The organism is Agrobacterium tumefaciens (assembly GCA_025560025.1).
In the GTDB taxonomy this organism is placed as follows: domain Bacteria; phylum Pseudomonadota; class Alphaproteobacteria; order Rhizobiales; family Rhizobiaceae; genus Agrobacterium.
The window spans coordinates 287,849-386,412 of record CP048487.1; the positions used below are offsets into that span (position 1 = coordinate 287,849).

86 protein-coding genes and 13 pseudogenes (1 of these 99 cut by a window edge) are annotated in these 98,564 nt (G+C 59.4%); 51 read left to right on the plus strand and 48 right to left on the minus strand.

Annotation, left to right across the window (positions count from 1 at the left end; translation table 11 throughout):
- From FY152_25045 to FY152_25070, 6 genes are all read left to right on the plus strand, one after another.
- Positions 1-1,098 carry the 3' portion of an alpha/beta hydrolase gene (locus FY152_25045; protein ID UXS35405.1) on the plus strand. 246 nt of this gene lie to the left of the window's left edge, so only the last 1,098 of its 1,344 coding nucleotides appear in the window; the start codon falls outside the window, past its left edge; the stop codon is at positions 1,096-1,098.
- A 52-nt stretch (positions 1,099-1,150) separates the two neighbouring features.
- Entirely contained in the window at positions 1,151-2,836 is a 1,686-nt protein-coding gene (locus tag FY152_25050) for a carboxylesterase family protein (GenBank protein UXS35406.1), read from the plus strand.
- A 511-nt stretch (positions 2,837-3,347) separates the two neighbouring features.
- Complete coding sequence (locus FY152_25055; protein UXS35514.1) at positions 3,348-4,253, plus strand: sugar ABC transporter substrate-binding protein; 906 nt, start codon at positions 3,348-3,350, stop codon at positions 4,251-4,253.
- Positions 4,254-4,256: 3 nt separating this feature from the next.
- A complete protein-coding gene (locus FY152_25060; GenBank protein UXS35407.1) occupies positions 4,257-5,774 on the plus strand; it encodes a sugar ABC transporter ATP-binding protein in 1,518 nt (505 codons plus the stop codon).
- On the plus strand, positions 5,771-6,754 hold the full coding sequence (locus FY152_25065; protein UXS35408.1) for an ABC transporter permease: 984 nt from the start codon (positions 5,771-5,773) through the stop codon (positions 6,752-6,754). Before FY152_25060 ends, FY152_25065 begins: the two co-directional genes overlap by 4 nt.
- Before the next feature lies 1 nt (position 6,755).
- On the plus strand, positions 6,756-7,670 hold the full coding sequence (locus FY152_25070; GenBank protein ID UXS35409.1) for an alpha/beta hydrolase: 915 nt from the start codon (positions 6,756-6,758) through the stop codon (positions 7,668-7,670).
- A 364-nt stretch (positions 7,671-8,034) separates the two neighbouring features.
- On the opposite strand, the gene FY152_25075 is transcribed toward FY152_25070, so the two are convergent.
- The 5 genes from FY152_25075 to FY152_25095 form a co-directional block, all read right to left on the minus strand.
- Positions 8,035-9,765 (minus strand): tannase/feruloyl esterase family alpha/beta hydrolase, encoded by a 1,731-nt coding sequence (locus FY152_25075; GenBank protein ID UXS35410.1) that lies wholly within the window; start codon positions 9,763-9,765, stop codon positions 8,035-8,037.
- A 189-nt stretch (positions 9,766-9,954) separates the two neighbouring features.
- Positions 9,955-11,022 (minus strand): 4-oxalomesaconate tautomerase, encoded by a 1,068-nt coding sequence (locus tag FY152_25080; GenBank protein UXS35411.1) that lies wholly within the window; start codon positions 11,020-11,022, stop codon positions 9,955-9,957.
- Positions 11,015-11,686 carry a 4-carboxy-4-hydroxy-2-oxoadipate aldolase/oxaloacetate decarboxylase gene (gene ligK / locus FY152_25085; GenBank protein ID UXS35412.1) on the minus strand — a complete coding sequence of 224 codons (672 nt, stop codon included), beginning with the start codon at positions 11,684-11,686 and terminating at the stop codon, positions 11,015-11,017. Before ligK ends, FY152_25080 begins: the two co-directional genes overlap by 8 nt.
- A gap of 2 nt (positions 11,687-11,688) precedes the next feature.
- Entirely contained in the window at positions 11,689-12,651 is a 963-nt protein-coding gene (locus FY152_25090; protein UXS35413.1) for a catechol 2,3-dioxygenase, read from the minus strand.
- 20 nt (positions 12,652-12,671) lie between these two features.
- The gene (locus FY152_25095; GenBank protein ID UXS35414.1) at positions 12,672-13,406 is read right to left on the minus strand and encodes a PIG-L family deacetylase; all 735 of its coding nucleotides are present in this window, start codon (positions 13,404-13,406) and stop codon (positions 12,672-12,674) included.
- Between the two features lie 277 nt (positions 13,407-13,683).
- Between FY152_25095 and FY152_25100 the strand changes: the two genes are divergently transcribed.
- The 7 genes from FY152_25100 to FY152_25130 all read left to right on the plus strand — a co-directional run bounded on the left by FY152_25100 (position 13,684) and on the right by FY152_25130 (position 20,527).
- Positions 13,684-14,538, plus strand: a complete 855-nt coding sequence (locus FY152_25100; GenBank protein UXS35415.1) for a branched-chain amino acid ABC transporter permease — start codon at positions 13,684-13,686, stop codon at positions 14,536-14,538.
- Positions 14,538-15,581, plus strand: coding sequence for a branched-chain amino acid ABC transporter permease (locus tag FY152_25105; protein ID UXS35416.1), 1,044 nt, complete (start codon positions 14,538-14,540; stop codon positions 15,579-15,581). Before FY152_25100 ends, FY152_25105 begins: the two co-directional genes overlap by 1 nt.
- Positions 15,578-16,330 carry an ABC transporter ATP-binding protein gene (locus tag FY152_25110; GenBank protein UXS35417.1) on the plus strand — a complete coding sequence of 251 codons (753 nt, stop codon included), beginning with the start codon at positions 15,578-15,580 and terminating at the stop codon, positions 16,328-16,330. The genes FY152_25105 and FY152_25110 overlap by 4 nt, the downstream gene beginning before the upstream one ends.
- Positions 16,323-17,030: an ABC transporter ATP-binding protein gene (locus FY152_25115; GenBank protein ID UXS35418.1), complete on the plus strand. Its 708-nt coding sequence runs from the start codon at positions 16,323-16,325 to the stop codon at positions 17,028-17,030. The genes FY152_25110 and FY152_25115 overlap by 8 nt, the downstream gene beginning before the upstream one ends.
- A gap of 86 nt (positions 17,031-17,116) precedes the next feature.
- The gene (locus tag FY152_25120; GenBank protein ID UXS35419.1) at positions 17,117-18,286 is read left to right on the plus strand and encodes an ABC transporter substrate-binding protein; all 1,170 of its coding nucleotides are present in this window, start codon (positions 17,117-17,119) and stop codon (positions 18,284-18,286) included.
- A 70-nt stretch (positions 18,287-18,356) separates the two neighbouring features.
- Positions 18,357-19,244 carry an NAD(P)-dependent oxidoreductase gene (locus tag FY152_25125; GenBank protein ID UXS35515.1) on the plus strand — a complete coding sequence of 296 codons (888 nt, stop codon included), beginning with the start codon at positions 18,357-18,359 and terminating at the stop codon, positions 19,242-19,244.
- The gene (locus tag FY152_25130) at positions 19,151-20,527 is read left to right on the plus strand and encodes a LysR family transcriptional regulator (protein ID UXS35420.1); all 1,377 of its coding nucleotides are present in this window, start codon (positions 19,151-19,153) and stop codon (positions 20,525-20,527) included. Before FY152_25125 ends, FY152_25130 begins: the two co-directional genes overlap by 94 nt.
- Positions 20,528-20,765: 238 nt before the next feature.
- Here FY152_25130 and FY152_25135 read toward each other — a convergent pair whose 3' ends face one another.
- The gene (locus tag FY152_25135) at positions 20,766-21,602 is read right to left on the minus strand and encodes an IclR family transcriptional regulator (protein UXS35421.1); all 837 of its coding nucleotides are present in this window, start codon (positions 21,600-21,602) and stop codon (positions 20,766-20,768) included.
- Entirely contained in the window at positions 21,599-22,135 is a 537-nt protein-coding gene (locus tag FY152_25140; protein UXS35422.1) for a hypothetical protein, read from the minus strand. Before FY152_25140 ends, FY152_25135 begins: the two co-directional genes overlap by 4 nt.
- Before the next feature lie 508 nt (positions 22,136-22,643).
- On the opposite strand from FY152_25140, the gene FY152_25145 reads away from it, so the two are divergent.
- From FY152_25145 to FY152_25165, 5 genes are read left to right on the plus strand one after another with little or no spacing between them, the layout of a single operon-like run.
- Complete coding sequence (locus FY152_25145; GenBank protein ID UXS35423.1) at positions 22,644-23,735, plus strand: mandelate racemase/muconate lactonizing enzyme family protein; 1,092 nt, start codon at positions 22,644-22,646, stop codon at positions 23,733-23,735.
- Positions 23,650-25,179: an extracellular solute-binding protein gene (locus tag FY152_25150; GenBank protein ID UXS35424.1), complete on the plus strand. Its 1,530-nt coding sequence runs from the start codon at positions 23,650-23,652 to the stop codon at positions 25,177-25,179. Before FY152_25145 ends, FY152_25150 begins: the two co-directional genes overlap by 86 nt.
- A gap of 44 nt (positions 25,180-25,223) precedes the next feature.
- A complete protein-coding gene (locus tag FY152_25155; GenBank protein UXS35425.1) occupies positions 25,224-26,288 on the plus strand; it encodes an ABC transporter ATP-binding protein in 1,065 nt (354 codons plus the stop codon).
- Entirely contained in the window at positions 26,242-27,177 is a 936-nt protein-coding gene (locus FY152_25160; protein UXS35426.1) for a sugar ABC transporter permease, read from the plus strand. The genes FY152_25155 and FY152_25160 overlap by 47 nt, the downstream gene beginning before the upstream one ends.
- On the plus strand, positions 27,174-28,046 hold the full coding sequence (locus tag FY152_25165) for a carbohydrate ABC transporter permease (protein ID UXS35427.1): 873 nt from the start codon (positions 27,174-27,176) through the stop codon (positions 28,044-28,046). Before FY152_25160 ends, FY152_25165 begins: the two co-directional genes overlap by 4 nt.
- Positions 28,047-28,178: 132 nt before the next feature.
- On the opposite strand, the gene FY152_25170 is transcribed toward FY152_25165, so the two are convergent.
- The 3 genes from FY152_25170 to FY152_25180 form a co-directional block, all read right to left on the minus strand.
- Positions 28,179-29,171, minus strand: coding sequence for an MFS transporter (locus tag FY152_25170; protein UXS35428.1), 993 nt, complete (start codon positions 29,169-29,171; stop codon positions 28,179-28,181).
- A complete protein-coding gene (locus FY152_25175) occupies positions 29,080-29,655 on the minus strand; it encodes an MFS transporter (GenBank protein UXS35429.1) in 576 nt (191 codons plus the stop codon). Before FY152_25175 ends, FY152_25170 begins: the two co-directional genes overlap by 92 nt.
- 157 nt (positions 29,656-29,812) lie before the next feature.
- On the minus strand, positions 29,813-30,088 hold the full coding sequence (locus tag FY152_25180; protein UXS35430.1) for a hypothetical protein: 276 nt from the start codon (positions 30,086-30,088) through the stop codon (positions 29,813-29,815).
- A 723-nt stretch (positions 30,089-30,811) separates the two neighbouring features.
- Between FY152_25180 and FY152_25185 the strand changes: the two are divergent.
- A pseudogene (locus tag FY152_25185) lies at positions 30,812-31,716 on the plus strand (LysR family transcriptional regulator).
- A gap of 79 nt (positions 31,717-31,795) precedes the next feature.
- Here FY152_25185 and FY152_25190 read toward each other — a convergent pair.
- The 6 genes and pseudogenes from FY152_25190 to FY152_25215 form a co-directional block, all read right to left on the minus strand.
- Positions 31,796-32,020, minus strand: a pseudogene (locus tag FY152_25190) (FAD-dependent oxidoreductase).
- 120 nt (positions 32,021-32,140) lie between these two features.
- Positions 32,141-32,866, minus strand: a complete 726-nt coding sequence (locus FY152_25195) for an SDR family oxidoreductase (GenBank protein UXS35431.1) — start codon at positions 32,864-32,866, stop codon at positions 32,141-32,143.
- 99 nt (positions 32,867-32,965) lie between these two features.
- Positions 32,966-34,070, minus strand: a pseudogene (locus FY152_25200) (NADH:flavin oxidoreductase/NADH oxidase).
- 11 nt (positions 34,071-34,081) lie between these two features.
- A pseudogene (locus tag FY152_25205) lies at positions 34,082-34,925 on the minus strand (siderophore-interacting protein).
- A gap of 19 nt (positions 34,926-34,944) precedes the next feature.
- The gene (locus FY152_25210) at positions 34,945-35,367 is read right to left on the minus strand and encodes a heme-binding protein (protein ID UXS35432.1); all 423 of its coding nucleotides are present in this window, start codon (positions 35,365-35,367) and stop codon (positions 34,945-34,947) included.
- A gap of 143 nt (positions 35,368-35,510) precedes the next feature.
- Positions 35,511-36,035, minus strand: a complete 525-nt coding sequence (locus FY152_25215; protein UXS35433.1) for a MarR family transcriptional regulator — start codon at positions 36,033-36,035, stop codon at positions 35,511-35,513.
- A gap of 239 nt (positions 36,036-36,274) precedes the next feature.
- On the opposite strand from FY152_25215, the pseudogene FY152_25220 reads away from it, so the two are divergent.
- The 15 genes and pseudogenes from FY152_25220 (at position 36,275) to FY152_25290 (ending at position 54,050) form a co-directional block, all read left to right on the plus strand.
- Positions 36,275-36,361: pseudogene (locus tag FY152_25220) on the plus strand (hypothetical protein).
- A 109-nt stretch (positions 36,362-36,470) separates the two neighbouring features.
- Positions 36,471-37,315 (plus strand): annotated as a pseudogene (locus tag FY152_25225) (LysR family transcriptional regulator).
- A 1,003-nt stretch (positions 37,316-38,318) separates the two neighbouring features.
- The gene (locus tag FY152_25230) at positions 38,319-39,905 is read left to right on the plus strand and encodes an ABC transporter substrate-binding protein (protein UXS35434.1); all 1,587 of its coding nucleotides are present in this window, start codon (positions 38,319-38,321) and stop codon (positions 39,903-39,905) included.
- Positions 39,906-39,964: 59 nt separating this feature from the next.
- Entirely contained in the window at positions 39,965-40,888 is a 924-nt protein-coding gene (locus FY152_25235; GenBank protein ID UXS35516.1) for an ABC transporter permease, read from the plus strand.
- Positions 40,885-41,748 (plus strand): ABC transporter permease, encoded by an 864-nt coding sequence (locus FY152_25240; protein UXS35435.1) that lies wholly within the window; start codon positions 40,885-40,887, stop codon positions 41,746-41,748. Before FY152_25235 ends, FY152_25240 begins: the two co-directional genes overlap by 4 nt.
- Positions 41,702-43,477, plus strand: a complete 1,776-nt coding sequence (locus FY152_25245) for an ABC transporter ATP-binding protein (protein ID UXS35436.1) — start codon at positions 41,702-41,704, stop codon at positions 43,475-43,477. The genes FY152_25240 and FY152_25245 overlap by 47 nt, the downstream gene beginning before the upstream one ends.
- Positions 43,478-43,768: 291 nt before the next feature.
- Positions 43,769-44,629, plus strand: a complete 861-nt coding sequence (locus FY152_25250; protein UXS35437.1) for an LLM class flavin-dependent oxidoreductase — start codon at positions 43,769-43,771, stop codon at positions 44,627-44,629.
- Entirely contained in the window at positions 44,622-45,911 is a 1,290-nt protein-coding gene (locus FY152_25255; GenBank protein UXS35438.1) for an LLM class flavin-dependent oxidoreductase, read from the plus strand. The genes FY152_25250 and FY152_25255 overlap by 8 nt, the downstream gene beginning before the upstream one ends.
- Positions 45,912-46,301: 390 nt before the next feature.
- A complete protein-coding gene (locus FY152_25260) occupies positions 46,302-47,156 on the plus strand; it encodes a transporter substrate-binding domain-containing protein (GenBank protein ID UXS35439.1) in 855 nt (284 codons plus the stop codon).
- A gap of 79 nt (positions 47,157-47,235) precedes the next feature.
- Entirely contained in the window at positions 47,236-48,147 is a 912-nt protein-coding gene (locus FY152_25265; protein UXS35517.1) for an amino acid ABC transporter permease, read from the plus strand.
- Positions 48,125-48,925: an amino acid ABC transporter ATP-binding protein gene (locus tag FY152_25270; GenBank protein UXS35440.1), complete on the plus strand. Its 801-nt coding sequence runs from the start codon at positions 48,125-48,127 to the stop codon at positions 48,923-48,925. The genes FY152_25265 and FY152_25270 overlap by 23 nt, the downstream gene beginning before the upstream one ends.
- Positions 48,926-48,965: 40 nt before the next feature.
- Positions 48,966-50,672: a glucose dehydrogenase gene (locus FY152_25275; protein UXS35441.1), complete on the plus strand. Its 1,707-nt coding sequence runs from the start codon at positions 48,966-48,968 to the stop codon at positions 50,670-50,672.
- A 45-nt stretch (positions 50,673-50,717) separates the two neighbouring features.
- On the plus strand, positions 50,718-52,169 hold the full coding sequence (locus FY152_25280; GenBank protein UXS35442.1) for an NAD-dependent succinate-semialdehyde dehydrogenase: 1,452 nt from the start codon (positions 50,718-50,720) through the stop codon (positions 52,167-52,169).
- A 45-nt stretch (positions 52,170-52,214) separates the two neighbouring features.
- Positions 52,215-53,417: a membrane dipeptidase gene (locus tag FY152_25285; protein ID UXS35443.1), complete on the plus strand. Its 1,203-nt coding sequence runs from the start codon at positions 52,215-52,217 to the stop codon at positions 53,415-53,417.
- A 30-nt stretch (positions 53,418-53,447) separates the two neighbouring features.
- On the plus strand, positions 53,448-54,050 hold the full coding sequence (locus FY152_25290; GenBank protein UXS35444.1) for a peroxidase-related enzyme: 603 nt from the start codon (positions 53,448-53,450) through the stop codon (positions 54,048-54,050).
- A gap of 30 nt (positions 54,051-54,080) precedes the next feature.
- Here the strand turns inward: FY152_25290 and FY152_25295 are convergent, their stop codons facing one another.
- From FY152_25295 to FY152_25315, 5 genes are read right to left on the minus strand one after another with little or no spacing between them, the layout of a single operon-like run.
- Positions 54,081-54,887: a GntR family transcriptional regulator gene (locus FY152_25295; protein ID UXS35445.1), complete on the minus strand. Its 807-nt coding sequence runs from the start codon at positions 54,885-54,887 to the stop codon at positions 54,081-54,083.
- 46 nt (positions 54,888-54,933) lie between these two features.
- The gene (locus tag FY152_25300; protein ID UXS35446.1) at positions 54,934-56,355 is read right to left on the minus strand and encodes an FAD-dependent oxidoreductase; all 1,422 of its coding nucleotides are present in this window, start codon (positions 56,353-56,355) and stop codon (positions 54,934-54,936) included.
- On the minus strand, positions 56,352-56,651 hold the full coding sequence (locus FY152_25305) for a (2Fe-2S)-binding protein (protein UXS35447.1): 300 nt from the start codon (positions 56,649-56,651) through the stop codon (positions 56,352-56,354). Before FY152_25305 ends, FY152_25300 begins: the two co-directional genes overlap by 4 nt.
- 12 nt (positions 56,652-56,663) lie before the next feature.
- Positions 56,664-57,821 (minus strand): FAD-binding oxidoreductase, encoded by a 1,158-nt coding sequence (locus tag FY152_25310; GenBank protein UXS35448.1) that lies wholly within the window; start codon positions 57,819-57,821, stop codon positions 56,664-56,666.
- Between the two features lie 6 nt (positions 57,822-57,827).
- Positions 57,828-58,568, minus strand: a complete 741-nt coding sequence (locus FY152_25315) for an aspartate/glutamate racemase family protein (protein ID UXS35449.1) — start codon at positions 58,566-58,568, stop codon at positions 57,828-57,830.
- A gap of 101 nt (positions 58,569-58,669) precedes the next feature.
- On the opposite strand from FY152_25315, the gene FY152_25320 reads away from it, so the two are divergent.
- Positions 58,670-59,407, plus strand: coding sequence for a DUF108 domain-containing protein (locus tag FY152_25320; GenBank protein UXS35450.1), 738 nt, complete (start codon positions 58,670-58,672; stop codon positions 59,405-59,407).
- 105 nt (positions 59,408-59,512) lie between these two features.
- Complete coding sequence (locus FY152_25325; GenBank protein ID UXS35451.1) at positions 59,513-59,863, plus strand: RidA family protein; 351 nt, start codon at positions 59,513-59,515, stop codon at positions 59,861-59,863.
- Positions 59,864-59,892: 29 nt separating this feature from the next.
- Here the strand turns inward: FY152_25325 and FY152_25330 are convergent, their stop codons facing one another.
- Complete coding sequence (locus FY152_25330) at positions 59,893-60,417, minus strand: IS110 family transposase (protein UXS35452.1); 525 nt, start codon at positions 60,415-60,417, stop codon at positions 59,893-59,895.
- A gap of 134 nt (positions 60,418-60,551) precedes the next feature.
- Here FY152_25330 and FY152_25335 point away from each other — a divergent pair.
- From FY152_25335 to FY152_25345, 3 genes and pseudogenes are all read left to right on the plus strand, one after another.
- Positions 60,552-61,025 (plus strand): annotated as a pseudogene (locus tag FY152_25335) (iron ABC transporter permease).
- Positions 61,025-61,962, plus strand: a pseudogene (locus FY152_25340) (ABC transporter ATP-binding protein). The pseudogenes FY152_25335 and FY152_25340 overlap by 1 nt, the downstream one beginning before the upstream one ends.
- A 22-nt stretch (positions 61,963-61,984) precedes the next feature.
- Positions 61,985-62,971, plus strand: coding sequence for an ABC transporter substrate-binding protein (locus FY152_25345; GenBank protein UXS35453.1), 987 nt, complete (start codon positions 61,985-61,987; stop codon positions 62,969-62,971).
- Positions 62,972-63,055: 84 nt separating this feature from the next.
- On the opposite strand, the gene FY152_25350 is transcribed toward FY152_25345, so the two are convergent.
- The 12 genes and pseudogenes from FY152_25350 to FY152_25405 all read right to left on the minus strand — a co-directional run bounded on the left by FY152_25350 (position 63,056) and on the right by FY152_25405 (position 73,309).
- Positions 63,056-63,700, minus strand: coding sequence for an ABC transporter substrate-binding protein (locus tag FY152_25350; protein UXS35454.1), 645 nt, complete (start codon positions 63,698-63,700; stop codon positions 63,056-63,058).
- Positions 63,639-64,133: a hypothetical protein gene (locus FY152_25355; GenBank protein UXS35178.1), complete on the minus strand. Its 495-nt coding sequence runs from the start codon at positions 64,131-64,133 to the stop codon at positions 63,639-63,641. The genes FY152_25350 and FY152_25355 overlap by 62 nt, the downstream gene beginning before the upstream one ends.
- A gap of 23 nt (positions 64,134-64,156) precedes the next feature.
- Positions 64,157-64,883: pseudogene (locus tag FY152_25360) on the minus strand (SDR family oxidoreductase).
- 142 nt (positions 64,884-65,025) lie between these two features.
- Positions 65,026-65,844, minus strand: a complete 819-nt coding sequence (locus FY152_25365; protein UXS35455.1) for an SDR family oxidoreductase — start codon at positions 65,842-65,844, stop codon at positions 65,026-65,028.
- A gap of 83 nt (positions 65,845-65,927) precedes the next feature.
- A complete protein-coding gene (locus FY152_25370; GenBank protein ID UXS35456.1) occupies positions 65,928-66,545 on the minus strand; it encodes an isochorismatase family protein in 618 nt (205 codons plus the stop codon).
- 66 nt (positions 66,546-66,611) lie between these two features.
- Entirely contained in the window at positions 66,612-67,184 is a 573-nt protein-coding gene (locus FY152_25375) for an NAD(P)H-dependent oxidoreductase (GenBank protein UXS35457.1), read from the minus strand.
- A 52-nt stretch (positions 67,185-67,236) separates the two neighbouring features.
- Positions 67,237-67,815, minus strand: a complete 579-nt coding sequence (locus tag FY152_25380; GenBank protein ID UXS35458.1) for a TetR/AcrR family transcriptional regulator — start codon at positions 67,813-67,815, stop codon at positions 67,237-67,239.
- A 214-nt stretch (positions 67,816-68,029) separates the two neighbouring features.
- Positions 68,030-68,788 (minus strand): ABC transporter ATP-binding protein, encoded by a 759-nt coding sequence (locus tag FY152_25385; protein UXS35459.1) that lies wholly within the window; start codon positions 68,786-68,788, stop codon positions 68,030-68,032.
- A complete protein-coding gene (locus tag FY152_25390) occupies positions 68,785-69,840 on the minus strand; it encodes an iron chelate uptake ABC transporter family permease subunit (GenBank protein ID UXS35460.1) in 1,056 nt (351 codons plus the stop codon). The genes FY152_25385 and FY152_25390 overlap by 4 nt, the downstream gene beginning before the upstream one ends.
- Complete coding sequence (locus tag FY152_25395; GenBank protein ID UXS35461.1) at positions 69,743-70,705, minus strand: iron chelate uptake ABC transporter family permease subunit; 963 nt, start codon at positions 70,703-70,705, stop codon at positions 69,743-69,745. The genes FY152_25390 and FY152_25395 overlap by 98 nt, the downstream gene beginning before the upstream one ends.
- A 75-nt stretch (positions 70,706-70,780) precedes the next feature.
- On the minus strand, positions 70,781-71,710 hold the full coding sequence (locus FY152_25400; protein ID UXS35462.1) for a siderophore ABC transporter substrate-binding protein: 930 nt from the start codon (positions 71,708-71,710) through the stop codon (positions 70,781-70,783).
- Between the two features lie 150 nt (positions 71,711-71,860).
- Positions 71,861-73,309 carry a multicopper oxidase domain-containing protein gene (locus FY152_25405; GenBank protein ID UXS35463.1) on the minus strand — a complete coding sequence of 483 codons (1,449 nt, stop codon included), beginning with the start codon at positions 73,307-73,309 and terminating at the stop codon, positions 71,861-71,863.
- Positions 73,310-73,481: 172 nt separating this feature from the next.
- On the opposite strand from FY152_25405, the gene FY152_25410 reads away from it, so the two are divergent.
- Positions 73,482-74,939, plus strand: a complete 1,458-nt coding sequence (locus FY152_25410) for a glycosyl transferase family protein (protein UXS35518.1) — start codon at positions 73,482-73,484, stop codon at positions 74,937-74,939.
- Between the two features lie 117 nt (positions 74,940-75,056).
- Here FY152_25410 and FY152_25415 read toward each other — a convergent pair whose 3' ends face one another.
- Entirely contained in the window at positions 75,057-77,132 is a 2,076-nt protein-coding gene (locus tag FY152_25415; GenBank protein UXS35464.1) for a TonB-dependent receptor, read from the minus strand.
- A 264-nt stretch (positions 77,133-77,396) separates the two neighbouring features.
- Entirely contained in the window at positions 77,397-77,951 is a 555-nt protein-coding gene (locus FY152_25420) for a TetR/AcrR family transcriptional regulator (GenBank protein ID UXS35465.1), read from the minus strand.
- Between the two features lie 338 nt (positions 77,952-78,289).
- Between FY152_25420 and FY152_25425 the strand changes: the two genes are divergently transcribed.
- Together FY152_25425 and FY152_25430 are read left to right on the plus strand one after the other, a co-directional pair.
- On the plus strand, positions 78,290-78,703 hold the full coding sequence (locus FY152_25425; GenBank protein ID UXS35466.1) for a hypothetical protein: 414 nt from the start codon (positions 78,290-78,292) through the stop codon (positions 78,701-78,703).
- A 72-nt stretch (positions 78,704-78,775) separates the two neighbouring features.
- Positions 78,776-79,165 carry a multidrug efflux MFS transporter gene (locus FY152_25430; GenBank protein ID UXS35467.1) on the plus strand — a complete coding sequence of 130 codons (390 nt, stop codon included), beginning with the start codon at positions 78,776-78,778 and terminating at the stop codon, positions 79,163-79,165.
- A gap of 36 nt (positions 79,166-79,201) precedes the next feature.
- Here the strand turns inward: FY152_25430 and FY152_25435 are convergent, their stop codons facing one another.
- From FY152_25435 to FY152_25450, 4 genes and pseudogenes are all read right to left on the minus strand, one after another.
- On the minus strand, positions 79,202-79,645 hold the full coding sequence (locus tag FY152_25435) for a hypothetical protein (protein UXS35468.1): 444 nt from the start codon (positions 79,643-79,645) through the stop codon (positions 79,202-79,204).
- Between the two features lie 38 nt (positions 79,646-79,683).
- Positions 79,684-80,253 carry a methyltransferase gene (locus FY152_25440; GenBank protein UXS35519.1) on the minus strand — a complete coding sequence of 190 codons (570 nt, stop codon included), beginning with the start codon at positions 80,251-80,253 and terminating at the stop codon, positions 79,684-79,686.
- Positions 80,254-80,337: 84 nt separating this feature from the next.
- Positions 80,338-80,643: pseudogene (locus FY152_25445) on the minus strand (DUF2218 domain-containing protein).
- The gene (locus FY152_25450) at positions 80,643-81,206 is read right to left on the minus strand and encodes a PadR family transcriptional regulator (protein UXS35469.1); all 564 of its coding nucleotides are present in this window, start codon (positions 81,204-81,206) and stop codon (positions 80,643-80,645) included. Before FY152_25450 ends, FY152_25445 begins: the two are co-directional and overlap by 1 nt.
- Before the next feature lie 154 nt (positions 81,207-81,360).
- Here FY152_25450 and FY152_25455 point away from each other — a divergent pair, with 154 nt between their 5' ends.
- The gene (locus FY152_25455) at positions 81,361-82,950 is read left to right on the plus strand and encodes a Tat pathway signal sequence domain protein (GenBank protein ID UXS35470.1); all 1,590 of its coding nucleotides are present in this window, start codon (positions 81,361-81,363) and stop codon (positions 82,948-82,950) included.
- A gap of 560 nt (positions 82,951-83,510) precedes the next feature.
- Here the strand turns inward: FY152_25455 and FY152_25460 are convergent.
- Complete coding sequence (locus FY152_25460) at positions 83,511-83,972, minus strand: MarR family transcriptional regulator (GenBank protein UXS35471.1); 462 nt, start codon at positions 83,970-83,972, stop codon at positions 83,511-83,513.
- Positions 83,973-84,153: 181 nt separating this feature from the next.
- On the opposite strand from FY152_25460, the gene FY152_25465 reads away from it, so the two are divergent.
- The 4 genes and pseudogenes from FY152_25465 to FY152_25480 all read left to right on the plus strand — a co-directional run bounded on the left by FY152_25465 (position 84,154) and on the right by FY152_25480 (position 86,510).
- Positions 84,154-85,068: an NmrA family NAD(P)-binding protein gene (locus FY152_25465; protein UXS35472.1), complete on the plus strand. Its 915-nt coding sequence runs from the start codon at positions 84,154-84,156 to the stop codon at positions 85,066-85,068.
- A 79-nt stretch (positions 85,069-85,147) separates the two neighbouring features.
- Positions 85,148-85,759, plus strand: coding sequence for an NAD(P)H-dependent oxidoreductase (locus tag FY152_25470; GenBank protein UXS35473.1), 612 nt, complete (start codon positions 85,148-85,150; stop codon positions 85,757-85,759).
- Between the two features lie 43 nt (positions 85,760-85,802).
- Positions 85,803-86,072: pseudogene (locus tag FY152_25475) on the plus strand (SDR family oxidoreductase).
- Between the two features lie 120 nt (positions 86,073-86,192).
- A pseudogene (locus tag FY152_25480) lies at positions 86,193-86,510 on the plus strand (alpha/beta hydrolase).
- A gap of 159 nt (positions 86,511-86,669) precedes the next feature.
- Here the strand turns inward: FY152_25480 and FY152_25485 are convergent.
- The 3 genes from FY152_25485 to FY152_25495 form a co-directional block, all read right to left on the minus strand.
- Positions 86,670-88,079, minus strand: a complete 1,410-nt coding sequence (locus FY152_25485) for a multicopper oxidase domain-containing protein (GenBank protein UXS35474.1) — start codon at positions 88,077-88,079, stop codon at positions 86,670-86,672.
- 69 nt (positions 88,080-88,148) lie between these two features.
- Positions 88,149-89,405: a hypothetical protein gene (locus tag FY152_25490; protein UXS35475.1), complete on the minus strand. Its 1,257-nt coding sequence runs from the start codon at positions 89,403-89,405 to the stop codon at positions 88,149-88,151.
- 113 nt (positions 89,406-89,518) lie between these two features.
- Entirely contained in the window at positions 89,519-90,691 is a 1,173-nt protein-coding gene (locus tag FY152_25495; protein ID UXS35520.1) for a prolyl oligopeptidase family serine peptidase, read from the minus strand.
- A gap of 311 nt (positions 90,692-91,002) precedes the next feature.
- Here FY152_25495 and FY152_25500 point away from each other — a divergent pair, with 311 nt between their 5' ends.
- Positions 91,003-91,632, plus strand: coding sequence for a TetR/AcrR family transcriptional regulator (locus FY152_25500; protein ID UXS35476.1), 630 nt, complete (start codon positions 91,003-91,005; stop codon positions 91,630-91,632).
- A gap of 502 nt (positions 91,633-92,134) precedes the next feature.
- On the opposite strand, the gene FY152_25505 is transcribed toward FY152_25500, so the two are convergent.
- On the minus strand, positions 92,135-92,965 hold the full coding sequence (locus FY152_25505; GenBank protein UXS35477.1) for a class I SAM-dependent methyltransferase: 831 nt from the start codon (positions 92,963-92,965) through the stop codon (positions 92,135-92,137).
- A gap of 267 nt (positions 92,966-93,232) precedes the next feature.
- Positions 93,233-93,661 carry a hypothetical protein gene (locus tag FY152_25510; protein UXS35521.1) on the minus strand — a complete coding sequence of 143 codons (429 nt, stop codon included), beginning with the start codon at positions 93,659-93,661 and terminating at the stop codon, positions 93,233-93,235.
- Between FY152_25510 and FY152_25515 the strand changes: the two are divergent.
- A pseudogene (locus FY152_25515) lies at positions 93,560-93,775 on the plus strand (hypothetical protein). The gene FY152_25510 and the pseudogene FY152_25515 sit on opposite strands and share 102 nt — an antisense overlap.
- Here FY152_25515 and FY152_25520 read toward each other — a convergent pair.
- Together FY152_25520 and FY152_25525 are read right to left on the minus strand one after the other, a co-directional pair.
- The gene (locus tag FY152_25520) at positions 93,765-94,469 is read right to left on the minus strand and encodes an SMC-Scp complex subunit ScpB (GenBank protein UXS35478.1); all 705 of its coding nucleotides are present in this window, start codon (positions 94,467-94,469) and stop codon (positions 93,765-93,767) included. The pseudogene FY152_25515 and the gene FY152_25520 overlap by 11 nt on opposite strands.
- A 10-nt stretch (positions 94,470-94,479) precedes the next feature.
- Positions 94,480-95,433 carry a DUF1403 family protein gene (locus FY152_25525; GenBank protein UXS35479.1) on the minus strand — a complete coding sequence of 318 codons (954 nt, stop codon included), beginning with the start codon at positions 95,431-95,433 and terminating at the stop codon, positions 94,480-94,482.
- Positions 95,434-95,557: 124 nt separating this feature from the next.
- On the opposite strand from FY152_25525, the gene FY152_25530 reads away from it, so the two are divergent.
- Entirely contained in the window at positions 95,558-96,712 is a 1,155-nt protein-coding gene (locus FY152_25530) for a site-specific integrase (protein ID UXS35480.1), read from the plus strand.
- Between the two features lie 152 nt (positions 96,713-96,864).
- Positions 96,865-97,614, plus strand: a complete 750-nt coding sequence (locus FY152_25535; protein UXS35481.1) for a hypothetical protein — start codon at positions 96,865-96,867, stop codon at positions 97,612-97,614.
- Positions 97,615-98,564: the final 950 nt, after the last annotated feature.

A 98,564-nucleotide genomic window follows, 5' to 3' on the forward strand; every position in this document is an offset into this window, starting at 1 on the left:
CATGGCTATACGGTGATGCTGGTGAACTATCGCGGCGACCGCGACAACCCGGATGCGCCGCCCGAAGACTTCCTGCCCAGCATCTCGGAGGGCATCGCCAAACTGAGGACGCTGCCGGGCATCGACAAGGTCGTCCTGCTCGCCCACAGCGGCGGCACGCACATGGGCACGCTTTACGAAAACGTCGCCGAGCATGGTCCGGCCACCTGCCAGGGAGCGGAGAAGATCGTTCCCTGCGACGGCAAGAAGATCGGCAAGCTCGAAAAGCCGGATGCGCTGATCCTGCTTGATCCGACCCTCGGCGCAGCGCATCAGATGAGCGCCGTCGATCCCGCTGGCGGAGGCGAGAAGCGCGACGCAAGCCTCGATATGTTCGCCAAGGAAAACGGCTATGACATCGAAGGCAAGAAGGCGACCTATACGCCTGAGTTCGCCAAGGCGTTCTATGCCGCCCAGGCGAAGCGCAACAACGAGATCGTCGATGCCGCGCTTGAGCGGCTGAAGCTGATCGAAGCCGGCAAGGGCGAATTTTCGAACGACGAGCCCTTCGTCGTGAAGGGCGTCGGCATCCGGGCACTTGGAGCCCGTCTCTACCAGCCGGATCTCTCCTTCGCCGCGCACACCAAGCAGTCTCACATGCTGCTGAAGGCCGACGGAACGCGACATGTTGAGGTGATCAAGTCTGTGCGCCCATCAGCCGGCGGCCAGCAGGTCCTGACGATGCTCGACGAGCTGGGCGCCATGAATTACTCGACGACGGTCCGTGGGTTCCTCGCCAATTCGGCGATCCGCGCAAGCGCAGACTACGCCTTCACGGCCGACGACATTACCGGGATTGACTGGGCCTCGTCCTACACCTCGACGCCGGCAAACGCCGAAGGCGTGACCGTGCCTGCTCTCGTGCTGACGATGAGCTGCCATTATCTCGTCGTCCCGGGCGAAGTGATCTACGACCGCCTCGGTTCGAAGGACAAGACCTACGCCTCGGTAGAGGGCGCCACGCATCTCTTCCAGCCGTGCCGGTCCGAGTATGGCGACACGAAGAAGCGCGTGTTCGATTTTGTCGATGAATGGGTTTCCAAACCCGGGCGCCTCTAGCGCGACCGCGGTTCGAGTATCCCATCCCAACGATCTTAGGAGGAGATCATCCATGAGGAAAACCACATTGAAATCGAGCCTGCTGGCGGCCGCGGCAAGCCTCGCCACACTTGGACTGTCGTTCGGAGCGGCGCACGCGGCATCCGAAATCGGCGTCGTCACGACCGAAGGCGGCAAGGTGAGCGGCGTGGACACGGATGTGCCCGGCGTCGAAGTCTTCAAGGGCATCCCGTTCGCCGGGCCTACCGGTGGCGACAACCGCTTCAAGCCGCCGCAGCCGGTCGAGACGTGGGACGGGGTCAGGAAGGCCGACACCTGGGGCGACCAGGCGCTTCAGGACGTCCACACCAACCCGACCGGCGCTTTCTGGGGCGATGAGTTCTACTTCGATCCGGATTTTCTGCCGAAGGCCAGCGAGAGCGGCCTGAACCTGAATGTCTGGACACCGGCAAAGAGCACGAAGGCGAAATTGCCGGTCTATGTCTGGATCCACGGCGGCGCCAATCATCACGGCTACGCGTCCGAAATGGAATTCTACGCATCGAAGCTGGCGGCCAAGGGCATTATCGTGGTGTCGGTGCAATACCGCCTCGGCGCGCTTGGCTGGCTGGCACTGCCGGAGCTTTCGGCCGAGAGCCCAAACAAGGTCTCCGGCAACTACGCCATGCTCGACCTCATCAAGGCGCTGCAGTGGGTGCATGGGAATATCGCGGGCTTCGGCGGCGATCCCGATAATGTCACCATCGGCGGCCAGTCGGCCGGCGCGCGCAACTCGTCGATGCTGCTGCGCTCACCGCTGGCCAAGGGTCTCTTCCATCGCGCGGTGATCGAGAGCGGCCAGACCGGCTTTTTCTCTTTGCCGATGCAGCCGCTCGCCGAGCGCGAGGAAGCCAACAAGAAGGCCGTCGAGCAGGCCTTCGGCAAGCCCATGAACCTGGCCGACCTGCGCGCCATTCCGACCGACGACTTCATTTCCAAGAAGGCCGCGGACGACAAGACGCAGCTCTACGAAGCGCTGCACAAGGGCGTCAATGGAACGGCGCAGCATACGGTCGACGGGTATGTCTTCACCAACGAGTCCGTCGATCTGCTTCGCCCGGGGGCGCTTGATGGCATCGACATCATGTTCGGCGGGACCTCGGATGAATATACGTCGCTGATGGGCGGTCCGGACAAGACACTTTCGGATACGGAATTCGCCGATGCCATGTCGAAGATCGGCTATGACGATGCCTGGAAGAAGGTCTATCGCCCATCGGATCCGCAGGATGCCTATCGCAAGTGGCTGCGCGCCAAGGCGGACTACAATCTGCAGGGTTATCTGCTGTCCGCGGAGATCGCGAAGCGGCGTAACAAGAACTCCAACATCTACACCTTCTACTTCAACCACGCTCCTCCGGGGCGCAACACCGAGTTCTACGGCTCCTTCCACTCCTCCGACCTTTGGTACTTCATGGATTCGATCCGCGAAAAGCCGGGCCAACGGTTCTGGACCGGCGCCGACTACCGCATGGCGGATACGATGTCCTCCTATCTCGCGAACTTCGTTAAGACCGGCGATCCGAACGGCAAGAAGCTGCCGGAATGGCCGCAGGCGACGCACAGCACGTTCATGCGTTTCCACGACGGCTACGCGCTCTCAGTCAAGCACACGCCCTATCCGGAGCGTGACGCACTGAACCGGGAGACTATCATTCGCGTCCAGAAACTCGAGGTCGAGTCCGGCGGTAAACACTGAGCCAATCGGTCGCTTTGGTCGCGGCGCCTCGCGGAAGTCGGCCGATGCTAACTTCCGCTTCCTAATAACATGAACCCATACATCAAAGAGTTCACAGCTAGGAGGAAGCGACCTAAAGGGGCCACCAGACAATCTCATCCGTGTTCCCTGGTGGCTTGCCCTAGTCGAAGTCTGGGATGAGGATGCGCTGATATTACGCGAAGGTAAATCCAACAGCGAAATTTGGGAGGAGCCAGACATTCTAGGAGGACTCTCTCCGCCTGGTCCGACGTGCTCGTTGACCTTTCACAGTTCGTGCCGCTTGCTCTCTAGGGCTTTGCTGACTCGCCGCACTCACAAGACGGAAGTCAAACGACCGGCAGTGATCCATGACGAGAGAGGGTTCCGCTGCGAACCAAGCCTCAGTTGGATAACACCTAGCTATAGGGCACGGCGACCGCATCCAAGACGCCACAGCTCTATAGCCAATTCTTATGTAGTTCTTGTCATTTCGAAATAGCCTTACCTAGCTATTGCTCGCACGTTACCCGACACGACCAACCCTTTTCTTGGGTGGCTGACGACTGAAGTTAAGAAACTCGCCGAGGCCGACGGCCTCCACCTCGAGATCGCCGACGCTGGTGCGAGCCCCGTCAAGCAGATGGAGCAAATCGAGAACTTCATCGCCATGGGCGTGAAGGTCATCGACATCATGCCGGTCGATCCCAACAACGTGCAGGACATCATCCAGCGCGCGCAGAGTCAGGGCATCAAGATCTTCGTTCAGGGCACGGACACCCAGGCCTACGATGTCATGCAGAACATCGACCAGCACGATGCAGGCAAGCAGGCCGCCGAGATGAGCATCGACTGGATTACCAAGACATTCTCGACCGATGGCACGGTAGACGGCATTCCGAAAGGCGCCGACGCGCCGATGGTGATCGTGATCCCGGCAACTGACACCATCGACGCCAAGAACCGTTCGCAGGGCATGATCGATGCGATCAACGCCTGGGGGCATGCGACAGTCGTGATCTCGCCGACGGAGGCGCGTTCGACCGCCCAGGGCTCGTCCGTCATGGAAACGCTCATGCTGCAGAACCCGGACGCCGACGCCGTTCTCACCTACAACGCCGACACTGCGATGGGCGTGAACGAATTCATCATGGGACGCAGCCAGACCGAAAAGTTGCTTTTCGGCGTCTTCAGCGGCGACTGGTCGCCGCCTGTCCAAGAGACGATCAACATGTCGCTCAACAATGAAGCGGTCTTCCGTGGGACCATCCGCATCGTCGGACCGGAACTCGACGGCGCGGCGGCCGATCTCCCGGTCGCCACCTTGAAGATCATGAAAGGCCTGGTCGAAGGCAAAACGCCCTATGGAAAATGGGTCAAGGACGTCATCGCAAAGACAGGCCCGGAACAAAAGGGCTAGCTCATGGCCGACACGCAAGCAGCGGGCGCTTCGGCGCCTCTTCTTTCACTCCATCGAATCACCAAGACTTATCCGGGCGTGATAGCGCTCAACGAAGTTTCGGTCTCGTTCAACGCCGGCGAGGTCCACGCGATCGTCGGCGAGAACGGTGCGGGCAAGTCGACGATGATCAAGACCATCGCCGGCGCGGTGGAACCGGATGAAGGGACCATCGAGATCGCCGGCAGCAGCCATTCGGCACTCGCCCCGGCCATCTCGCGTGGTCTCGGGGTCGAGGTCATCTATCAGGAATTCAACCTCGTCCCGACACTGTCGGTCGCCGAGAACATTTTCCTCGGGCAGAAGAACGGATGGCGCGTCGATTTCAAGACGATGCGCCAGAATGCAAAGCGGCTTCTCCACGAGCTGGGAGTCGATATCGATCCGTCGGCCCTCGCTCGCGATCTCCCCTCCTCGCAACAGCAACTGGTCGAAATCGCCAAGGCGCTCGCCAAGAACCCGCGCATCCTGATCATGGACGAGCCAACAGCGCCGCTCTCGCTGGTCGAGGTCGAAAGCCTGTTCTCGATCGTTCGCAAGGCGCGGGCGCGAGGAACCTGCATTCTCTACGTCTCGCATAGATTGGACGAGATCTTTACGATCTGCGACCGTGTAACGATCTTGCGCGATGGCAGATATGTCACCACCGCGGTAACGCGCGACCTCGACCGTGATCACCTCGTGAAGCTGATGGTGGGACGCGAACTGACCAATACCTACCCAGCGCGCAAGCCCGCGACCACCGAGGTTGCGCTCGAGCTGCGCAGTCTTCAGGGCAATGGCAACGAACCGATCTCGTTTGCGCTCCATCGCGGGGAGATCCTCGGTGTGGCGGGCCTTGTTGGCGCTGGCCGAACCGAACTTGCCAAGGTCATCTATGGTGCGGCGCGTCAGGACGGCGGCGAACTCTTGGTGAATGGACGGGTGGCCCATTTTGAAAGTCCCCGCCAGGCCATGAAGGCCGGTATCGGCCTGGTGCCTGAAAACCGCAAAGAAGAAGGTGTCTTCCTCGACAAGCCGATACGTTGGAACATAGCCATCGCCGCACTCGAGCAACTGAAGCGTAAATTGATCGTCGACCGCAAGGCGGAAGCGAACATGGGGCAAACCTATCAGGAGCGGCTTCGGATCAAGACACCATCCCTCGACCAGCTTGTGAAGAATCTCTCTGGTGGCAACCAGCAGAAGGTCGTCATTGCGAAGACGCTTGCAGCAAAGGCCGACATCATCATCTTCGACGAACCAACGCGCGGCATCGACGTGGGCGCGCGCGCCGAAGTTTACAGCCTCATGGCCGAACTTGCCGCGGAGGGCATCGCAATCCTCATGATCACCTCCGACATGGAAGAACTTCTCGGCATGTCGGATCGAATCCTCGTTCTGCACGACGGGCGCGCCACCGGCCTTATCGCCCGTTCCGAAGCAACCCAGGAGCGCGTGCTGTCGCTCGCCTCCGGACTTCTTGAAAGCAAAGCCGCATGACAGACCTTACCCTCAATCGAACATGGCAGTTCGTTCCGTCACTGAGACGGTACATCATCCCGCTTCTCCTTGTCGCACTGCTGGCGCTGTTCTCCTTCCTGTCTCCATACTTTCTGACGGTCCAGAATCTCACAAACATCCTGGTGCAGAACTCCTACATGATAATCGCGGCCGTGGGCCTGTCTTTCGTGATGATCTCAGGAGGCATTGATCTGTCCATCGGCTATCAGATGTCCGTCGTCGGCATCGTGACTGCGGTGTGCATGAAGTGGCTGAACATCCCCGTGGCGCCGTCGATCGTTCTGGGCGTAGGCTGCGGAGTGCTCATGGGCCTGGTGAATGGAATGGCCTCGATCCTGCTTAAGGTCCATTCGCTCATCGTGACGCTCGGCACGCTGACGATCTTCCAGGGTCTCAGCTATATCATCTCCAACCAGTCCGCGATCATCAACCTGCCGCCTGCCTTCAAGTTTATCGGCCAGGGCTACGTCGCCGATTGGTTGCCGGTCTCCGTCGTGTTGATGATCATCTGTGTTGCCGTAGCGTCTTTCCTGCTCAACGTCACCTCGGTTGGCAGGATGATTTACGCCCTCGGCGGCAATGAAGACGCAGCCTATCTGACAGGCATTCCCGTCACCCGCGTGAAGGTGCTCGTCTATTCTCTCTGCAGCTTCTTCGTCGCCATGTCGGCGATCGTATTGTTCGCCCGTTCTGGTTCGGCATCGTCCTCGACGGGGCCCGGCACCGAGTTCACCGCCATCACGGCGGCGGTCCTTGGAGGAATAAGCTTCAAAGGCGGCGAAGGCCGCATGCTCGGACTGGTAACCGGCGTCCTCATCCTCGGCGTGCTAGCCAATGGGATGCAGCTTGTCGGCCTCAACACCTACGCGCAGTACATCGTCAAGGGCTTCGTGCTGCTCGCTGCCGTCGGCTTCGACACTTATCAAAATTCAATTCGTACCAAGAAGAAAGCATCCTAAAATGGCGGATCCGAATTCACCCAACGGCCCGAATGGCATCTACGTGCTCCCCTTCGCCGATATCGAGCATATTGCCAACAAACATCTCGACATGGCCTATGCATCGACCAGCGAGTTCCAGAAGCTGGATCTTTATCTCCCCGAAGGTGAGGCTCCGATCGGTGGATGGCCGCTTCTGGTCTTCGTGCATGGCGGAGCATGGATGATGTGCGACAAGCGCGACATCCAGCTCAATCCGCCACTGCGGCTGCTCAAGGAGGAAATTGCGGTTGCCTCGATAAACTATCGCCTCTCGTCGGAAGCGAAGTTTCCCGCGCAGATCCATGACGTGAAGACCGCCCTACGGTGCCTGAAAGCGAGAGCCCGGGAATTCGGAATCGCGAAAGACCGTGTGGCCATCTGGGGTGCATCTGCAGGCGCACATCTAGCCGCGCTTGCCGGCACAAGCGCGGGTGTTTCGCTTCTCGAAGATCTCAGCACCGGCTGGGCGGAGGAGGATGCAAGGGTGCGTGCCGTGGTATCGTGGTTCGGACCGACGAACTTCCTGAAGATGGACCTCCATCTTTCACAAACACGAGCCGGAGACCCCGATCATAATGACGCCCAGAGTCCGGAGTCAAAGTTACTTGGAATTCCGATCACCGAAGCTAGGGCAATGGTGCACGCAGCCAATCCTGAAACGTGGATCACGCCGGACTGCCCACCTTTCTTGTTCCAGCATGCACCGAATGATCCAATCGTGCCTGTCCAACAATCCATACTCTTCGCCGATTTAATTTCTCGAACCGCCGGCCCTGACCGCGCGATCCTGCATCTGGTCGAAAACGCCGGACACGCTGGTCCGGAGTTCGAGCGCGACGACGTTGTCGATAAGAGCATCGACTTTCTTCGCGATCATCTTCTCGCCAAAGCCTAGCTCGGTGCCCGCCATTACCCGGCGCGGCGCTGGCTCTGCGCCGGTTTTGGCCAGTAGAGCCTGCGATCCATTGATCGGCGAAACGGGCACGCCATCAATTACCAGCCCGTCATTGGCCCGCTGTTGACAGCTATCAGGAACACGCGATCCAGCTGTCTCCGTCGGTTCGATCGAGTTGAACGAGTGATAAGGAGTAGCACCATTGCTCCGACACCTCCTTGCACATCTAACTCGTGGCTAGATAGCTGCAGCCCACCATGCGCATCTGTCTGGAGCGTAGAAAGGCGTCCGCCGCTGGAGCAATAAGGCTCGCTTCTGTCTCCCCATTTGAAAAATGCTTGTAGCTCCCAGTTCGGTCTCCAGACTACTTCTTCGTGAAGTGGTAGCTTCCAAACAGACTACGACCAGGCCAATCTCGCAGCTTCACCGTCTCGGTAGCCTCACCCTTTTCCCAATTTGACGCATTATAGACATCGCCAGTTCCCTTGTAGTGGGCGATGTAGGGGTAAGGATACACAGGACGGGTCATCGCGGGCAGTTCGGATTTGGGCTTCGGCGGAATGCCACCTTTCAACCCTTCCGGCGGCTTGCCTCCGAAAGCCGGTGCCCCGAAACTACTTGCATGGCTTGTCGAGCGCGTCATGATAGCGTCGGGCGCCACACCGCCCTCGACCCAGGTCATGATCGCGGTCAGCAGATCAAGATTGCCCGGACCCTGCCCATTACCGCAATGAGCAACGCCGGGAAGCAGGTAAAGGCGCTCGAAGCTCTCCACGCTCCCCTCGCCCATTTGCGCTTGTAGCGCCTTGTGCAAGGAAAGCGTGTTTGCAGGAGAGATATGCGGGTCGGCGAGGCCATGCCAGAGAATCAGCTTGCCGCCGGCCTTCTGGAAGGCCGACAGGTCGGCACTAGTGGCGTCGAAGAAGGAGTGCCGCGGGCGCAAGGCCTCTAGCGTTTCCTCGGTGAACTGGAACGAGGCCAGGGTCGCTTTTGCATCGGGCTTCTCGAAGGCCAGATAGCGGACCGCCGGCAAGGCAGCCGAAGTGCTCATCAGCGCGCCGTCGGCCTTATCGGCAACGAAGACACCGGCCCAGTCTAGCTCGGAACCGAATTGCGGCTGGCCGGCCGTCAGATGCGCGCCGGTCCTTGAATCCTTCGGTCCTTCATAGAACTTGCGCGCCACCTCGGCTTCCGCCGATGTCAGGCACGCCGAAGTGTCTGTCGCACCGGTTGCACAGGTAACCGTGGCTACATCGAACTTGCATGCGGCCGGATTGGAAACCAGACCGTCCTTTAGGCCATCGAATTCGTCGCACGCAGCGACGACCGCCTTGTGGAGGATTGGCAAACGATCTGTCAGCAGGACTACCTTGCCGCTGGAATCGGTGTTCGATACCGCCTGCCAGGCGTGATAAAGCGTGTTCTGGACTTGAAAGAGCATGGCCGGCGCACCGGCGATCACGCCATTGAAGTCGTCGGAGAAACGCATCGCCTCCATCAGGGCCTCGCGCCCGCCATCGGAGCAACCGTTAAAATAGGCGTATCTCTGCGGCTGCCCGTAGAAGGTTTTGATCAGGGCCTTGGACGCTTCGGCCGTGAGGTGTTGGGCGCGGTAGGCGAAGTCCTCGCGCTTTTGCGCATCGAGGCCCCAGCTTCCGTCGTTGCCCATTCCACCGCCGTGACCCATGTCGGTCGCCGCCGTGACGAAGCCGCCATCATTATAGACCTCGCAGCTATCGGCGGCCCCCACCGTCAAAGTGATCTGGCCACACAGCCCACCGCAGCCGAGCTGCATGTAGCGCTGCGTCCAAGTTTCGGAGGGCAACAGCACTTGAAAATTGATCGCCGGCGCGAGCGTGCCTTTGACCGAGCAAACATTGATGCCGCCGCTCGTCGTCTGGGTTGTTTCGGTGATCTTGCTGCCAATGCCGCCAATGGCCGTAAGATCGACGTCGGCCAGCGCCGCACAACTCTTCACCACCGGCTTGACGATAGCAAGATCGACAGGCGCTGCCGCTAAAACTGCAGCGCCGTTTCCAATGACGCTCGCCACGAGCGAGAGGGATACAAACAGTCCACGAAGCCAAATCTTCATATCATGCCTCCTTTGGGGGGATCTTCATCGGCCGAGATAAACAGGCCGGGTAGCCTGCACGCGCTACGATGAGCGCTAGCGCACCGATGGCCGCGAGGAACCAACTGGCGAAATACAGCCACCGGTCGCGGTGCGAAGCGCGCGCGTTGCGTAGCTGAGGAATGTAGACGTCACAGCTCTTTGGCCTTTTCACTTTCTGGAATCAGCTGGAAACACGGTTCCGTCGAACAACTTCCGGGCCGTCCTTACGGTGCCCGCACCTTGGATCTGGCCATCGGGTTTGAGATCGAGGAAGATCTCCATGTCGCCTGTCGGGTGCTCAATTCTGTAGCGACCATCGTCGGGACACACCGCAAGTGCATTTGCGGGGGATGCAGTGAGCCTAGTGCTCGTCGCCACCGTGACCGCGGCAAGCACACCGACGGAAGCATGAACCCGACGGGGAATGAAGCTGCGGGTGTTAATCGCTCCACCAGCTTTCGGTTTCGACACGAGCGTCATCTTGGGCACCGAAGCCTTGCTGACATCGCCGAGATTCATCATCGGTCCAGCCTGTAATCGGATGGACTCGATCCGTTTCTTCAACGCTTCGTTGACCTCGATTTCTTCTCGCGTCTCCTGGCCGGACAGGCCAAAATCCGAAGCCCGCATGATGACGCACGGCATGCCGTTGTCGATCAGCGTTGCTTCGACCCCATCGATCACATCGACTTCGTTGCCTGTCGGCAGGAGTGCCCCGCACATGGAGCCCTCCGTGTTTGTGAAGAGGATCGGCACCGCCGCGTGCGTGCCAGGCACGCCTGCGATATTGGTCTCTCCGACATAGGTGACCTTGCCGCCGGGCGTGCTTATCTTGGCGACGGCTACCTCACCGGAATTGACCATGTGAATCCGCACGGGCGTGATATCACCAGTGGCCGAAACCAGACCTCTCTCGATGGCGGCCGGCCCGACACCCGCGAGGATATTGCCGCATCCCTGAGCATCGCTCACCAGCGCCTTGTCGACAAAGACCTGGAGGAATAGGTAATCGACATCGGCGTCGCCCCTGCTCGGTGGTGAAAGAACCGCAACCTTCGATGTCAGCGGATCGGCGCCACCGATGCCGTCGATCTGGCGAGGATCGGGAGAACCCATGATCCGGAGGAGAAGCTCATCCCGTTCCTGGGGCAGGACCGGAAGATCGCTGGCAAGCAAATAGGCGCCCTTCGATGTTCCACCGCGCATCCAGAGGCACGGGATACCATCCTCATACATACTTCAGTCCTTTCGCTTCAAGCTTCGGGCGCATCTCGTAGATATCGAGACCCAGTTCGCCTGCAGAAAGGCGCTTTCGCTTGCTGTCCTCGTTGGCGACACGCTTCTCGGCGGCGCCGGCAACTGCCTCGGCATCGGCTCGCTTCACGACGCAGACGCCGTCATCGTCGGCAATGACGATATCACCCGGCTCCACGTACGCGCTGGCGCAGACCACTGGCACATTCACTGACCCAAGGGTTTCCTTGACGGTTCCCTGGGCGGATACGGCCTTCGACCAGACCGGAAACTTCATCGCCGTCAGGTCCCTGACGTCGCGCACGCCAGCGTCGATGACGAGCCCACGGCAGCCGCGAGCGGTCGCAGACGTTGCGAGAAGGTCGCCGAAATAACCGTCCTCACATGGCGACGTCGGCGCCAGCACGAGGATGTCACCTTCCCTCAGCTGCTCGATCGCCACATGGATCATCCAGTTGTCACCTGGAGGCGCGGAAATCGTGACGGCCGATCCGGCAATCCCTGCGCCCGAATATATCGGTCGCATGTAGCTGGAGAGCAGTCCCGTCCGGCCTTGGGCCTCGTGCACCGTTGCCACTCCGGCGGCGCAGAGACGATCAATGACCGATTGCTCTGCGCGTTCGATGTTCTGTACGACAATGCCCATTGTTATTCTCCTTTCGGCGCCACGGGCGGTGTGCCGTGGGTATGGAATGTTTCGATGGTCTTGAGGCCCCAGGCCTGCCCCTTCTTGCGCTCGGCTTCAGTCCAGACGACAGGCTCCCAGTCAGGAGCCAAGATCAGGCGCGCGCCGGCATTGGCAAGCTCGACCCGGTTACCGGCCGGCTCCCAGACGTAAAGAAAGAACGTTCCCTGAATCGCGTGCTTGTGCGGTCCGGTTTCGATGTGAACCCCGTTCTCCAGAAAGATGTCGGCGGCCCGGAGAATGTCCTCTCGCGTGTCCGTCGCGTAGGTGACGTGATGGAGACGGGCGTCACCCTTGCCATGTTCTTCAGTGCAGGCGAGATCGTATCCCTTGTTGTTGATCGTGAACCAGCAGCCACCAATGCGGCCATTGTCGAGCTGGATCATTTCCGTCACCCTCGCGCCGAGGCAGGTCTGCATGAAGCGACGGAATTCGGTGACATCGGACGCAAGCAGATTGAGGTGGTCGATGCGGCGTGGGTGGCAACCTTGACCGTGATAGCGGGAGGCGATGTTCTTCAGGGCGGGCCTGTGCTCTTCCGGCGGCTCGTAGCGCACCGTGTCGTAGTAGATCTCGAACACGTGACCGAACGGATCCTCGAAACGGAAAGCCCGTCCGTGGCCCTCGTCGCCGTCGACCCAGCCAATGACCTTGACGCCGCTCTCCTCGATCGCCCTCACCCGGCGCCGCAGCGCCTCCGGAGACGACGCGCGGTAGGCAATGTGCCCGACGCCCGTCGTGTGGTGGCGGGTGAGCTTCAGGGTATGGAACTCGTAGTCGTCCCACGCCCTGAGATAAGCCGAGTTCTCGTCCTGCGCGGACAGCGTCAGACCGTAGACGCGCAGGAAGAAGTCGAGACTATCATCGAACTTGTCCGTGTACATCTCGACGTGTGCTAGATGCGCGATATCGAAGCAGGGCTCCATGTTCATCCTCCCAAGATCGGTCAAAGCTCGTCGACCGTTCGCGGAAAGATCGACTGGAATCCTTCCGCATATTTCGATGCGCGGCCGCCGGACTGGCCACCGGAGTTGCGCTGGAAGTGGTTGGCACGGTTCTGGGCGACCCGCGTGTAGAACTCCCAGAGGTGTTCCTGGCCTTCCATGCACTCGATCGCCGCGCGTTTTTTCTCCCAGACAGGCGTGATATCGAGGAAGACATCGGGCTTCCAGCCCATCTGCTCCGTCTGATGCGGCTCGAACAGATAGAGCTGCGGGGCGCCAAGCACCTTCTGACCGGGCTTGTGACCCCACGCCTGGGCAATCATACGCGTTTCCAGCGCCACCTGAGTGGCATACATGTGGTCGGTATTGTAGGGATCATACTGGGAGTGGCTCAGCATGAAAGACGGCTGGACATCGCGGATCACGTCGACGAGGCGGTACTTGTCCTCGTCGGTCAGTCGCAGCGGATAGTCGCCGAGGTCGAAGCTGATGAGATCATGGACGCCGAGCGCCTTTGCAGCTTTCTCGGCCTCGTTGCGCCGCGCCGCCTTGACCTTCTCAAGGGTCATACCGCTTTCTTTCCAGAGTTTGGCGGACTCGCCGCGCTCGCCAAAAGAGAGGCATACGACGGTCACATCGTACCCCAGGTCCGCATGCAGGGCGATCGCGCCTCCGCAGCGCCAGACGAAATCGGCTGCGTGGGCGCTGACGACGAGCGCAGTTTTCTTATCCGACATTTGATGTCTCCTTCTTGTTGGGCGGAAATATCGCGCCCGGAAGGCCTTCTTGCCAATTTCGAATTCGCGCGGTGTCGATAACATTTAGCTATAGTCGGCGAAACGGCGGCCGAGCAAACCGCGGAGCTATAGCAAAATCTTATCTCGTCTCGGCCATTTTGAAATAGCCTTCTCCAGCCTTTGCCTGCACCCTTGACCCAGTACAACTGGCTCGCGACGGGCCTGTAACGTGTCGTGCCTTCTCAAGACAAGAAGATTGACGGCACGGGGAGGAAACATGTTGACCCTTCTTTTCGACGGGCTGGCCTATGGAATGCTCTTGTTCGTGCTGTCGTGCGGACTGGCAGTTACACTTGGCCTGATGAACTTCATCAATCTGGCGCACGGGGCGTTCGCCATGGCTGGCGGCTATGTCACTGTCGTTTTGACCAATCGCTGGGGCGTACCCTTTTTGCTGACGCTACCGCTGGCGTTCATCTTCACGGCCATCGCCGGACTGGTTCTGGAGCGGACACTCTACACGCGCCTGTTTGACAAGAGCCATCTCGACCAGGTCCTGTTCTCAATCGGCATCGTCTTCATCGCGGTGGCAGGCGTCGACTATCTCATGGGATCGCAACAGCAGATCCTCACTCTGCCCGAGTTCCTGAAAGGCCGGATCTCGATCTTCGGCGTCGGGATCGGGATCTATCGTGCCTTTCTCATCCTTGTCTGTGGCGTTCTTGCAGCGTGCCTACAGCTCATCCTCAGCCGCACGCGCTTTGGCAGCGGATTGAGGGCATCTGTGGATGATCGTCGGGTGGCTCGCGGTGTCGGCATCCGCGTCAACACGATCTTCGCGGCGACCTTCGCGGTTGGCTCCGGTCTTGCCGGCCTTGGGGGAGCACTCGGCGCCGAAATCCTTGGTCTCGACCCAACCTTCCCGCTGAAGTTCATGGTCTACTTCCTGATCGTCGTGTCCGTCGGCGGAACGTCCAGTATGACTGGGCCCCTTGTCGCCTCGATCCTGCTTGGAGTGGCCGACGTACTCGGCAAATACTACTTGCCGTCTCTCGGTGGCTTCATCATCTACATCGTGCTCGTGGCTGTCCTTGTTGTCCGTCCCCAGGGCCTTTTCGCGAGGAATGGCTGATGTCGACCACAAATCTACATTCTCGGTCCGCCGCCGTTAAGGCCAGCTTGAAGCGACAGACGCGTTGGGGATTGCTCGAGATCATCTTCTGGGTGGCTGCTGTCGCATCCTGGTTCTTCCTCCCGGACCAGCATCTCATCCTCACCGAGATCACGATCTTCGCCGTGCTCGCGCTATCAATCGATCTCATTCTTGGATACGCAGGTATCGTGACCCTTGGCCAGTCGGCCTTGTACGGTACTGGTGCGTATGCCAGCGGCCTGTTCTCGATATACGTCACTGGAGATCCGCTTACAGGCTTGCTGGTCGGCGCACTCGCAGGTGCTGCAGTGGCGTTGGCGACCAGCCTCCTGCTGCTGCGCGGCGCGGATCTCACCCGCCTGATGGTAACGCTCGGCGTTGCTGCTGTACTTTACGAGATCGCCAATCAGGCGGCCTGGCTGACGGGGGGCGCCGATGGACTGCAGGGCATTACCATCGAGCCACTATTCGGCTCTTTCGACTTCGACATCTATGGCCATGTCGGTTACGCGTACTGCCTGACGGTCCTCTTAGTGCTGTTCGTTCTTGCCCGCTACATCGTGGCGTCGCCTTTCGGCAACTCCCTCAAGGCGATCCGCGACAATCCGCTGCGCGCTTCCGCGGTCGGTATCCCGGTGAAGGCCCGCCAGATTGCGATCTACACGCTGGCCGGAGCCTATGCCGGGATCGCTGGCGCACTGTTCACTCAGACGCAGCAGTTCATCTCCCTCGACGCATTGTCCTTCCAGAAATCAGCTGACGGGCTGATGGTGCTGGTCATCGGCGGTACAGGCTATCTCTACGGCGGCATGATCGGGGCGCTTGTCTACGAACTGATCCAGGACGCCTTGTCGTCCGTCACCCCCCAGTACTGGCAATTCTGGCTCGGCGTTCTTCTGGTTGCCTTCGTTCTTGTCGGTCGTGACCGTCCCCACCAGCTGATCGAGCGGATCGCATCACGCGGCTTCGGCGCGCGAAAGGAAACTTCTTCGATCCGAGCATCGAAAGGAGAAGCGTCATGACCACGCTGGCACTCGAAACCAAAGGCCTGAACAAGATGTTTGGAGCCCTGAATACGACGACCGATGTCAATTTCCGCCTCGAGCGGGGAGCTCGTCATGCACTAATTGGCCCGAATGGTGCGGGCAAGACGACATTCATCAATCTGCTGACGGGGGTACTACAGCCCTCGAGTGGTGAAATCTTCCTCAACGGCGAGGACGTCACCCGTCAGAAGTTGGAGCGCCGCGTCGCAAAGGGACTGGTTCGAACCTTCCAGATCAATCAGCTTTTCCCTGGGCTGACGGTCATCGAGAGCTTGGCACTGGTGATCGCCGAACGCGACCGCTGCGGATGGACCCTATTTCGGCCGACGCACGCCATCAGGCAATTGGAACAGGAAGTGGCTGGGCTGCTGGAAGACTTCGGCCTCGACAATGTTGGCGACGAGAAATGCTCGGCGCTGCCATACGGCAAGCAACGTCTTCTGGAGATCGCATTGGCGATTGCTTCCAAACCCCGTGTGCTGCTCCTAGACGAACCCGCCGCAGGTGTGCCGGAAGCGGAGCGGAAGGAAGTCATGAAGCGGATTGCGGCCTTGTCGTCCGACGTCTCGATTCTTCTGATCGAGCACGACATGGACCTCGTCTTCAAGTTTGCGAACCGGATCTCGGTTCTCGTCGCCGGAGCGCTCTTCGCTGAAGGCACCGTCGATCAGATCGCACAGGATCAGCGCGTCAAGGAAGTCTACCTCGGAGGGGCGCATGGCTGACCTACTTACGATCGATGCGCTTTCCGCCGGATATGGCAAGGCGACCGTGCTCTACAACGTCAGCCTCTCCGTCGAGCAGGGAACGGCGCTTGCGCTGCTTGGCCGCAACGGCGTCGGCAAGACGACGACGCTGAACACGATCGTCGGACTGACCCGCTACCAGACCGGCTCCATCAAGCTCGGCGGCACGTCCATCGAGCGCATGGCGCCGGAGCGAAGGGTAGAAGCAGGCGTCGGCTGGGTCCCGCAGGAGCGCGGCGTCTTCCGCTCCCTGACCGTCGAGGAAAACATCACCGCCGTTGCGAGGCCGGGACGGTGGACGCTGCAGGCGGTCTATGAGCTTTTCCCACGGCTTCAGGAGCGTCGCTCGAACCTCGGCAACCAGCTTTCAGGTGGCGAGCAACAGATGCTGTCAATCGCCCGTGCACTTGTCCTCAACCCTCGGATCCTGCTGCTAGACGAGCCGACGGAGGGTCTCGCGCCAATCATCGTCGAGCAGCTTCTAGCAGCCATCAGACGGATCGTCCGCGAGGAAGGTCTGGCCGCAATCATCGTCGAGCAGCACGCCCAGCAAATCCTGGCGATCACGGATCGCGCCGTCATTCTCGACCGCGGAAGCGTCGCCTACGCGGGCGATAGTGCCTCCTTGGCGAATGATCGCGAGACGCTGGGCAAGTATCTGGGCGTCGGGGCAGCATAGCAATCGCTTCCGGTACCCACTGAATGAAATCAAGCATTGGCGTGCCGATCAAAGGTGGTTTGCACGCGGTTAACAAGGAGGAGAGAATGAACATGAAAAGCATCATCGCCGGAGCAGCTGCCATGCTGTCGGTCATGGGGTCGATCACGATTTCCGCGCATGCCGAAGACGCTGTGAAGGTTGGCGTCGTCATCCCAATGACGGGCGGGTTCCAGTCTAACGGTCGCCAGATCAACGCCGCGCTGAAGACTTACGTCGCAACGCATGGTGACACCGCCGGCGGCAAGAAGGTCGAGTTCATCGTCAAGGACGACGCAAGCTCGCCAGACAATGCGCTGCGCATCTCGCAGGAACTTGTCACCAACGATAAGGTCTCGATCCTGACCGGGTTTGGCAACACGCCGACAGCGCTTGCGGTGGCCCAACTTTCCAAGCGCGCAAAGATCCCGCAGGTCATCATGGTGGCGGCCACGTCTTCCATCATGAAGGCGTCGCCGTACATGCTCCGCACATCCTGGACGATCCCGCAGGTCGCGAGCGTCATCGGCAAATGGGCTCCCGAGAACGGCACCAAGAAGTTCGTCTCGATCGTTTCGGACTATGGGCCGGGCAAGGATGCCGAGGAGTGGTTTTCGAAAACGCTGCAAGAAAACGGCGGCACGATTGTCTTTAAGGTCAAGGTGCCACTCGCAAACCCTGATTTTGCGCCCTTCCTGCAACGTGCTGCCGACGAGAAGCCCGACGGTCTCTTCGTCTTCGTTCCAACGGGCGCCGGTGCCGCATTCATGAAGCAGTTCGTCGAACGCGGTCTCGACAAGTCGGGCATCAAGGTCATCGCAATGGCCGATGTCACGGATGACGATCTGCTCAATGACATGGGCGAGCCTGCGCTTGGCGTCATCACCGGAGGCCCTTACTCCACCAGCCATGACTCCGCCGAGAACAAGTCGTTCGTCGAGGCCTTCAAGAAGAACAACGACGGCATGCGTCCGAACATGGTTGCGACTGCGGCATGGGATGCTCTCAACCTCATCTACAAGACGCTCGACAAGACCAAGGGCGACGCCAGCGGCGCGACCTTTGTGAAGGCGGCCGAAGGCATGCAACTCGCCAGCCCGCGCGGGCCGATGTCGATCGATCCCGAGACGCGCGACATCGTCCAGAACATCTACATGCGTAAGGTGGAGAAAGTCGGCGACGAATTCTACAACACTGAGTTCCAGACGATCGAGAACGTGAAGGATCCGGCACACTGAATCCGGCTTGCGGAGGCGCAACACGCCTCCGCATTTCGATATTAATGACCCGAAATCGAGAGGATTGAGCATGATAGACGTTGGCCTGGTTGGCTTTGGAGAGGCCGCGCAGGCATTCGTATCCGGATGGCGCGCCGACGAAATCAGCCGCCGCGCGCTTGGGGACGTTGCGGCTTTTGATGTGAAGGTCGAAGATTTAGTGTCACGTTCATCGCTGCAGGAGTGCTGCAACGATCTCGAAGTACGCTGTGCCGAGATTCCGGCTGAAGCTCTGGCAGCGCGCCAGGTCGTGTTTAGTCTTGTTACTGCCGACAAAGCGTTGCGGGCTGCAACACGGGCGGCCCCCAATCTCTCGAAGGGGGCTCTCTTTCTCGACTGCAATTCATGTTCCCCCAACACGAAATCAAAGGCCGCAGCCGTCGTCGAGGGTGCCGGGGGCATTTATGTCGACGTCGCGGTCATGGCACCCGTTCATCCCGCGCGTCATCGCACGGTGCTTCTGCTGTCAGGCGCAGGCGCCGAGGAAGCCCTCGCCATCGTTTCCAAGCTCAACATGAACGCCAAGATCGCAGGGGACACAGTCGGACAGGCATCCTCCATCAAGATGCTTAGGTCAGTGATGATCAAGGGCTTCGAAGCACTCACCGCAGAATGTTTTCTTGCTGCAAGGCGCGCTGGAGTGGAAGCTGCGGTGCTTGCTTCCCTGCAATCTTCCGATCCCGGGCTGGACTGGACCAAGCGAGCAGCCTACAACCTCGAGAGAATGATGGTCCATGGTCAGCGAAGAGCTGCGGAAATGATCGAGGTTGCCGCGACGCTGAGGGAACTCGGCCTTCCTGACCGAATGGCGACCGCCACGGCTGAATGGCAACGCCAGATCGGCGGCAAAGGCACTCGGTCCGTCTCGGACACGCTGGAAGCAAGGGCAGACGCGATTTTGGGGTCAACACTCGATTGAACAAACTGAAGTCGTCGAACGGACAGATTCAGCATAACCTCAGGCATCTGAGGGTGTTTCTGACCGTGGTCAACACCAACTCGGTCACGAACGCGGCGGAAGCCTGCCACTTGTCTCAGCCCGCTGTCACTCAGGCGTTGACCAAGATCGAAAGGGCGCTTCAATCGAAGCTCTTGACCAGAACGCCCCAAGGCATCTTCACAACCAGTTACGGAGACATTCTTGCAAAGCGGGTGCGACGCGCCTTTGCATATCTGGATCCAGCCCTCGACGACCTGAGCCCACGCCTGCGCATGCTCACTACCACATCCCAGCTTCGCGCCTTGATTGCTGTGCGCGAAGCTCAGAACTTCACGCTCGCGGCAAAGAAGCTAGGGTTGGCGCAGCCGACGGTCCATCGCGCCGTCACGCAGTTCGAGGAAGAGGCCGGCCGGCCGTTGTTTGATCGCACCTCATTTGGAATTACGGCCACCAAGGCAGCCAATACTCTAGCTCAGGCCGCGCGGCTGGCTCTTGCCGAATTAACCCAGGCAGAGGCAGATCTTGCCGATGCGAATGAGCAGGAGGTAGGAAAGATTGTCATTGGCGCAATGCCCCTCTCCCGCTCTTTCGTACTGCCACGGGCGATCGCGAACTTTCGCAAGCATCGTCCGACAACGCCAATACAAATCCTGGAGGGGCCTTACGCGGACCTTCTGGGTGGATTGCGACGCGGTGAAATTGACTTCCTTATCGGCGCGATGCGTGAGCCCGCCCCAATCGGCGATGTCGAGCAGCGAGTGCTGTTCGACGACACCATTGTTGTGGTCGCGGGAAAAAATCACCCCCTTCTAAAGGGCGGAACGCCGACTGCCGAGCAGCTTGCTGCTTATCCGTGGGTTGTCGGACAGGTGGGAACGCCAATTCGCAAACATTTCGAGTCGATGTTCATGGAATTGGGTCGCCAACCCCCCAGCATAGTTGAATCCAGTTCTCTTATCCTGATGCGCGAACTTCTGGACCGTACTGATCACCTAGGATGCGTTTCGTTCCTTCAGGCACAGGCGGAGATATCGAGAGGGCTGCTGAGGGCATTGCCACTCGATCTGGAGCACACGTCGCGACCCATTGGTCTTACCCTTCGCGCTGATTGGCTTCCCACAGCCGCACAGCAATTGTTCCTGGACTTGGTTGAGCAGACGGGGAAGGAACCAATCATATCGTCCCATTCGATGGTTGAAGCATCCACCTCTGAAACCTACGACACCGACTGCAACCAAAAGCCAAAGGTGAGGCATGAATGAGAGCGTAGCCGCGGTTCTAGAGGAATACCACGAACCCACACTGAATTCGACGTTTGCCGCTTTCGCCGAGCACTATGGAGCAAATGAAGGGAATCGAACCAACGACCGTTGCGAGACCACAAATAGAAAAGCCTTTGAAATCGGCTACTTAATCGTGACGCTCGTTTGAAGTTTATGGCCGCCTGTTGGTCCCCAATGCCGTCTCATCTCGCGCGGGCACCTGAAGGCTACGCGAACGTCAGTCGGAGAAGTCGTTGGCTACGGCCGACATGTCGTCGCGCGTTCTTGCGATCCATCCCAACTTAGCTCCAATCTCGCCTGCACACTCCACGAGTTTCCGGGCCAAATCGGTGAGGTTGTCCGCATCAATAAGACTTGCGAGGGTGGAGACAGAGACCGCGGCCACGACGTTACTGTTTCTATCGAATACCGGCGCTGCGAGGCAGAATAGACCAGCCTGGTACTCTTGGTCGTCTGTCGCCCACCCGCGTTCTCGCACACGGACGAGGTCATTTGAAAGGTCTTCCGATGAAGTCATTGTGTGTTGAGTGAACGAGTGCAGCGGAGCGGCGAATAGCGCGTCGTCGAGTGCCTCGGCCCAAAGCCAACTGGCAAGCACCTTTCCAACCGCGGTTGCGTGTAATGGCATTTGAACACCCGGCTGGATCGATAGCCGGACGACACCGGGAGCCTCTATCTGCTCGATGTAGATTGCGGTTCGTCCGTCTCGCACCGCAAGATTAACTGGCAATCCGGTCTTGTCAGCGAGCATTCGCATCGCGGGTAGTGCTACGCGATCCAGCTTCCGATTCTGGAGAACGCTGGACCCGACGGTAAATGCGCGCAGTCCCACAGAAAACAAGCCTGTCGCACCGTCGTAATCGACGAAACCGCGCCCCCTTAGCGTTTCCAGCAAACGCGATGCTGTTGTTGGCGTCATCTCAACCGCGCGCGCCAGTGCACTCAATGTCGCCTCGCGCTCGACACTGAGATGCTCGAGTAGTGCGAGACCCCGGTCAAGCGTTCGAGTGACTGGGATTGCCTCACGCGATCTGTTCCTTCCGCGAACGCTCATAGCGCCCTCGTCTTTGCAATGTGCGATTTGTTGAGGAGGCGCTCCCAGGACACGAGATGGCGCGCAACCTGTTCCTCAATGCCGGTATAGAGGAACGATCCCCCGCTGAGCACTTTGGTATGGACCTGAGGAGCCGCCAGAGCGTCTCTCCTGATCCTCTCGAAGAAGCCATCGATATCGCCCTCACCCCGCCCTTCACAGTCACCGAACCAGGTCAGGACCGGCACATCAACCTTAGCAAGGGCGGGAGGTTGGCCGTTGCCTCCGTACAACTCCCCATGCACACGTGGCCGCTTTGCATAGGATTGTGCGCTGACCGTATTGGGAGCCATCCCCGGACGCGTACCCCAAGGCAAAAGCTGCCATCCACGACCCGCAGCCACCAACACCTCGGCTTCTTCGACCTTGGAGGGATCGAGCTGGTCTCGTACAAGCGACCCCGACGAGGCAAACACCACTCCTGCAACCCCTGCGCTCCCGCGCTCGGCGATATCGACAACAATCTTGGCGGCCCCCCAGCCATGGCCGACCATGATCGCACTGCCCTGCCACCGCTCATTTACATACCCACGCCATGGGCTGAGGTCCTTGGGCGCTTCTGACAAGTATTCCCATGCCGAACCGGCAAGTTTCGAACCCCCTGGGCCACGCAGCCATGCCCCAAAATTGTGGCCGCGTGTTTCGACTGACAAAAACCTTAGCCCTGCTCGTGCTACCACTCGACCGATCTCTACGTACTCTCGTTCTGCAAAGCCAAGGCTAACCCCGTGGACCCATATGATGGTGTTCGTAGGGGTAGCGCCGGCTGACTCGATTAGACACCCGGTTAAAGTGAAGCCATCTTCGGATTGCACGTGCAAAATCTGCTCCCGAATTTCAGTGCTAGTCACAGCCGGTTTCACGAAAAATATCTCCTCGACGGAACGGATGAGAGCAATTAAAACATGACCAATTTGTCATTCAATGACAAATAAAATCATTTGTTGACAAAATCAATATAATAAATAGCTTCCCCTTCGATTTAACCCACAGGGGATTGCAATGAAGATCACCAAAGTCACCTCCGAATACTATTCCTGGCCGCGCCCGGTTCCGCTTACAAATGGCGTCGATACGTGGACCGACGTCCGGCGGGCGGTCGTGAAGATCGAGACCGACGAGGGGATCACCGGGATTGGCGTTGGGGGTGCCGCGGCAGGTGAACGACAGTTCCGTGACGCTTTCGCTGCAAAGCTGATCGACCAGGATCCGTTGTTGACCGAGAGGATCTGGGCAAGCCTCTGGAGCCCCAAGCTTTCGGGACGTCGCGGATACGAGACGCGAGCTCTATCTTCGATCGACTTCGCCCTCTGGGACATTAAGGGCAAAGCCGCCGGGCTGCCGCTCTACAAGCTGCTTGGTGGGTACCGTAATCGTGTCGCCAGCTACGTCGCCGGCGGCTACTACGGCCCCGACAAGACCATCAAGGATCTGCAGGCTGAGATGGTCCGCTACGTCGAACGCGGCGCCAAGGCTGTGAAGATGAAGGTGGGCGCCGTCGCTTTGAGCGAGGACGTCGCCCGTGTGAAAGCGGTGCGCGAGGCGATCGGCCCGGATATCCGCCTGATGATCGATGTGAACTGTGCCTATCGCTATTATGAGGCGATCCAGTTTTCCCGCCGTGTCGAGGACTTCGATATTTTCTGGCTGGAAGAACCGGTTCAGCCTGACGACTACGAAGGCATGGAGAAGATCGCGCGCGCCTCGTCCATCCCTCTGGCGGCGGGCGAAAACGAGTACACGAAGTTCGGCTTCAGGGATCTCATCGCCACACAATCGGTCGCCATTCTCCAACCCGACGCTCGCTGGATGGGCGGCGTGACAGAGTTCATCAAAGTGGCATCGATGGCGGAAGCACATGGCCTCGACATCGCTGCCCACGGTGATCAGCAGGTACACCTCCACCTCCTCGGCGCGATCCCGAACGCGCTTTATCTCGAGTACTACCCTGTCGAGTTCGATCCCATGCATGGCCAGGTCTACCTCGAAACGCCGAAGATTCAGGCCGATGGCTCGGTCGAACTTCTGGAAACGCCTGGGCTTGGCCTGGCGCACAATGAAGAAGCGCTCGCCAAGTATCGCATTTCTCTTTGAGAGCCACTCGCAACCCATTCGCTGCTCAACCAGGAAGTTCACGATGACTGACCAATTCAAACTCGATAAGTCCGGCCTCACGGCTCTGACCGGCGACAGCAATCGCCGATCCGTTCTCAAGGGCCTGGTCGGTGCTGCCACGGCAACTGTCGTGGGCGGCCTGGCTACGCCTCGCGTCGCACGAGCGGCGAATGTGGTTCGCTTTCTTCACGATGAAACGGATCCGCCCACAATCGAATTCTTCAACAAGGCAATTGCTGCGTTCGAAAAGGACAATCCCGGCGTGACAATCGAAATGGAGGCAGTCGGCACCGCCGGCCGCCTGCAGAAGGTTGCGGCAATGCTCAATGCGGGCACGATGCCCGAGATCTTCAAGATTCTTCCCGAGGAACGCTTCAGCTTCGGAAAGCAGGGCTTTCTTGAGCCGCTCGACGACGTCATCGCCGAGATCGGCGTCGACGAATATCCGGAGCGAATGATCGCGCCCATCGAAGGCAACCGCTTCTCTATTCCCTACACCATCGGTCACTCGAGCGTCTTCTGGTATCGTGACGATCTTCTCACGCAAAACGGGATCAAACCGCCAAAGGATTGGGCCGAATACCTCTCCGCCGCGAAGGAACTGACCAGTGGCGACCAGTACGGCACTGTTTTTCCAGCCAACAAGAACCGGGTCACCTCGCTGTTCTTCTCCCAGTATTACTGGTCGGCTGGCGGCACCTATTTCGACAAGGACCTCAATCTGGTCTTTGGCGGCGACGCTGCGGTCAAAGCGCTGGAATTCCAGCGCGAATTGGCAAAGTCGGCTCCTCCGAGCATTTCGAGCTACGTCAACAACGACCTTGTCAACGCTTACCTGACGGAAAAAGTGGCGATCGACATCTGGGCCGGTAGGCTTGTCTCGACGGCGGCTCTGAACAAGCCGGACCTGATTGCCCGGACAAAGGCCGCCAAGCGTCCGGCAGGGCCGGCCGGCGTCGGGGTTGGCTTCTCAAACGCCAACAGTCTAGCACTCGCGTCGGAAAAAGTGGGCGCGACCAGCATCGCGGCGGCCAAGAAGTTCCTCACCTACATCCTGACTGGCGACAGGGCTGTCGATTTCGCCCTGACGGCCTACCCGCATCTGATCCCGCCGACCAAGTCGGTACGCGCCGATTCGCGGCTTCTTCAAGGGACGCCTCAACTGAAGTGCAGGAGCGATCTGGCGGAAGCAAGCTTCGATATCTCCAACACGCTCGATTTCGAGTCCGAGGCCGGTGCGCGCATCGTCGATGGCAAGGTTGTCACGGCCGGTGTCGTCAACCCGTTGATCGGTGACATCATCGCCCGTGACATCCCCGCACAAATTGTCCAGCGCGTGCTGCTGCAAGGCGCTGAGCCAAGCGACGCTGTGGCATGGGGACGGTCACAGATGGAAGCGATCCTGGCCGCGAAGAAGGGCTAAGCGTCGCGTTAAGCGGCGACGATATTGCTGAACGGAGATTTGGAATGGCGGCATTGGAATTAACGGACATCGTAAAGAGCTTCGAGGAGCGCACGGTCGTTTCCGACGTGTCTCTTTCGGTCTCCGACGGCGAATTTGTTGCCATTCTCGGACCTTCAGGCTGTGGGAAATCGACACTGCTCCGCATCATCGCCGGCCTGGAGCACGCGACATCGGGCAGGATATCGCTGGGTGGTCGCGATACGACATGGCTCCACCCGAAGGATCGCGCTATTGCGATGGTCTTTCAGAACTACGCGCTCTATCCGCATCTGTCGATCTTCGAGAATATCGCCTTCCCCATGAGGATCGCCGGTGCCCGGAAACGTGACGTCGATGATTCCGTTCAACGAGTAGCAAGCCTTGTCGGCTTGAGCCATCTTCTCGACCGCAAGCCTCGCCATCTATCCGGGGGAGAGCGGCAGCGGGCTGCGCTGGCGCGGGCGCTGATCAGGAAGCCGGCCCTGTTCCTGCTAGACGAGCCACTTTCAAATCTGGACGCTAAACTGCGGCAATCGGCGCGTGAGGAACTGAAGCTTCTTCAACGGCAGACCGGTTTGACCGCGCTGTATGTCACCCACGACCAAGTGGAAGCGATGGGCCTTGGTGACCGGATCGTCGTCATGAGCGGGGGTGTCATCCGGCAGGTGGGAAAGCCGAAGGAAATCTATCAAAATCCCGCCGATACGTTTGTCGCCACATTCATCGGCACGCCGCCAATGAACATCGTGGATTTCGACGAAATCCTTGTCGGCTTTCGTCCCGAGACGGTTCAGGTCAACGGCGCCGCAAATGCAGAGACCACTGCATTTCCGGTCGAGATCCAGAGAACGGAGTATCTGGGGAATGTGCAACTCGTCTATGCTTCGATCCTCGGCTCTTTCAAGCCCGGTAGGGTGATCGCCGCCGTCCCGGTCAAAGATGCGCTCACGCTTGCAGAGGGCGAACGCACCACATTCGCCGTCCGGACGGAGGAACTCCGCTTTTTCGACAAGGTCACGGGCTTGGCGGTGGAAACACCCAATGCCGATCTCCGCACCCCGGCCCAGGGCGTTGCTGAACATGTCTGAGGCAACCGCAATTCAACGCGGCGATCGAACATTCGCCTACCTTACGCTCCTTCCCTCCGTAGCACTCATACTGCTCCTCATAGCCGTGCCCACGCTCGCGATCTTCGCCCTTAGCGTGCAGAACGTGACGCTTGGCCGCTTTGCAGGCGAGTTTGCCGGACTGGCGAACTTTCGCGCGGTGTTGGCCAATCCTGACTTCTATTCCGCACTCACCAACACCTTCATCTGGGTCTTCGGAAACGTCGGGTTCGAAATGCTGATTGGCACTGGCCTTGCCCTTCTGCTTCACCAATCGTTTCGCTTCCGTGGTGTGGTTCGCGCCGTCGTTCTGGCGTCCTTCTTGATGCCAACGGTTGTTGCGGTCTTGGTCTGGCGCTACATGTTCGACGACATCGTGGGCATAGCCAACAGCCTCCTGATCAGCACCGGGCTGGTCGACAAGCCCATTCAGTGGCTGACTAGCCCGCGCCTTGCGATGTTTTCGGTGATCGTGATCGGCACCTGGAAGTTCGCTCCGTTCGTTGTGCTTGCAATCCTAGGCATTCTGCAATCGATACCGAACGAACAATATGAAGCCGCCAAGCTCGACGGCGCCAATGCGCTACAGCGTTTCATCCGCATCACGCTTCCCTACATACTCCCAGTCTTTATCTTGACCGCGCTTTTGCGAACAATCTGGTCGTTTCACAAGTTCGATCTCATCTACCTGCTGACGGGTGGCGGTCCGGTCGATGCGACGACGACACTGCCGATCCTAATTTACGTCAAGGGCTTTCAGGAGTTCGACGTCGGCGGCGCGGCAGCGATTGCGCTCATCATGCTCGCGATCATCACGGTCTTCCTGGCGATCTATCTCGTCCTCATTCGTTGGTCGGAGCGTCGTCAATGACAACTCAAAGCCGCCTCCTGCCATCCAACCCGGCGCAGTTCCACGCTATCACAACTGGGATCATGATCTACCTTCTCGCGTTCACCGCGATCACGGTCATGGGTTTTCCGCTTTTGTGGATGATTCTCTGCTCGTTCAAGGAGCCCGCGGAACTCTACCAGGCTCCGCCAAACTTCCTGCCGGCAACCATCACATTTCGAAACTATACGGACCTGTTCACCCAGACCGGGTTCGCGCGGTACTTTGTAAATAGCCTGATCGTCGCGTCCGCCACAACTTTCTTGGCTCTGACCTTGGGAGCGCTCGGCGGATACACGCTGAACCGGTTTCGCTTTTTTGGCTTGGCGGCGGTGGCGGGCCTATCCCTGCTTTGCTACATGCTGCCCGAAACGCTCGTCGTCATCCCGGTCTACATGCTGGCGTCGCTTGTTGGATTGCAGGATACGCTCGTGAGCCTGATCGCCGCAAACACGGCATTCACGCTGCCGTTCGCACTCTGGTTCATGCGTTCGTACTTCAGATCTATCCCGACATCATTCGAAGAAAGCGCGATGCTCGACGGCTGCACACGCTTCAAGGCATTTCGGAAGGTCACCCTTCCCCTCGCCTTGCCCGGACTTGTCTCCGTCGGTGTGTTCAGCTTCAACAACGCGTGGAACGAATTCCTCTTCGCTCTGATCCTCACTTCATCCGAACGCAACAAGACTTTGCCGTTGGGTCTTTCCACTTGGATTGGCCAGGATAGCATCTACTCCTGGGGCATGCTGCTCGCAGGTTCTGTCCTACTGACGGCGTTTTCCATTCTGCTCTACATGCTGACGCAAGGTAAGTTGACGTCGGGCCTGACGGAAGGCGGGATGAAGGGTTGAGGGAAGCATGTGCCTCATTCAGCTTGACAGGATTCGAACCCTAGATCCGTCTAATCACACTCTATGCAACTGGAACTATTAGAGGATCTGTGGCAATCTAGCATACGGGTTCGCTCGATCGGTACCTTCGGGTTACACATCAGTAATCCTGTCGAGGGAGGTCTTATTCAATGATTTTATCCCATTTGGGTCAGAGGTCTTAATCGGCGAGACGATGCGCGTTGCGAAGAGGGCGAGCGGCACAACAAGCGCAGCGACGGTAGAGGTAGTGAAATACAGCCACCATGCAGCATTCGATAAACTATTCAAATTCACGACGTCCGACACGCCGTTGAAATTCACGACCAATCCGGCAACCGCAGCGCCCAAAGCGCTAGCGAACTGTTGAATAATGGGGATAGACGCCGAGGTTAAATCCTCTTCGCGAGGCAGTGCGCGAGATAACACCGCACTTTGCAGATGTGGCCAACAAACACCTATCCCTAAACCCAATCCGGACAAGCAAACTACTATCGCGACCGTTTCGTTTCGGTCGACGGCGACCCTGGGTACAGGAAGAAAAATTGAAAGCCCTACAAACGACAGAAAAACAACGATGGGCCCAACGAGGACGGCAATTCGGGCTTTTCGTCCGGTAAGTCCCGCGGAGCAGATCGCTCCCAACATCCATCCAAAAGCGATGGTCGACACCATATAGCCAGCCCAAAGCGGTTGCTGTTTTTTTAAGAGCTGCAAGAAGTACGGTACATAAATTTCACTCGCTTGGCAGGCGCAGATTAAGATCATCATAAGGTACAAAATGAATAACGGTGAGTGCATTGAGAATGCACCCGTGGGAAGGAGTTTTGCCAAGGAATAATTCTCGCGCCACACAATCACTGCCGCGCATATAAATCCGAGAAGAAGAAAGGCCCCTGCAATGAGAATATTCAATTCTGCGGCGGTGCCAGCCAACGAAAGCAACATGATCGACGCCGAAAGAAGAACAATCTGAAGCAATGGTGGCGGCGAGTCTTTCGAACCAGCAAACTCCTCAGGCAGTACTGACCATGCAATGAAAAAGAGAAAACACGCCGCAGGCAGAAGTATCCAGAAAGAGAGCCGCCATAATTCTGCGGCAGCCATGACTCCGCCGATTGCGGGTCCCAATAAAGTCGCCCCCCCACACCACCGACATCAAAGCCAGTGCTCTCGGCCATAGACTTTCTATAAATAACGCCCGGACCATAGAATAGGATATGGCGACAAGAATGCCCGCGCCGAACCCTTGAACAAAACGCCCTAAGAGCATGCTCTCCATGTGCAGCGCAGTACCACAGAGAAGGCTGCCGATGGCGAATGATGCCGCTCCGATTGCGTAAACCTGACGAGGCCCCAAGCCCGCCGGATGGTGGGCAACAAACACCGATGCGAGTATCGAGGCCACTATGTAGAGAGTAGTGTTCCAAGCGAGAAGATCAACACCACCAATATCTTTTACGATTGAGGGCATCAAAGTCGATCCAACAAAAATGTTGATCGCGTGCAAAGCTATTCCGCCACCCAAGACCACTATCTTAGAAAAATTACCGCCTAAAAACAGCGACTTCCATTCCGCAAGAACACCCATTTAGATCCCTATCGAAACAGCTGTTATTCTGGGCTATATACCTCAATTGTCCATCCATCGGGATCTTGGAAATAAAGAGCAACACGAGACGTTCCTGTCATCTCATAGATAGTTGCTTCGGGATTGTTTCCCCTTACAAGGGTGACTCCATTGTTGCTCAGATGCTCCCCCAAAGCAGCACTCCCTGACGGTCAGTCCGAATTCCAAAGTGGATCCTCTCATCAGGTTTTCCTTGGTAATCGACCGCTTCCTCCAAGAAAAAATCGAAACCGCGGAAAGACGCGGCGATCTTCCTGGGGCCCAGATGGTTCACATACGAGAAGCCCAAAACTTCGCTGTAAAACGCCCATGAAATGTCCAAGTTCTTCACCAGGATGTTGAGATGTTTTATCTCGCTGACTTTTATTATTTCCAGCGTTGGATTAGACGCCATGATGATCTCCTTCAAACAGCAGTTTCTCAACTGCTCTGTTGACGGTCAGAATGGGTGATAAGCGATACGTTGTATCTGTGATCGAGAACCTGTCACTGATCATTCGGCCGCCATTAACTGATTATAGGGCACATCTAGTCTCACACTCACCGAAACGGTTTCGTCGCAAATGGTCACACCATAGACTCTTCCGTCGTAGCAACTCGCCACGAAGCTGCTTGTTCGTACATCCGTCGAAATCGATGAGATGCCGCTGGTGCTTGGGCGCACGACATTGAGTCGGCTTGAGCGGCGGTTGATTTGGGCGGGTCTTGGCGGCCACCATGCACAATTGGCATAAAAACGTAACCCCTATGCCGCTGATTCCTTGAAATAAAGCAGGCGAGATATCGGCGCCGGCTGACACCTTCGCGGTTCGTTCTAGTTCGTGGTACTTATGGGCTGAGCGTCTCATTCTCGGAACTCGTCCTAAACCGAGTATCGCTCCGCAGCCCGCGAACTATTCGGTCGTAAGTGACGATCTTAACTCGATCGTGCCCCGTAGCGTGGTGTAAGTCGACGGTAGCAAAGCCGCTCGCGAGCGCGCCCTTAGCGCGCTGTAGCGAGTGAGCGGCTTTGCGGGCGGTCATCGATAATCTCCGGTATGGTTGGGTTGCTGACACTCAACCAGATACGAAGGATACATTGACGCGCATTCTCCAGCGAATGCGATGAGATAAAATCATGACCCATATAACGCTCAAACAAATGGGGTATTTCGAGTCGCTTGCACAACTCCGCCATTTCGGCTGGGCAGCGCAGGATTGCGCGATTTCGCAACCAGCCTTGTCGATCCAAATCCGCAATCTGGGGACGGAACTGGGTGCCGCACTGTTTAAGCGCGAGGCACAGCGGTTGCTGCTGACCGAATTCGGCGACCTGGTTCTGTCCCGTATCCGCCAGATTATGCGGGATGTGGAGGATCTCGGTGATCTCGCGCGGGCCTCCCGCGACCCGCTGGTGGGCCCACTGCGGATCGGGATAATTCCGACCGTCGCACCCTATCTTTTACCTGTGGTGATCAGGGACTTGACCCGCCTCTATCCCGATCTCGAACTCAGCTTCTCCGAAACAATAACCCAGAAGCTGCTGAAGGAACTCACCGAAGGGGGCCTCGATGCCGCCATAGTATCCCTGCCGGTCTCCCAACTCACGCAGAACGAGGCCCCACTCTTCACGGAGAAATTCGTGATGATCCGCTCCGCCTTGCATGCTGGACAGCCCATGCCCAACCGCGAAGACCTTCGCAAAATGCCACTGCTTGTCTTAGAAGAAGGCCATTGCTTCCGCGATCAGGCTCTCTCTTTCTGCAATTTGACCGCCGAGCAAGCCAGGGACCAGATGAGCGCAACCTTGCTTACCACGCTCGTGCAGATGGTGGGCGCGGGGATTGGCATAACCATGATCCCGGAAATTGCCGTGCCGGTAGAGGTCGATTCGGCATCGGTCTCGGTCGCCCGGTTTGACGTCCGCAACCGTCCCGCACAATCGGCATGGTCTGGCGCAAGACCAGTCCGCTGACCGAGCAGCTTCTAAAAATCTGCGATGTCCTGCAGCTATCAGCCGAAACACGGCAATATACTAAATAAACAGAAACAGCAGTCAGCACGGCCCTCACCATCCCCGTAGCGGCCAAACGCCGGCGCAGGCAGGGCACGCTTTCGACCGTCAATCCGCCGGAGAGTTTAACGCCTGCCGGGACACATGTTCCGGCCGGAAGCCAAGCCTGATCAGACGTCCCGCCAGATGGGCGAGCAGCGGCCAGCGCGCGATCGAGCACATGAAGGTCGGCGGGCCGCTCCGCCTTGCTTCATCGCGATCGCGCCGCATCATCAGCTGCAGTTTCTGCGTCGCCTTCGTCGGGAAACGGCGGCGTGCTTCCACCGCCGCGAGATTCCAATTGGCGACCGTGCCAACGTTCAGCGGTCCGCTGAGAAGGTTCGCCGCTGAAGTCTTGGATCACCAGGAGCACCCCAGCACATCAAGTTACTTGGTCGAAAGCGCATTCGCCCGTCAACTTACCAGCGTCAGCCCGCCATCGACCGCGATCGTCTGGCCGGTGATGAAGCTGCACTGCAAGAGAAAGATGTAGGCTGAAGCGACCTCGTCGATCTCGGCCGTTCTTCCGAGCGGGATGGTTTGTGCGAAACGCTCCTGCGTGGCTTTCAGCTCGGCGGCTGCCATGCCCCGCCAGAGCGGTGTCGGCGTCCATGTCGGTGCAACGGCGTTGACGCGCGCCTTCGGCGCCAGTTCGACCGCGAGCCCCTCCACCAGAATACGAATGGCATCGTTGCCGATGATGGCTCCGGAGGCATTGTGCGGCCGGCCACCCGAACCGGCGGTGAAGGTCATGCTGCCGCCTTCGGCAATCCTCTTGGCCGCATGGCGGGCGATCTGAAGATTGGCGAACAGCTTTTCATCGACGGCGTGCTTGATCGTGTCATAGTCGGCTGCCAGAAAGCCGCCGCCCATCGCGCCACCCGCCATCGAGACGAGATGATCGAAGGATGCGATTCCGTCGAACAAGGCGGCGATCGACGAGACATCGGCCGCGTCGACCACATGCCCGGCAACGGCATACCCGACCGCGGCGAATTCGCCGACGACCTGCTCGAGCTTCGCGGCATCCCGGCTGGTAATAGTCACTTTCGCGCCCAGTTCCGCGGCCTTCAGGGCGGTTGCCTTGCCGAAGCCCGAGCTTCCCCCGATCACAATCACTGTCTTGTCTTTGAGGCTCACGGATTTCTTCCTTCTTTTCGGTTTGTTTGGTGTTCGGCAAATCTTCGAGCGCCCCGATACTCACAGCATGGTCGTACAAGCGCCGATGCAGACAGCGCCTCAGCCGGTATTTGCGAACAGCACGTTGATGCCGTGCGGGGCGCAATCCAGATACTGTGTCGGAGCTCTGACAGTGGCGCCGAGTTCGGCCGCCGCATGCCAGGGCCAGCGCGGATTGTAGAGAATGCCGCGACCCAGGGCGACGAGATCGGCCTTGCCCTCGGCGATCGCCGCTTGCGCCTGTGCGGCCCCGGTGATCAGCCCGACACCGATGACCTGCATATCGACATGCCCCCTGATCGCTTCGGCGAAGGGCAGCTGATAGCCCGGCACCAGCGGCGGCAATTGCTGGCGTTTGGGATCGAGCCCGCCGCCCGAGACGTGGATATAGGCGCAATCGCGCGCATCGAGCGCCCTGGCCAGTTCGATGCTCTGGTCGAGATCCCAACCACCCTCGATCCAGTCGGTCGCGGAGATGCGGATGCCGACGGCGACATCCTTGGGCGGCCGCCTTGACCGCATCGAAAATCCGCAGCGTCAGCCGCATGCGGTTCTCCAGGCTGCCACCATAATCGTCGGTGCGCCGGTTGGTGATCGGCGACAGGAACTGGTGCATCAGAAAGCCATGCGCGCCGTGAAGCTCGATCAGGTTCAGCCCGATGCAGGCCGCCCGTGCGGCGGCATCGCCGAAGGCTGAGACGACGCGGTCGATGCCGGCAAGGTCGAGTACCTCAGGCAATGGGCCGTCTTCGGTCAACGGCAACGCCGAGGGCGCAACCGTCCGCCAGCCGCGCACGTCGTCGGGGGCGATGACGCCCTCTTCCCGCGTCACGCCGGAGGAAGCCTTTCGCCCGGCATGCGACAACTGGATGCCGATCGGCATGCTGGAATGCGCTCGCACTGAAAGGATGACCTTCGCGAGTGCTGTCTCCGTCAGATAGTCCCAGAGGCCGAGATCCGCATAGGAGATGCGCCCTTCCGGCGTCACGGCCGTCGATTCGATGATCATGAGCCCCGCCCCCGACAGCGCCAGGCTGCCGAGATGCATCAGGTGCCAGTCGCCGGCCTGACCCGCTCCGGCCGAGAACTGGCACATTGGCGCGATGACGATGCGGTTCTCAAGCCGCAGCGGGCCGATATCGACGTGAGAAAACAGGTGCCTCATGACGTCCCAACCTATTCGTCGAAACTATCATGAGCGCCGGCCGCGCCGCGCCGCCAGTAGCCGGAGGCCCGGATCCACTTGGGATTGGCGCCATGTTCGGCGATCAGTGCCTGACGCAGGTGCTTGGCCGAAGACGACTCGCAGGCGATCCAGGCATAATAGTCGCCTTCCGGGAAGGAGACGGCGTTCAGCGCCTCGACCAGCGGGGCCGTGCCACCTGGGGCGGCTCCGCGATGGACCCAATGGACGGTCGCCGCGGCCTTTGTCTCGAACGTCAGCTCGTCGGCCTTGCCGTCGACCTCGGCCAGCACGATGACGCGTGCGCCTGCCGGGAGTTCTTCCAGCCGACGGGTGATCGCCGGCAGCCGTCTCGTCGCCGATCAGAAGGTGCCAGTCGAAATCGATCGGCAGGATGAACGAGCCGCGCGGCCCGCCAATACCGAGTTTCTGTCCCGGACGTGCCTGACGCGCCCATTCGCTGGCCGGCCCCGTCTCATGCAGCGCGAAGTCGATCTGAAGCGTGCCGGCGACCGGATCGTGATGGCGTGGCGTAAAATCCCGCACCGCGGGGTGGGCTTGGCCTGCGGGAAAAGACACGCCTCTCTCGCTGAGTTCAGGCCGTGGCGGGGCTTCCTCGCCCGGCGCCGGAATGAACAGCTTGATATGATCGTCGAAGCCCGGACTTTCAAAGCCGGCTAGGTCTTCGCCGCCAAGCGTGATCCGCACCATGTGCTGGGTCAGCATCTCTGTCCGCTGCACCTCAAGCAGCCGGAAACGGAGTTGGTGACGCACGCGGCGCGGACGCCGGTCTTCGGTCAAATCTCTATCGGGAACGTGGTGATGGCCGCCGCGCATGCAATACTCCGTTTTTCTTCTAAAGTTGCGCAAAGGATTCGGCGATCAACGCCGCCGCCGCCTGGTCGTTGTCGCCAGACGAGCCGCTCACGCCGACCGCTCCGACCACCTCGCCCTCATGCACGATCGGCATGCCGCCCTGCAGCGGCAGCAGTCCCGGCACGGTCGCCATGGACGGCTTGCCCGAATTGATCATGTCCTCGAACAGCTTCGACGGCGCCTTGAGGAAGGCGGCCGTGCGCGCCTTGCCGACCGCGACATCGACCGTGACGATCGAGGCGCCATCCATTCGGGCGAAGGCAAGAAGGTTGCCGGCCCGATCGACAACGGAGATCGCAAGCCGCATGTCGTTCTTCGCCGCATGATCGAGGCCGTTCGCCAGGAGCTTCTGCGCCGCGACAAGCGACAGGTCGCGCACGGTGGTGGTGAGTTCTGTCTGCATTCTCGTGTCTCCTGCCGCCTTGCTTGTTTGTGCGAACGCGTCATGTGCAGGCAAAGCGCTACCAATTGCGAGCGCCGCGCCAATGCAGGCCACCCGTTGCACCGTTCTGAAAATCCGCCTCACGTCTCATCTTCCTTTCAGGTTCAGGTCGTATCGCCGCTGGACGGACAGAGGTTGCAATCGGGGTCCCTGTCGCCGCGGGCCGCCTGCCCGTTGGCAACCACGCGGTCGAGGTAAGTCATGAACTGCTCGATCTCCTCGGGCGCGAAGCCCTGGAGATGTTCGTCGATCACCTCGATGGCGATGGGCCGAAGCCGTGGATAAAGCGCCTCTCCCGCCGGTGTCAGCGAAAGGGCGGCAACCCGCCCGTCCCGCGGCGAGGGCGCACGCCGCACCAGGCCGAGCCTAACCAGACGGTCGAGCATGCGGGTCATCGCGCCGCTGTCATAGCCAAGGCTTCGGCAGAGCTCTGTCGCGGTATTGCCGATGCCGCCACCGATCCTGATCAGCACAACCCATTGCGGGCCGGTGATGCCGATCTCCTGTGCGCGGCGGTCAACAGCCCGCGTCATCAGCGACGCAGCGTCGATCAGCGCCCGGCCGACATTATGGACTGGATTGTAAGCTCGCTCGGAAACCAGGGGGAGCCACGTTTCGCCAATCGACATTAATATCGACATCCTCTTGCTGCATATAATCTGCCTAGGCAGATAAATATGTATTTGCTAGGATAGCGTCAAGGTGCCTGGCCCAGGTGCTCGCCTTTTGAATGCTCGGAAATCGCATCAAATAAACACGGGTCAGCATGCGTTTAGAGAAGCCTCTGGCAAGGAAACTGACCGTATGAAGATTGAGTTGCGCCACCCTCGTTATGTCACCGTTGCCGCCGAGCACGGAAACTGTTGGCGGCATCCTGAACAATGAGATGTATATCGGCAAGCTGACCTGGAATCGACCGCGCTCCACAGGCAAGCGCCACGCGCGGCCGAACCCGCAATGCGCGCCTTGTTCTGGGCAATGAAGCTTGAGGGGAATCGACATCCGTAAGGGCCACGCGTTGGTCGAACATGTCGGAATCAGAGCAGGAAGGAAGGTAGTCGAAGATGAGAAACCGCCATCTACGGTATTTCCTAGCCGTGGCAGAAGAACAGAGTTTTTCCCGCGCCGCCGCCAAATTACATATTGACGCCTCTCCTCTTGCACGCGCAATCGGAGACCTGGAAGCGCAGCTTGGTACTCAGCTTCTAATCCGAGAAAAGGGACATATCCGCCTCACCAATTCAGGAGAGGTGTTTCGTGAAGAAGCTCGCCGCATCCTCACATCCATCGAAAACGCCAAAATTCGTGTCCGATCGGCGACAAACGGATATCGCGGCCAGTTGCGTGTCGGTCTCGCCGACAGCCTCGCTCAACCACAACTGACAGTCAATGATATGATTCTGGCGATCAGACACGGGGAAATCGATGTAGGTTTCACGATGGACGGGGAATTTTCAGAAGGGCTCTTCAAGTCAGCGCTTTGGCGCGAGCGCGCTGTCGTAGCCATGCCAACCCGCCACCCTTTTCTCGCGTTAGACAGAGTTTCCCTCGCTGAAGCCCTTCGCTACCCTCTGGTCATGTCCCACCCCGATCAATGCAGCTGTGGGCATAAAGCAATACAGCAATGGCTTAACGACCAGCGTCTCCCGCCCCCGGACCGTTGCCGAATATATTTCAGCACATGTGCCAATGATGATGCTCGTTGGGGCAGGATACGGAACAGGAATTGGGCTTGAATCCCAGTTGGCTTTTTATAGCCATCCTAATATTGTCGTTCGGGTGATGATGATGGATGAAGTACCGCCGGTTGCCACATATATTGTCAAGCCAATCGATCGCTCCAGAGCGATTTATAAACCAAGCAAGACAGATCGGAGACATCATCATAAATGCCTGTGACGGTCCATAACCGATGATGGTCGAGTAGCTATGCCATGCGGCTTCGCCGTCACAGATCCGGGCGGACGGATTTCCCGCACCAGCCTCTTCCCGAGAGTAATCCGCTTCATGTCCTGGCATGCGCCCAAGTTCGAGTAATACGTGGGACCGGCAGCGCGAACCGTGCGGTCACCGTTTCGTCCGAGGACTACGCACGCGGCCGCAGCTACGACAAGGCTATGGACTGGCGAAGGACGCGGGCTATGAAAGACCCTTCGCCTGCTTCGATGACATTGAGCACAAGGCCATTCGGTCGGCAGCCGCCGAACTCAATCTCATCCCGCGCGTCGTGGCAGGGGTTTTACCGACGGACAGGTTCACTCGGTTCGTTGCGATGCCGGTGACATCAAGGTCATCTGCTACGAGGAATCCGAAACGAAGGAATATATCGTCGGACTTCCCGTTGCGAAGGCGGCGAGACCGTCAAGTGCCAGGCACATATCCAGATCGCCGACGTCGATCCCGGCCTGAAGAAGCCGTGTGACTTGCCTCAAACATGAACTTCAGCGGCCCTTCGGGTTCGACTTCGTTCACGCAACAGAATTCTGGCAGACCGATAACTTCCAATCGCTCTACGAAACGGTCTCGCGATCCATTTTGCGCGCTTCGCTAGAAGCGAGACCGCCGCATCATCAATGACTGCTCCGCTTCGTAATGCGCGATGAGATGATGCATCCCAACTATGCTCGCGCCCAATATCAGTATCTGCTGGTGACAATACACCATAAAAACTTCACATCTCGCAGCTTTCACAAGAAAGTTCGCCCCTTCTTGGTGGTAGCATCAACTGCCGGAAGCCCTGTTTTGAGTGAGGTTTTTCAGGGGAGATAGGAAGCTCGCAAAGTCATTTCTATAGTCTGCAAAATCTATAGATTATAAAATATATAATTGCATTAGAGCCGCCCTATTTCCCTCTCCCCTGCAGGAGAACCCCCGTTCGGTGTCTTTTGAAACTCTAACAGCAGAGCAGATATATGAAAATCGGTACCTCTCCCCTTCTCTTAGCTGGCGCTCTGTTGGCGCTCGCTCCGGCTGTACTCGCACAATCCTCGAGTACCCCGGTTTTCGGCGGCACCCTCAAGATCGCTGTCTATGAGGCTCCGGTCTGCGTGGACCCGATCCAGATTACGAATTTCACGCCGCTCAACATAGCGCGCAACTTCGCGATCTCTCTGACCGATCAGGATCCCGTGACCGGCGCGGTCAAGCCATGGGCGGCGGAAAGCTGGGAAATCAATGCTGACGCCACGGAATATACCTATCATCTGCGCAAGGACATCACCTATGCGGATGGACAGAAGCTCGATGCAAAATCGGTCAAGGCCAACCTTGAGAACATTCGCAACAAAATCGGCCCGAAAGCGAACAGACCCTATAATTATCTGACCTATTACGCCGGCAGCGACATTGTCGACGATTATACGATCAGGATAAAATTCTCGCATCCGTCCGGCCATTTCCTGACCGCCGCGTCCTCGGCATGGCTTGCGCTTTATTCCGATGCGACGCTTGCGAAAACCGCCGAAGAGCGCTGCGCGGGCGCGCTGATCAGCGCCGGTCCCTTCAATCTGACGAAATGGTCGCAGCTTGAAGGCGCGACGCTGGAACGGCGCGAGGATTACACATGGGCCTCGCCAAGTTCCAAAAATCCCGGCAAGCCCTATCTCGAAAAGATCGAATTCGTCATCGCGCCGGAGGACAATGTCCGCACCGGACTGCTGGAATCCGGCGAGGTCCAGCTCATCACCAATGTCAACGTCTCCGATCAACCAACGCTGGAAGCCGCAGGCTTCACGCTCGACGTGGGCCGCAACCCCGGCACACCGTTCGGGCCTCAGTTCAACGTCAAGACGCCGATCCTGAGCGACGTGAAGGTACGGCAGGCATTGCTGCACGCCGTCGACCGTCAGGAAATGATCGCCGCTATCGAAAGCCCCAAGGCGGTTCCCGCGACCGGCGTGCTCGTCAACTCGGTTCCGGGCGCAATCGACCAGAGCGCGGACATCGCCTATGATCCCGATCTCGCCAACAAGCTGCTCGACGAGGCGGGCTGGACGGAACTCGACGCCAACGGCGTCCGCGTCAAGGACGGCAAACCGCTGCGCATCGTCCTGAGCGGCTATGGCCAGTATCGCAGCCAGGCTGAATACATCCAGCAGGCCGCGAAGAAGATCGGCGTCGATCTGGCGCTTGAACTGATCCCGGATGGCAGCGACATCGTCACCAATATCCTCAATCCGCACAAGTTTGAGATCATCTTCGGCAACGCCACCGAGGCCGACCCGGACGTCCTGCGTTCCTACTACGGGCCGGAACAGCGCAATGTCCCCAATTCGGACGACGAATGGCTGAAGAAAGCCGTCATCGAGCAGCTTGCGCTCAGCAAGCCGGAAGACCGCTTCGCCAAGATCGCCGAGATACAGCGTCATATCGTCGATCAAGCCTATGCCAATCCGCTATATCCGGTCACGCAGGTCTTCGCCCGTGACGCCAAGCTGAAGGGCGCGCTGCCGGATGTTCTGGTCCGCCTGCGCCTCGAAGCGGCATGGCTGGAACAATGAGCATCGCCGAGACATCTCCCGCCAGGCCCTCATCGTCATCGATGCGGGCAAGCGGCATATTGCCTTATATTGTCCTGCGCCGGCTGCTTCAGGCTATTTTCGTTGCATGGGCAAGCTTCACGCTCGCCTTCGCCATCCTCTACTGGCTACCGGGCGATCCGGTGGCAATCATGATCGGGCCAGACGCGCATCTCGACGCGACGGAACTGGCGAAGCTGCGCGCGCAATACGGTTTCGACCGTCCCTTGATCGTGCAATATTTGGACGCGCTCTGGCGCGCCGTTCATCTCGATTTCGGCACATCGCTGGTGACAGGCAAAGATGTGACTGCAAGCATCGCGGCGGCCGCCCCGGTAACGGCGGGACTCGCCCTTGTCAGCCTGACGCTGGCCATCGCTTTCGGCACGCTGTTCGCGGTTCTGTCGCTGGACCTGCCCGGCTTTCCGCGTCTCGGCTTCATCGTCTCCAAATTTCCCGCCGTCTTCGTAGCGATACCAACCTTCGTGGTCGGCCTGCTGCTGTTGCAGATATTTGCCTTCAAGCTGCACTGGCTGCCCGCGACAGGCAGCAAATCATGGTCCACGCTTGTTCTGCCCGCGATTACGCTGGCGGTGCCCGGCTCGGGGATTCTGGGACAGGTTCTCGCCAAGAGCCTGCGGCGGGCCTATGCGGAAAGCGTCGTGCGAACCTTGCGCGCGCGCGGCTATTCCGAGTTGCGGATACTCCGCCACGCGCTGCGTCAGGCGTCATTACCCGCCTTCACTATGGCGGGCCTGATCGTCGGCGGCACCATCGCCAGTTCTGTCGTGACGGAAACGGTCTTTTCACGTCAGGGCATAGGGCGGCTGATGCAAATGGGCGTGACGAACAAGGACATCAATCTGGTCTGCGGGCTGATCGTCTTCTCCGCGCTCGTCTATGTCGTCATCAATCTTGTCGTGGACCTGCTCTATCCCGTTCTCGACCCAAGGGTGAAATCATGAGCGACATTTCCCCGGAAGCCGCCTTCTTCGAAGCCCGCGATGTGGGCGCGGCCATCGTCCGAAGACACTGGGCGGCCATTCTCGCATTCGCCTATCTTGCCGTCCTGGCCCTATGGGTGGCATTTCCGTCGGCATTCACCATCCACGATCCACTTGGCGTCGCTGTTACCTCGAAGCTGCTGCCACCCTCCGCGGAACATTGGTTCGGCACCGATCATCTCGGACGCGACGTGCTGACGCGCATCATTTTCGGAACGCAGAATTCGCTGATGGCGACGCTTATCGCCGTGCTGATCGGTCTTGTCGTCGGCTCCGCCGTCGGGCTGATCTCGGGCTTCGGGCCGGAACGCCTCGATGCCGCGATCATGCGTGTGGTCGATGTGCTGCTCGCCATTCCCAACCTGCTGCTCAGCCTCGCCATCGTCACCGCCCTCGGTTTCGGGCTGGTTCCCGTGGCGATAGCCGTCGGCATCGGCTCCGTGGGAAGCTTCGCCCGCATCATGCGCTCGGAGGTAATCCGGGTGAAAAAGCTGCCTTTCGTCGAATCCGCGCGCCTGCTTGGTGCGTCCCCCGCCGATGTGGCGATACGCCATGTGCTTCCGCACTCATGGGGGCCGGTGGTGGCGCTTTCCGCCATCGAATTCGGCGCGGCCGTGCTTTCCGTCTCAGCCTTGAGCTTTCTCGGTTTCGGCGCGCCCCCGCCCGAAATCGAATGGGGCCTGCTCGTCTCCGAGGGCCGAAAATTCATCAGCGCCGCATGGTGGCTGATCGCATTTCCAAGCCTTTTCATTGTTCTGACCGTCGTGGCGGCCAATGTTGTCGGGCAATTCCTGGAGGAACGACTTGGACAGGCATATTGATTTCCCCGGTGCCGAAACGGATCGCGGCATCCTGCTCGACATCGACAGGCTGTCGTTCTGGTATGGCGACGCGGGCCAGAAAGCGCCGACCTTGGACGCGGTTTCGCTGAAAGTGCTCAAAGGAGAAGTCGTCGCGCTGGTCGGCGAATCCGGCTCGGGCAAATCGACCCTCATCAATTGCGTGATCGGACTTCACGCCGGCCACGATACGCGCGTCGAAGCGGAGGCGCTGCGCTTTCAGCAAACGGATTTGCGAGACCTCTCCGAGCGCGAATGGCGCAGGCTGCGTGGGCGGCATATCGCCTATGTCTCGCAAGACCCAACGGGATCGCTCAACCCGCTTACGACGGTCGGCGACCAGCTTCAGGAAGCCCTGCGTTTCTTCCACCCCAACCTTGGACGCGCGGAAGCGAAACGCGAGGCGCTGGAACTGATGCGCAAAGTGGGCTTCGCCGAACCGCAGAATATTTATGGCCGCTATCCACACCAGCTTTCAGGTGGCATGAACCAGCGCATCTCCATCGCCGCCGCCCTGTGCGGCGAGCCGGAATTGCTTCTTGCCGACGAACCCACCAGCGCGCTCGACGTTTCCGTGCAGAAGCAGGTGCTGGACCATCTGGAAAAGCTGGTCGTCGAAACCGGAACCGCCATGCTTTTCATCACCCACGATCTCGCCGTCGCGGCGGATCGGGCCGAACGCATCGTGGTGCTGCAACATGGGCATGTCCGGGAGGAAGGCCCCGTCGAAACGGTTCTGGCCTCGCCCCGGCATGGCTATACACGGCAATTGCTGGCGGCCGCACCGTTTCTCCAAGATATCGGCGAACCCGAAAAGGACGTAGGCAACCAAGCACCGGAGAAGACGGATAGTGCGACCGGCGAGAATCGCCTCCTTAATATCGAGGGACTCGAGAAGCATTTCGGCGACCACGACGGCAGCCGCTTCACCGCCGTCGGCGGCATCAACCTGCATGTCGACCGGCAGGAAACGGTTTGTGTCGTCGGTGAGTCCGGCTCTGGCAAGACCACGCTGGCGCGACTGATACTCAAGCTGACGGCAGCCGATGCTGGCAATGTCCACTTCAATGGATATGACGTACGCCATCTGTCCGGCGCGGCGCTCAAGCAATACAGGCGCGAGGCGCAGATGGTTTACCAGAACCCGTTCGCCTCGCTCGATCTGCGCTATAATGTCCGAGAAATTCTTTGCGAACCGCTCAGGATTCACGGCATCGGAAGCCGGAGCGAACGGCGCGGCGAAGCAAGCCGCATGCTCGATCTGGTCGGCCTTCCTGAAAAATTCCTGGAACGACGACCGGGCGAATTGTCCGGCGGGCAAAGGCAGCGCGTTGCAATTGCCCGCGCGCTCATCACTTCGCCAAAACTGTTGATCCTGGACGAAGCCGTGTCCGCGCTGGACGTATCGGTGCAGGAGCGCATTCTGGAACTGCTGCGCTCGATCCAGCAGGAACTGGGGCTGGCCTACCTGTTCATCACCCATGACTTGTCGGTGGTCCACAATTTCTCCGACCGCGTCTATGTCATGAAGCGCGGTGAAGTCGTCGAATCCGGCAGCACGGCATCCGTCTTCGACGCGCCGCAACACGATTATACGCGGCTCCTTCTGGCGTCCGCCCCCGGACAGTTGGCGCGCGGCAAAGTCGAGAACAGCGCAGCGGTTGAACCAGAACGTCCCTATGGACCGGCCCCCATCGTGGTGGCGCGATGACTGGCGCGGGCGTTTCGTCGCGCTGTCAGTTGCGCGCCGGAAGGCCGGAATTTTTGCAGCAAAACGTTCATGGACCGGCCTCTTCGGGCATTCGATTTTCCCGTCCACGGCATCTTCGAAAACCTGTTTCTTCATTTTATATATTTTATAGAATATAGAATTCTACAGAACGAATAGGCTTGTCCGCGTCCGTTCAGTCGCAGTCCGTTTCTATTTCAGGATATTGCCGTGTCGTCCACGTCCCAAATTCCGCGCCCAAACACAGATTTAGTCGTAGGCCCAGTCGTCGGTTTGAGTATCGACGCTGAAGAGGCGCTGCGCCAGCTGTCGGCGCTGCAAACGCGTGATGCGAAGCTCCCGCGTCCTGCCGCCGACTTTCTTCTGATCCGCGACCACCCTGCGGGCGGGAACGGCGAGGATGTGCAGGCGCAGCTTGTCGCCTCGTTTGCTGCCGGGCGGCTGGACGGCATCGGCATCGTGCCCGAAATCGACGTCTTTCGCGGTGACCCCTATCTGGTCGCGCGCGCCATCGCCAGCCTCGACATATTGTCGAAAGGACGCGCCGGTTTCATTCCCCTCACCGCACCTGTTGATTTGCTCGACATAGGCTATGCCAGGACCGCCTCGGACGCGGAATATGTCGCCGAATTCGTCGCCGTCGTCGATAGTCTCTGGAATAACTGGCAGCCGGGCGCTCTGGCGCGTGACTGGAAAAACAACCGCTATATCGACCGCAATCGCATTCGCGAAGCCAATCATGAAGGGCCGTATTTCTTGGTCAAGGGACCGTTGCCGACGCCAACCGCGGTGCAGGACACCCCGCCGGTGATCGCGCGCCGCCATCCGGCCCATGCCGGGATCGCAGACAGAGCGTCTGCCTTGATCCATGACGGGGCGGCAACCGCCGGTCAGGGCGAAAGCCCTGCGCTTCTGGAAATATTGCTCGATTCCCCGTCTCTCCCTGACTCCTTCGCCGCCCACATGGGCGTTGTCCTGCGCGCCGAAGGCGGGTTTGCCGACTGGGCGGAGCTTGTCGATCGCACCCACCGGGCGCATGCGCGGCTCGACCTTAAATGGCGGCCATCTGACGGCACCCTCGCGGATATTCTTGCCCGCCCTGCAACATCGATTTCGGAAATATCCCATGTCTGACAAACGCCGCGTCCGCATCGCCGCCCAGTACAATGCCGAAGACCCTTTTGAAATCTGGCACCCCGATCTCGCCGCCGAACTGAACACGGAAGTCTCCTTCCGTCATGCCGCCACCACATACCACGAAGGACTGTTCGATTTCTATTTTCAGGCGGAAACCGCCGCCCTGCCCTCGGGCGAGAACGGCATTCCCGACGCGAAGGTCATCGGCCGGCTCGACAATCTGACGACGCAATCATGGCTGGCCGCGCTCTATCCCGATCTCGGCTTCGTCGCCACGATCAACACCGGCAACAACGTGCCTTACGATCTGGCGCGCAAGCTGCACAGCTTCGATCTCATCACCAACGGGCGCTCCGGCTGGAATGTCGTCCTTGGCGGCAATCCCAAGGCGCATCTCAACCACCGCGCCAAGGCGGTGCCGGAACAATCCGTCGATCGCTATGAACTCGGGCGCGAGATCGTGGACAGCGTCATCGAGTCACTGACCGGACAAAGGCCAGCCGGTTCTCAACCGCAGCATTTTCCAGCACCCGCCGGTCGTCTTCTGCCGCCAACCCGACAGGGCGCGCCCTTCACCATTCAGGCGGGAGATTCCGGTCGCAGCCGCGATCTCGCCGCCTCCTATGCCGACGGTCTCTACACGCATTATGCCGACGAGATCAACGGCCGCGCCTTCCGCAGTGACCTGCATGAACGCCTGCGTGCCAAGGGACGTGACCCGGAACAATTCAAGATCTACTCACGTTTAGCCGTGCTTGTCGGCGAAAACGACGCGGATGCGCGCGATCGCCACAAGGCGTTGTTGCCCTATCAGCTTCATGAAAAGCTCGTGGTGGAGTATGTCACAGAAATTTGGGGCAAAAGCTTCACCGAACTGGATATCGATGGGCCACTACCCAACGACGCCCCCACTAAGGGCCATACGGTCAATCTCGGTCTCTCCTACGGTCTCTATCTCGACGGACCGGCCGACAAGGCGGTCGAGCGGCTACGCCGCATTTCGGCGGAACATGGCGGCGCGGGCTTGCGCGAGACGTTGGTGCTCGCGGCCGGAACCCATTACATCCACGGCGGGCCTGTGACTGTGGCCGGAGAACTGCGTCGCCTGGTCGAAGCGGGCGCGACAGACGGCTTCGTCATCGCACCCCATTCCGCGCCCGATTGGCTGAAGGATTTCGTCAATCGCGTGGTTCCGGTTCTGCAGGACTGGGGCGTTTACGCTACGGAATATCACGATGAAACGCTGCGGGAACGCGTGTTACGTGAGGTCGCGGCGTAAGAGAGCACCCTCATCCGCCCGTGCCTCAGCAGCGGACCAAGAGTCGGTCACTTCGCAAGCAGGTGCACATGCCAATGCTTTTCCTCAGCCTGAAACACTCCCGTCTACGTGCGACTTCAGACCAAATTACCAAGCAGGCTCTTCCGGCAGGGCTTTGTCGAAAGAGGCCTGTTTCTAGATATTGTTTTCATAGCCTGCCTTACAGACGCAACTTTCTCCCTTCAACATAAACCTGATTAATTTTATATATTATATATAAAATGGAGCTTCATCATTGGATCGCACAACGTTCCGGGTGCTTCCGTTTTGTGACATCATCCAATGGGCCAACCGGCAACGAAAGCATCCGGCAGGCATGCAGTCAGACCTCCATTTTCAAGGGATTATAGAATGGGCAACATACAGAACGGCCGCAATCGACCATCGAAAATCAGAACGCTTTCCGCCGCGTTCCTTCTTCTGAGCGGAGCAACCGCTTTTGCCAGCGATGTCGCAACGATTGCGGATTCTCCCTATCAGGGAAAGAAACTCATCATCTCGATGCAGTATGATTGGGAACCTCTGTCTTTCAAGGACGATAGCGGCAATCCGACAGGCTACTTCTACGATATTGCGACCGAGGCAGCGAAGCGTTTGGGGGCAACGGTCGAGATCACGTCGGGCGATTTTGCCGCCGTCATCCCCGCCATTCAGTCCGGCAAATTCGATACCGCTGTAGGCCTCGATGCGACCGTCGCGCGCCAGGAAGTTGTCGATGTCGTTTCACATGTGATCGCCGGTTATCGTCTGCTGGTCCCGGCCAAGAGCACTACTCCGGACACGCAAGATCTCACCGCCTTCTGCGGCCTGACCATCGCGCTTCTGGCAAGCCACCCGGCGCAGGGCACATTCGAGGAAACGTCGAAGAAGTGCGAGGCGGAAGGCAAGAAGCCGATCACGGTCAGCCTCTATCCGGATCGTGCCGCAACATTCCTCGCCGTCAAGTCCGTCCGCGCTGACGGCACCGCCGGCTACACCGGCGAGAACGGCTGGCTTCTGCGCAAGGATCCAGATCTCAAGGTTATCGGTCCGATCTTCGATACGACCTATGCCGGCGTTCCGCTTAAAAAGGGTTCTGAAGGCGCTGTCTTCTGGCAGAAGGCGATCAACTCGCTCATCGCCGACGGAACCTACGCGAAAATCCTCACCAAGTATGGCGTTGAGGATGTTGCCATTCCGGAATCCCTCATCAATCCGGCAAAATGAGAACCCTTTCTCCATGAACAGCGAACTTGCAAAAGCGAGCGGGCAGCCGGTTATCCACCGACGCCATCCCGCGCGCCTGGTGACTGCGGCGTTGGCTCTTCTCCTCGTCGTCTGGTTTATCGATGTGCTGTTGCGCAATCCCGCTTTCGAGTGGGCAATCGTGATCCGCTACATCTTTGAGCCGAGCATCATGCGCGGGCTGGTTACCACCCTGTGGCTGACGGGAGCCGTAACTTTGCTGAGCGTATTGTTCGGCACCCTGATTGCTGCGGCCCGGCTTTCCCCCAATTTCGTGCTGCAAATCGGAGCGTGGGGATATGTCTGGATTTTCCGCTCGACGCCTCTTCTTGTGCAATTGCTGTTCTGGTTCAATATCGGCTATCTCTTTCCGAAAATCGGTTTCGGATTGCCGTGGCTGACGCCCTTTATCGAGATCGACTCCAGGGATCTCATCAGCCCGATTGCTTCTGCGCTTCTCGGCCTGACCTTGCACATGACATCCTATGCCTCGGAAATTATCCGTGGCGGCATCATGGCGGTTCCTTCCGGGCAGATCGAGGCTGCTGAGGTTCTGGGGCTTTCCCCGACCCGCATCTTCACGCGGATCATTCTGCCGCAATCGATGCGCAGTATCATCCCCTCCATCGGCAATCTGCTGATCGATACGTTGAAAAGCACATCCGTCATCAGCGTTCTTGCCGTTCCGGACCTGCTTTATTCCGTGCAGCTCATCTACAACAAGACCTACAAGGTCGTGCCGCTGCTGATGGTGGCAACGCTCTGGTACATCACCGTCACCACTATCCTTTCATCGCTGCAATATTACATCGAGCGCTATTTTGCCCGCGGTTCGGCGCGCGAGCTTCCCCCGACACCGCTCCAGCGCGCAAGGGGAATGGCCGCCGATTTCTTCAGAAGGCTCCGGGACAAGCCCGCCGCCACCCAACCGGAACACAAGCGAGACCACGATGCTGTCATTGGTCGTTCCTGAAGCCGAAAGGCCGCAGGCCATCCTGCATGTCATGGGCCTTAGAAAGAACTACGCGAGCCTCGAAGTCCTGAAAGGCATAGACCTGTCGGTGAACAAGGGCGAAGTGCTGTGCCTGATAGGTCCGTCCGGTTCCGGCAAGAGCACCATCCTGCGCTGCGTTGCCCTGCTTGAAAAATACGACAGTGGATTGATCACGCTGGACGACCAGCCGCTGGGGGTTGATTTTCACAAGGGGCGCCTGCGTGAAACCTCGCCGAAAAATCTGCGCAGACAGCGCATTCGCATGGGCATGGTGTTCCAGCACTTCAACCTGTTCGGCCACATGACCGTTCTCAGCAACATCATCGAAGCGCCCATGAGCGTAAAGGGGATGTCATGGGACGCCGCGGTGGCGCTGGCCCGCAGCCTGCTTGAGCGCGTGGGGTTGAAGGACAAGGAAAACAGCTATCCGAACCAGCTTTCCGGTGGGCAGCAGCAACGTGTCGCGATTGCAAGGGCCATGGCGATGCAGCCGGATGTCCTGCTGTTCGATGAGCCGACCAGCGCACTCGATCCGGAACTGGTCGGTGAAGTGCTGACCGTGCTGACCGACCTTGCCCGCTCCGGCGTGACGATGATCGTCGCGACCCATGAAATGAGCTTCGCCCGCGATGTCGCCGATAATGTCGCCTTTCTCCAGGACGGCACCATCGTCGAATACGGCAATGCGAAGCAGGTGATTACCGCGCCGGCACATGCGCGGACGCAAGCTTTTCTCAAACGGGTTCTCGCCTCGTGAGGTACGCCATCATGAGACAACCCTAATGCAGGTGTAGACAATGAATCTGGAATGCGATTTCGTCATCGTCGGGGCCGGATCGGCAGGCTGTGTCCTTGCTAACCGGCTTTCCGCCGATAAAAGGCACAGGGTCATCCTGATCGAGGCGGGGCGCGACATGCATCCCGACATGGTGGAACCCGCCATTCTCGACAGCTATCCCCGCATCGCCTATTTCAACCCGAAGAACCTTTGGCCGAATCTTCGCGTGTTTTTCGAACGCGTGCCGCACAATGCACCGGAGACGGCAACACCCCGCCGCTACGAGCAGGGTCGCCTCATTGGTGGCAATTCCAGCCTCAACGATATGCAGGCCTATCGGGGGCTTCCCGGCGATTTTGAGGAATGGGAAACGCTTGGCGCGACGGGATGGGGCTGGAGCGATGTTCTGCCCTATTATATCCGGCTGGAGCGCGATATGGATTTCGACGGACCGCTGCACGGCAAAAGCGGCCCTATTCCCATCCGCCGCATTTCGCCGAAGGTCTGGCCCGGCTTTTCGAAAGCGACTGCCGAAGCGCTGGCGCTGGCGGGTTACACGAGGCTGCAGGACCAGAACGCACAGTTCGAGGATGGCTTCTTCCCCCTCGCCATTTCCAATATCTACGACCGCCGCGTTTCAAGTGCGATCGGTTATCTCGACAATTCGACGCGCGATCGCGAAAACCTGACCATACTGTCGCAGACCACCGTCAGGTCGCTGCGTATCGAGAACGGCGTTGTCAAGGGGCTGGAAGCGCATGGGCCGCAAGGCGCCGTATCGATTTCGGCGCGGGAGGTCATCCTGTCGTCGGGAACCTTGCATTCGCCGGCGCATCTGCTGCGCGCCGGCATCGGTCCCGCCGCGCATCTGCGCTCGCTCGGCATCGATGTCGTCGCCAACCGCCCCGGCGTCGGCGGCAATCTCTACGATCACCCGACAATTTCCGTATCGTGCTATCTGCCGGAAGAAGCACGGCTGCCATCGACACTGAGACGCCACATCCATCTGGCCATGCGTTACTCTTCCGGCGTGGAAGGCTGCCCGCAGGGCGATATGAATTTCGTGGCGATCTGCAAGTCGGGCTGGCATCCGGTGGGAGAGCGGATCGGCTCGCTGCAAACCACGCTCAACAAGACTTTCTCCACCGGCCATGTGCGGCTCTCCTCGTCGTCGCCGGAAATAGAGCCGCGCGTCGAGTTCAATCTTTTGTCCGACCAGCGCGATGTCGAGCGTCTCAAGAAAGCCGTGCGATTGATGGCGGGGCTTTATGAATCGGAACCGCTGAAGCGGATCGCCCGCGATCCGTTTGCCACCAGCTACAGCGAACGCATCCGCGAGCTCGGCGTCATCAACCGCAAGAACCTCGTTCTGACAACCATTCTTGCCAAGCTCATCGACGGCCCCGACTGGTTGCGGCGTACCCTGATTGAAAAGCTGATGACAGAAGATCAGCCGCTCAATGTGCTTCTCGCAAACGACGATCTTCTGGAATCCTTCGTGCGCCGCTGCGCGCATGGCGTATGGCATGCATCCGGAACCTGCCGCATGGGGGCCGAAACCGATATCGATGCCGTGACCACGCCCGGTGGCAAGGTGATCGGCGTCGAGGGTCTGCGTGTCGCCGACGCCTCGATCATGCCGACAGTTCCGCGCGCGAACACCAACCTGCCGACCATCATGATCGGCGAGAAGATCAGCGATCATATTCTGGCGGACTATCGATGACGGTGCGCCAGTTTCGCGACAGGACGATTGACGGGAATCCGAACAATGTATGACGAACTGTATCTCTATATCGATGGAACATGGATCGACGGCGGCGGACGCCATCAGGAAGCCGTTCTCGACCCGGCCACCAACCGTACGTTAGGCCACCTGCCACGTGCCACGACGGACGATCTGGACCGGGCGGTGGAGGCCGCGCATCGTGCTTTTCTCGCCTGGCGGGATGTCTCCCCTCTCGAACGCAGCAATGTGCTGCGCCGGGCCGCAACGCTGCTTCGCGAACGCAACGCGGAAATCGACAGGCAGATCACGCTCGATCAGGGCAAACCGCTCGCGGAGGCGATCGGGGAAGTGAATGCCGCTGCCGATTCTCTCGCCTGGCACGCGGAAGAAGGACGGCGCGTTTACGGCCGCATCGTGCCCGCCCGCAATCCGTTCGTGCGGCAAACCATTCTGCGTCAGCCAGTCGGCGTCTGCGCGGCTTTCACACCGTGGAATTTTCCGATCATGCAGGCCGTCCAGAAGGTGGCTGCGGCGCTGACGACCGGCTGCACCGTCGTGCTCAAGGGGCCGGAGGACTCTCCTTCCGGCGTGGTCGCGCTCGCACGCGCATTGCATGATGCTGGTCTTCCCCATGGCTGCCTCAATCTTGTCTGGGGCGTACCGGGCAAAGTGTCGGAATATCTCGTGCCGCATCCGCTGGTCAGGAAAATCTCCTTCACCGGCTCCGTTGCAGTCGGCAAACAGCTTGCATCCCTTGCTGGCCTGCACATGAAGCGCAGCACGATGGAACTGGGCGGGCATGCACCCGTGCTGATCTTCGATGACTGCAATCTGGAGCATGCGGTTGCCCTGCTGGCCGACAGAAAGATCCGTAATGCCGGGCAGGCCTGCGGCGCACCGACACGCTTTTATGTGCAGGACAAGGTCTTCGAACAGTTTTCCGAGCTTTTCACCCGCCGCCTGCAGGCAATCAGGGTTGGTGCCGGAACCGTGCCGGAAACCGAAATGGGGCCTCTCTGCCACGGGCGCAGGCTCGATGCCATGAAGGCTTTCGTGGCCGATGCGAAATCATCCGGCGCGGACATTCTTCTGGGTGGTGAACAGAGCGGCAAGGAAGGCAATTTCTTCCAGCCCACCGTTATCGCCAACCCATCGGCTTCCTCGCGCATCATGACGGAAGAGCCTTTTGGCCCTGTCGCCACCCTCCTGCCGTTTAACACCTTCGATGAGGTGATCGAACGGGCGAACTCGCTTCCCTATGGCCTGTCTTCCTTCGTGTTCACCGGATCGGCGGATATTGCGCAGGAAGCGGGCCGCCAGCTGGAAGCGGGCGCGGTCAACATCAATCACATCGGCGTCGGCCTGCCGGAAATCCCCTTCGGCGGTGTCAAGGACAGCGGCTATGGCAGCGAAGGCGGGCAGGAATCCCTCGATGGATATCTGACCACCAAGGTGCTGACGCAACTGGCCGTATCGGACCACCTCCGGCGCTGATCGGCGCGACCAGAGCAATTTTCCAGAAGAGAAGGAGCAATCCTGGTGTCACACAACGTTGAACATCTGCATGATATCCTCGGTGAAGACATCGTCGACAAGGTTCATGCCAAAACCCTGAGTATCGATGTGCATATCGATGTGCGGGACGGGTTCAATACACCCGATAACGATGCAAGCGGTGAAACTGCGGGACAGTTCGATCTGCCGAAATTCCTGCGCGGCGGCCTCAAGGTCGCGGTACTGGCTACAGCGGCCGATCCGTCACCCAATACGGAAGAAGGCCGCAAGCGCGCAAGACAGCAGGTCGAGACCAAATACGATGCCATCCGCAGACTGGTGGAAGCCCATCCCGACAAGATCGCATTCGCGAAAAGCACCAAGGATATTCAGGCAATCGTCGAAAGCGGCAGGCAGGCGATTCTGTTGAGCTTCCTGAATGCCGTAGCTCTTGGCGAAGACGTTTCCGCCATCGCACAATTGCATGAAAGAGGCGTCCGCCTGCTCGGTCTGGCGCATATCGGCAATAACAGCTTTGCTGATTCCTCGCGTCCCAATGCGGCTTTTGGCGATGCGTCCTCACCGGCAGGCGGCTTAACCCCGCTTGGCAGACAGGCAATCGCCGAGCTTAATCGCCTTGGAATCGTCATCGATGTCAGCCAGTTGACGCCTGAGGGCGTTGCCCAATCCATCGCCTTGAGCAAGACGCCGGTTATCGCCTCGCATTCCGCCATTCGCGCCCGCGTGGATTCGCCCCGCAATCTCAACAATGCCGAGCTGCACGCCATCGCCAGATCGGGCGGCGTTGTCCATATCGTCGCCTTCGCGGCCTATATTCGCGACCGGGACGGCAGTCACGAAGCTTTCGTCAAGGAGGTATTCGAGCCGTTCGGCCTGAAACAGGGCATCGATGAACCGCGTGAGGTGCTTTCGGCAGAAGATTTTGAGCGTTTCCAGGTGGGCTATCGCAAGTTCTCCGCCAAGAGACTGCAATTTGCCAGCCTTGTCGATTATCTCGACGCCGTCGATTACGCTGTCCGGCTGATCGGCATCGAGCATGTCGGCATAGGTTCGGATTTCAACAATGGCGGCGGCGTTTTGGGTTATGCCCATGTCGGTGAAGCACGCAACCTCACGCGTGAACTGCTGCGTCGCGGTTACGATGAAGCATCGATAGCGAAGCTCTGGGGCGGAAATTTCCTGCGTGTCCTGGAACAGGCAGAGAAATACACCACGGCAAACTCCTGAAATCAAGAACCTTTGGAAAGGAAACACCACATGACAAACACTCTCCTCTCCGGCAGCCAGGGCCTTTCCTGGCTAGAACTGCAGTCGATCACACCGGAACCTGCTGTGCAGGAGATTTTCGTGCGGACAAAGGAACGCTTCGGCCATATCCGTAACGCGCAGCGCATCGTGGCACACCGGTCGGCGCTCGCACTGGCCCAGGACCGGCTGAGCCGGGCAGTTCAAAATGCACCGGACAGCGGCATCACTCCCTTCGAACGAGAACTGATAGCCCTCGTGGTCAGCGTCGAGAACAGATGCGAACCCTGCGTCTTCGCTCACGCCGCCATTCTGCGAGAGATTTCTCAGGATCCCGCCCTTGTCGGCAAAATCGAAGTGAACTATCGCCATGTTGATCTGACGGAGCGCCAGCGAGCTCTTGCGAACTACGCCGTCAAGGTAAGCCTTTCTCCATCATTGATAGAGGAATCGGATATCGGGAAACTCAGGGACGCGGGTCTGGGCGAGTACGAAATTCTCGATGCAGCGGCGATCATCGCCTACTTCAACTTCAGCAACAGGCTGAACAGCGCACTCGGCATCAAGCCGAATGACGAAGCCTACGAAGCCAACAGAACCTTTTCGAAAGAATAAGTCTGTACTGCGCTGTCATCATCGCGCGCTTTACGTCGCGATCGCATCTGCTTGTGGAATATCAACGGGATCGGCTTCCCTCAACGGTTCCGCCGATCTCCTCAATCCCTGCCACGCACCCTTGAAATGCACTTTGAGGAGATCGGCCGCACGTTCGGCGTCATGCTTCTCCACCGCATCGACGATTTCCGTGTGTTCCAGTGCCACTTTTTTCCAATCTTCCGAGTTGTGCTCGCGCATGCCGCGGAAGCGAGTGCTGTAGAGCCGTGCATTCAGATTGTCGTGGAGCTCGATCAACGTGGGATTACGGGATATTCTGACCAGCGTGGAGTGAAACTCCTGATTGGTATGGAAATAGGTGATCTGGTCGTTGTTCTCCACGGCCTTGATCATCTTCGCCACCAAGGCCCGGAGCCGGGCGACGTCTTCCTTAACGGCGTTTAGCGCCGCAAGTTCACCGCCGAGCATATCCAGGCGGGAATAAACGGTCAGCATCTGGGACGCCTCGTCCGCTCCCAGTTTGGCCACCACCACACCGCGATTAGGCACCATGTCGACAAGACCCAACGCCGCCAGCGTCTTGAATGCTTCCCGAACCGGCGTCATCGAGACATTCAGTTCCTCGGCTATCGACTGGATAGTGAGCTTCTGGCCGGGCTTGAAAACTTCTTCGCCAATCCTGTCGCGGACATAGTCAACAATTTGTTCCGCCAAGGTCTGACGGGTGACGCCCGCCCTTTCCGTTCGCTTACGCATACTGTTCCTTATCTGCTTCGCGCTGATTCGATTACCATCGCCAATGAAATTTGCTTTTTTATATTCTATCAGATCGCGCAAGAACTTTCGCTATTCCGGGCCGGATTATGGAAGCCTATCACCTATGCTACAGGTCGAGCCCCGCAATCTCGCTCAGCGATATCGGGAAAACCGGCGGTCGAAGCCGATAGTAGCCTGTAACGTCCATGCTTGCATTCAAGTGGTCGGCGATGCTCTCGCTGACGGCAAGTCCGCATTGCCGCCCCTGGCATGGTCCCATGCCGCATCTCAGAAAGGCCTTCAACTGGTTCGGCCCACGGACGGGTAGCTGGGAAAGCGTATCGCGCAACTGATCGGCTGTGATTTCCTCACAGCGGCACAGGATTGTCGCGCCATCACCCTGACGCTGCCGCGGCGTTGGGAGATAGAGCCGATCGAGCAAAGCTCGACCTCTCCTGGCAGCGTGTCGCCCTCGGCGATGTGGGCGGCCGAGTTGGTCGCGGGTTTTGCTGTCAATACAGCCCAGCCTATGGCAAGCTTCGAGAGCCGCCAATGCACCGGCATGCCGTGCGGATTTCGCCCCGGCGACCGCGGCCCCGTCTCCGACGACGGATATAGCTTCCAGGTTGCTGACACCCCAGGCATCGAGCGCCGGTTCGAAAACGGCACGCTTACTGCTCCACGCATGGCGCACACCCGCTGCAGCGGCAAGTTGGATATCCGGCACGAGACCCTGATGCAGGAACAGGTAGTCAAAGTCCGTCTCGAAACTCCGATTGCCCCTGCGATATCGCAAAACGCGGCGTTCATTCTCCGCCTTGATGGAGAGCAGTTCGGCAGCACGGACTACCGGGACGGCGCAATGGACTCGGGCGATTAGAGAAAGTCCCTTTCCGGCGAATTGCGACAGGAGGAAGCCAGGCAGGAGCATCAGAGCGCGCAGCAGGTTTCCTCGCGCTGTCGTGTCGACAACCAGCGCCGGCGGATGACCAGCAGCAATGTACTGGCTTGCGACAAGCCAGAGCAGTGGGCCGCATCCGGCCAACACGACACGCCCGTCGGCAACGACGCCGTGGCCCTTGAGCAGTATCTGGGCTGCGCCAACGGTCATGACTCCTGGCAGGGTCCATCCGCTGACAGGCATAGGCCGTTCCATGGCGCCAGTCGCAAGAATGACGTGACGACAGGAAACCATGCGGCTTTCACCTGCGGCCGAAAGACCGATCTGCGGAGTGCCGTCGAGGAACCAGACGGTGGCGTTCGGCAGATAGTCGCACGGAGTTTCACGAAACTCGGCGGCGAGCCCGGCTCCCTTTTCGTAGTCAGATCCGAGCAGCCGCGCCCTGTTTTTCGGCACGGTGGCCACACCCCGGTAGATTTGCCCGCCTTCTTCGCGCGACCGGTCGGCGACCAGTACGGAAAGGCCATGCCCTGCTGCCATAATCGCGGCACTCATGCCAGCCGGTCCTGCGCCGATGATAACAAGATCATACCGCGCCTCGATCGCCCCCACGGCATCCAATCGGCGGATACCTGTTCCTGCCGTCATGGCGCGGTCTCCGTAGCGATAGTGACGATGCCACGAACATCCACGCCCTCCCGTACCGGCGTCATGCAGGCTTGCACCGGCGCATCCCCGTTCACGCTGATCAGACAGTCGAAGCAGACGCCCATCATGCAATAAGGTCCGCGGGGCGTCCCGGATACGGGCGTCTTCCTGAAGACGTTGCGCCCGGCAGTCAGGAGCGCCGCGGCAATGCTATCGGTTGCCCGCGCGGAGATGCTTTCGCCCTCGAAGCTGAACGTGACCTCCGGCGCCTCGGTTTCGTCCAGACGTTTGAACATTTCCCCACCCTTTCAATGGCTGGTTATATGCGATGTGTTTCCCACGGTGAAACGCGCAGGCGAAAAAGGTGCAAGCACATCCGGAATCTCATCGTCCAGGATGGCCTTCGGCAGATATTCGCAATGAACCGGGGCGAGCGTAACGCCGCTATGCACGGTCGCAAGCCATGCTCCCGGATGCGTAGGCGAGCGAGCATAGAGCGGCAGGCCATCCGGCGACATGATCCTGAGTGCTCCCCAACTCCGGACAAGGCTGGCGTGGCCGAGTGATGGAAAGACCCTGAGCGCGCGGTTCGCCAGCACGGACATGGAGGCCGTCAGCACACTATCATCGAAGCCGACCTCTTCCATCGTGTCCCCGATCAGACAGGTTCCTTCCGGCATCTGTCGCATGATGTTCGAGACATACGGCATGAAGGGTGCAAGCCTGTTGGTAACGAGAATCTGACCCCTTACCGGCCGTACCGGCGCCTCCAGCCCCACTTGCGGCGCAAGTTCGCGATTGCCGAGTCCCGCGGCCAGCAGAACGCGCGCCGCGCCGATTTTCCCCTCATCCGTCGAGATCGAATAACCGAAGCCGTCGCCGGCGATGTTGCGCACCTTCCCGCCTGCGATCAAGGTCGCCCCACTCTTGGCGAGCACGCTTTGAAGCGCGCGCAAAAGATTGAGCGGATTGGCGCCACCATCGTGAGGACAATAGACCGCCCCGGCGATTTCACCACCAATCCAGGGGAGAAGCCCCGCGACTCCACCACGGTTCAGCATCTCGAACTTGAAAAGTTCCTCCGTCTGCTCCGCGAGACGCGTCATTGCGCTTCGCTTCGCTTCGAATTCCTCCTGAGTCAGACAAAAGCCAAGACCACCCGGTCTTGAGAAACCGGTGTCGATGCCGGTCTCCTCGAAAAGAAAGCGGGAGAAATCCGCCCATCCATCCGATGCACGTCGCGTCAAGCGGGCATAGGCCGGGAAGTCGAGCCCCTTTCCCTGTACCCAGACCATTCCGAAATTACCCCTCGATGCTCGGAAGGCCCGGTCCGCCTCATCAAGAATGGCCACGCGCGCGCCGAGCCTCACAAGCCCCAAGGCCACCGAGCAGCCAACGATGCCGCCGCCTACAATAGCCACGTCGAAGCTCGCACCGCCATCGGAAGGAAGAGGAAGAGCTACCATCGCGCGTTATCGCGGCCGATAGTGTTTCGGGCGCAGACCCGAGTGGAACCAATGCACAAGACTGACGCTGTCATAGACGGGAATGTTAAAACGATCGGAAATCGCCGCAGAAAATGGTGTCATGTTGGTGCATTCGCAAACGATCGCGCCAATATCGGGGTATTGCTTTAGGAAACCCGCCGTCGCATCGAGAATTTCCCGTTCCCACACCTCGTAGGGAACCGACGGATCGCCGTCGCGGATTGAGCGGCAAAATTCCGAAGCCGGCGGCATGCCGTAGACCGGTGTGCCCGGATCGACGCCGACGGCCTCAAGGTAGGCACTGGTCAGGTTGTCGCTGGAATAGGTGAGAATCCCTACCCGTTTACCCTTGGGAAGAAGGCGTTCCATAAGCGGAGCCTGGAGAAGGGCGCTGGTCGCGACCGGAACGGAGCAGGCTTCCGCCAGTTCTCTCTGGTAATAGGAAAGAAAGCCGCAAGTGGTGGTGATCCCGTCCACTCCGCCATCGATCAGTTCCTGGGCGGCCTTCTTGAAAGGCTCCAGCAAATCGCAATTCTGGAGGTTGCCCATCATTGAGGGCAAGGCTCCACGCACAATCTTGTACTGCACCGGAAAGGGCCAGGTTTCGGCATTGCCTATGTCGCCGACAAACCGTCGGAAATAGGTCTCCACCATCAATATTCCGATGGTGACGCCATAGAACGATTTCTTTCCCTTTGGAGGACTGCCTCCTGGCTCTCCCGCCATCTCCACACTCCAACTAATTGACAATAAATAAATTAAGTGCAGTTTATATATTATATAGAAATTATAGTCAAAGATCGAAAGCGGGATGGAAGAGGCGAATCGTGAAAAAAATAGGCTTGATCGGGGCAGGCAGGATCGCCCGTGAACTGCTCGCCTCCATGAACACCGATGACCGAGATGAATGGCAGGTCGTGATTGCCCTCGCACGCGAGCCAGGGCAAAGGGATGGTTTCGATTGTCCGATAACGAATGACATCGAAGTTCTGCTCGCGCAACATCTGGATCTAGTCATCGAAACAGGCGGGCCGGCGGCGCTGGTGCAACACGGAGAAGCCGTGATTGCGGTTTCAGATCTCTGGTCCGTCAGCGCAGCCGCGCTCGCCGACGAAGCGTTTCGCAAGAGATTGGAGGATGCGGGCAGAAGAAGCGGTCATCGTCTCCGGCTTGTCAGCGGAGCAATCGGCGGGCTGGACGGTCTTGCCGCAATGGCGGTTCATCCGGAAAGTCGCATTCATTTCACGGCAGGTGTCGCCGGCAATTCGCCGCCACCGGACTGGCTGTTTTCTGGGACAGTTCGCGAAGCCGCCTTGCGCTTCCATGGGATAAATGTTCTTGCCGCCGCTGCTTTGGCATCAAGCGGTCTGGATGCCGCTACCGTCGATTACGCGTCGCTGCCACAAGGCGCCTCGCGCCGCTTCGAACTGGAGGCGAGCGGGCCGCGTGGCCGCTTGCGCATCATTGCCGAACCTGCTCCCGTCCCAGTGCGAGGCACGCCGCTCGTCGCAGCCTCCATTCTCGCGGCGCTGAGAAAGGAAGGCGCGACGATACAGGTTGGCTAGCACCACCGCGCTCGAGAGCAGGTACCATTATCTCCAAACCCATTTAGCATTCAGGATGAACAATGTTGCCCGGCAGTAAGGTAATCCAAATTGCAAGGAACTGATATGACGCTCGTGAGATACGACAAGAATCATCGGCGTAGTCGCGCCATTGTCCACGACAAGACCGTTTATTTTGCCGGTCAGGTTGCAGATGATTTCAAGGCGGACATTGCTACACAGACAGCGCAAGCGCTGGCAAAAATCGACAAACTTCTTGCCGATGTGGGAGGCGATCGCAAGAACGTTGTCGCGGCAACCATCTGGCTACGTGACATCGCGGATTTCGATGCAATGAACGCCATCTGGGACGAGTGGGTGGATTCTGAAAATCCGCCAACACGTTGCTGCGGCCAAGTGATCATGGCCGACCCCGACCTCAGGGTGGAAATCATTCCTATTACAGCCCTAGATTGAAAATTACTCTTGCAGACGTCGCTAAAACATTAAGTGATCAATTGCCATAGCAAAGACGGCACATTGATGATCGGTGGAAGCTGGGAAAAGGTCGGATTTGATCTGAGTGGGGTAGCGAGGGAATCTCTGCAGTATTGTACGCTCTCACGCAGCAACCGCGCGAGCGTGACGGCGTCTCGCCTATCGTTCTTGATCCGGTCACCTGGCTTCTTCGGCATCATTGACGGAGCGATCACATCGCAAGAAGCGCCGAGTTGTCGAAGTTGCCGGTAGATCCCGTACCCGCATCCGCCAGCCTCATAGCAAAAGTGGAGTTCGACTTCGGGGAGGTGGAGCCTGTCAAAGAGGCGTCGGATAGATTCGGCTGTATTTGGGATGGTGCCGTAAAAGCGTACCTCGCCGTTGCGGGTCGCATCGGCAATAGCGACCGCGACTGTTTCCTTATGAAGAGGCCAATGAACTTCATCTGCGTCATCGTCACTCTCCTGGTTGGTGATACGGACAGCGCCTATGCTATCCACCAACCTCCAAAACAGGGAGGGAATGACGATCATTGGGTCTAAGCGAGTTTGTCCCCTGTGGCGGGCATAACGTCGAGTTAGAGCGGTTTTCGACCTTTCTGAATCGTTATGGGATTCCAGATTGAACTAAGCCGCTATCGCGGCGAATGGCGCTGACTTTAATCGGAGCTGCCGCTTATCTTTCGATGTTCGCAGTCGCCCGCCCACCGCTGCCAGCCCTCTACGGCACGCCGATCATCCTCGTCCTCGCCATTCTAGCGGACCAGATGCCTTTCGCCTCGCGGGCGGGCATTTCCTCGATGATGCAGCTCGGCCGGGTGCCAGAGGAAGCGGGCCAGGTCGCCGGCGCCGGCTGGTTCCGCCGCATGCGCTCCATCGTCCTGCCGATCCAGCGCAGCGCGCTCGTTTCGGCGATACTCTTACCATTTATTTCCGGGATCAAGGGACTCAGCCTCGTCGTCGTCCTTGCCGTTCCCGGCACGGACCTCCTCACGACCTACGCAATCCGCCTTGTCGACTACGGCTACAGCCAGGCTGCCAACGCCGTGGTCGTGATGCTCTGCGTCGTCGCCTTCACCGGCACGATGCTCGTCCAGAAGATCGGCAAGGCCAACCTCTCAGACGGCATGGGAAGCAAATAATGTCCAACATCACCTTGGAAAACATCCGCAAGAGCTATGGTCGCAATGGCCCGGCCGCCATCGGCAACCTCAGCATGGAAATCGGTGCCTCGGAATTCCTCTGCCTGCTCGGCCCGTCCGGGTGCGGCAAGACGACGACGCTGCGCATGATCGCCGGGCTCGAACACCCGACCGACGGCCGCATCCTCGTTGATGGCAAGCCGATCGTTTCCGTCGCGGACGGCGTCTTCACCGTGCCGGAGAAGCGCAATATGGGCCTGGTCTTCCAGAACTACGCGCTCTGCCGCACATGACGATCTGCGACAACGTCGCCTTCGGACTGACGTTGCGCAAGACGTCGGCCGCCGAGCGCGACGCCAAGCTGAGGCTCGAAATGCGCGCCGAACTGAAGCGCATCCATGCCGAAGCAGGCTCGACCATCGTCTTCGTCACCCACGATCAGTGGGGGGCAATGACGCTCGCCACCATCATCGCCGTGATGAGCGAGGGCGAGTTGCAGCAGGTCGGCACGCCCGACGACATCTACGAACGTCCCGCCAACCGCTTCGTTGCGGAATCCGTCGGTAGCCTTCCCATCAACATCATCGAGCGGGCCGAGGGCCAGTCCGGCCCGTTGCATGACTGGCTCGATCGTCCGATCGTGCATTTCGGCGTCGATGGCGCCATCGTCGCCTCTGCCGGCATCCGGCCGGAAGCCGTGCGGCTGGGGCAGATTTCCGACGAGGAAGCCGCCCGGCATGCGGCGGAGCAAGGCACCATCATCGACATCGTCCCGACAGGCGGCAGCTGGATCGTCGAGCTCGACGTCAAGGGCAACCGCTTCTTCGCCATCGCAACCGAGAACCCACGCATCGGCGCGGGCGAACGCAGCCATTTCTGGATCGAAAGGCAGCATCTGCACCTCTTCGACCGGGAGAAGAAACGCATCGCTCTTTGACGGGCATGCGCAACCAGAGGCAATGAAGGAAAACATGCCTAAGACATCGATCTGCATGCTGACGGGCGTTTCCGTTCTGGCAATCGGCCTTGCAAGCGCGTCGGCGCAAGAAGCCAAGGAAATCGGCATTCCGGACAGCGAATATTCGCTGGAGGCGCTGATCGAGGCGGCCAAGAAGGAAAGTCCGATCACCGTCATCGACGCCACCGGCAAGATCGTCTCGATGGCCGAGAACTTCTCGAAGAAATACGGGCTTCAAGCCGCCGGCGTGAAGATGAGCGGCCAGGACCAGGAGCAGGTCATCGCCCGTGAAGCTGCGGCCGGCAACGTGCGCACCGACGTCTTCAACATGAGCAACCTGCCATCGGTCACGAGCCAGATACTGCCGCAGGGCTTCGGCATCTCCTGGCTTGCACCCGATCTCAAGGACAAGATCCCGGCCGAATACCAGAGCCCGGCGATCACCAGCAACAATCCCTGGGTCTTCGCCTACAACACGGATGTCAACGGCGAGACCTGTCCCGTCGACAATCTCTGGGCGCTCACGACCGAGGAGTGGAAGGGCCGCGTCGCCATACCCGACCCACTGCTGCGCAACGAGACCATGTTCTGGTTCAACCAGCTTGCGGTGCACGGGGATGCGGCAATGCGCGAGGCCTACAAGGCGCAGTTCGGCGAGGAGCTGAAGACGGACGAGGCGAGCGCCACGGCCGAATGGGTCAAGCGCCTTGCCCAGAACAAGCCGAAGGTCACCAAGAGCGACAGCGACGCTGGACCGATCGTCGGCGCGAAGGAGGAGAAGCCACCGATCGGCTTCCTCAGTGCGGCCATCTTCCGCGACGCGAAGAAGGACGGCTATGGCATGGGCATCTGCAAGGAGATGAAGCCCTGGATCGGCCAGCTGACCCCGCGCCGCGAAGCGTGGGGCGACAACCAAAATGGTCATCTGTATAAGCTCTTGATTGGGTTCGAACCGACTACCCAGTTATTTGGCTACGGCGCCATTTAGAAATTAAACCACAGTCTGATAGAGGGAGTATAAGGCAAGCGTCACCAGATGAACAAGCCGTCGTCTGCAAAAGGCCGATGGGTGTCACTGGACGAAATTGAGCCTCTCAAGGCCATCGGCAAGGATCTCGAGTCCGCGGATCGTGCGAACCGTGGGATCCATGAACTGAACCTTCATCTCGACAATCCGCCCCTGCCGCGCGGCATCCATGACACTCGCAACCGGGTCGGTCTTGAGGAAGTCGAGCTTTACTGCAAGAGCATCGCTTTCGAAACGCCGGCGCGACATGTCACCCGCGACGATCAAGGTCGGATTTGCCTTGGCGATCGCTTCCCAGCCAACGGCCGGCCATTCCTCGTTGCTGTCGACCACGTTCCGAATGCCGAGCTCCGACATGAGATAGGCCGGAACACCACCTTCCCCCACCACGTAAGGATCCGCATTGAGCTTGGCGCTGGAATACCACAAAACCGCGGACACATCCCCCTTCAATGCCGAAATCCGCGCCTTCGCTGCCTGCTCGCGGGCTTTCATCGCGGAGATCACCTCAGCACCTCGAGCGGAAACGTTGAAGATGCGAGCAACTTCCTCGATTTCCTGGTAGATCAGATCCATCGAGAACTTCGGCGGTTCGGTCCGCTCCGCCTTCTTGCCTTTCAAGTGGCAATCAGCCGGCGCCGTATAGACCGGAATCCCCAACTCCTCGAACTGTTCGACCGTGGCGACCACGCCCTCCGGACCGATCTGCCATTGGAGTGGCTATAAAATCCGGTTTCGTTGCCAGGATGCCTTCGAAACTCGGATCGAGTTCGGCAATGCGCGGAACGCGGGCATCCACCTCCTCGAAGCCCTCGAGTACCGGGCCGATCCAGAGCGCCGAACCGACAACCTTGTCCCCGAGGCCAAGCAGATAGAAAACCTCCGCAGAGTTCTGGCCGTCGGCAACGGCCCGCGACGGCGTCTTGCCAAATGTCAGGGTTCGGCCGTGCTCATGCATGGAAACCACGGTGCCGACGTCAAGGTTGGCATGGTCCATCACGCTGAACGGTCCGAATGCGGGATCGGCGTTTCGTCCGAGGATTGCCCCCGGCCGGATGCGCCTGATCTTGAATGGGCCTTGCGCGAAAGAACTCGATTCCGAGGAGCGTAGGATCTGGAGCATAGTCTTCCCTTTTGGTTGCCGCGTTATCGGGCGATGTCGTCCGGCAGGCCCAGCCGGCCAAGAGGCAATGCCTGGCCGTATTTGACGAGCGCTTCACGGACGGCATCACCCTCAGCGCGCTTGCTCTCGGCGCCGGGCGTTTCTGTCAGGGTCGGGGCAACGCCGACGGCTCTGATTCCCTTCGATCCAAGCTCGACTGCAAGGCTCTTCGTCAGCCCGGGCGACCGCGTGCTTGGAGCCGACGTAGTGAGCCGGATTGGCACCGTTGCTGGCGTTGTAGGCTGCGGTGGAGACGATGTTCACGATAACGCCGCGATTGGGCCTCATGCGGAGTGCCGCCTCCCGCGCGCCGAAGAATGTGCCGCGAAGGTTGAGATCGATCACACGCTCCCACTCGACATCCGTGATGTCGAGCAGCGAACACGAAGGATAGATCCCGGCATTGTTGACCCAGATATCCAGACTTCCGGTTTCATTGACCGCTTTGTCCGCAAGTTCCGTAACGGAGGCATGATCGTTGACGTCCAGCTTCGCGCTGACATGCTTGCCGCCGAATGATGCAAATTCTTCTACGGTCTCCTTTGCCTTCGCTTCGTCAAGATCGCCGATGATGAGGTTCGCGCCGGCCTCGGCCAGCCTCTTGCTGATGGCTTTGCCAATGCCCGCAGCACCTCCCGTCACCACGGCGGTACGGCCGCGAAGGGAAATAAGGTCGCTAATGGATTTGGTAGAAACATCGATATAAGTCATATGCTCCTCCTTGAGCGTAATTGGTAACTGGGCTGTAGCCTTGGGCGGCGTCGCGGACGTTACCGGGTACGGCGCGGCGCGCATTCAAGCGTCTCGCCAGCCGCACCGGCCACGATCGAACTGGCCGCTTCGGATCAACGTATCAGGCTTTTTTGGTTTTGGCGGCCAGCCGGGCCGTCTCCGCGTCATCGCGCCAACCGGCCGTGGCACCGCCGTCGACAACGAAATTCTGGCCTGTCACCCAACTTGCCTCGTCAGAGGCCAGGTATAGAGCGGTATAGGCGATGTCTTCGGCACGTCCGGGACGGCGGATCAGCGCATTGCCGACCTGCCAGGCTTTGCCTTCCGGATCGACGGCCTTGTCGGTGGCCGGGGTGCTGATGAAACCCGGAGAGATGCTGTTAGCCCGCACGCCATGGCTTGCACCTTCGGCCGCCAGCGCACGGGTCATCGAGATGACACCACCCTTGGCCGTTGCGTGCGCGACTTGCGCAAGCGGCTCGATTCCTCGCAGGGCCGAGTAGGAGCCAATATTGATCAGTGACCCGCCACCATCCAGCAGATGGGGCCAGGCAGCCTTTGTCGTGTGGAAAACCAGGTGCAGTTCGACATTGATGACATGGTTCCAGAGATCGAACGTCATGTCGGTGAACGGAGCAAAACCGAAGCCGGAGGCGTTGTTGTAGAGAACATCGACTCCGCCCATGCGCTCCGCACCCTTCTGCACCCACGCTGTCGCCTGTTCGGCATTGGTCAGGTCGACTGTCTCGGCCCATACGTCATAGCCTTCGTCGCGAAGCTGCTTCGCAACAGCCTCGGCCGTGCCTTCCTTGAGGTCGCAGCCGACGACGGTCGCCCCTTCCGCGGCGAACAGCCTCAGCGCCGTTTCACCTTGTCCACCGCCGGTCCCGGTGATGAGAACGCGCTTGCCCTGCAGCCGCCCTTGTTTTTCCTTCGACATTTGTCTTCCCTTCGTCCTTTTGATGAGTTTGTGAGTGGAGCCGAGGTACGGACTTGGCCGTCCCCGGCTATGGAGAGGCCTGCTCAGGCCTTGGCCGCGACGAAGCTGCTGATCAGATTGCCGTAGAAGGGCAGGTTCTCGCCCATGACCTGTGCAAGCTGCTCGCCAGTGGGTTTGCGCCAGTCAGCCTGGATTTCCGCACCGACAGCGACCCAGGTGATCGGCTGGACGCCGGCCTGAACCATGCGAGCGATGGCGACCTCCTGAACCAGCTTGTTCCATGTGCCGGATGCATCGATCACGGCATAGACGTCATATCCATCCTTGATGGCGGACAGGGCGACGAAGGCGACGCATACTTCGGTCGAGACGCCGGCCACGATCAGCTTCTTGCGGCCGGTCTTCTTCACTGCATCGACGAAGGCGGCATTGTCCCACGCATTGATTTCACCGGGTCGCTGGACCACCGTGGCGTCGGGAAGCGTCTGCGTGATCACGGGAAGCACCGGTCCGTTGGGACCGTCGGCGGCGCTCGTGGTGACGACGGTCGGCAGACCGAAGGCCTTGGCGAATTTCACGAGACCGGTCACGGCGGCGAGATATTCCGGGACGCTCTGATCCTGGATACCATTCGATAATCCGGTCTGATGATCGACCAGCAGAAGTGCCGCATTATCGGCAGTCAGTCTATCGTAGCTCATTTCAGTTCTCCTTGGGTTGACTTGAAGGCGAGTAATTGGCCGGAACAAACCGGCCGGTCTGCGAACTCAGTTCGAGGCCGCGGATACGAGTTCAGGCACGAGGCGATCGAGCATCTGCTTCGGGAAAGGGGGCTTCAGATCGCCCAATTCGTCGAAAGCTTCGTGTGCGGTGCCGACGGACACCATGGTCGGCAGCACGCGAGCGCCGAGCTGCAACTCGAGCGTATTGCGAAGCGACATCAGGCCGCGATAGCCGCCGAAGCCGCCCGGCGAGGCGCTGCCCAACGCGAACACCGGTTTTCCGAACGCGGCACCGATCCCGCCATGCTCACCGACGCGCGATACCCATGCCAGGACGTTGAGGAGCAGTGGCGAAACGTTGGCATTGAGTTCCGGGCTGGCGATGAAGATGCCGCCGTGACTGCGGAACTTTTCATGCAGCCGATGTGCGGCCTCCGGAACGCCGTCGCGGGCTTCCAGATCGCCGTCGTAGATCGGGAGAGCGTAATCGGCGAGATCGATCGCTTCAACCAGTCCGCCCCGTGCCTCGATCCGCTTTGTAACGAGATGGGCGAGCTTCCTGTTGAAGGATTGACTGCGGGTCGATGCCGCGAGGGTCAGGATCTTGGGCTGTGTCATATTTTCCTCATATTGGAGTGAACGGTCCATAATTGATAAATTGCAAAGGGCCTCAATCGAAGTGTGCCATCAGCAGATCGAGGGCGTCATTCAGGCGGGTCCGGTCGCCACCGGCCCGGACCATGACCTGGAAGCCGGGAAAGGCGACGACGAGGAGATGGGCCATCTTGCGAGCATCGACGCTGCCTCTGATCGAGCCTTCGCCCTGACCCCGTTCGATGGTGCGGGCGAGCGCATCCTCTATCAGTTTGAAATCCGTTTCGACGCGATGGCGGACAACGGCATCGTGGGGAGCAAGCTCCACGGCCTGATTGGTGCTCATGCAGCCATTGGAGAACTCGAACTTGGCGGCGTCTTCGATGATCTGGCGAAAGAAGCTCTCGATCGCCTGCCGCGCGGAGCCATTGTTCAGCAACGCATCCATCTGGTGCGCGCGCTCTTCGCGATAGGCGTCGTATGCCGCGAGGAAGAACTCGCGTTTGTCGCCGAAGCTCCCGTACAGGCTGCTTTTGCTCAGGCCCGTCGCTTGCAGGATATCGGTCAGGCTCGTCGCCTCATACCCCTTGTTCCAGAACAGCTCCATCGCTCTGTTCAGCACGTTGTGTCTATCGAATTCCTGCGGTCGAGCCATCTGGCTTACTCACTCCGTTTCGGACCATTCAGTTCATAATTTGACTTAGTCATTATGAACCGAAAAGTCCAGAACAATTTTGAAATTGGCTTCTTGCGCTTGACGGTCTCAGTTTCACGGTTCAACCAGCCATCCCGTTGGCTCCGTAACACGCTTGCTGCGCAGACCTTGGAAGAGCTCAGTGCTCACCAGTAGCACCGAGTTCCATACCTTCTCACGAATAATATGCCGCAATTCTGTTGCCGCCCATCTCATGAACCGAGAAATCGAAGTCGTAGATCCGCTTCAGTTCCTCCGGGCGGATAATCTCCGCTGGAGGCCCTTGCAGTAAAACTTTGCCGTCGCGCATTGCGATGATGTAATCGGAATAGCAGGATGCGAAATTGATGTCGTGGAGCACAATCACCGCGGTCTTGGCAAAATCGGTCGCGGCGCGTCGCACGAGCTTCATCATCGACACGGCATGACGGATGTCGAGATTGTTGAGGGGTTCATCGAACAGCATGTAGTCCGTGTCCTGGCAGATGATCATGGCTACAAAAGCGCGCTGTCGTTGACCTCCTGACAACTCGTCGAGGAACCTGTCCCCGAGATCCTCAAGACCGAGATAGGACAGCGCGCGAGTGATATGAGCGCCGTCTTCGATGGTCAGTCGACCTTTGCTGTAGGGATAGCGACCGAAGGAAACGAGATCGCGGACCGTCAATCGCGCCGTCATGTGATTGTCCTGGCGCAGGATCGACAGTCGCTTTGCCAGGACTTCGCCCGACGTATTGCTGATGTCCAGGCCATCGACCTGGATCGCGCCGGAGTCCGCAGGTATCAATCTGGCGATCATCGAAAGGAATGTTGATTTGCCGGCGCCGTTCGGTCCGATTATCGAGGTGACACCCCCTCTTGGCAGCGTCAGCGACACACCTTTAACGACAGTTGTTTCACCGTATGACTTCGTTACATCCCTGATTTCAATCATCGGACAGAGCCTCTCATGACAAACAGAATGAAGAAAAGGCCGCCCGTGAATTCAATGACGATCGATAGCGCCGTATCGAAGGCGAGCAGTCGCTCAAGGATCGTCTGGCCGCCGACGAGGCAGATGACCGCAATCAGCACGGCTGCCGGCAGGAGGTAGCGGTGCTTGCCCGACGGGACGATCAAATAGGCGAGATTGGCAACGAGCAGACCGAAAAACGTCACCGGCCCGACAAGAGCCGTCGACACCGAGACGAGAACGGCGACAAGCCCAAGGATCGTCCTCGTCACGCGCTGATGGTCGACACCCAGCGCGATCGCCGTTTCCCGTCCGAGCGACATGACGTCAAAGGTGTGAAACATTCGACTGGCAGCGAAGGAAGCAAGGCTAATCAGAAGTGCGGAAACGCCGAGCAGATTGCCGTCGACAACATTAAAGCTTGCGAACAGCCGATCCTGCAGCACCACGAAGTCGTTCGGATCGATGATCCGCTGCAGGAATCCCGATAAGCTGCGGAACAGGACGCCAAAAATGATGCCGATCAGCATCATCAGGTGAAGTCCACGCACCGAACCGGAAAAGAGGAATCGATAAAGGAACAGCGAGAAACCAACCATGACCGCGACGTCGATGACGAACATCAGTCTTGAATCGATGGATGATACCGTTGCTGCTCCCAGCATGAACACAAGCATGCTCTGGAGTAGAACGTAGAGCGCGTCAAAGCCCATGATAGATGGCGTCAGGATACGGTTGTTGGTGATCGTCTGAAACAGTACCGTTGAGACGGCGATGGCGTAGGCCACGAGAACCAGCGTGGCTAACTTTGTGCCGCGAAACTGCAGGATGAAATACCAGTCGCCTCTCGCGCCCAGCGTCATGAATGCGGCGATTGCCACGAGCGTCAAACAGGAGAGCAGGAAAAGGGCGATGAAGGTCTGGCGGCGGGCGGCGTCATGCTGCACGGGAGCGTCTTCCAAGAAGCAGGTAGAGGAAGAAGAGACCACCAACGACGCCGAGCACCGAGCCGACGGGGATCTCGAACGGTGCATTGACTACACGGCCAACGATATCGCACACGAGCACGAGCACAGCCCCGCACAGCGCGATCCAGGGAAGCGTACGACGCAAGCTGTCGCCCGCGATCATACTCACGACATTCGGCACGATCAATCCAACGAAAGGCACGATCCCGGCCGTTACGACGACAGAGGCCGTGACCAGGGAAACGATGACGAGACCGAGAGTGACGACACGGCGGTAGTTGAGGCCAAGATTGGCCGAGAATTCCTCTCCCATACCTGCGAGCGTGAAACGATCGGCGGCGATATAGGCGACGACCGTCAGCGCGAAGGCGACCCAGAGGATCTCGTAGCGCCCGCGCAATACAGCGGAAAAATCACCGCTGGTCCACGCACCCATAGTCTGCATCATGTCGAAACGGTAGGCGAAGAAGGCAGTGACGGCACTGATCACGCCACCGAGCATGATGCCGACAAGCGGCACCATCAGAACAGATCGCAAGGGGATCTGTCGGAGGATCGCCAGAAACAATGCCGTTCCGAACAGCGCGAAGACTGCTGCAACCAGCATCTTCGCAATAACCGGAAGGTCGGGCGCAATCAGGAGCACGGCAAGCATGCCGAGGGATGCCGATTCCACCGTGCCGGCGGTAGAGGGTTCGACGAATTTGTTGCGGGCAAGCATCTGCATGATGGTTCCAGCAACCGCCATGCCGGCGCCTGCCAGTATGAGTGCGATCGTGCGCGGCAGGCGGCTTGCGGCAAGGATCATGAGTGTCCGGTCATCCGTCTGGCCGGACAGAACAGCCAGAGGCGATATACTGCTGACGCCGACGAATAGGCTGATGACCGCAAACAGAAGGGTCACTAAAATGACGGACACTAGGTGTTTCACGGTTGTTCCAGCTTCAAATGCAGAAGCAACCGCGGGGCTATGCGGTTGCTGGAATGGCGTCGGGCGCACGGCGATTTACGTCTTGTCGAAGGCTTCCGTCAGTTGGTTCACAGTGCTTTGCATCGAGGTCAAGCCACCGCCCACCAGATACCAGGCTGCCGCGTCCAGATAGACCACCTGATTTGCCTTCCACGCGGTCGTCTGGACCACGATCTCGTTGTCGAGAAGCTTACTTGCAGCATCACCTTCCCGACCGATAGCGGCATCGCGGTCGATCACGAAAATCCAGTCAGGGTTCGTCTCAAGAATGTATTCAAACGAGGTCGGCTGACCATGCATGCCTACTTTGATGTTCTCATCAGCAACCTTTACTCCGTAGTCGGAAAACAGAGAACCGAAACGTGAGCCGACACCGAATGTACTCATCTTTCCGCCAGTCGTCAGGATGAGCATCCCCTTGCCTGCGTGAGCTGCCTTCTCCTTCAGTGCTGCTGTTGATGCGTCGAATTTTTTCAGCAGGGTCTCTGCCTCCCCCTGCTTGCCGAAGATTGTCGCCAGGGTACGAATGTTTTTCTTTGAACTGTCTATGAAGTGCTTCGAATCCGTCGTTAGGTCGATCGTCGGCGCGATTTTCAACAAATCGGCATATTTGGCCGAGGAACGGCCTGCAACGATAATCAGATCAGGTTTCTCGGCATTAATGGCCTCGTAGTCAGGCTCGAAGAGTGTTCCAATTTTCGCAACATCGCTGGCCTCGTATTGAGAAAGGTAGGCCGGTTTACGCCCGCCGGGCACTCCGGCAACCTCGACACCAAGCGCAGTCAGCGTATCGAGGCTCGCCAGATCAAATACAAAGACCTTTTTGGGTACGGCAGACAGCGAGATTTCGCCCTTCGTATGCTGAATTGTGACGTCCGCTTGAGCTGTGCTGGCCAGTGCAATTGCACTCAGAAAAAGGCCGGTTATGGCTGCGACAAAACGTAAGAGATTGCCTGATCGTTTCATGTCAAGAACTCCGGGGGCAAGGCTCAGAATGCCTGCCAAAAGTGGGCTATGGTCTACTTATTGTGAGGTCTTCTGGTGGGTCAACACCGCTGACTTCGAAGCCTTCTAATTTCTCGATTCTGTCAAACATGGATGGCGGATAATTACCCGTCAAACTGCAGGCGCGATGCAAAGCGGGCCGAACAAGCGCTCGTTTTCTGCCCGCTCCGCTGCTTCGACAGGATTTCGCGAAACCACAAAATTCATCATCATACCATGATCCTCATGCTCGAGCTTGTGACAATGCAGGAGATATCGTCCTTCATACTGGTCGAAGGCGACGAGAACCTCGATCGACTCCTGTGCCCACATAAGAACGGTGTCTTTCCATCCGGTTTCCCACGGCATGATTTGGCCGCGACCGCCCTCTCGCGATTGGATCTGAAAATGTCCGCCGTGGACATGGATAGGATGAGGCGCTCCGCCCGAGCTTTCGAAGCGCCATCGCTCGACCTTCCCGAACGGCACGACGAAATCGGTTAGCGCCATATTATATTCCCGGCCGTTGATGCGTTGATCGTTCTCAAAACGAAAAACGCGATCAGGTGGCCCGGAATGGTGTAGACGGTTTATCCGCGAGAGCTGCGTGGGTGGCTGCCAAGGATCTTTTGCGGCCTCTACCACGTCTATTTGCAGAAGCCGCCAACGTGAGGCCTCACAATCGATTCCGATTGTTCGACCAGGAAGGATGTTGCGAAGATCCAGCAGAATATCCACACGTTCTGCCGGACCGATCTCTATTACATCCACCGCGGTCGCCTGCTCCAGCAGCCCACCATCGTTGCCGATCAGGATCAGAGGTGCCTGAGAATGCAAGCGAAACACACGGGCGTTGGCAGCGTTCAAGATTCGCAGACGGTAGAACTGATTTCCCATACGTGCGCTTGGCCATGACACGCCGTTTATGACCGGGAAATCGCCTTCGGCGCCAGCGAGCACATTCGGATAGAACAAGCTGCCATTTTGGTCGATCTGCGCATCCCGAATAGCAAGCAGAAGTTCGCGGTCGCCTTTCGGAAGACGCAATGCCTCCTCTTCGTCATCTTCAACGACAAAGAATCCTGCCAGTCCTCCCCAGGCCTGCGCGCCGGTGCTTTCATGCGGATGCGGATGATACCAGTTCAACGCCGCCCGCTGGATCACCGGAAAAGTGATCCGCTTTTCGACGCCGGGCCCTAATATATCGGCCGGATGGCCGTCAACATCTGACGGCAGAACGAGACCATGCCAATGTACTGTCGTGGGCACATCCAGATCATTTCTAATCGTCTTTTCGAACGTTTCTCCGCGGCGGATGCGAATGCTCGGCCCCGGACTGGAACCGTTATAACCAAAAACTGGATGTCTTTGTCCGGAAACGAACTCGTGATCAAGGGGCGAAGGAATGAGATATTCATCCTGCCCGGCGGTCACCATCACCTTTAAAAGCGGCCGCTCCGCCGGCTCAGGCAAAGACGAGGGGGCGGAGGAACGCGCACCATAGAGATAATATCCTCCTCCCATGGAAAAGGCTCCCGCACCTAAAAAACTTAGTGTTTGCCGCCGAGAAAAACTGCGCATTCCCACCTGTTCCCGATTTTTGATTGCGCTAGCGGCAATGATAATTATAAGTTGAGTATTGGACACAAGTTATGTGTTGAAGATGACGGGGTCAACGACCGTCACTTAGAGAAGCTCCAATTTACGAAAATTGATAAGTCCCCATCCAGATGGAAGAAGTGTGACTAAGAACATGGGAGACATGAAAGCGGTAAAAAGACCGCATGGCGGGCTTATCCATCTTAACCGGGTCAAGCTGCTATTCATCCTTGATACGTTGCTAAGAGAGGGGAGTGTAGGTGCGGCCGCCAAAAGCATGGGAGTTCAGATTTCTGCGATGAGCCGCATGTTATCGGAGCTGCGAGAGCACTACGGCGATGCGATATTCGACCGTACTGGTCGAGGTATGCGACCGACGGAGTTTGCGGAATCGTTACGCCTGAGGGTCCGTGGACTGGCTGAGGAAGCCGAGGATCTTCTTCTCCGTCGGATATCTCAGGAGGAAGCCGTCAGTGCCACCAAACAGGCGGGTCGAGAGTGGCTGCAGCAAGCCGTAATATCTGCCCCTCCTCTCGCCGTTACACATGGCGAGCGGCTTGAAGCGACGCCGTCTCCGCGCGGTACGGCCCGTCGATTGGCAACGATTGGTCACAATGCGGAACCGCACCGGCGTCTGGCGAAGTACATCGCTACCACAGCCCCTGGACCTGGCCGAAGCCGACCACTTGGAATAAAAGAAGCGGAGGATGCGCTTGGAATAATTTTGCGAGGTGAGGCCGATCCGATACAGATTGGCGCGCTTCTCATGACGATGCAGTATAGAGGCCTCACGGCTTCGGAGCTTGCGGGTTTTGTTCGAGCCATTCGCCACCAAATAGTCATCCGTGTTCCCGGACGCCTTCAGCCCCACCTGGACTGGCCAGCCTATCTCTCCCCGAAATGGCGAGAGCCGCTATGGTTCATGCATTCCGTTCGTCTCGTTGCGATGGCAGGATATCGGGTTGTGATCCATGGAAACTTTGGAAGCGGTAGCGAGGGCGGCAAACTGGAAGCCGCAGCCAGAGATGCAGGTATTTCTGTTTGCCTGACGTCGAAGGATGCAGTTGAAGCATTCACTGAAGGTAACCTTGCCTATGTGCCACTGGGTGCTCTGGCCTACCAGGTTCAGGCGCAACTTGCTCTCTACCCTTTACTCGAAATGCGCACGCCACTTCATAGTGCTGTACACCTGATGAACCCGCTGAATGCAAAAACGACGCTGGTTGGAGCTGCCGACAATGCCAGTCGTGATCTTTATCGGCAAGTGGCGCACCTCCTGGACATGGAAAGGGTGTCGGTTATCGGTTCGACCCGCGATTTCGCACAGGTTCCGCCGGGGCGGGCGACGCAAATTTTCCGCCTCGTCCACGGGCGTGATGTTGATGTCCGTATTGAGGCGCGTCGAACGACCAGATCTGGCTCCGCCAAACTGCTGACACAAAGGGAATATTGGGCGGCAGTTTGGTCAGGTGGCGCTCGAGATCAGGAAGCGGAGGACTGCATTCTTCACACCGCGGCGGTCGCCCTTATGAGCTTGTCCGACGATCCCCACTCCAGCTTCATCGACGCTCTCGAACAGGCTAGGTCGCTCTGGGTTCGGCGCACCGGCTGACACGGCTTGTGTTGCGACGAATTCGCCAGCTGAGCAAAAGGAATTGCACCGTACCGGCAAGACGGAAACGGTGCAACGAGCGACTGGAGCGGACTGAACTCGTCTCTATGAGAGCCGTCAGAACTTGCTTGTCAACGAGACAAAATAGGTCCGGCCATTTTCCTTATAGTTCGATGAGCTCTCGGGCTGGGAGTCGAAGATATTGTTGACGCCAGCCTTCATCGTGAAATTGTCATTGATGTCATATTTTGTGGAAAAGTTGACGTTGGAATAGGGCTTGACGTTCTGTGCGGTCAAGGTTTCCGTTACCTCCACATAGTCAACCTGTTTGCCATACCAGTCCAACGACGCGGTAAAGCTAAGATTTTCGCGTGCCTGCCACGTCATCTCCGTATGGATCGCGTATTCAGGATCCGCCGACAGGGGCATTCCTGTTTCCAGGTTCTTTGACTCCAGCAGGTACGTGAAAGCGTTCGTCCACGTCCAGTCAGGATGGATCGGTATTGTCAGGCTGCCCTCTATCCCTTGAGAGCGGGCACGGTCTACGTTGATCTGCTGAACGTATTTCGTGCCGTCACCGAGGATGAGAGAAGCAACCCGCGCGGACGTGATCTTGTTCTTGACGTCGTTGAAGAAGTAGGTGGCGCTCGCCTGCCAGGCACCGTCGTCATAATAGAAGCCGGCCTCGAAACTGTTGCTCGTTTCTGGTTCAAGATCGGGGTTGCCGACCATTTCGCATGGCCCACCGACCGCTCCACAACCGCGGCCGCGGGAGGTCGTAACCCAGTTGGGATCGAGTTGCCTCAGATTGGGAGCCTTGAACGCTTGCGCCCAGCCCGTCTTGAAGGTCAAGGCATCTGTCAGGTCATAAGTAAAGTAAGTTCTCGGACTGAAATGCGAACCAAACTGCTCGTGATAGTCGTAGCGCAGCCCGGCGGTCATCCGGAAGGCCTCGGTAAACTCGATTTCGTCCTCGGCGAAGAGTGCACCGGTGAAAACACTTGCGAGTGCTTCCCCGCTTGAACCGGTCAACGAGTTCTCCTTGCCAAGATTGACCGGATCATCAAGCTCTTCATACCGGAACTCTCCACCGACAATCACGTTATGCGTCCAGAAATAATCGAACGGTGTCAGCGCGAGCTTGCTGTCGAATGTATAGTTACGTGACGTAATCTCTTCGCTCGACACGCGATTGTTATTTGTGGCCTGTTCAAAAAAGCCAGTCGTTGTCGATGTGCCAATGTCCCACTCCCCGACATGACGAAGAGAGGCCGTCGTTCGCTCGATTTCGGTTTTACTGGTGTCGGTCACACCTTCTGCAAGATAAGGCTTGTAGCGTTCTCGACCATGGCCGAGTTCCAGATCGAATGTTTGGTCGGCAGAAGGCGTGAAGGTGAGACGTCCAGTCAGGTCGAAGTTATCGCTCCCATCCGGCACGGCGATGTCGTCGGCTGCTGCGCCATTATCAGAGTTCTTCTTGCTGATGTTTCCAAAGGCCGTAAAGCCCAGCACGTCATCGATGATCGGACCGCTGATATAGCCATTCAGTCGCCGTGTCTTACCGGTAGCGCTGCTGTCGGGAAGAAGGAACTCCGTCGTCAACGATCCTGTCCAATGATCGCTGCCTTTTTTCGTGATAATATTGATGACACCCCCAAGCGCATCAGAACCATAGAGCGTTGACATTGGACCCCGAACGACTTCAATCCTCTCGATCGCTTCGATCGGCACCCAATCGAGATCACCATTGTAGTGGCGCAGCGTGGTGGCGCTGGCGTTGACGCGCTTGCCATCGATCAAGATCAGTGTGTACCCATCCCCTAGACCGCGCATGCTGATCCCCCGCGTGCCGCCGCTACTGAAGCCGACATTAACCCCGGGCACTGTACGAATTGCTTCCGAGATGTCAGCGATTGCTTTCTTCTTTAATTGATCTTCACTGATTACGGAGACGCTCGCGGGCGCGCGCTTTATGTCCTGCTCATAACCACCTGCCGTAATGACGATCGTTTCAAGCACGGTCGAGGTATCGTCCGCCGTTCGATCCTGAGCAAAGAGTGTCGAATGAATCGGGGTGCACGACAAGAATGTTAGAATCGTCAATCGTCGCGAGAGTCTGAACCACTTTAAATTTGGCCGTCCGGCGACGCCGCCGTATCCGGTTGCAAAGTAGTTCGATCGCCCCATTTTCATAACCGTAATCCCCGATAACTTGACTGTAATTGTCGAGTTATCGGACCGGGAAAGAGCACGTCAACGACGATGTTTTTGAACCATTCCAAGTTAATGAAAATGAAACGGTAACCGCTACCGCGTGCGTTCCTTTCATCAAGACACCCTGTGTCAAAACCGTTGTGCCCACCGGTGCCACGCGATTGGCGTCGGTCGCCACCGATGTGACGCCTTCCTCCATACCGCCGCGAAGCCTCATCCCCGCCCACGCTGGAAGGGCAGATCTCAGATTCTCGCCTTCACACCGTTCAGGAAGAGGTCCACCGCCGAGCCGGCGGCCCGGGCGATTTCCTCGGGGTCCAGAGGCTTTCTCAAACCGAGGACGATCTCCATGTAGAGATTTCCGCGTAGGATTCCGATAAACTGCTGCGCGGCGGACTTGGGATCATCGACGTGGATCTCACCGCGGCCCTGAGCCTCTTTCAGGATGTCGGCAACCCAGTCGGCGCCGCGGTCGGGGCCGTTCCTGTAAAAGTTGGCCGCAAGATCGGGCAGGCGCGAGGCTTCGCTGACGACCACGCGATAGACGCCGATCATCCTGCGGGACATGAAGATGTTCAGAAGCCGCGTCGCGAAATCCGTCAGCGTTTCCTCCAGCCCCTTGCGCACCGGCCCCGCGGTCAGCAGGGGGCCGAATATCTGTTCCGCGTTCTCCGAGACCAAAGCGGTGAACAGCCCCTCCTTGCTGCCGAACGTGGTGTAAATGTTCCGCTTCGAGCCACCGATGCGTTCGATTACCGCGTCGATGCTGGCCGCGGCATAGCCGTGCTCGAAAAACACCGCGGCCGCCGCATCCTTCTATTCGGCGGGCGAGCTTCTCGCCATGCCGTTCACGACATGGTTCGCGATCACGTTCAGCGTGCGGCGGTTCCATCTCTCCATGCTGGCCCTGTCGGCGGCGATCGCGGCCGTGCTTCCCCTCACCGTCGACCTGAACCTGCTTCTGGCGCTGCGCCTCGTTCAGGGGGTGAGCGCCGGCGCGCTCATCCCCATCCTGATGATGATGGCGCTGAGGACGCTTCCGCCCTCGATCCGCCTGCACGGCCTCGCGCTTTACGCGATGACCGTCACCTTCGCGCCGAATGTGGCGATCTGGATCGTCGGGACAATGGACCGATGTGGTCGCGGACTGGCGTTGGCTCTACTGGCAGTTCGTTCCGGTGGCGGTAGTGTCGGGCGCGCTCGTCGCCTGGGCCCTGCCGCGCGAGCCGATCATCTGGAAGCGGTTCTCCTCCATCAACTGGATGGGCCTCCTGACCGGCATTCCCGGGCTGCTCCTGCTCGCCGTGTCTCTCGATCAGGGCAACCGGCTCGACTGGTTCAATTCACCGCTGATCTGCAGCGCCATGGCGGTCGGCTGCATCTGTCTGGTCGCCTATGCCGTCGTGGAGTGGTCGCATCCGGCGCCCTTCGTCAAGTTCCAGCTCCTGGCGCGCCGCAACCTTCATCTCGGCTTCACGATCTTCATCTTCATACTGATCGCGCTCATCTCCGGCGCAGTGCTGCCCTCTTCTTTCCTGGCGTCGAACTGAGGCTACCGGGCGCTGCAAAGCGCCCCGATCGGGCTGCTTGTTGGACTGCCGCAACTCGTCGCCGGCTCGCTGGTGGCGCTGCTGCTTTACAGGAAATGGGTGGACGCGCGCCATGTGTTCGCCGCCGGTCTGGCGCTGATCGGCCTTTCCTGTTTCCGGGGCGCGCAGGTCGATGCCAGCTGGATGTGGGAGCAGTTCGTGCCCATCCAAATCATGCAGGCGATCGGGCAGCCCATGGCGGTGGTGTCGATGCTGTTCCTTGCGACCAGTGTCGTCCAGCCGATGGAAGGCCCCTATGTCTCCGGCTTCGTCAACACCTTGCGCGCCCTCAGCACGCTTCTCGGCGGGGCGCTGGTCAATCCGTCGCCTCCGACCTGTCATTCATCACCTGCGCACCATATTGCGGGACCAACACAAAGGCCGGGCGTCCGACCTGATCGCCGGAACCGGCGAAGGAGATGACGCCAGGCATCTGGAGCAGAGTCGGACCTATGAAGCTCAATCGTCTGTGTCGAAGTCGATCAGTCGGCCGTCGGCGGCGAATTCGGCATCGAATTCGCGCCCGTCGTCAAGGTGGCCCTCGATCTCGATGCGTCCGCCACGCTCGAATTCAACCTTCTCCAGCGTGGCGTCGGCGGGCCAGGAGGAATTGGCGAGAACGGCCGCAGGTATCAGCGAGCGAACGGTCTCCGCCGGGAAGCGCCCGCGCCCACGGGCCTCGATCTCTTCGATCTCTCCGTTCCGATCCAACTCGACCTCGACCCGGGTGCCGCCCGGCAGCGTGCCATGTACGTTCCGGCCGTATTCGGCACGCGGCTTTTCGCGAATCTCGATGTCGGTCAGGCCGAGGGCCGTGACGGCCGCCGGCAGGTCCTGTGCGGCGAGAAGCCCGGGGGCTGTAAGGGCCGCGGCGAAAACGGCGGTCGGCAAAATGCGTTTCATGATCTTCACTTTCTTTCGGTTCAAGCGGGAGGGATGGCTCATTCCGTCGATAAACGGCTGATCTCAAGGCCGGTTCCGATCGGAAGAAGCACGCTGGACATGCCCAGCACGGCGCGGACGGCCTCGGCATAGCGGCGGATCTCCGGCCCGCCCGGACGGATCATGTTGTCGGCGACGATCATCGCGCCGGGGGCGAGCTTCGGCAGGAGGGCCTGAAGGCAGGGCGCATAGAGATCCTTCCAGCAGTCCAGAAAGACCATGTCGGGCCGTTCTTGCATGGCGCCGATGAGTTCCAGCGCATCGCCCACGCGGAAATCGACATGTCCGGAAAGCCCGGCGCGTTCCGACATCTCCTGCGCATGGGCGGATTTGTAGGCGTGAAGCTCCATGGTGACCAGCCGCCCGCCCGAGGCGCTGGCCGCCTCGGCCAGCCAGATGCCGGAATAGCCGAAGGAGGTGCCGATCTCCAGGATCACCGGCGCGGGCAAGCTGCGTGCCAGCGTGTTGAGGAAGCGCCCGGTATCAGGGCCGATGGCACGCATGCGCCGGTCCTGTCCGCCGTCGCGGCCGCCCGGCGCTTCGCGGGCCAGGCCACGTTCTTCCGTCATCCGGGCGTGGTAGAGGTCCAGCACCGTGCGAACCTTGTCGTCCAGGTGATGTTCCGCGATCGGGCCGGTCGGTCGGGGTTCGTGCCAGTCGATGACCAGTTCCTCGCGGAAGGCGAAACGGACGAGGTGACGCGCCACCACATCCTGCAACCTTTCGATATCGTCGGGGATCGTGGCCTCGACGTCGATCCGCAAGGCACCGTCCGCCGCCATCAGCCGGCAATCGCCGATGCTGAAGCCGATTCGCCCCTGCCGTTCGTCGAATTCGACCGGCAGCTTGTGGCCGAAATGCTTGCAGAGCTGCTGGAGGTAACGGCTGGCATGTCCGGTACGGACGACGGCCACGCGGCGGGCCGGGGTTCCTGCATGGTCATGGCTCTGATCGGTCATCAGCTGCGTTCCACATCTTGCGCGGCCGCATCCAGCGCGGCGGCGATCTTGTCGGCTGTGGCCCCGCCGACGGGCCCGCTCCGCAACCTGAGCCGCAAGGCGAGCTTGAGGTTCTCCATGCCGCGCAAGATCGGGGCGGGTATCTCGCCGCGTCCGGGGGTGCCGGTGCGGTTCAGGAGGTCGTCCACCGCCGGCCGGTTCTCTTCGAGGAAAGCCTCGCCTTCAGCCGTGATGCGATAGGTCTTGCGGCCCGAGGGGGCCGGCTCGACCGTCGCGTAGCCCACATCGTCCAGCCATGAGAGTATCGGGTAGATCACGCCGGGACTGGGGCTGTAGCTGCCGCCGAGACGTTCCTCGATCGCCTTGATCAGTTCATAGCCGTGACGGGGCTGGTCGGCGATCAGCGCCAGTATCAACAGGCGCAGCTCGCCATAATCGAAGGGGCGGCCATGGCGGCGATGTCCGCCACGATGGCCCTTGTCGTGGCCGCGATGACGCGGATATCCGGTTTCGGAATCCGGGGGTGCCGGGCGGTCAGGATTGTGTTCGTTTCTGTGTTTCATACCGCATCAGATATGTCTCGATATATCGAAATCAAGAGAGGGCGCAGAATTTTCCACACCGGCCGCGTCCTGCAAAGATCCATTTTTCCGGGTTTGAAACCACACCTACGCGGCGCTATGGTCGCCACATCTTTTGCAGACGGGAAACGAACGGATGACGAAACGAAGGGATGTGCTGAAGATCGGGCTTGGCGCGGGACTGGCGACGGGGCTTTCCGGCCTCGCGCGCCATGGCGTCGCGCAGGCGCAGGATGCGCTGGCCTTCGATCCCGCGGCCTTTACGGAACTGACAAAGGTGATCGAGACCGCGACCGGCAGCCATGACGTCGCCTACCGGTTCTGGAAGGCTGTCCCCTATGTCGCCCGGCCGGTGGATGCAGCCTATCAGAGCCTCAACATCAGCCAGCCGATCCGCATCGACGGGCGGGAGATCGACGCCTCCGGCGCGCCGATCCTGCTGGCGAACGCGGTCGGCGGCTACATGCCGTCATCCGTGGCCGATGCCGAGGGAATCGGCGGCGGCGGGATGCGCGGGCGCGGCGGTCCGGGAGGCGGCATGCGCGGCGGACACGGCGAACGGCCGCCGGGGGTGAACGGCCCGATGGAGGCCCCTACCGGCAGCAACGCCATGCTCGATCACGGCCGGCGGGTGAGCAACGCCGAACTGGCGCTGGCGGCGGGCTATGTCGTGGTCGAAGCCGGCGCGCGCGGGCGCACGCTGACCGACGCGGCCGGCAATCACTACGGCGTGGCGCCGGCGGCCATCGTCGACCTGAAGGCCGCGGTGCGCTACCTGCGCCACAATGCGGGCCGGCTGCCGGGCAATACCGGCTGGATCGTCTCCTCCGGCACCAGCGCGGGCGGCGCGCTGTCGGCGCTGCTGGGCGCCTCGGGCGACAGCCCGCTTTATGGCCCCTATCTGGAGGAAATCGGCGCGGCCGAGGCCAGCGACGCGATCTTCGCCACCGGCGCGTGGTGCCCGATCGCCGATCTCGAACATGCCGACATGGCCTATGAATGGAACTGGGGAGGCAATCCGCTGGCCTCGGGCACCGTGGTCGATGCGACGGTGTCCGGGGAGTTGCGCGCGGCCTTTGCGGACTACCAGCTCTCGCTCGGCCTGCGGCAGGGCGCGGGCGAGCGGCCTCGCCTGACTGCCGAAAACCTTGGCGACCACATCGCCGAAACCTATCTGCGCCCGGCGGCGACCCGTTTCCTCGCCGCCCTGCCCGATGCCGACCGCGCCGCCTATATGGCCGCGAACCCCGTCATCGGCTGGGAAAATGGCGAGGCGCGGTTCGGCTGGGCGGAATTCCTTGCCCATGCCGGCGCCCGGAAGAAGGACGTCCCGGCCTTCGACGCCTTCGATCTGTCGACGGGCGAGAACAACCTGTTCGGCCTGGGGCAGACCGCGGCGCGGCATTTCACCCGCTACAGCCTGCGCCATGCGAGCGGCGACCCGGCGGCGGAGCTGGACGCCGATATTCCCGGCAAACTCGCGTTGATGAACCCAATGCATTTCCTGTCCGGGGAGAACCCCGGCCGGGCGCGGCACTGGTGGCTGAGGGTCGGCGCGAAGGACAGCGATACCTCGCTGAGCGTGGTGGCAAACCTTGCCGCCTCGCTGGAAAAACGAGGCAACGCGGTCGATACCCGGATGTACTGGGACGCCGGCCACGGCGCCAACGAGGATGCAGCGGAGTTCATGGCATGGATCGGCCGGGTGACGGGTTACGCCGGATAGCGCGGCAAGGCGAGACGGGCCTGGCCTGGCTCCGGCGCCGTCCCCAATCTCCTGTTCTTCGTTTCACCCTTCGCAAGCCAGCCATGGATTGAATCGTTCGGCTTCGCCACGACGTTCAAGGATGCCGGCAGCTGCGCGCGCCTCGATTGGCCCAGTACGCCAGTCGCGATCGCAACGATAGCCGCCGCGGCAAGCAGGATCAATAATCCGCGTACCGTTTCCATACGGGCGTTGCGGATGCGCGAAGGGTTGCCGTGGCGATCCCTGGTAGCGAAGGTGCAATCGTTGCACCCGCCATGATGGTGAGCGTGGCAAGAAAAAGCAACGTCACCCTCCGCGCGAGCGGATTGCGGGGTTGAGGCGGCGCCACTCTTTCCACAGCGTAAATCGTCATTCTCAGCCAGCCTTCCGGGTTTCGCGCCCGCACGTTGTTAGTGAGCTGGCCGCCGCATTTTCAAGGCCCGGACCAGTCGATGACCTTCCCGATCATCGTATCGAGAGCACTTCCAAGATCTCAGGCAAGCCGATCATAGTATCCCGGCGAGACGCAGACATGGAGATCAGGCGTGCGGTGATATGACGGCCAGCTCCCCAAAAACGGGAGGGATGTCCGCTGAGTGAACGATACGGCTCGCGAGATCAGCAAAGCGTGCCTCGTCACGCGTCGACAGAAATCCCACAACTGCGATCAGCCGCTCAGTCACTTCGGCGTGGAAAGCTTCAGCCAGAGGAAGCCCCACTTCGGTCAGCGCCACCACCGTCACCCGCCGGTCATCCCCTTCGGCGCGCCGATAAAGCAGGCCACGCTGCTCCGCACGGTCCACGAGACCGGACAGGCTCGATTTCTCCAGGCGGAGCAACGAGGCGAGTTCCGACATGCTTCTCGGCATATCCTTGATGACGCAGGTCAATTGCGCCTGGGCCACCGTCAGTCCGTGCTTTTCCGCCACCTCCGCATAGATGGACTGCACCAGAAATGACAGCCGCACCAAGGCTGCGGCAGGGCTCAAGCGATCCGACATCGAGCTGGATTCTTCTTTCTCTGAGTGGCTTGCAATGGTTCGTGCCACGAATTAAACAGGTTCGCAATACGAACCTTTAAAGACCGTGTTCGTCGATCTTGTATCAGGCATGGATCGCAGCGCCAAGGTGAGGTACAGCCCTACGCCGAAAGCTGCCGTCCTCCTGAGGAAGGAAAAAGAAATGGATCGGAAAATCGTTGTGCTGGCTGGCGCCACAGGCCATCTCGGCAATCTTGTCGCCCGGGCCCTGGCGGACAAGAACGATACTGTCGTGCGGGCCCTGGTTCGGCCCGGAAGTGCGGCGAAGGCCGCCGGTCTTGCCGGGCTGGGCGTCGAGGTCGTTGAAACGGCGATTGACGGGTCGGGCGATCAAGGCGCGCTCGACAAGGCGATGGAGGGAGCTTTCTCCGTCGTTTCCGCGCTGCAGGGCGGCCCGGACGTCATCGTCGGCGTCCAGTCGCATCTGCTGGAAGCGGCAGCTCGCGCCGGCGCCTCCCGGTTCATTCCCTCGGATTTTTCCATGAACATGTTCGGGCTTGCCGAGGGCGAGAATATCAACCTCGATATCCGTCGCGCCTTCGCCCGCCAGGCCGACGGGATCAGGGGCGGCGTGAGCGTCGTCCACGTTCTGAACGGCTGCTTCATCGATACGAGGGTTCTGTTCGGCTTTCTGGGAGCGATCAACCTGGAGCGGGGCGAGGCCTATCTCTGGGGCGAGGGAAATCAGCCGATGGACTTCACCACCTTTGCCGATACGGCGCGCTTTACGGCCGAGGCGGCAACCGACCCGAACCCGGTGCCGACGATCTTCAACGTCGCGGGCGACACATTAAACTTCCACGACCTCGTGAAAGCCTATGAGGAAGGCTCCGGCAAGTCCCTGACAGTGGTCAGGATGGGCTCGCTGGCGGACATGGATGCCGAGATCGCGAAGCGGCAGCGGGCCGATCCGCAGAACATGTATGCCTACATACCGCTGATGTACTGGCGCGGAATGCTCGACGGCAAGGGCAAGCTCGGCGAGTTGGTCAATGACCGCTACCCCATAGGCAACCTTACAACTGTTAAGGATTACGTCCGGAACGAGGGCCTCTGACCTGGCAAAGGATCGTTCCGCTTTCCGTCCAGATCGGGGTCGGCAGGTCGATCACGTTTCATCGCAGCAGGAGACCAGCATGACGAAACTCAAGATAGCGGTAATCATCAGCAGCACACGCGACACCCGTTTCGGGCCAATCCCGGCGAAATGGATTGCCGACGTTGCCGCTCAGCGCGACGATATGGACATCGAGATCGTCGATCTCAAGATTTTCGATCTACCGTTCTTCAACGAAGCGATGTCGAGTGCATGGGGTCCCAGTCAAGATCCCGCGGCGGTCGCCTGGCAGAACAAGATCGGCGAGTTCGACGGCTATATCGTAGTTGCGGCTGAATACAACCGTGCCCTTACCGGGGCGATGAAGAACGCCTTCGACCAGGCGTACAAGGAATGGAACAACAAGCCGATCGCATTCTTGGGGTATGGAGCCGTCGGCGGCAGCCGCGCGGTCGACAACGGCCGCACCGTGGCGATTGAATTGCAGATGGTGCCGGTTCGCTCGGCTGTCCACATCGGCGGTAGCGAATACGTTCGCGTCGTCCACCAACGCCAGCCGATCACCGAGATCGAAGACGCAATCCTGCCGAGCGCCAATACCATGCTCGACCAGCTCGCCTGGTGGGGATGGACAACAAAGGCGGCCCGCGACGGGCTTGTTCCGCAACTGGCCAAGGCCGCAAAGGCCTGAGACCGGCAGGTCCGTGACGTCGCGCGAACCCCCTCGGTTCGGCATGCGTACCGCGGTCGTCACGCTCTCGGCAAACGAAGGGATCGTCTTACCCCTGACAGACGTCGTCGTCTTCGGCGCCAACGGCCGCACCGGCCGCATCATCGTCGAAAAGCTGCTGGACCGCAGGCACAACGTCACCGCCGCAATGCGAAATCCCGCTGCCTTCTCCGATTTTCGGGATGACGCGCGGCATCCGCAACGCCTTCGGACCGCCAGCGTCGACGTCGAGGATCCCGCATCCGTTCTGGCATCCGTGGACGGGCAGACGGCGTCGACGGGCGCACCCCGGTTTCTCTGCGTCTCGTCAGGCGGCGCAAACCGGTACGATCCGAACCTCGGCTTCTGGTTCCGCAGGATCGTCATCCCGCTGGCCGGAAGTCCGGAAGCGCTTCCCGCTTCTGCGCGGGATTTCTACATCGAACTCCTGCGTCGCACGCCTGGCGCACTGAAGGCCAGTTTCGACTATTATCGGGCGATCGACGTATCCATTCCCCAATACCGGCGCCGCGTCGCGCGAGGAAAGCTGACCATGCCCGTGCTTGCATTTTCCGGTGCATTGGCATGCGAAAGCTGTGGAAAACGAGTTGCGAACCCTTGCGGACGATGTCTTCTCGGTCATCATCCCCGATTGCGGCATTATCCCGCGGAGGAAAAGCCGCAGACGCTGCTGGAGGCGCTTGACGCATTCCTCGCCGCCTACGCCGGATAATCCGGGAGCCGCAGGAGCCCCGAATTCAACCCGCGGGCTCGCCGCAATTCCTGAGGACCCCTGGCCTCGACAGGAAACCTTCGATGTGAGACAGCATCGAAGTTTGTCCAGCTTTGGACGCTATCAGAAACCCCGCGACACTATCACACACCACTCATACTATCCTGAAGACGTGCAGATCGGGCCATAGAGCAGTTCAAGTTCGGCTTTGCGCATGGCCTCTTCGGGGTTACGGCCCACCACGAAGTTCATCATCATACCGTGATCCTCGTGCTCCAGCTTGTGGCAATGCAGAAGGTAGCGTCCCTCGTAGGCGTCGAAGCGAACCAGTACGTCCACCGTTTCATGTGTACGTACAAGAACTGTATCTTTCCAGCCACGTTCCCATGGATAGACCGGGCGAACGCGGTCATCGGGGGCCGTACCCTCTTGCACCTGGAAATGCGTACCATGCACATGCACTGGATGGGGAGCACCGCGCGCACTGGCAAAACGCCAGCGCTCGACGCGACCGAAGGGAACCGCAAAGTCTATCCGCTTCATGTCGAAGACTGTGTCGTTGATCTTTTCGTTGTCCTGAAAGACGAAGGTCCTGTCCGGTTCTCCGGTGTGGCTGAGGGTTTCGATTTCGGACAGGCGCTCGGGAATCTCCCAGTCGCTATAGGGTGCTTCCGTTACCTGGATCTCCAGCACACGCCAACCGGCGGCGTTGCAGGTCAACCCGACTTTCGTACCAGGCGTGAAACCACGCAGGTCCATGATCACATCGACCCTCTCGGCGGGTCCCACTTCGATTTCGTCGACCGGCTGCGGTGTGTCGATCAGCCCGCCGTCATTGCCGATGACCGTGAGCGGCGCCTCGGAGCCCAACCGAAATACCCGGGCGTTAGCGCCGTTCAGAATGCGCAGGCGAGCGAACCCGCGCGGCAACGCCGTGCGGGGCCAGGCGGCGCCGTTGACAAACGGCACGCCGCCCTGCGTTCCGGCGATGTCGGCAATATAGCCGAAGACACCGCCGGCATCGACCTGCGCGTCGCGCAGCACGAGAAACAGTTCGCTATCGCCCGATGGCAGCCCCAGAGCGGCCTCTTCGTCATCCTCGACCACGAGTAACCCGGCCAGCCCATGCCACGCCTGGATGGCAGCAGCACCGTGGGGATGCGGATGATACCAGTTCAGCCCCGCCCGCTGCACAATCGGAAAACTATACTCCCGAACCGTACCCGCGGCGATCTCATCATGCGGTTGTCCATCCATATCCGTTGGAGCCAGCAACCCGTGCCAATGCACGGTGGTCGGTTGATCCATCAGGTTTTCAACCCGACGGGTGAAGGTCTCCCCGCGCCGGATCCGGATTGTCGGTCCGGGAATGCCGCCATTGTAGCCAAAGCCATCATGTCCATCGGGAAAGACGGTCTTCCCGGCTCGCAACGGTTCGTTCGCGGTCAGAAGCCGGGGACGGGGCAGGATTTGCCGCTGCCCAGGCGCGGTTATGGCTTCCGTTCCGCCTCTCGACATGCCGTAAGCCAGAAAGCCGGTCAGCAGCGCCGTACCGCCCATCAGGCCCATAGCCTCTCTTCTCGTTATCCGCCTCATCTCGACCTCGCTCGCTTCTGCCTGTCCCGGGATCTGCCGCACTCAGGATGACGATCGGATCATCTCGACAATGCCGTTGACGATGTTTTCTTCAGCGCAACCACGAGCGACGGGACTTCCATTCACCGCGAATACCGGAGCGTCGAACATGTCGTCGCTCGGGATGTAGCCGATGCGGTCGTTCGCAATCGACACAAGTACGGTGTCTTTGAGCGGTGATAAATTCCTCAGTCGCTCATAGATGGTCGTTACGACCTCTCCGTTCACTCCGGCAAACGCGATGTCCCCGATCCGAAGCAGACCCAGACGAATATCGACCGCCTCGACCTTCTCCTGCTTCATGGAGTCCATGACGTTCGCCCCGGCCTTCGCAGGGCACGCAAGAACCCTTTCGCTTGCGCTGATCTTTGCATGGCTCACCATGGCGGGAATGTTCTGTGCGACGCGGACAGCCTCTGAGCCGATGACGAAGCCCTGCGCGTTCATGGCCTCATAGGCGTAGGAGCGATCGGCCTCGACGTCGCCGCTTTGTGGCTGCTTGAAGTATTTCGGGGCCTGGTCGCCCAGGGCTCCCGGAGTGAAGAGCGCGACCGTGTCCCCGCCCAGGCCCGTTTCGACCCGCCGGGCTGCCGCCCCGGCAAGATCGTCGGTTATCTCGTTGATGCCGATGGTGACAGTCGAATGGACGGCGTAATTGAACAGGACGGCGATCGGCTTTCCGTCCGGGGTCTCGAACCTGGTGACCCTCAGCGTCTTGTCCGACGGGCCGTCGACATTGCTGCCGAGCGTCCATCCGTCCGCAGTATAGAGGTGACGGTTCACGTTGACATCCACCGAGCCGTTGCCGTGGCCGACGCGTGCCGGTTGCGCCTTCTCGTCCGCCTGCTTCAAGGCCTCGATCATGCGATCGAAGACAAACTGCGTATAGGCATCGGATTCGGGGCCGCCTGCATGAGCCAGCGCGCCTGGAGAGACCTTCCCTATGCGCGGGGCGCTATGATTGTGCGTGGCGGTGATCATGATATGATTGAAAGCGATCCCGAGTTCCGTTTCGATGCGACGCCGGATTGGTGTCATGTCCCCGGCCTCGATCAGATCCCCCACCAGGAAAGCGATCTTCGTGTCGGAGTTGCGAACAACGAGGGCCCGTACATAGATTGGATCCTGCACGCCCGTGAACTCGCCCGGCATCGGGTTGAGGCCATTCAAGGTGCGCGGCGTGATCTCGATCTTCGCTGCGCCTACGTTCAACGGTGAAGGCTCCGCTGCCCTGGCCGATGTCATCAGGCCGATAGACATCATACCGCCCACGAGAGCGAGAGCGAGAGTTCGTATCGATAGCTTCTCCCGAAGCACCGGAAAGTTATCCGACTGACGCATCTTTCCTGCCTTCCTTTCCAAAAAACATGGCCTCAGGCCTTCGACTGGCGGAACAGCCAGTCTCGAACACCCTCGATGTCGTAGGCGATACGCCATGTATTGACATGGTTGGCGCCGGGGCTGTCCTCCTGGCCGTCAGGGACGACCGTGCCCTTCCGGAGAGCGACATAGTTGATCGGCGCGCCCTCCGCTTCCAGCGAGATGACAGCGGCACCGAACTGTTCCGGCGTCGAGGTGCCCGGCCAGACGGCACGGGCGACCTTCGCCCCCTCCGCCTCCAAGACCTCCATGATGGTGTTTTGGCCCGGATATGCCTTGGCGTCGCCTTGCGAAACCACCACCCACATCTTTTGCGAGGTCAAAGGCCGCACCTTGTCCGCGCCCCACTGGCAGGCGACCAGATAGGCAGCGGCAAAAAACTTCGGATACTTGATCATGATCGCGATCGACAGCATGCCGCCGCCCGACTGCCCTGTGGTATAGAGGCGGTTCGTGTCGATGCTGAATTCCTGTGACAGCTCCCGGATCAGGTCGACAACAACGTCGAGATAGCCCGCTTCCTCGTCGCTGTCGTTGACGAACTGTTCGGGGAACTGCGGTGCGATGACGAAAGCCTCGTGCTTCGCCTGTTGTGTCGGCTCGGCCCAGATCACCGCGCCGTTGCCCTGCACCAGCGTCCGCATCGGATCGGAGCCTGTGACACCCGCATCGTGCATGAAATTGACCAGCGGATAGCGCTTCGCCGGATCGTAGCCCTTCGGCACGAAGAGATTGTAGGTCAGGCTCCTGCCCGACGCATGCTCGTAGGTACGCTGGACGAAATCGTCGACGACCAGGTTCTTCACCGCCGTATTGGCGATAGGCGCGGAACCGCCGGCGATCTCGCCACCCTCAGCCGTGATCGGCTCTGCTTGCGCCACCGTGATTTCAGCCGCCCTGATCATGATGTCGCGGCCCTTCTGAACGTAGAGCGCGGCTCCTGCATCACCGGGCGACAGTTCGATGACGGCAAAGGGACCGTCGTGTCCCGCTTCGGCCAAATCGGCCGAGGTGTTGGCATAAACCCGCGTGATCGTGCGTCCCTCGACGGCGAAGTCATCGGGCTCCAGCGCGGAGGAAACCAGGTTGCGGTCGTACTCCACCGCAACAGCGACCAGCCGCTGACCGCCGCCATAGACGCGCGTGATCGCGGTGACGCCCCTCACATGCCCGGCGCTGTCCTGCGCATGAACCTTGATGCCTGATGTCATCAGCACAGTTGCACAGACTCCCACCAGAAATTCCCGTCGCGACGGCATCCCATGTCTCCTGAAGTTTTTCTGCTGCCACAGCCAGCTCGGTAACGCTGAGCGCCATTTCGGTTACGCGCTTGATTGGCACCGTGGGCGAATGATCAAATTTCCAAAGGCCTGCCGCAAGCGATCGGGCTTGAGTTTTCGATACCATCCAAGTACCATTATTATACGAAAGAACTTGTTGTCAACGACAGCCAGCATGGAGCGAACGCAAAGCGAAAATGAACGCTGAGAGACAGAGAGGCCGGCCAAGGACGGCCACCGATGCGGAACGCCGCAAGTCGATCTTGAAGGCGGCCCACGCGGCTTTCGTGGAACTCGGCTTTGCTCGCACGACAACGGCCGTCGTCGCGGCAAAGGCGAATATCTCGAAACGCACGATCTACGCGATATTCGACGACAAGACTGCGCTGTTCGCCGCTGTCATCCGGGAGCATCGTCACTTGATTCTCGACCTGCCCCGGCCAGCCGGCGATGATTTGCCGGTTTTCGAAACGATGGTTCGGATTTTTCGGCTGGATATCGACGAAACGGCCGAGCGCGAACGCGAGGCCATCCTAAATCTGATCGTGCGCGAATCCGCCCGGTTTCCCGAGCTTTCCGATTACCTTTACGAAAATAATATCCTGCGCTCCCGCGAGGAATTGATCGAGTGGCTGAACGAACAGACCCGGTGTGGGCGCATGACTGTCGAAGACCCTGCGATGTGCGCCGGAATGCTGATGGATATTGTTTTTGGAGCGCTGTTGCCGCGCAGAAGGATCAAAAAGGGAGCCGACCGGACCCGCAGGGTAGAAGACATCAAGAAGCGGCTCAAGATTTTCCTGCGCGGTACAGGCACGCAGAAATAAGAGGCCTGGCCTCAATTACTGGCGCAAACTGTTGTCCCGCTGCTGCGCTGGCGCTGGCACATTGATGGTCGAAAAGAAGCCTTCCTTCGCCTGTCGCATGATAGCGGGGGGCTTCCCGGCCGCAACAACGACGCGGTGCACCGAAGTTTTCAGATTAAGCGCAGGCAAGTCTGGAAGGTACTTTTGGCATGGGGGGCCATAGAATGGAGGCCGTGCGTCAAGGGTCTTTCCTCAAATCGGACGCTAATCGATGGACATGTACCGGGTCTGGCTCTCTCAGAGAAGGAGGCGGCCGCGCTGAACTGGCAGGGATTAATGACGCTTGCGGGTGCCGTCGAAATCTGGAGGCTTTGATGCTGTATCGAAAAGCGACCAAATGGCGCGGTCGGAAACAGGAGCCTGCTCGCGCTGATGATATCGGCGCGCGCCATCGCTCTGACCGAAACCGGAAAACTCCGCCTTTGGTGGTCCAACGTACGGGTGCGTGGATCAGGCCTTCTGATCACGCTGTCCCGAGCCCTCCGGCGCCTCGCGGTGTTGCTTGTCGTTTCCGGGCGACGAACATCTGGAACCGGTAGCCGTAAGGTATCCGGCCGTCGGCTCCGGCAAGGCCGGCGCCGACCCTGACCAGCGCGGATTTGGTATCGGTCTCGCCCAGCCTGGAAACAACGGCCTTGGCGTGAGAAGAAGACAGCGCCAGGCCCACGAAGCCATCGACGTCGAGCGGCAGCGTGACCGTTCGCTTCAGGACCTCCACCACCTCAAGACCCGGGAGTGCCTCGAGCTCTGCAACATAGTCGGGCCGTTCATAAGCCTTTGGACCGCCCTCGCGCGCCAGGAAGCCCTCGATAGCCGCGGCAGCCGGAGAATTCTCGGTGTCTCTGACATATTCGATGATGGCGAGAATGCCCCCTTGTGCGAGGGCGCGTGTGGCCTCGGCATAAAAGATCGGCCTTTCAAACCAGTGTGCTGCGGTTGCGGCAATGATCGCGCGCGCCGCGCCATTCCCGACCGGAAGCGATTCCGCCGAACCATCCAGAAACGCGATATTGAAGCCGTTCGTTTGCCCAATTGCGGCGTCGCGCATGTTTTCAGCCGGTTCGATGCCGAGAATGCGCATGCTGGGAGGAAGCGCTTTCGCCAGCTGGCGAGTGAATATACCGGTGCCACATCCGACGTCGAGCACAGGCGCATCGTCAGAGACCGGGACGTCCGTGATATGGGCCGCGAGGGAGGCTACCATCTCATCAGGATATTGCGGCCGAAAGCGTGCATAACCGCCGCTGAGCGTATTGAAACGATCACGAAATCCGGCCGGCGTGTCTGAAGACATTCCACTCTTCCTCGATACTGCGGTCCCTGGATTCGAAGGATTTACGCCGCCGAGAAAGCAGCCATTCGTATCGTACCGTATGATCGGAACACTTGACATATGCGTTCTACCGGGGCTTTCCCTGCCGTAGTCTGTCTGCAGTCTACGATGTGATCGCCGGATGCCTGCTGGCGTAGATGCTGCAATGGGGTGCCGGCTTCTTTGAGTTTAGCGACGATGAGATTTCTGCATGGGCAGGAATCAGAAATGCACAGCTGCCGTCAGGGGTTAGTTTCGGTCGTCACTTTGCCTCATGCACTCGCGCAGGAACTCGATGAATCTTTGCGTCTTGGCGGGCAGCAGGCGTGTTTCGGTGATCGCATAGACAGGAACAGGTGTAGCCTGCCACTGCGGCAGCACGCGGCGCAACCGTCCGCCCGCCATATCCTCGGCGACAATTTCCTCCGCCAGTACGACGATGCCCAGATCGAACGCGGCGAGGCGACGCATCATCCCGATACTGTTGAGCTGGAAGCGGCCGCCGACCGTGACCTCGACCGCTTCGTTTTCGGGATCGACCAGGCGGCGGTGGCAACGATCGGCAATCGTATCAGCAGCACAGAGGTACAAGATGCCGCCGAGGGGGTAGTGCGGCCCTTCCAGCAGGCCGTCGGTAGCGCCGCAGCTGCCTACCCCGAAAGTGCGTTGTTCGATCAGTTGCTGCTCTTCCCGATGAAGCTCGGCCTGTCGATCGCACTGGCCTCGACGGCGATGCTCGCCAGCCCGATCGCAATGACAAAGCGACTGCAGACGACCGGCATCAGTCGATAAAGGACGCTTCTTCGTCCGTCTCGCCTTCGCCGCCTTCCGAGGCGGCGATTTCGTTTTGAACTGCATGTCGGCTGAGCAGGCCCGCATCATCGAGCGCCTCGATGTTCGGCAGGTCGCGCAGCGTCTCCATGCCGAAGGCCGAGAGGAAGTGTGGCGTCGTCACATAGGTATAGGGTGCACCCGGCGTTGGGCTGCGCGGCCCGGAGCCGATGAATCCAGCGCCGCGCAGATTGCCAATGGTGTCGCGGCTAACCTCCTTGCCAAAGATCTTTGACAGCTCTCCACGGGTGACCGGCTGGAAATATCCCACCGCCATCAGCACCATCGCCTCGAACTCGGAGAGCGGCGTTGCCGCGCCGCGCGTTGGTGCAGCTAACGCTCGTATCGCGGCCGCATAACGCAAACGCGTTCGGTGCTGCCAGCCGCCGGCGACTGACACCAGCTCGTAGGGCCGTTCTCGCAACTCCTCGATGAGATCGTCGATTAGCAGATCAATACTGCAGTCTTTTCCCACCACGCGCGCCAAGGTCTCGCGGCTGACCGGCTCGGCCGAGGCAAAGATCACTGCCTCGACCCGCATCATCCATTCCCGCCAGCGCATATCCGCCGGCAGATCTTCTAGCTCACGATCAAACAGGACATCGCCCTGGGGATTCTTTTTTGCGTTCCGGCGTGGTTGCGATGCTGCGCTCATCCAACTCGCCTCACAACCCAAAGATCCGGAACGAGGATCGGTCGGACAATTCGCGCACTGCGTCGGAACTTTCGAGACGATCAAACAGCCGGTTCGCCGCCCAACGCGATAGAGCGCTTCCTGACGCCGACGCCGGAATAGCGTCTTCGGTCAGCAATCTGCGGATAACCGGCTCGGCGCCCTTCGTCCGCACTTGGGGCGCCACCGCCAGCAACCGTGCGGCACGGCGGTCGATTTCGGCGGCGGACCGCATGGCTCCCTCAACGCCGTCGATGAGTGCCAGGCAGATTGCTTTCGGGTAAGCCGGCTCGCCCGGACGGACACGGCCGCGGCCACCGATGGTGCGGAAGGCGGACCCGAAGCGCTCGGGCAGCAGCAGCGGCACGGGTTTGAGCCAGTTCAGTTTGTTCGCCAACACGACTTCGGCGACGCCAAGCGCCAGAACCTCCGCGTCCGGGCGAACGGCAGAGATCATCGTCAAAAAATCCGCCAGCACGAAAGGGGCTGCTCGCCGAGACTGGATGGCAGAATCGACCATGTCGGGGATCGAGGCAAGGCCATCATCCCACCGAATCTCGAGGAGGCCGGCGAGCTCCTGAACGAAGGGGGTGGTGATCGTGCCGGATCGGCGCGCCAGCATTCGTGTGGCCAGAAACAACTTTCCGGCCGGGCCGGGATCGGCGTCGGCAGCCGCCAATAAAACCGCGTCACGGATCACAGTTTCTTCTTCGTTCCGACCGAGCATTTTGGCAGCGACGGCGGCCGATTTCAGGGCGAGGCGATCGCGCCAGCAGCCGAGCCACGGCGGCTCGGCACGCACCAGATCGTCGAGCGATTTCAGTGCGATACCGGCGGCGAAAGCGGCGTCGCATTCGGTCAGGTCGCGGCCGCGCGACAACGCCCAGCCTGGCAGGCGGGGCGGCCAAGCGGGGGCCGTTGGAGCGGAGGGCGCGAGCGAATCCATGCGCCAGAGTGTAACTCATATGAGCGGTTTAAGCCAGAAATATTGCCTTAAACCGCACGCCTTGTCGCCAAAGAAGTACGTCCGATAATCTTGCATTATCGGATGTTTCTGTCATTATATAGAAATGCCCCAAATCATCGAGCAAAACAGCGAAAATCACATCGAACGGAACTCTGCGCCGCCAGAGAGCACGGCGTCCGGCGACGCTATTTCCGCGCCGCGGGTGTCGGCCGATATCCCGGCCGACGCTGCCGGTCTCCCCTCCCCTGTTGCCGAGCCGAGCGCCCCGCTGCCGGCGCATCTCGAGCGCCTCGCCGATAAGGCCCGCACCTATGTCGAGGCCGCCAGCTCCGCCAACACCCGCAAGGCCTACGCCTCCGACTGGAAACATTTCACTGGGTGGTGCCGGCGCCAGGGCCTGGCGCACCTGCCACCCGATCCACACAACGTCGGCCTCTACATCACGGCGCTGGCCTCGGGCGGCGCCACAGCCGATCGCAAGCCCCATTCGGTGACGACGATCGAGCGTCGCCTGTCCGCCCTAACCTGGAGCTACGCCCAGCGCGGCACGCCGCTCGACCGCAAGGACCGCCATATCGCCACGGTGCTCGCCGGCATCCGCAACACCCATGCTGCGCCGCCGCGCCAGAAGGAAGCGGTACTTCCCGAGCACCTGATCGCCATGCTCGAGACGCTCGACAGGGGAACCCTGCGCGGCATGCGGGATCGGGCGATGCTGCTGATCGGCTTTGCCGGCGGCCTGCGCCGCTCCGAGATCGTCGGGCTGGATTGCGGCCGCGACCAGACCGAAGACGGCCGCGGCTGGATCGAGATCCTCGACAAGGGCCTGCTCGTCACCCTGCGCGGCAAAACCGGCTGGCGCGAGGTTGAGATCGGCCGCGGCTCCTCCGACGCCACCTGCCCGGTCGTCGCCGTCGAGACCTGGATCAAGTTCGCGCGGATCGCAAAGGGTCCCCTCTTTCGTCGCGTCCGCAGGCAAGGCAAGGATGTTGGACCGGACCGATTGAACGACCGGGAGGTGGCGCGGCTCGTGAAACGGGTCGCGATGGCGGCCGGCGTTCGCGGCGACCTCAGCGAGGGTGAGCGATCTGAAAAATTCTCGGGCCATTCGCTACGCGCCGGGCTCGCCTCCTCGGCCGCGGTCGACGAGCGCTATGTCCAGAAGCAGCTCGGCCACGCCTCGGCCGAAATGACCCGCAAATATCAGCGCCGACGCGATCGTTTCCTAGTCAATCTGACCAAAGCATCTGGGCTGTGACGCCTTTCCCTGTTTGCCGTGACGCTTCCACGTCGAAATCGGGTCGCGATCTTTCAGCTCACCGCTTCGATCAAAATCGAGAAAAAAGGGCCACTTCTAGGAAACGCGCTGCTATAAGATCGAGACGCAACGAGGACGGAATGCAATCTCCAATGCACGATGATCAGAAGGAAACAATGGCGGCTGCCGACCCGCTGGATTTCCTTCAATGCCCGGAAACCCTGCATCCTGATCTGCAGCGACACTTCCGGGATGGCCCAGTCGGAAAAATGCTTCACCACCCCTTTATCATCAATGTGATGACGCTTCCCGGTCATCACAAGGCCGACAATATGATGTACCTCCACCGCAAGGAGGAAGCAGAGCGATCCTGGCATCAGAAAAACTGGAGCCGCTATATCGCACTTCATGAGCGCCCCTATCGCGCAGAGGCGTTACAGCGCGTTCTGTTTGAGGGCGGCCTTCCTTTTGACCAGCCGGCCACTTGGCGACTGATAAAAGCGGTCTGGATAGACAGCGAGAACGTGGACGAACACGAGCAGTTTTGGAGCGCCACCTGGAATAAGGCCAAGTCCGAGTTGACGCTCGATATTGAGGAAAAGGTAGCCTTCGACGAGCTGCCAGATATGGTGCCGGTGTGGCACGGTTTGGAAAGGGAGGATAGCAGTACCCTCGGATTATCATGGACGACGGACAAGGGCGTCGCGGCCTGGTTCGCGCAACGGTTTGCTCGCCTCAATCGTCGACCGGCGTACATCGCGGCGGGGCTCGTACACAAAGAGCATGTTAAGGCCTTTCTCTTGAGCCGGGGAGAACACGAAATCATCGCCTTCCCCGATAAGGTCGATCAAGTCGCTGTCATGCCATGCGCAAGCAAAGGCGTTCATCCATCAGGATCATAGGAGACCGGCCTCCTCGTGGTCGGCAACCTCACGAAGGCCTCGGGGCCTTGAACAGGGCCCCTCCCCTGCCGATGTGAAGCCGTTAAGTTAAACTTCGTGCGGGATTTTCAGCTTAGCGTTTCAATTGAAATCGGGAAGTAAAAGCCACAGCCGGCGTCAAAAGCCGGTCGCATCAAGGCATTCACGCTGATTTTCGAAGAATCGTAAGCCATTGAAATCATGGTAAATGATTTGCTAAAGGAACTCTATATAAACATTGAGGTTCCTAACTGGGTATGATTGCCGGTTGGCTTCTAACCATCGATAAGTATCCCTTATGGGAAAGCATACGTCTTGACATTGAAGACACCTTGGCTGCAATGGCAAAACCTGTGTTTACGCTTGGCGAGAGGCTCTACTCAGCTTGATACACTTCTGCACTGCGATCGCAGGCTGCATGACACCTCCATCTAGAACGTCTCCCCGTTTCCGAATGATTGGGAATGGGAATACGAAAATGGCGAATTGGGCGACGTGAGCCCATCGACGCCGCCGCCAATCTTGTGATGAAAAAGAACGACTTCATCGTAGCGCCCCGGACGATGCATAACACGCCGCAACATGACAGAGGTGACTATTATTTAAGCCCCCGCAAAACTGCTCAGACAAACTGAGCTACCTTGAGTCGCGTGCATCTGGACAAAGCTACAGCGCGCTGAACGTATTTCCGAAGATCGTTGTTCTGGATAATCAGCCCTCGGACAAACTGGTATCGATTCCCTATAGAGTTATTCTCCAAATACATAAAAAACAAATGTTAAATTTCGATTTTGGCTAACCGAACCCTGTTTCAAAAGAGCGGTCTGTTAAGGCGTTGTTAACTCTAAACGACTGGACGTGCGGCAAGAATCGTGTTGTATCTTTGGCGGGCAACAGTCGGCAAACCGAAAGATGCCCGCCAAGGGGGCAAT

Bases quoted from the DNA above. Each gene is read 5' to 3' on its own strand.
- FY152_25050 (UXS35406.1), top strand. From the start codon at position 1,151: ATGAGGAAAACCACATTGAAATCGAGCCTGCTGGCGGCCGCGGCAAGC.
- FY152_25060 (UXS35407.1), top strand. From the start codon at position 4,257: ATGGCCGACACGCAAGCAGCGGGCGCTTCGGCGCCTCTTCTTTCACTC.
- FY152_25065 (UXS35408.1), top strand. From the start codon at position 5,771: ATGACAGACCTTACCCTCAATCGAACATGGCAGTTCGTTCCGTCACTG.
- FY152_25070 (UXS35409.1), top strand. From the start codon at position 6,756: ATGGCGGATCCGAATTCACCCAACGGCCCGAATGGCATCTACGTGCTC.
- FY152_25075 (UXS35410.1), bottom strand. From the start codon at position 9,765: ATGAAGATTTGGCTTCGTGGACTGTTTGTATCCCTCTCGCTCGTGGCG.
- FY152_25080 (UXS35411.1), bottom strand. From the start codon at position 11,022: ATGTATGAGGATGGTATCCCGTGCCTCTGGATGCGCGGTGGAACATCG.
- ligK (UXS35412.1), bottom strand. From the start codon at position 11,686: ATGGGCATTGTCGTACAGAACATCGAACGCGCAGAGCAATCGGTCATT.
- FY152_25090 (UXS35413.1), bottom strand. From the start codon at position 12,651: ATGGAGCCCTGCTTCGATATCGCGCATCTAGCACACGTCGAGATGTAC.
- FY152_25095 (UXS35414.1), bottom strand. From the start codon at position 13,406: ATGTCGGATAAGAAAACTGCGCTCGTCGTCAGCGCCCACGCAGCCGAT.
- FY152_25100 (UXS35415.1), top strand. From the start codon at position 13,684: ATGTTGACCCTTCTTTTCGACGGGCTGGCCTATGGAATGCTCTTGTTC.
- FY152_25105 (UXS35416.1), top strand. From the start codon at position 14,538: ATGTCGACCACAAATCTACATTCTCGGTCCGCCGCCGTTAAGGCCAGC.
- FY152_25110 (UXS35417.1), top strand. From the start codon at position 15,578: ATGACCACGCTGGCACTCGAAACCAAAGGCCTGAACAAGATGTTTGGA.
- FY152_25115 (UXS35418.1), top strand. From the start codon at position 16,323: ATGGCTGACCTACTTACGATCGATGCGCTTTCCGCCGGATATGGCAAG.
- FY152_25120 (UXS35419.1), top strand. From the start codon at position 17,117: ATGAACATGAAAAGCATCATCGCCGGAGCAGCTGCCATGCTGTCGGTC.
- FY152_25125 (UXS35515.1), top strand. From the start codon at position 18,357: ATGATAGACGTTGGCCTGGTTGGCTTTGGAGAGGCCGCGCAGGCATTC.
- FY152_25130 (UXS35420.1), top strand. From the start codon at position 19,151: ATGGCAACGCCAGATCGGCGGCAAAGGCACTCGGTCCGTCTCGGACAC.
- FY152_25135 (UXS35421.1), bottom strand. From the start codon at position 21,602: ATGAGCGTTCGCGGAAGGAACAGATCGCGTGAGGCAATCCCAGTCACT.
- FY152_25140 (UXS35422.1), bottom strand. From the start codon at position 22,135: ATGGTCGGCCATGGCTGGGGGGCCGCCAAGATTGTTGTCGATATCGCC.
- FY152_25145 (UXS35423.1), top strand. From the start codon at position 22,644: ATGAAGATCACCAAAGTCACCTCCGAATACTATTCCTGGCCGCGCCCG.
- FY152_25150 (UXS35424.1), top strand. From the start codon at position 23,650: ATGGCTCGGTCGAACTTCTGGAAACGCCTGGGCTTGGCCTGGCGCACA.
- FY152_25155 (UXS35425.1), top strand. From the start codon at position 25,224: ATGGCGGCATTGGAATTAACGGACATCGTAAAGAGCTTCGAGGAGCGC.
- FY152_25160 (UXS35426.1), top strand. From the start codon at position 26,242: ATGCCGATCTCCGCACCCCGGCCCAGGGCGTTGCTGAACATGTCTGAG.
- FY152_25165 (UXS35427.1), top strand. From the start codon at position 27,174: ATGACAACTCAAAGCCGCCTCCTGCCATCCAACCCGGCGCAGTTCCAC.
- FY152_25170 (UXS35428.1), bottom strand. From the start codon at position 29,171: ATGGCTGCCGCAGAATTATGGCGGCTCTCTTTCTGGATACTTCTGCCT.
- FY152_25175 (UXS35429.1), bottom strand. From the start codon at position 29,655: ATGGGTGTTCTTGCGGAATGGAAGTCGCTGTTTTTAGGCGGTAATTTT.
- FY152_25180 (UXS35430.1), bottom strand. From the start codon at position 30,088: ATGGCGTCTAATCCAACGCTGGAAATAATAAAAGTCAGCGAGATAAAA.
- FY152_25210 (UXS35432.1), bottom strand. From the start codon at position 35,367: ATGCAGACAGAACTCACCACCACCGTGCGCGACCTGTCGCTTGTCGCG.
- FY152_25215 (UXS35433.1), bottom strand. From the start codon at position 36,035: ATGTCGATTGGCGAAACGTGGCTCCCCCTGGTTTCCGAGCGAGCTTAC.
- FY152_25230 (UXS35434.1), top strand. From the start codon at position 38,319: ATGAAAATCGGTACCTCTCCCCTTCTCTTAGCTGGCGCTCTGTTGGCG.
- FY152_25240 (UXS35435.1), top strand. From the start codon at position 40,885: ATGAGCGACATTTCCCCGGAAGCCGCCTTCTTCGAAGCCCGCGATGTG.
- FY152_25245 (UXS35436.1), top strand. From the start codon at position 41,702: ATGTTGTCGGGCAATTCCTGGAGGAACGACTTGGACAGGCATATTGAT.
- FY152_25255 (UXS35438.1), top strand. From the start codon at position 44,622: ATGTCTGACAAACGCCGCGTCCGCATCGCCGCCCAGTACAATGCCGAA.
- FY152_25260 (UXS35439.1), top strand. From the start codon at position 46,302: ATGGGCAACATACAGAACGGCCGCAATCGACCATCGAAAATCAGAACG.
- FY152_25270 (UXS35440.1), top strand. From the start codon at position 48,125: ATGCTGTCATTGGTCGTTCCTGAAGCCGAAAGGCCGCAGGCCATCCTG.
- FY152_25275 (UXS35441.1), top strand. From the start codon at position 48,966: ATGAATCTGGAATGCGATTTCGTCATCGTCGGGGCCGGATCGGCAGGC.
- FY152_25280 (UXS35442.1), top strand. From the start codon at position 50,718: ATGTATGACGAACTGTATCTCTATATCGATGGAACATGGATCGACGGC.
- FY152_25290 (UXS35444.1), top strand. From the start codon at position 53,448: ATGACAAACACTCTCCTCTCCGGCAGCCAGGGCCTTTCCTGGCTAGAA.
- FY152_25300 (UXS35446.1), bottom strand. From the start codon at position 56,355: ATGACGGCAGGAACAGGTATCCGCCGATTGGATGCCGTGGGGGCGATC.
- FY152_25305 (UXS35447.1), bottom strand. From the start codon at position 56,651: ATGTTCAAACGTCTGGACGAAACCGAGGCGCCGGAGGTCACGTTCAGC.
- FY152_25310 (UXS35448.1), bottom strand. From the start codon at position 57,821: ATGGTAGCTCTTCCTCTTCCTTCCGATGGCGGTGCGAGCTTCGACGTG.
- FY152_25315 (UXS35449.1), bottom strand. From the start codon at position 58,568: ATGGCGGGAGAGCCAGGAGGCAGTCCTCCAAAGGGAAAGAAATCGTTC.
- FY152_25325 (UXS35451.1), top strand. From the start codon at position 59,513: ATGACGCTCGTGAGATACGACAAGAATCATCGGCGTAGTCGCGCCATT.
- FY152_25330 (UXS35452.1), bottom strand. From the start codon at position 60,417: ATGATCGTCATTCCCTCCCTGTTTTGGAGGTTGGTGGATAGCATAGGC.
- FY152_25345 (UXS35453.1), top strand. From the start codon at position 61,985: ATGAAGGAAAACATGCCTAAGACATCGATCTGCATGCTGACGGGCGTT.
- FY152_25355 (UXS35178.1), bottom strand. From the start codon at position 64,133: ATGCTCCAGATCCTACGCTCCTCGGAATCGAGTTCTTTCGCGCAAGGC.
- FY152_25365 (UXS35455.1), bottom strand. From the start codon at position 65,844: ATGTCGAAGGAAAAACAAGGGCGGCTGCAGGGCAAGCGCGTTCTCATC.
- FY152_25370 (UXS35456.1), bottom strand. From the start codon at position 66,545: ATGAGCTACGATAGACTGACTGCCGATAATGCGGCACTTCTGCTGGTC.
- FY152_25375 (UXS35457.1), bottom strand. From the start codon at position 67,184: ATGACACAGCCCAAGATCCTGACCCTCGCGGCATCGACCCGCAGTCAA.
- FY152_25380 (UXS35458.1), bottom strand. From the start codon at position 67,815: ATGGCTCGACCGCAGGAATTCGATAGACACAACGTGCTGAACAGAGCG.
- FY152_25385 (UXS35459.1), bottom strand. From the start codon at position 68,788: ATGATTGAAATCAGGGATGTAACGAAGTCATACGGTGAAACAACTGTC.
- FY152_25390 (UXS35460.1), bottom strand. From the start codon at position 69,840: ATGCACCGTTCGAGATCCCCGTCGGCTCGGTGCTCGGCGTCGTTGGTG.
- FY152_25400 (UXS35462.1), bottom strand. From the start codon at position 71,710: ATGAAACGATCAGGCAATCTCTTACGTTTTGTCGCAGCCATAACCGGC.
- FY152_25405 (UXS35463.1), bottom strand. From the start codon at position 73,309: ATGCGCAGTTTTTCTCGGCGGCAAACACTAAGTTTTTTAGGTGCGGGA.
- FY152_25410 (UXS35518.1), top strand. From the start codon at position 73,482: ATGGGAGACATGAAAGCGGTAAAAAGACCGCATGGCGGGCTTATCCAT.
- FY152_25415 (UXS35464.1), bottom strand. From the start codon at position 77,132: ATGAAAATGGGGCGATCGAACTACTTTGCAACCGGATACGGCGGCGTC.
- FY152_25435 (UXS35468.1), bottom strand. From the start codon at position 79,645: ATGAAACGCATTTTGCCGACCGCCGTTTTCGCCGCGGCCCTTACAGCC.
- FY152_25440 (UXS35519.1), bottom strand. From the start codon at position 80,253: ATGACGGAAGAACGTGGCCTGGCCCGCGAAGCGCCGGGCGGCCGCGAC.
- FY152_25450 (UXS35469.1), bottom strand. From the start codon at position 81,206: ATGAAACACAGAAACGAACACAATCCTGACCGCCCGGCACCCCCGGAT.
- FY152_25455 (UXS35470.1), top strand. From the start codon at position 81,361: ATGACGAAACGAAGGGATGTGCTGAAGATCGGGCTTGGCGCGGGACTG.
- FY152_25460 (UXS35471.1), bottom strand. From the start codon at position 83,972: ATGTCGGATCGCTTGAGCCCTGCCGCAGCCTTGGTGCGGCTGTCATTT.
- FY152_25465 (UXS35472.1), top strand. From the start codon at position 84,154: ATGGATCGGAAAATCGTTGTGCTGGCTGGCGCCACAGGCCATCTCGGC.
- FY152_25470 (UXS35473.1), top strand. From the start codon at position 85,148: ATGACGAAACTCAAGATAGCGGTAATCATCAGCAGCACACGCGACACC.
- FY152_25485 (UXS35474.1), bottom strand. From the start codon at position 88,079: ATGGGCCTGATGGGCGGTACGGCGCTGCTGACCGGCTTTCTGGCTTAC.
- FY152_25490 (UXS35475.1), bottom strand. From the start codon at position 89,405: ATGTCTATCGGCCTGATGACATCGGCCAGGGCAGCGGAGCCTTCACCG.
- FY152_25500 (UXS35476.1), top strand. From the start codon at position 91,003: ATGAACGCTGAGAGACAGAGAGGCCGGCCAAGGACGGCCACCGATGCG.
- FY152_25505 (UXS35477.1), bottom strand. From the start codon at position 92,965: ATGTCTTCAGACACGCCGGCCGGATTTCGTGATCGTTTCAATACGCTC.
- FY152_25520 (UXS35478.1), bottom strand. From the start codon at position 94,469: ATGAGCGCAGCATCGCAACCACGCCGGAACGCAAAAAAGAATCCCCAG.
- FY152_25525 (UXS35479.1), bottom strand. From the start codon at position 95,433: ATGGATTCGCTCGCGCCCTCCGCTCCAACGGCCCCCGCTTGGCCGCCC.
- FY152_25530 (UXS35480.1), top strand. From the start codon at position 95,558: ATGCCCCAAATCATCGAGCAAAACAGCGAAAATCACATCGAACGGAAC.
- FY152_25535 (UXS35481.1), top strand. From the start codon at position 96,865: ATGCACGATGATCAGAAGGAAACAATGGCGGCTGCCGACCCGCTGGAT.